Source organism: Geodermatophilus sabuli (assembly GCF_900215145.1).
GTDB lineage: Bacteria > Actinomycetota > Actinomycetes > Mycobacteriales > Geodermatophilaceae > Geodermatophilus > Geodermatophilus sabuli.
Genome location: NZ_OBDO01000001.1, coordinates 167,261 through 281,755, shown reverse-complemented (window position 1 = coordinate 281,755; position 114,495 = coordinate 167,261). Strand labels below are relative to the sequence as shown.

Sequence of the window (114,495 nt, the reverse complement as noted above, 5' to 3'; positions counted from 1 at the left end):
CTCCGGGCTCTTCCTGGTCGGGACGGTCGTCTTCGCGCGTCGCCAGGAGAAGCTCGAGCAGGCCCGGGCGCACCGCCCGGCCGGCGAGCGGGGCACGGCCGGCGCCTATCGAGCCGCGCCACACGGCAACTGAGCACCGCGACTCAACCCCGGGCGGAACCGGCGACCGGCCCCGGCCGCCCGCTGAAAGGCGTGACCGACCCCCAGCACCCGCCGATCAGCCCACCGTGCGGCGACGACCTGGCGGCCCACCGGCAGCAGCCCGTCGGCGGTCAACCAGCTCGAGCTGCTCCTGACTGTCGTGCAGGCTGGCGAGTACCTCCGCACAGGTGAGCGGTTCGTCCGCCGGCTCATCACCGAGTGCCGGATCGGCTACGTCAAAGCCGGGAGGCGACAGCGCGTACCCGGTCGGAGCGACGCGGAGGACCGCCGGTCGCCGGCCGCGGTGTCTCGAACGACTCAGCCGGGGAAGAGCCAGCACATCCCGATCAGGCTCTTCTTCACGTAGGCGTCCTGGCCGGTGGCCAGGCCGTGGACCAGGTCCTCCAGCAGAGCGCAGCGGGCGAGGAAGACGATGCGCCGCCGCAGCCCCGCTGCGTCGTCCGGTTCCGGTCCGTAGGCGGCCAGGGCGGCGTCGAGCGCGGGCGGGCCCAGGTCGCGCAGGATCAGGCCGAGGTCGCGGGCGGGGTCGGTCAGCGCGGCGTCGGTCCAGTCGAGGATGCCGGTGATCCGGCTGGTCCCGGGGTCGACGAGCACGTGTTCGATGCCCAGGTCGTTGTGCGAGAAGACGAGTCGTGGAGCCGGCTCGGGTGGTTCGGCGTCGAGGAACGCCCGTACGGCCGGTCGGTGCCGGGCGGGCACGGCGTCGCCCAGCCGGGCGGCCAGCACCAGCGCCTCGCCCAGCCACGCGGCCGGCGCGGTGTCGTCGGGATCCACCAGACCGGCGGCCTCCTCCGGTGGGATCGCCGCCAGGGCAGCGAGCAGCCTGCCCAGCGCGGCACCGACGTCCGCCGCGAGCACGGTGCGACGCTCGGCGACCAGGTCCAGCACCGGCCGGCCGGGCAGCTTCCGGTAGACCAGGCAGCCGTCACCGGCCGCGATGACCACCGGCACCGGCGTCGGCAGCGGCGAGCGTGCGGCGATCCCGGTCAGCAGCCGGGCCTCGCGCCGCACCTGGCGGGCGCGCTCGACAGGGTCGGGATCGCGACTGAACCGGGCGACGAGGTCGCCGTCGACGTCGAAGGTGGTGTTGTCCAGTCCGGCGCCGAGCGGGGTCACCGCCCCGTCGGCGCGCTCGGGCAGGTGCCGGGCGAGCAGGTGGCGGAGCGTCGCGATCGCCGGGTGGTCGGCAGGGGTCGGCACGGCGTCTCCCGGAGCTTCAGGTCTGGTGGTCGGCGGGTGGGGCGCTCGGATCATCGAGCGCACCGGGCACCGGCCGCCCGGCGAGGAACGCGCGCACGGCGGCGACCACGCCGACGGGGTCGTCCCCGTACAGGTCGTGCCTCGTACCAGGCAGATGGACCAGCCGGCTGTCGGCAAGGCGTCGAGGTACTCCGCTGCCGACGCCCAGTCCAGGTGGTCGCACCGGCCTCTTCCCCTCGAGCACCGGCACGCCGGTGTCCGCCAGCGCCGGCTCCCAGCTCGTCGGTCCATGGCAAGTTCCCTTCGATGGCTGCGCCCATGCTCACCGGCGCTCCCGCCGGAGGACGCCCCGGCCCGGATGCCAGCTCTCCACCACCAGGTGGTCGGGCGGCTCACCGATGCGGACGACGACCAGCTCGGTGACGTCGAGCCGGAACAGGTGGGAGCGAGGCTGGCCCCGTCCGTTGACCGCCTCGACCAGCTCGGGGTCCAGAACCTCCTCCACGCGGCCGGCCAGCTTGGCGTCCCGGACCAGGCCGGCGGGTCCACGGAGGCGCTGTGCACCGCGCAGCGCGGATCACGGCGCAGGTCCAGCGCCTTCACCGACTGCCACATGCAGCCGAGCCACAGCTGCCCGTCACGCACGTCGAGCTCGATCCCGCTGATCCGCGGCGAGCCGTCCTCGCACAGCATGGCCAGCGTCTGGTGCCGGCCGGCGGCGAACAACGCCTCGGCCCGCGTGGTCGAGACCGCAGTCGCCAAGATCCTCCAGGAGTCGGCGGTGAGCGAGACGCCGTCGAGGGCCAGCCGTTGGCCGCACGCCGTCGCCAGCCGGACACCTCGATCCCGGCACTCACGCCGGACGCCCGGCCGCTGCGGCCGGCCTCGGGTCACGGCCAAGAGCGGCCAACAGCCGCTCGGCGTCGGAGGCCCCGCCCGGCGCCGGCCGCGCAGGCCGGTACATCCCGGTGGCCGCCAGCCCGTCGCCGAGCGCGAGCACGGTCGGCAAGGTGGCGGCCACCGCCTCGGGGTCCAGCACCACGTCCTGGCCGGTGGCCACGGCCAGGTCCCAGCCGTGCACCAGCGGCTCGATGAGGGCCAGGCCCAAGACCTGCTCGACCGGCTGCTCTCCGAACGGTGTCGGTACCAGGCTGCCTGGCGGCACCTGCACGAGCGCCGCGGTCGTGTCCGCGCGGGCGCGCCGCCACCCGGCACGCGGCTCCGGACCGAGCAGCCGCCCCAGGGCCGCTGGGTCGGTCATCGGTGCGCGCGGACCGTCCCCGGTGGCGAGGGCCACCACGTGACGCTGACCGTCGACCAGGTGGCCGAGCAGCTGCCGAGCCGACCAGTCCGGGCAAGGTGTGGGTGCGTCCCACCGGCCGGCCGGCGTGCCCTCGACCACCCGGGTGAGCTGGTCCAGTTCCCGCAGGTACCGCTGGAGCGCCGAGTGCATCTGCCTCCTCCTCCATCTCCATCTGCGCGCGACGCTAGAAGCGTGTCCTCCGGCGGCGCATCCCCCCGAGGTCGCGGCGTCGACCGCGCCCGGGCGACCGTCCCCCACGTCACCGGACGACGTCCGGGCGCGTGTGCGATCGACCGCGGCTGGAACTCGAGGGGTCGGGACAGGCACACGGGCGGGTCGCCTCCGGGACGTGGCCGGTACGTCGGCGGGCAACCCCGGATGCCGCCGCCGCGCAGCAGACGGCGCAGCCGTCGACCCCTAGCGTCGGCCTCGGTCGGGCGCTGCTCGCACCCGGCCCTCCGACATCGGGAGGCCGCCATGACCATGGACCGGGACGGGCGTGTGCTCCGGCTGCCGACCGGCGAGCAGATCACCGTGCTCACCTCAGGAGCCGACAACGGCGGCAGTGCCTTCGAGGTGGAGGCGCTGCTGCCACCCGGTCTGTCCGGCCCGCCCCGCCACCGGCACCGGTACGAGACCGAGGTGTTCACCGTGCTCGACGGGGTCCTGCGGGTGCGGCTCGGCCGCGAGACGCGAACCCTGTTCGTCGGCGAGTCGGTCACCGTTCCCCCCGGGACCGTGCACGCCTTCGCCAACCCCTCCTCGGAGCCGACCCGCATCCGCACCCGGGAGACTCCGGCCGGCCCGCTGGAGGAGCAGTTCCGGGCGCTGGCCGCCGTTGGCAGGCTGCCGCCCATCGGCCGGCTGGCGCGCATCACCGTCGACTCCGGGTACTCCTTCGCCCTCGCCGGCATCCCCGACCGCATCCAGCGGCCGCTGTGGCGCCTGCTGTCCACGCTGGACACCGACCGGCGGTGAGTCGCAGACCCGCGGCAAGCACCTCCACCAACGGCGTGACGTCCTCCGAGTACGTCCGGGTGGACTGACGCGGCTCGACGGGCGAGCGCGTCCGCCGTCTCACTCCCCGGGGACGACGAGTCCGGTCTCGTAGGCCAGCACCACCAGGCGGGCCCGGTCGCGCACCCCGAGCTTTGCCAGCAGCCGGGAGACGTAGGTGCGCGCCGTCGCCGGGGAGAGGAACAGCTCCCGGGCGATCTCCTCGTTGGACAGCCCGCGTCCGACCAGCGCGAGTACCTCCCGCTCCCGTTCGGTGAGCTCCCGCAGGGGGGTGTCGTCGACGGTGGTCCGCAATCGGTCGGCCAGCGAGCGCATCACGGTCCGGGTCACCGATGGGGACAGCAGTGACCCGCCGGCGGCGACGGTGCGGATCGCCTGCCGCAGGTCGGTCGGTGAGACGTCCTTGAGCAGGTAGCCGGCCGCGCCGGCGCGGATCGCCTCGAAGACGTGCTCGTCCTCGTCGAAGGTGGTCAGCACCAGCACGCGGACGCCGTCCAGGTCCGGGTCGGCGACGATCTGCCGGGTCGCCTGCAGGCCGTCCAGCTCGGGCATCCGGACGTCCATGAGGACGACGTCCGGGCGCAGCTCACGGACCCGGGACAGCCCCGACCGGCCGGTGCCGGCCTCCCCGACCACAGCGATGTCCCCGTCCCGCTCGGCCAGCGCCCGCAGCCCGGTGCGCACCAGCTCCTGGTCGTCGACCAGCACGATGCGGATCACGGAGGCAGCCTCGTGGGGAGCACCGCGCGCACCACGAATCCGCCGCGATCGCCGCGGCCGGCCCGGACCTGGCCGCCCAGCACGGCTGCCCGCTCCCGCATGCCCGCCAGCCCGACGCCGCCGGCCGGCTCGTCGTCGGAGCACGAGCCGCCGTCGGGGCGGTGGCCGTTGCCGGGGCGTGGGTCGTCGCCCCGGCGCGGGGCGTCCTCCGGGCACGGGCTCGGGCCGTCGTCGGCGATCACCAGCTCCAGTCGGTCGCCGCGGACCCCGGCGGTGACCGCCGCATGGGTGGCTCGCGAGTGACGGAGCACGTTGGTCAACGACTCCTGCACGATCCGGTAGGCCGCCGCCTCGATCGCCTCGTCCAGACAGCGCTCGGGCACGTCGACGTCCAGATCGACCGCGAGGCCGGCCTCGCGAGCGTTGTCGGTCAGCCGGCCGAGGCCGGACAGCCCCACCGTGCCACGCTCGGCGCCGGCCGCCGGGGAACGCAGCAGTTTCACCGTGGCCCGCAGCTCGCGCAACTGGGCCGAGGTCGCCGCGGCGATCTGCGCCACCGCGCGCCGGGCGGTCTCGTCGTCGCGGCCGATGGCCTCGGCGGCGACGTTGCCGTGCAGGGCGATGACCGACATCGCGTGCCCGACCGAGTCGTGCAGGTCCTGGGCGATGCGCACCCGCTCGGCCTGCAGCCGCCGCTCGCCCTCCCGCGCCTGCTCGGCGGCGGTCAACGCCCGCAGCCGCTCCTGGGAGAACCGTGTCTCCCGGCGGGCCCGGACGCTCACACCCAGGGCGATCGCTGCGGCGACCAGCGCCACGTTGGTGAGCAGCTCGTAGCTGAGCAGGTACGTGGTGGGCAGGCCGTCGTACACCCGGGCCCACGCGGCCACGCCGACCAGTACCACCCCCGATCCGACCGCCCAGCGCAGGGCAGCGACGTCGGCCGCCCGGTACAGCGCGGCCACCGCGGGCAGCGCGATGCCGATCGGTGGGTAGTCGAGGGAGTAGTAGGCGAAGACGCCCGACACGGTCAGCACCAGGACCGGGCGGGGAGCACGCCGGCCCGCCAGGACCAGGGCACCGAAGCCGACGGCGAACAGGTAGGCCCCGGCGGTGGCTCGTCCGGTTCCCTCCAGGTCGGCGGCGATGACCAACGCCACCACCAGCGTCTGCGTCGTGGCCAGCAGCCCGTCGGTCAGGCGCTGGTCCACCCCGTCGGGGCGGCCGGCGGCCGGGTCGCTGGGCACGCGATCAGCCTAGGAACGTCGGCCGCCACCGGGCAGTCCTCCCGCGTCGACCTCCGCCGTCGCCCGTCGACGTCGGCGGACGTCGACCAGGAGCGTGCGCGGCCGCGCCGCAAGGCCGATGCGGCGCCTCGCCGGCCGTTCCTAGCGTCGCCGGCATGCCCGACCGCTCCGCCCCTGCCGGGCCCTCCGGCACCGGAGCCGGGGAGCCGGTCAGCTGGCCGGTGGTGCTGGGGCTCGGCGCCCTGGCGCTGCTCTTCCCGCTGGCCGAGCTCACCGGCGTCGCCGACGCCCTCGGGGAAGCCCCCACCGCGCTGCTGCTCCTCGGGCTGGTGGCCGTCGTGTGGATCGGCGGTATCGCTCTCGGGCGAGTGCCGCGACCGGTGCTCACCTCGACCCTCGCCGGCGTCACGTTCGGCGTCGTCCTCGTCGTCCTCTCGCTGGCCCTCGGCACGGGAACCGACGCCGAGGGCGCCCCGGTCGCAGCCGTCGCGGCCTTCGAAGTCGGCCGGTCCGCCGGACTGGGCGCCCTGGCCGGGCTGCTGGCCGACGCCGTCCAGCGAAGGCAGCCGCGACGGTGAACCGGGTCCGCGCCGCTGTCGCTCTCACCGCCGCCGTAGGCCGTCACACCGGAGCTGCCGAGCGACCGGTACCGCGAGGGGAAGAGAGGACGGGACGAAGATGCGGCACACGACCACGGCACTCGGACAACAGGTGGTGATCGCTCCGCTGCCGGTGACACAGCGCGCGCCGGGCGCGCTGCTGGCCGCGAGGGCGATGCAGGACAACCCCATGCACGTCGCCGCCCTCGGCCCGGACCTGCGGCGACGTGTCGAGGTCATGCACCGGGCCTTCGGCCTGCTGCTGGACTCGCCGGCCCGCCACGTGCTCGGCGCCTGGCACGAGGACCACCTGGTGGGGATCGCCGCCTACACGTCTTCGGATCACTGCCAGCCGGACCGCAGCCAATGGCTGCGGTTTCCTCCGACGCTCGCTCGAGCAGGCACCCGGGCTCCTCGGCTCCTGCGGTGGCTGGCCGCGTGGAGCCGCCGCGACCCGGACATCCCCCATGTCCATCTCGGGCCGGTCGCCGTCGACCCGCTCGTGCGGGGCAGAGGCGTCGGCAGTCGACTGCTGGCCGATTGTGTCGACAGGTTCGACGTCCGGGAGGAGACCGGCTGTCTCGAGACCGACAAGGCCGACAACGTCCGGCTCTACCGACGATTCGGTTTCGAGGTCGTGGCGTGCGCGAACGTCCTCGGGGTGCCGAACTGGTTCATGCTCCGCCCGCCCGCCTGACCACGCGAGGGAAGGAACGTACCCGCCGAGGGGCTTCCTCGAGCGCACTGTGGCGACCACACAGCTCCCGCGCCGCACGGACGCCGTCGACCACCCGAAGGGTCGCAGGTACCGCTAGGACGCCCCGGCGGACCTGTTGCGCCCGCTGCCGCTTCCGGTCCCGTTCGCAGCCTGGTCTCCGGTCGGCTGCTCGCGGACGTCCTTGAGCGCGTTGAGCGCGGCAACCACCGCCGTAGCCGCCATGGCGATGACGACCAGGAAGCCACCGATGAGTACCCAGCGCTCGACATCGAGACGGAAGCCTGACACCGACATGCTGACGGCCACGACAACCAGGATGAGTGCCACGAGAGCACCGACGGCCAGGGACCAGAGGATGGTCGTTCTCATCATGTGCCTCTTCCAGGAAGAACGGGTGAGGGATTCGGGCACCCCGGCGCCGGTCACGACGGCCACGACTGACCCCCGCCGTCCGTTCTCGGACGTGACGGCGCCGACGCCTGCTGCGCACCCTGATACGACCCACGCAGGATCGCGACCAGCCGCCGCTCCGTCCACTGGAGACATCCCGGTCGCCGGGCAGCACAGACCCGTGAGCAGGTGTACCCGAGCGTCAGCGAGGCGGGCCGAGTCCACCGCCTGCCCGGCGGCCGCGCTGCCGCCCGCTCCCCGCCGACGATCAGCCCCGGTCGGTCACCTTGTACGGGGCGCCGCTGGCGTCGTACGTCGTCCACTCCCCCACGGGCTCGCCCGCGGCGAAGGACCCCGAGCGCAGCATCGTGCCGTCGAGCCGGAACCACTCCCAGTAGCCGTGCGGCTTGCCGTCGACGACGGGGCCGCGGGCGCGCAGTGAGCCGTTCCGGTGCCGCTCCTCGTGCACGCCCTCGGTGAACTCCGTCTGGGGCACGGCGCCTCCGTTCCTCGGGGTCGGGATCAGGCCGGCTCGACGGGGAGGCCCAGCCGCCGGAAGAGGTCGTTGTCGAGGTCGAGGAAGCTCGAGATGTGCGCGATCCGGCCCGCGCGCACCTCGAGCACGTGCAGCGCCCAGGGCTCGTGACCACCCCCTTCCCGGGGGCGGTACTGAGCGAAGGCGGGCGCACCGTTGGCGGAGGTGGCCAGGATGCGGGAGTCGCGGCAGCCCGCTCCCGGCCCGAGCATCCAGGTGCCGATGTCGTCCCGGCCGCGCAGCCACATCTCGAACGGCGGCATGTGCTGGGTGGCGTCCTCGTGCAGCAGCGCGACGAACGCGTCGATGTCGTAGCGCTCGAAGGCGTCCACGTAGCGGTCGAGCAGGTCGCGCTCGACGTCCTCCAGCGGCTGGGAGTCGACCTCGCCACCGACGGCCGCCATCGTGGCCCGGGCCCGCTGCAGCGCGCTGTTCACCGAGGCCACGGTCGTGTCGAGCAGCTGGGCGACCTCGTCGGCCTTCCAGCGCAGCACCTCCCGCAGCAGCAGGACCGCGCGCTGCCGCGGCGGCAGGTGCTGCAGGGCGGCGACGAAGGCCAGCCGGATCGACTCCCGCTGCACCGCCTGCTCCGCGGGGTCGGCATCGTCGGAGACGACCTGGCGGTCGAGCACCGGCTCCACCCACGCCGTCGAGGGACGGCGGGCGGCCAGCGACGCCTCCACCGGCTGCGACGGCGAGCCGGAGAGGTCCATCGGCAGCGCCCGCCGCTGCCGGCCGGAGAGCTGGTCGAGGCAGACGTTGGTGGCGATCCGGTACAGCCACGAGCGCAGCGCGGAGCGGCCCTCGAAGTCCGCGAGGCCCCGCCAGGCGCGGACCATCGTCTCCTGCACCGCGTCGTCGGCGTCGAACGCCGAACCGAGCATGCGGTAGCAGTAGCCGGTCAGCTCCCGGCGGTGCTCGAGTAGCCGGGGGTCGAGCTCGGTGTCGACGACGGTCACGTGGGCCTCCTCTGCGACGGCCGCGCCAGCAGACCACAGGGCACCGACGGAACGGGAGGGGTCGGCGCCTACTGGTAGCTGATCAGGTGGGGTCGGGGGCTGACCTGGGCGATCGTCTCCTCGGGGCTCAGCATCGGGGCGTCCTCGTCGTAGAAGTTCTTCCACCCCCAGTGCACGGCGTCCGGGTCGGTCTGCCGCAGCGCCTGCCACGTCGCCTGCTTGTCCCCCTGCCCGCCCTGGCCGTCGGCGTGCACCATGACGGCCAGCTCGTCACGGGAGGTGTCCAGCCGTTCCCGCTCGGGGATCATCCCCACCCGGAACTGGTGCAGCACCAGCAGCTTCTGCGGGAGGTCGCCGGCGCGGGTGAGGTCGGCCAGCCAGGTGACCACCCGGTTGACCTCGTCGACGGACACCGACCCGATCTGGGTGAGGTGCACCTGCCCCGGGCCCAGCCGCCACTCGGGGTCGAGTGCCAGGCCCACGTGCGGCAGCTCCAGCAGGGATCGGTACTGCTCGGCCTGGGTGACGAAGTCGGTGCGGCCCGGCTGGAGGTCCAGGACGACGTAGAGGCCGGCCTCCCCCGCCGCCTCCACCCAGGGGCGCAGCTCCTCGGCCGGCACCTCGACGGAGTAGTTGCCGTCCGGGCCGGCGAACTCCGACGCGACCGTCGCGATGATCTCGAAGGCCGGGACGACGGTGGCGTCGGGCACCAACTCCTCGTACGGCGCCGCGTGGGCGCGGGCGCGCTCGACCGAGGCCGCGGCGTCCTGCTCCCCCAGCACCCCCAGCGCACCGCTGCCCGGGTGCCCGTAGAGCGCGACGAGGAAGTGCCCCGGGAACAGCAGCTGACCCCCTCCGGGCAGCTGCCGGCCGGTGGCGGCGGTCTCGAGCTTCCAGTCCAGCCCCTCCTCGGCGGCGTACTCCGGCCCGAGGGCGAGCACCGCCTGGGGCTGGTCCTCGCCGAGCAGCCCGACCAGGTCGGCGTCGGCACGCGGGTCCGTCCCCCCGACGTGCACCCGGGCCCCCGCGGCCCGGGCGGTGGCGATGCCGGCCAGCGTGGTGGTGCTGCCGGTGGCCAGCACCAGCGTGCCGTCGAGGGGCGCGGCCCGCTCCACCCCGGGCAGCCGGTCGACGTCGTCGGCCGGGGCCTCCTCGTCGCCGGCGAGCAGCGCGACCGGCTCCTCGCCGTCGAGCCCGGCCACCGCGGCGGCCGCGGCGGCGTCGTCCACCTCGCTGGTCTCCGCGAGGTCCAGCCCGGTGGCCGCGGCGACCGACTCCGCCGCGGCAGGGACGGCGAGGACCTCGTGGTCCCCTCCGGCGGCCTCGGCGTCCCCGACCGCGAGGACGGTGGTCGTCCCCAACCGGTCCAGCTCGGCGGTGAGGACGTCGGCGGGCCCTCCGTCGGCGGGCTCGACCAGCAGGGGGACGCCCAGCCCGACCGCGGCCGAGGCGGCCAGCAACGTGCCGGCGTCGTCCCCGTCGCGGGCCACGACGGCGACCTCCGCGCTGTCGAACAGGGCCCGGCTGGTGGAGGCCGCCGACGCGGCCGCGTCCTCGTCGGCGACGAGGGTGAGCCGGGCGTCGGGCGCCGAGGTGACCGCCCCGACGGACGCCTCGGCCTCCCCGTCCCCCGAGGTGGAGCCGCAGCCCGCCGCGAGCAGGACGACGGTCAGGGCGATCGGCACCGCTGGAGCGCGCACGGCTCCCTCCCCCGCCGGGCAGCCGCTCACGCGGGGGCGCGACGTCCTCGGCGCGCCCGGCTCCCCCCGACCCTAACGAGCGCCGGGTGCTGGACAGCCGGACCGCCACGCACGGAGCATCGACCCCGACATGGACACCCCAGCGCTGTCGGGTCAGCCCGACACCCGATCGACCGGCTGGCGGGATGGGACCGGCCCCCGTCCCCGGCCAGGCTCGACGGCATGACCGACACCGCCGTCCTCCCCGCCGTGTCCTCGCCACCGCCACCGGCGACCCGCGCCCGCGGCGTGCTGCGGCAGCTGGGCGTGGACACCGCCTACTCCCTGGTCTCCTTCCCCGTCGCGATCGCCGCGTTCGTGCTCGTGGTCACCGGCCTGGCCGTCGGCACCGGGCTGCTGGTCATCTGGGTCGGCGTCGCCGTCCTGGCCGCCACCCTGGTGGCCGCCCGCGGCCTGGCCGCCGTCGAGCGGTCGTGGCTGCCGGGGGTGCTCGACCGGCCGGTCCCGCGCCCGGCGTACACGCCCGCCGAGGGCCGGGCCGTCCGGCGGCTGACCACGCCGCTGCGCGATCCCCAGTGCTGGCTCGACGCGCTGCACGCGGTGCTCCGCTTCCCGTTCGCGATCCTGTCCTTCGTCGTCACGGTGACGTTCTGGGCCGTCGCGCTCGGCGGGATCACCTACGGCCTGTGGGACTGGTCGCTGCCGGACGCCTCCGCCGACCCCGACAACACCGACCTCCTGGAGCTGCTCGGCTTCCAGAGCACGTCCGGCCGGCGGATCCTCTTCTACACGGCGATCGGCCTGCTCTTCGCCGTCGTCCTGCCGTTCGTCGTCCGCGGCGCGGCGCTGCTGCAGGCCCAGCTGGGCCGGGCGCTGCTGACCTCCCGCGCGGCCACGCAGGCCGAGCTCGGCCGGCTGGCCGAGGGCCGCGACGCCGCGGTCGCCGCCGAGGCGGTGGCCCTGCGCCGGCTGGAACGCGACATCCACGACGGGCCGCAGCAGCACCTGGTGCGCCTGGGCATGGACCTCTCCCGCGCCCAGCGACAGCTCGACCGTGACCCGGACGCGGCCCGCGAGACGCTGGGCGAGGCCGCCGTCCTGGCGAAGGAGGCGCTGGAGGAGCTGCGGGCGCTGTCCCGCGGCATCGCGCCGCCGGTGCTCGCCGACCGCGGCCTGGCCGCCGCGCTGGCCGCCGTCGCAGCCCGTTCCCCCGTGCCGGTCGAGCTGTCCGTCGACCTGCCGGAGGAGCGGCTGGCCCCGGCCGTGGAGAACACCGCCTACTTCGTCGTCAGCGAGGCGCTGGCCAACGCGGCCAAGCACAGCGGGGCGAGCACCTGCCGGGTCGTCGTCGTGGCCGCCGGCCCGGCGCTCCGGGTCACCGTGGAGGACGACGGCCGCGGCGGCGCGGTCCTGGCCCCTGGGCACGGCCTCGCCGGGCTGGCCGACCGGCTGCGCGCGGTGGACGGCGTCCTGACCGTCGACAGCCCGCGCGGCGGACCGACCCGGCTGGTCGCGGAGCTGCCGTGCGGGTCGTGATCGCCGACGACTCCGTGCTCCTCCGCGAGGGGCTGGTGCGCCTGCTCGAGGAGGCCGGGACCGAGGTGGTCGCCGCCGTCGGCGACGGTCCCTCGCTCGTCCGGGCGGTGGCCGACCACCGCCCGGACGTCGCCGTGGTCGACGTCCGGATGCCGCCCACGCACACCGACGAGGGGCTGCGGGCCGCCGTCGAGGCCCGGGCCGCCGTGCCCGGGACGGCGGTGCTCGTGCTCTCCCAGTACGTCGAGGTGGCCTACGCCGACGAGCTGCTCGCCGACGGCCGCGGCGGCGTGGGTTACCTGCTCAAGGACCGCGTCACCGACCTCGACTCCTTCCTCGCCGCGTTGACCGACGTCGTCGCCGGCGGCACGGTGCTCGACCCCCAGGTGGTCGCGCAGCTGTTCGCCCGCCGCCGGGCCGACGACCCGGTCCGCCGGCTCACCCCGCGCGAGCGCGAGGTGCTCGGCCTGATCGCCGAGGGGCACTCCAACAGCGCGATCGCCCGGCGGCTGGTGGTGACGGAGGGCGCCGTGGAGAAGCACACCCAGCGCATCTTCGCCAAGCTCGGCCTCACCCAGGACGAGGACCAGCACCGCCGGGTGATGGCGACCCTGGCCTACCTGCGCAGCTGACGAAGGACCCCCTGCCCCCCACCGCTCGCAGGCTCGCGGCGGGCCCCTGCAGGGGGCCACTCACGACCCACCCGAAGGCGGCGACCCGGCCGTGTCGAAGGCGGCGCGCAGCCGGGCCGGGGCCCGCAGCCGCCACGCCTCGGTGAGCAGCTCGGCCAGCTCGGCCCGGTCCACCGCGGCCAGGTCGACGACGACCATCGAGGAGTTGCGGTAGTGGTGCGGCACCGAGAAGACGCCGGGCCGCTCACCCGCCAGCGCCCGGTTCTCCCCCTCGGCGAGCCGGATCGCCACCCAGCTCTCGTCGGGTGGCATCGAGGCGAAGACCTTGTCCCGCACCCGCAGGCAGGCCATGTCCCAGGCCGGGCGCTCGGTGGTCTCGGGGAACGCGAGGGCGAGGGTGCGGACGTCGTCCGGCGTGGCGGCCATGGCCGGATGCTGGCACCGGGGTCCGACGGGGGTGAACTGGTTCGCGCGCTGTCAGCGGGCCCGGGTAGACAGCTCGGGTGACCGATCCCGCCGCCGGCCTCCGCCCCGCCACGCCCGAGGAGTGGCCGGCCTTCAGCCGCGCCATGCTGCACGTCTTCGGTGAGGACGCCTCGGGCCCCTTCGTCGAGTCCGTCCCCGAACACGCCGAGCTCGACCGGTCCCTGGGGCTGTGGGACGGCGAGCGGGTGGTGGCGACGGCGGGCATCTACAGCCGTGAGCTGACCGTGCCGGGCGCCGTCGTCCCGTGTGCCGGCGTCACCTGGGTGACCGTCTCCCCCACCCACCGCCGGCGGGGCGTCCTGAGGGCGATCATGCGGCGCCAGCTGACCGAGCTGCACGAGCAGGGCCGCGAGGCGGTGGCCGCGCTGTGGGCCTCGGAGGCGTCGATCTACGGCCGGTTCGGGTACGCACCGGCCACCTGGCGGGGCAACCTGTCCGGCGCGACGCAGCGGCTGCGGCTGCGCCCGGGGGTGGACGCAGGCGCCGGCCGGGTCGACCTGGTCCCGGTCGAGGAGTACCGCGCCGCGGCCGTCGCCCTGTACGACCGGGTGCGGCGCTTCGTCCCGGGCAACCTGGCCCGCGGCGACGTCTGGTGGGACCGCGCGCTGCGCGACGAACCCGCCCAGCGGCACGGCGCGACCGAGCGGCGGTACCTGCTGCACACCGACCCCGACGGCACGGTGAGCGGCTACGCCGCCTACCGGGTCAAGGACGCGTGGACCGACGGCGGGGAACCCGACGGCACCCTCACCGTCGAGGAGGTCCGCGCCACCGGCACGCCCGCCTACGCCGCGCTCTGGCAGTTCCTGTTCGCCATCGACCTGGTCCGGACGGTCAAGGTCCCCATGGCGTCGGACGACGACCCGCTGCGCCACCTGCTGGCCGACCCTCGCGCGCTGCACGCCCGGCCGCTGGACGCGCTGTGGGTGCGGCTGGTCGACGTCGGCCGCGCGCTGGCCGCCCGCCGCTACACCGCCCCGATCAACCTCGTCCTCGAGGTCCGCGACCGCTCCTGCCCGTGGAACGACGGGCGCTGGGCACTGACCGCCGGCCCGTCCGGTGGCTTCTGCGCGCGGACCGACAGCGACCCCGACCTGGTCGTGGACGTGGAGGCGCTGGCCGCCGCCTACCTCGGCGGCACCTCGCTGGCCACGCTCCAGGCGGCCGGCCGGGTCACCGAGGTCAGCCCCGGCGCGGTCACCCAGGCGGCGACGTCGTTCCGCTGGCCGGTCAGCCCCTGGTGCCCCGACGAGTTCTGAACGGCCCGGGACGGGACCTCAGACGGGCTCCTGGCGCGTGGGCAGGCCGCCGGCGGGGCGGTGCCGGTTCTGCTCGTAGTCGGTGACCAGCCCGATCCGGCGGGAGTGCCGTTCGTCGCCGCTGAACGGCGTGGCGAGGAAGTGGAGCACCAGCTCGGTGGCCTCCTCGACGCTGTGCTGCCGGGCGCCGATGGAGACCACGTTGGCGTCGTTGTGCTGCCGGGCGAGCTCGGCCGTCGACCGGTTCCACACCAGGGCGGCGCGCACCCCCGGCACCTTGTTGGCCGCGATCTGCTCGCCGTTGCCCGAGCCGCCGATGACGACGCCGAGGCTGCTCGGCTCGGTGACCGTGCGCTCGCCGACCTCGAAGCAGAACGGCGGGTAGTCGTCCTGGGCGTCGTACTCGTACGCCCCGCAGTCGACCGGCTCGTGCCCGGCCGCGGCGAGCGCCTCCTTGAGGTGCTCCTTGAACTCCAGCCCGGCGTGGTCGGTGCCGACGAAGACGCGCATGGCGGCGAGTCTGTCAGGCTGCCGCGGTGGCGGTGCTGGGGGTGGACGGCTGGCGCGGGCAGTGGGTGGGCGCCCGGCTCGAGGGCCGGACGGTGACCCTCTCGGTGCTGCCGGACGCCGCCACCGTCCTCGCCGTGCCGGACGTCGAGGTGGTCGGCATCGACATGCCGATCGGGCTGTCCGACGACGGTGCCCGCGCCTGCGACGTCGCCGCCCGCGACGCGCTGCGCGGGCGAGGGGCGGCCGGCTCGGTGTTCCCCGCGCCGGTCCGCGCGGTGCTGGCCGCCCGCGACTACGCGCACGCCCGCGAGCTGAGCCGGGCCGCCACGGCCGGCGCGCGGGCGCCCTCGGCGCAGACGTGGCAGTTGGTCGCCGCCATCCGGGACCTGGACGACGCCCTCGGCGAGCCACCGGACCCCCGCGTGGTCGAGGTCCACCCGGAGCTCGCCTTCCGCGCCCTGGCCGACGGCGGAGGCGACGGCGCAGGCGATGGCGGCGGCGACGGCCGGGGCGGCACCGCCGTCCGCGACGCCAAGGGGACCGCGCGCGGCACCGTCCAGCGCGTGCGGGCCCTGTGCCACGTCATGGACGTGGAGGACGCACTCACCGGGGCGCCAGTCGGCGTCCCCCTGACCGACGCCCTCGACGCCTGCGCGGCCGCGTGGTCGGCCGCCCGGCTCGCCACCGGCAGCGCCGCGTGCGTGGGGGACGGCGCGCTGGACGCGCGGGGCCGGCCGATGCGGATCTGTTGGTAGGCCCCGTCCCGGGTACCGCCCTGAGCGTGCGAAGGGTGGGGAGGACGGGGTCCTTGCACTTCCGCGAGGTGGCCGACGGCGTCTTCGTCCGGCGGCACGCGTCGCTGGACCTCAACTGCGGGCTGGTCGTCGGCGAGGACGCCTGCCTGGTGGTCGACACCCGCTCGGACCTCGGTGAGGCGGCCGACCTCGTCGCCGCCGTCCGCCGGGTGACGCGCCACCCGTGGACGGTGGTGAACACCCACGCCCACTACGACCACTGCTTCGGCAACGCCGCGTTCCGCCCGGCGAGGGTGTGGGGCTCGCGTGGCTGCGCGGCGGACCTCCTCGCCACCGGGGAGGCGCAGCGCGCCGCGCGGGTGGCCGAGCTGCGCGCCGCCGGCGACGACGTCGCCGCCGAGCGGGTGCGGCACGCCCCGCTGGACCCGCCGGACGCCCTCGTCGACGACGTCGCGGTGCTGGACGTCGGCGGGCGGGAGGTGGTGCTGCGCTTCCTCGGCCGCGGGCACACCGGGCACGACCTGGTGGTGGAGGTCGAGGACGGCCGCGACGGGACCGTGGTCTTCGCCGGGGACCTCGTGGAGCAGGGCGCGCCGCCGGCGTTCGAGGACGCCTTCCCCGCCGAGTGGCCGGCCACGCTGGGCCGGCTGCACGCGCTGGCCCGCGGGCCGGTGGTCCCGGGACACGGCGCCGTCGTCGACGCGGCGTTCGTGGGTGCCCAGCGGGAGGAGCTGCTGGCGGTGCTGGCGGCCGTCCGGTCCGGCCGGCTGGACGACGGCCCCTACGACGGAGAGACGATGCGCACCGCCGCCAGGAGAACCGGTCCTGAGCCTGCGAAGGGCACCTGAGGTGGCCTCCTCGCAGGGGCCCGCGGCGAGCTCGCGAGCGGCGGGGGGCGAGGAGGTCCTTGCTCAGGCGAGCCGGCGGACGACGGGCAGCGGCAGCACCCGCAGCAGCGCGGACACCGGCCGCCACGGCCACTCGGGGACGTAGGCGCGCACCGGCTCCCGCTCGATGGCCGCGGTGAGCGCGTCGACGCCGGTGCCGAGGTCCACGGTGAACGGCCCGCGACGGCCGACGTTGATGTCGGTGGCGATGAAGCCGGGCAGCACCGTGGTCACCCGGATGCCGGTGCCCAGCAGGTCCGACCGGATCCGCTCGGCGAGGGCGTTGAGCGCGGCCTTGCTGGCGCCGTACGCCGTCCGGGTGCCGCGCATGCCGCGGATCGAGGCGACCGAGGAGACCACCACGAGGTGGCCGCTGCCCCGGGCGCGGAACAGCTCGACGGCCGCCTCGCACTGGGCGTGGGTGCCGAGCACGTTGGTGAACAGGGTGGCCCGGTTGGCCCACGCGGAGCCGGTGCCGACCGGGGCGCCCTTGCCGATGCCGGCGTTGGCGACGAACCGGTCGATGCCGCCGAGCTTCCCGGCGAGCTCCGGGACCACCTTCTCGACCGCGGCGGCGTCGTCGACGTCGAGCGCGGCGGTGACCACCCGGATGCCGGGGTGGGCGGCGAGCAGCTCGTCGCGGAGGGCCTCGAGCCGGTCGGTGCGGCGGGCGGCCAGGGCCAGGTCGCGGCCCATCCGTGCGAACCGGCGGGCCATGCCCTCGCCGAGGCCGGAGCTCGCGCCGGTGATCAGGATGCGCTGGCGGACGGGGTGCGGCACCCCCTGAGGATGCCGCACCCCGCCCGAGGGGCAGAAATGGCCATTTCTGCCCCTCGGGGGTGGATCAGCCGCGGCGGGTGAGCGCCAGCGCGTCGGCGGGGACGGAGTCCATGTCGGGGCCCGACAGGCGGGTCCGCTTGAGCTCCCAGAAGTCGGGCAGGTTGGCCAGGAGGACCGCGCCGTCGAACGCCTTCCCGGCGTCCTCCCCGGTCGGCACCTTGCTGATGACCGGGCCGAAGAAGGCGACGCCGTCGATGTGCATGACCGGCGTGCCGACGTCGTCCCCGACCGGGTCCATGCCCTCGTGGTGGCTCTTCTCGAGGGCCTCGTCGTACTCGGTGGAGGTGGCGGCCTCGGCCAGGGACGCGGGCAGGCCGACCCGCTCCAGCGCCGGGGCGATCAGCTCGTCGAGCTCCACGCCCTCGTGGTGGCGCAGCGTCCCCATCGCCGTGTATAGGTCGCCGAGGACCTCGTCGCCGTGCTGCTGGGCGGCGGCGATCGCGACCCGCACCGGGCCGATCGCCTTGGTCATCATCTCCTGGTACTCCGCCGGCAGGTCGCGGCCGCGGTTGAGCACGGCCAGGGACATGACGTGCCAGTGCAGGTCGATGTCGCGGACCTTCGCCGCCTCCAGGACCCAGCGGCTGGTCAGCCAGGCCCACGGGCACAGCGGGTCGAACCAGAAGTCCACGCGCGCTGTCACGGGGGCGCTCTGCACTGCCTCGGTCATGTGTCCTCCTCGCTGGCGCTCGTGTGCGCCGGGTGGCCGTCCTGCCGTCGTCAAGTCCGACGGTGCGGTGGTTGTTCCCCCTCGATGGGGCGGCGGCGCCCCGTCGTCCGAGAGGCGCCGTCGGCCCTCCGTGGGAAGCTGCCGTGCGTGGCCGTACCCAACCTGACCCGCGATGACGCCGCCCGCCGCGCCCAGCTGCTGGCGGTGGACAGCTACGACGTCCAGTTCGACCTGACCGACGGCGCCGGGCGCCCCGGTGAGCACACGTTCGGGTTGACGACGACCGTGCGGTTCACCTGCCGCGAGCCCGGTGCCGCCACCTTCATCGACCTGGTCGCCGAGCGGGTGCGCTCGGCGACCCTCAACGGCGCCGAGCTCGACGTCGCCACCTACACCGAGGAGGGCGGCCTGCCGCTGCCCGGGCTGGCCGCGGAGAACACGCTCGTCATCGAGGCCGACTGCCGGTACTCCAACTCCGGGGAGGGCCTGCACCGCTTCGTCGATCCCGAGGACGGGCAGGTCTACCTCTACACGCACTTCGAGCCGGCCGAGGCCAAGCGCGTGTTCGCCTGCTTCGACCAGCCCGACCTCAAGGGCACCTACACGGTGCACGTCACCGCGCCGTTCGACTGGCAGGTCGTCTCCAACACCGGTGAGCGCACGATCGAGGCCGGGCCGGCCGGCTCGCAGCTGGTGCACTTCGCGCCGACGAAGCGGCTGTCCACCTACCTGCTGGCGCTCATCGCCGGGCCGTACGCGAAGGTCACCGACTCCCACGACGGCATCCCCATGGGGCTGTACTGCCGGGCCTCGCTGGCACAGCACCTCGACCCGGAGGAGCTGTTCCGGGTCACCAAGCAGGGCTTCGACTTCTACCACCGGGTCTTCGACTACCCGTACCCGTTCGACAAGTACGACCAGCTGTTCGTGCCGGAGTTCAACGCCGGGGCGATGGAGAACGCCGGCGCCGTCACCATCCTCGAGGACTACGTCTTCCGGTCCAAGGCCACCCGGGCCCGCTACGAGCGGCGCGCGGAGACGGTGCTGCACGAGCTGGCCCACATGTGGTTCGGCGACCTGGTCACCATGCGCTGGTGGGACGACCTGTGGCTCAACGAGTCCTTCGCCACCTACATCTCCACGCTGTGCCAGGCCGAGGCGACCGAGTACACGACCGCCTGGACGACGTTCGCCAACACCGAGAAGGCGTGGGCCTACGCGCAGGACCAGCTGCCCTCCACCCACCCGATCGCCGCCGACATGGTCGACGTCGCCGCGGTCGAGGTGAACTTCGACGGCATCACCTACGCCAAGGGCGCCTCGGTGCTCAAGCAGCTGGTGGCCTACGTCGGCCGCGAGGAGTTCCTCCGCGGCGTGCAGCGCTACTTCCGCACCCACGAGTACGGCAACACCACCCTCGCCGACCTGCTCGACCCGCTGTCGGAGGCCACCGGCCGGGACCTCTCGGCGTGGGCCGAGCAGTGGCTGCAGACCAGCCAGGTCAACACCCTGCGGCCGGTCCACGAGCTCACCGACGATGGCCGGTACGCCGGCTTCGCGATCGAGCAGAGCGCGGTGCCCGAGCACCCGGTGCTGCGCCGCCACCGTCTGGCCGTGGGTCTCTACGACGCCGGTCCCGACGGGCTGACCCGCACCACGCGGGTGGAGCTGGACGTCGACGGCGAGCGCACCGAGGTGCCCGAGCTGGTGGGGCACCCGGCGGCGGACCTCGTGCTGGTCAACGACGACGACCTGACCTACGCCAAGCTCCGGCTCGACGAGCGGTCGCTGGCCACGCTCCGGTCGGCCATCGGCACCATCCCCGACCCCCTGGCCCGCGCGCTGTGCTGGTCGGCGGCCTGGGACATGACCCGGGACGCCGAGTTGCCGGCCCGCGACTGGGTGGCCCTGGTGCTGGCCGGCGTGGACGCCGAGACCGAGATCAGCGTCGTGCAGTCCCTGCTGACCCGCGTGCACACCGCGCTGGCGAGCTACACCGATCCGCGCTGGGCCGAGACGGGCTGGCAGGCCCTGGCCGACAAGGCACTGGCGGCGCTCGAGTCGGCCCAGCCCGGCAGTGACACCCAGCTGCAGTGGTCGCGGACCCTCGCCGGGGCGGCCCGCACCGAGGCGCACGCCACCTTCCTGCGCCGCCTGCTCGACGGCTCGCACGTGGTCGAGGGCCTGCCGGTGGACGCCGACGCCCGCTGGGCGTTCCTGCACGGGCTCGTCGCCATCGGCGGGGCCGGTGACGCGGAGATCGAGGCCGAGGAGGCCCGCGACGCGACCGCCACCGGCGCGCGGCGGGCCGCGACGGCGCGGGCGCTGCGGCCGACGGCGCAGTCGAAGGCGGAGACGTGGCAGCGGGCCTTCACCGACGACTCGATCCCCAACGCCGTGCACGAGGCGATGCTGCAGGGCTTCTGGCACCCGGCCCAGCGGCAGCTGACCGCCGGGTACGTGGACCGCTACTTCACCGACATCCGCCCGCTGTGGGACCGCCGTCCCGGCGAGATCGCCAAGAACGCGGTGCAGTACCTGTTCCCACCGGTGGTCGAGCTGCGCACGGTGCAGGCCGCGGACGCCTGGCTGGCCGGGGACGACCACCCCGCCCCGCTGCGGCGCCTGGTCGCCGAGGGCCGGGACGGCATCGCCCGGGCCCTGCGGGCCCGCGAGCGGGACGCCGCCGCGAAGGACTGAGCCCTACGACCGCGCGAGGCCCAGGACCCGGCGGGTCCTGGGCCTCGCGCGTGCGCCCCCTGCGGGAGGGGGTGCTGGGTTCAGTGGATGCGCAGGTTCCGGGGGTGCCCGGCCTGGTCCGACAGCTGCCGCAGCCCGTTGACGATGCCGCCCACCAGGTCGCCGGAGGCGAACGAGTTGGTCATCGACAGCACGGCCAGCGCGCAGGCGCGGTCGGGCAGCCGCCGGGACGCGGCCGCGCCGACGACGACCTCGACGACGCGCTGCCCGGGCGAGACCGCCAGCAGCACGGACTCGGTCAGGTGGCCGCCGGAGTGCTCGAACAGCTCCTCGGCGCGGCGCCGCGTCTGCGCGCCGAGGTCACCGATGTAGAGGGTGAACCGCAGCCCGGTCTCCCGGGAGGACATGGTCAGCGCCTCGTCCAGGCGCAGCAGCTCCCGGTAGCTGAAGACCGAGTCCAGCGCCTGACCCTCGTCGACGCGGGTGGACGCGGTGCCGGCGGACGTCGCCGTGTCGTGCGACGTGACTTCCAGCGCGCGGGTCATCGCAGGCCTCCGGGGGCGTTCTCGGTGCGGGTGCGGGGGGTCATGGCCGTCACCACGTCCCGCGGGCGCCGCCGTAGGGGCGGGCCGAGGCCGGCGTCCCGGCGGTCAGGGCGTGCGAGCCGTCGTGCCCGGACCCGTGCCCGCCGGAGGCGGTGTGCGGCTCCCACCAGATCGGCTCGTGCTCCCAGGGCTGCCCCGACTTGTAGCGGGCCCTGCGGTTGCGCGCTCCCGGGAGCAGGGTCAGCAGCGCCAGGAGGGCGATCACGGCCAGTGGGGCACCCACGTAGACGAGGAGGGTCTCGACGACGGTCACGGGCCCCAACCTACCGTCAGCGTCCCGGCCGCTCGTGGTCAGTCCCACCCCGCCGGGTGGCGTCCCGCCCAGGGCCGCGCCACCTCCAGCTGCGCCGACAGGGCGATGAGCGTCGCCTCGTCGGCGGGCCGGCCGACGAGCATGGTGCCGACCGGCAGACCCTCGGCGGTCCAGTGCAGCGGAACGCTCGCCGCGGGCTGCCCCGTAACGTTGAACACCGCGGTGAACGCCGCGTAGCGCTTCTGCCGCTCGAAGTCCGCGGTGCCGTCACCGTCGGCGTCGAACCAGCCCAGCGGCCGGGGCGTCATCGTGGCGACCGGCGCCAGCAGGACGTCGAAGGAGCGGGTGGCCTGGATGAAGCGCCGGGAGAACAACCGCAGCGCGGTCAGCGCCTCCATCGCCGACTGCGCGGACAGCGCCAGCCCGCGGGCGCGCAGCTCCCGGGTGAGCGGGCGCAGCTCCCCCACCCGCTCGGCCGGCACCGGCAGCAGGGTCGCCGAGAGCGTCCACGCGCGTTCGAAGGCGGCCAGCACCTCCGGGCCGAGCAGGCCGCCGGGGACGTCCTCGACGTCGTGGCCGAGGTCCTCCAGCAGCCGCGAGGCGTCGTCGAACGCCGCCCGCACCTCCGGCTCGAGGGAGACGCCAGGCATCGGCGACTCCAGGTGCCGGCCGATACGCAGGCGCCCCACCGGCCGGTCGGCGTAGCCGAGGAAGGTCTCCCCGGGCGGGGGCGGCGGCGCCCAGGTGGCGTCGCCGGGCACCGGGCCGGCCATCGCGTCGAGCATCGCCGCGGCGTCGCGCACGCTGCGCGCGATCGGCCCGTTGGTGCCGAACCCGGTGACGTCGCCGCCGAGCGGGGCGTTGCTGACCCGACCCCGGCTGGGCTTGATGCCGAACAGCCCGTTGATGCCGGCCGGGATGCGGATGGACCCGCCGCCGTCACTGCCCTGCGCGAACGGGAGCATCCCGGCGGCCACCGCCACCGCCGCGCCGCCGCTGGAACCCCCCGCCAGCCGCGTGCGGTCCCAGGGACAGCGCGCCGGGCCGACGAGGACGTTGTCGGTGTAGCAGGGGAAGCCGAACTCCGGCGTGTTGGTCTTGCCGACGCTGATGGTCCCGGCGGCGGCCAGGGCGGTGACCACGTGGTCGTCGACGGTCGCCACGTTGTCGGCGAACAGCGCGGACCCGAACGTCGTCCGGACGCCGGCGGTGTTGTTGAGGTCCTTGATCGCCGTCGGGACGCCGAGCAGCGGTGGCAGGTCCCCGCCGTGGCGGAGCCGCTGCTCGGCCCGGCGGGCCGCCGTGAGCGCGCGCTCGGGGGTCACGGTGAGGAACGCCCCCAGGCCCGGGTCGAGCGCCTCGATGCGGCGGAGCGCGTGCTCGACCAGCTCAGTGGGGCTCGCCTCCCGGGCCCGGACGGCGGCGGCCTGCTCGAGCGCGGTCAGGTCGTGCAGCTGCGTTCCCGGCGTCACGGTGCCGACGCTAGCGACGATCGGACCGGTGGAGACGCCGGCCCGGTAGACAGGACGGCGTGGACCTCTCCCGCGCCGCCGCCGAGCACCGCGACGCCGCCGACCCGCTGGCCGCCTTCCGCGCCCGGTTCGCCGGCACCGACGACGACGTCCTCTACCTCGACGGCAACTCGCTCGGGCGGATGCCCCGGGAGACGCCGGCCGCCCTGGCGCGGGTCGTGGAGGACGAGTGGGCCCGCGGGCTGGTCGGCTCGTGGTCGTCCTGGATCGGCACCGCGACCCGGATCGGCGACCTGCTCGCCGAGGGGGTGCTGGGAGCGCGCCCCGGTGAGGTGCTGGTCGGCGACTCGACGTCGGTGGACCTCTACAAGCTGCTGGTCGCGGCGGCCGACGCGCGCCCGGGCCGCGACGTGCTGGTCTGCTGCGCCGACGACTTCCCCACCGACCGCTACATCGTCGCCGGGGTCGCGGCCGCCCGCGGGATGACGGTGCGCGAGGTACCCGCCGACGTCGACGAGGGGCTGGACCCGGCGGTGCTGGCCGCGGCGCTCGACGAGCGGGTGGCCGTCGTCGTCCTCTCCGCGGTCGCCTACCGCTCCGGGGCGCTGGCCGACGTAGCCGCCGTCACGGCCGCCGCCCGCGACGTCGGAGCGCTGGTGCTCTGGGACCTCTCCCACGCGGCCGGGGCGGTGCCGGTGGACCTCGCCGGGAACGGGGCCGACCTCGCCGTCGGCTGCACCTACAAGTACCTCAACGGCGGGCCGGGAGCCCCGGCGTTCCTGTACGTGCGCGCACAGCTGCAGGAGCAGCTGCACCAGCCGATCTGGGGGTGGTTCGGCCAGCGGGACCAGTTCGCGATGGGCCCGGCCTACGACCCCGTGCCGGGCATCGAGCGGTTCGGCGTCGGGACGCCGCCGGTGCTGGCCATGGCCGCTGTCGAGGTGGGCGCGCGGCTGGTCGCCGAGGCCGGGGTGGAGCGGCTGGCGGCCAAGGGGCGGGCGCTGGGCGAGCTGATGGTGGCGCTGGCGGACGCCTGGCTGGTACCGCACGGGGTGGCGCTGGCCTCGCCGCGCGACCCCGCCCGGCGCGGCTCGCACGTCACGCTCGCCCACCCGCGGGCCTGGCAGCTGACGCAGGCCCTCGTCGACCGCGGCGTGGTGCCCGACTTCCGGACGCCGGACCGGGTGCGGCTGGGCCCTGCCCCGCTCTACACCCGTTTCGTCGACGTGTGGGACGCGATGGACCGGTTCCGCAAGGTCCTGGCCACCGGCGTCCACGAGGGCTACCCCACCGAGCGCGCCCGCGTCACCTGACGGCCCCCGTGCAGGGACCCGCCGCGAGCCTGCGAGCGGAGGGGGGCACGGGGGTCCTTCTTCAGTCGGGGTCGGGGACGCCGATCGGGTTGCGCTCGGGCCACAGCCCCGCGGCCAGGACGGCGCGGCGCACGGGTCCCAGCAACCCCGCCAGCCGGTCGCAGCGGGCGTCGCCCAGTTCCTGCCAGGGGCCCAGGGCCAGCCGGTCGGTGTCGGCCTCCACCGCGGCGACGATCGCGGCGCCCTCGGCGGTGAGCTCCGCCCCGGCCAGCCAGCCGCGGCGGGAGAGGTCCTCGACGGCGGCGCCCCATGCGTCGCCGTCCCAGCCGCGGGCGCGCATGAGCCACTCCTTCTCCGTGCGGCCCGCGGCGGCGGCCAGGACGTTGGCGCCCACGCCGGAGATGCCCCGTTGCAGCAGCGCACCGTTGTGCCCGTCCCCGCGGTGCTCCCGCAGCGTGGTGAGCGCCTGCCACACCGCCAGGTGCGGCTCCTCGGGCACCGGCAGCCCGGCGTTGGCCGCGGCGAGCGGGCGGCCGGGCAGGTCGACCCCCGCCGCCGCGACGGCGAGCAGGCCGGCCAGCTCCGCCGCCTCCGCGGAGCCCGGCCAGCCGGTGCCGAGCACCCGTCGCACCGCGGCGTCCACCCCGGCCAGCCGGGCTGCCAGCGCGGTCGCCGGCGACACCGCCGCCCAGACGGCGGGCACCCGACGGGCCACGAACGACGGCGCGAAGTTGTAGAAGGTCGCCGTCACCACCTCGGGGCCGACCGGGCCGAGCGGGGCGGCGCGCATCGCGAAGTAGGTCGACCAGAAGCCGTGCAGGCCGGCCGCCTCGGCGGCCGACCGGCACTCGTCGGCGAAGTAGGTGAGCGCGTGGTACGGCTCCCCCAGCGCCCACAGCCGCCGCGCGGTCGCAGGTGAGGTCATGCGGGCCTCCTCACGACCCCGCCCGGCCCCGTCCCGGGCACCGCCCCGAACTCGCGAGGGGTGGGGAAGACGGGGTCCTGCGACGAGAGGCGGGGGGCAGGGGGCCTCTCATGCACTGACGCTCTCGGGCACGCCGAGCCACTCCCGCCAGCGGGGGTCGACGGCGCGGGCACCGAGCAGCCGCCAGGCCGCCCCGCTGGGCGTGCGCGGCGGGTTCGGCAGCTTCCACCCCAGCTCGGCCAGCGACCGGTCGGCCTTGGTGTGGTTGCAGCGACGGCACGCGGCGACGACGTTGTCCCAGGTGTGGGTCCCCCCGCGGCTGCGGGGGACGACGTGGTCGATGCTCGTCGCCGAGCTCCCGCAGTAGACGCAGATGGACCCGTCGCGGGTGAACACCGCCCGCCGGGACAGCGGCACCTGCGCCGGGTAGGGCACCCGCACGTAGCGGGTCAGCCGCACCACGACGGGCACCGGCAGGGTCACCGACTCCGAGTGCACCTCCTCCTGCGCGCAGTCCACCGACACCGCCTTCTCCGCCAGCACCAGCACGATGGCGCGGCGGCTGGAGACGACGCACAGCGGCTCGTACGTGGCGTTGAGCAGGAGGGTGGCGGCGCTGGTGACCCGCGGGGGGGCCGGCGACGGCGGGGAGTGGGGGTCGCGCCGCGGACCTGGATGGCCTGCGGACGACCCGTGGTGAGGACGCGGCACGGGGCACCTCCGAGCGCCCGGGGCCGCGCGCCGGGTGCAGTGCGACCCGTGGGCGCCCCCATTCTGGCCTGCAGGGGGGCCTGCGCGCTCTCGGGAACCGACGGCGGCGTCGTTACCGTGGCGCGGGTGCGCTATCCCGATGCCCCCCGGCTCGACCTCGTCGAGCACCTGCACGGTCACCCCGTGGCCGATCCGTACCGCTGGCTGGAGGACGCGGCCGACCCGCGGACGGTCGAGTGGACCCAGGCCCAGGACGCCCTGACCGCCGAGGTCCTGTCCGCGCTGCCGCTGCGCGACCGGTTCGCCGCCCGCCTGGAGCAGCTCGTGCACGCCGGCGCCGTCGGCGTCCCCGTGTGGCGGGCCGGCCGCGCCTTCTCCACCCGCCGCGACCCCGGCCAGGAGCACGCCGTCCTCCGGGTCCGCGAGCCGGACGGGACCGAGCGGGTGCTGCTGGACCCCATGGCCGTCGACCCCTCCGGCACCACCACCCTCGACGCCTGGGCCCCGTCCTGGGAGGGCGATCGGCTGGCCTACCAGCTGTCCACCGGCGGCGACGAGGAGTCCCGGCTGTACGTGCTGGACGTCGCCACCGGCGAGCAGCTCGACGGCCCGGTCGACCGCTGCCGCTACTCCCCCGTCGCCTGGCTGCCCGGCGGCGAGGAGCTGTTCTACGTCCGCCGGCTGGCGCCCGAGCTCGTGCCGGCCGGCGAGGAGCAGTTCCACCGGCGGGTGTGGCGCCACCGGGTGGGCGCCGACCCGGACGGCGACGTCCTGGTGCACGGTGAGGGCAGCGACCCCTCCACCTACTTCGGGGCGCACACCAGCCGGGACGGCCGGTGGCTGGTCGTCTCGGCCTCGGTGGGCACCGCGCCCCGGGACGACGTGTGGCTGGCCGACCTCGAGGCCTCCGGGAACCCGCCCACCCTGCGCGAGCTCCAGGTCGGCGTCGACGCCCAGACCGCCGCCTGGGTGGCCCGCGACGGCCGGCTGTGGCTGATGTCGGACCGCAGCACCCCGCGCTGGCGGCTGGCGGTCGCCGACCCGGCCGACCCGTCGTCCTGGGCCCCGGAGGCCTGGCACGACGTCGTCCCGCAGCAGGAGGACGGCGTCCTCACCGACGTCGCCCTCGTCGACGGCCCGGACGGCGGCCTGCAGGTGCTCGCCGTGCACTCGGTCGACGCCACAGACCGGCTGTCGGTGTGGGCCGGGGACGGCTCCGGCCGGGTGGCCGAGGTGTCCGACCTGCGCCCGGGCAGCGTCTCGGGGGTGAGCGCGCCGCCGGAGGGCGGCAGCACCGCGTGGGTGGGCTTCACCGACTACGCCACCCCGCCGTCGGTGCTGCGCTGGGACACCGCCGAGCCGTCGGCCCTGACCGGCTGGGAGCAGGCGCCGGTGGCCGGTGAGGTGCCACCGGTGCGGGTCGTGGAGACGCACGCGACCTCGGCCGACGGGACGTCGGTGCACCTGTTCGTGCTCTCCGGGAACGGCACCCCCGACACGCCGCGTCCGGCCGTGCTGTACGGCTACGGCGGCTTCAACGTCTCCCTCACCCCCGCCTACACCGCGCAGGCGCTGGCGTGGGTGGCCGCCGGGGGCGTGTGGGCCGTGGCGAACCTGCGCGGCGGCTCCGAGCACGGCGAGGAGTGGCACCGGGCCGGCATGCGGGAGCGGAAGCAGAACGTGTTCGACGACTTCGCCGCCGCCGGTGAGCACCTCGTCGCGCAGGGCTGGACGACACCCGGGCAGCTGGCGGTGATGGGCGGGTCCAACGGCGGCCTGCTGGTCGGCGCCACCCTCACCCAGCGGCCCGACCTGGTCGCCGCCGTCGTCTGCAGCGCGCCGCTGCTGGACATGGTCCGGTACGAGCGCTTCGGCCTGGGCCGCACCTGGAACGACGAGTACGGCACCGCCGAGGACCCGACCGAGCTCGGCTGGCTGTTGGGGTACTCGCCCTACCACCGGGTGACCGAGGGCACCGCCTACCCGGCGGTGCTGTTCACGACGTTCGAGTCCGACACCCGGGTCGACCCGCTGCACGCCCGCAAGCTCGCCGCGGCGCTGCAGCACGCGACCACCGCGCCGGCGCCGGTCCTGCTGCGCCGGGAGACCGAGGTGGGCCACGGCGCCCGCGCGGTCAGCCGCACCGTCGGGCTGGCCGCCGACCAGCTGGCGTTCCTCGCCGCCCACACCGGCCTGACCGCCTGAACGCACCGGGCCCCGTGCCCCTCCGCCGAGGAGGGGCACGGGGCCCGGCGTCGGCCCCCTGCAGGGTCCCGCCGCCAGCTCGCGAGCGGCGGCGGGCAGGGGGTCACCCCTCGGCTCCTGGCCCCCTGCAGGGCCCCGCCGCCAGCTCGCAAGTGGCGGCGGGCAGGGGGTCACCCCTCGGCTCCTGGCCCCCTGCAGGGACCCGCCGCCAACTCGCGAGTGGCGGGGGGCAGGGGGTCACCCCTCGGCTCCTGGCCCCCTGCAGGGACCCGCCGCGAGCTCGCGAGCGGCGGCGGGCAGGGGGTCACCCCTCGGCTCCTGGCCCCCCTGCAGGGCCCCGCCGCGAGCTCGCGAGCGGCGGGGGGCAGGGGGTCCTTTCTCAGTTCTCGAAGTAGAGCTGGTCCAGCTCGACCTCGCCCTCGATGATCCCGTCCTGCTCACCCAGCTGGAGCAGCAGCTCGACCGACTCGCGGTTGATCTCGCTCTGGAAGGTGGGCAGCGTCAGCTCCTGGGCGATCTCCGGCGAGATCTGGGTGTACTCGCCGAGCACGGCGCGGACCTGGTCGGGGTTGGCCTGGGCGTACTCCTGGGCCTCGACCATCGCCTCGGTGAAGGACTCGACGACGTCGGGGTTCTCCGCCGCGTACTGGTCGGAGGTGAAGTACCCGGCCACCGTCAGGTCGTCGTCGGTCTCGACGTAGGGGAACGAGACCCGGCGCAGGCCCGCGGCCTCGCCGGCGGTCGCCGTCGGCTCGACGGCGAACGCGGCGTCGACCTGCCCGGTGCTGACCGCGGCCACCATGTCGGGGAAGGGGATCTCGACGAACTCGATGGTGGTCGGGTCGCCGCCGGCCTGCCGGACGCTCTCGCGGACGACGGTGTCGCTGATGTTGTTGATCGAGTTGATCGCCACCCGCAGGCCGGGCAGGTCGGCGGCGCTCTGGACGGGGCTGTCGGCCGGGACGACGACGGCGGCGAAGTCGTCCTCGAGGTTGCCGGTGGCACCCGGGCCCGCGGCGACCAGCGCCAGCGGGACACCGCGCCCCGTGGCCTGCAGCAGGCTGGTGATGTTGGAGAAGCCGAACTGCGCCTCACCGTTCACGACCGCCGGCACGATCGCCGCGCCGCCCTGGGCGAGGAAGGGCTCCACCTCCAGGCCGGCGTCCTCGAAGATGCCCTGCTGGATGCCGAGGTAGAGCGGGGCGACGTCGACGATCGGGATCGCGCCCACGCGGATGGAGGTCAGGCCGCCGCCCTCGCCACCGCCGCCCCCGCTGCCGGACTCCTCGTCCCCGCCTCCACACGCGGCCAGCGCCATGGCGCCGGCGAGGGTGAGGCTGATCACGGTACGACGCACTGGTCCTCCAGGAGCTGTTGCATGTCGGGGCGTGTGTCGACCGCGTCCCCGACGGATGGTCGGCGGCGGACGCTAGGTCGTCGTCCGAGACACGTCAACACGCCGACCGGACCCTTTACCCGTTCGTGCCCGGTCCGGTATCGGACCGTGGCCCCGAGGCCTCGCACCGGCGTGACCGGCGCCGTGACGGGCCGGGAAGAGATCCCCTTCCGGGCGCCGAACCTGAGAGTATTTCCGTGATGACTGCTTCACCGTCCGTACTCGCTGCTGCCGACGACGGCCTGGCCGGGTCCGTCCCCGACTGCGCCGACTACTGGCTCTGCCAGCAGGTCTACGACTGGTTCGGGATGGACTGGCTGGCCGAGAACGCGCAGGCCCTGATCGCCAAGCCGGCGAAGATCCTGCTGATCGTCGTGCTCGCCACGCTGGTCCGGTACCTGGCCCACCGCGCCATCCGCCGGCTGACCGAGCGCACCGCCACCGGCGCCGTCCCCTCGATCCTGCGGGGACGGCGCGCTCGCGCCACCGCACAGGGCGACGCCCTCGACCAGCTCGCCGCCCGCCGCACGCAGCGGGCCGAGGCCATCGGCTCGGCGCTGCGCTCCTTCGCCTCGATCGGAGTGCTCGGCATCGCCGTGGTGCTCGTGCTCGGCGAGCTCGGCATCAACCTGGCGCCGATCCTGGCCAGCGCCGGCGTGGTGGGCGTCGCCCTGGGCTTCGGAGCGCAGAACCTGGTGAAGGACTTCATCGCCGGGATCGGCATCATCCTGGAGGACCAGTACGGGGTCGGCGACGTCGTCGACCTGGGTGAGGCCAGCGGCACCGTCGAGGCGGTCGGCCTGCGCATCACCCGGCTGCGCGACGTGAACGGCGTGGTCTGGTACGCCCGCAACGGCGAGATCCTGCGGGTGGGCAACAAGAGCCAGGGTTACGCGCAGGTGGTCATCGACATGCCGGTCGCCCACGACACCGACCTGGAGCGGTGTCGGACGATCATGCAGGAGGTGGCCGACGAGATGTACGCCGAGGAGGAGTGGGTGCCCGCGCTGCTGGCGGCGCCGGAGTCCCTCGGCGTCGAGCAGATCACCTCGGAGGGCGTCTTCATGCGACTGCAGGTCCGCAGCACCAACGCCGACCAGTGGCGGGTCGGCCGCGAACTGCGCATGCGGCTGAAGGAGCGGTTCGTGGCAGAGGGCATCCGCACCCCGCTGCCGCTGCTCAGCGCGGCGTCCGGCACCGGGTCAGGGGTCCGCTGAGCGGGGGTGCGCCGGCGGGCCCGCGCCCGGCCGGCGACGCGCGGAACCGCCCGGCGACCTTCCGTGAGGTCTTCGCCGTGCGGGAGTTCCGGCCGCTCGCCGGCAGCTACCTGCTGTCGACCATCGGCGACGAGCTCGCCCGCGTCGCGCTGACCGTCCTGGTCTACCAGCGCACCTCCTCCCCCCTGCTCTCGGCGATCACCTTCGCCATCAGCTACCTGCCGTGGCTGGTCGGTGGGCCGCTGCTGTCGACCCTGGCCGACCGGCTGCCCCGCCACCGGGTGCTCATCGCCACCGACGTCGTCCGGGCGCTGCTGGTCGCGGGGATGGCGATCCCCGGCACCCCGCTCGGTGTGCTGCTGGCCCTGCTGCTCCTCGTCGCGCTGTGCGCACCACCGTTCGAGTCGGCCCGCTCGGCGCTCATGGCCGACGTGCTCGACGGCGACCGGTACGCGGTGGCCACGTCGCTGACCAACATCGGCTCGCAGGTGGCCCAGATGACCGGGTTCCTGCTCGGCGGGATCCTGGTGGCACTGCTGAGCCCCTCGGCGGTGCTGCTGCTCGACGCCGCCACCTTCGTCGCGTCGGCCTGCTGGCTGCGCGCCCGGCTGCAGCCGCGCCCGGCTCCCGACGACGGTCAGGACGGCGCCACGCGATCGGTGTGGCGGGGTACCGGCGAGGGGCTGCGGCTGATCGCCCGCGCCCCTCGGCTGCGGGCGATCATCGCGCTCACCTGGGTCGGCACCCTGTTCGCCAACGCCCCCGAGGGCATCGTGGCGCCCTTCGTCGACGGACTGGGCGAGGGCGCCACCCAGGTCGGCCTGCTGCTGGCGGCCAACCCGCTGGGCGTCACCATCGGCGGGCTGCTGGTGGCCCGCACGATCACCCAGGACCGTCGCGAGCGGCTGGTGCCGGCCCTGGTGCTGCTGTCCCTGGTGCCCGTCGTGGCCGCCGGGCTCGTCGCCGCGTGGGCCGGTCCGGGCCGCGGGGTCTACGCGGTGGTCGTCGCGCTCACGTTCGTGGCGGGACTCGGCGCGGCGTGGGTCATCCCGCTCAACGTCGCCTTCGTCCAGGCCGTGCCGGCCGCCTACCGCGGCCGCGCCTTCGGGGTGGCGGCCAGCGGGCTGTACGGCGTCCAGGGGCTCGGGGTGCTCGTCGCGGGGCTGGCGGCCGAGGGGCTGCCGGCCGCCGGGGTGTGGGCGCTGCTCGGCGCGGTGGGCGTGGTCGCCGTCGTCCCGCCGCTGCTGGCCTACCGACGTACGCAGGGTCACGTGGCAGCGGGCGCCGGGCCTGCGGGACGATCGGTGTCATGAGCCAGCCCAGCCGGTCCCTGCCCTCGGCCCGGACGTTCTACGACGAGGTCGGTGGCGAGCCGACCTTCCGGCGGCTGGTGGCCCGCTTCTACGCCGGGGTGCGCACCGACCCGGTGCTGGCCCCGCTCTACCCGCAGGACGACTGGGAGGGCGCGGAGACCCGGCTGCGCGGGTTCCTGGAGCAGTACTGGGGCGGTCCGACGACCTACTCCGAGCAGCGCGGCCACCCCCGGCTGCGCATGCGGCACGCGCCGTTCGCGATCGGCCCCGCCGAGCGCGACGCCTGGCTGGCCCACATGCGCGACGCCGTGGACTCCCTGGAGCTCTCCGCCGAGCACGACGCGACGCTGTGGGGTTACCTGGAGATGGCCGCCCACAGCATGCAGAACCGCTGAACAAGGACCCCGTCCTCCGCACCGCTCGCACGCTCGCGGCGAGCCTCTGGACGGGGCCGGACACCCGCACGACCCCGAGGAGCCCGGTGGACCCGGACCGATCCCTGCCCGCTGCCCGCTCGACCGGCCCCGACTGGTGGCGGGACGCGGTCTTCTACCAGGTCTACATCCGCAGCTTCGCCGACGGGAACGGCGACGGCGTCGGCGACCTCGCCGGCATCCGGGCGCACTTGCCGCACCTGGTGGAGCTCGGCGTCGACGCCCTGTGGATCACGCCGTTCTACCCCTCGCCGATGGCCGACCACGGGTACGACGTGGCCGACCCCCGCGACGTGGAGCCGACCTTCGGGGACCTCGCCGAGTTCGACGCCCTGCTGGCCGAGGCGCACGCCGCCGGCATCCGGGTGACCGTCGACCTGGTGCCCAACCACAGCTCCCACCAGCACGAGTGGTTCCGGGCGGCGCTGGCCGCGGCCCCGGGCTCCCCGGAGCGGGCGCGGTACCTGTTCCGCGACGGCCGCAGCCCGGACGGTGCCGAGCCGCCGAACAACTGGCCCTCGGTCTTCGGCGGGCCGTCGTGGACCCGGGTGGCCGACGGCCAGTGGTACCTGCACCTGTTCGCCCCCGAGCAGCCGGACCTGGACTTCACGAACCCCGAGGTGCTCGCCGACCTCGAGACGACGATGCGCTTCTGGCTGGACCGCGGCGTCGACGGCTTCCGGATCGACGTCGCGCACGGCATGGCCAAGCCCGCCGGCCTGCCCGACATGCAGCCGATGGAGGACACCGGCCTGCTCGACGACCACGGCCCCGGTGACCACCGCTTCGACGACGACGGCGTGCACGCGGTGCACCGGCACATCCGGGCGGTGCTCGACGAGTACCCCGGCGCGATGGCCGTCGGCGAGGTGTGGGTGTCCGACGACGACCGACTCGCCAGGTACCTGCGCCCCGACGAGCTGCAGCTGGCGTTCAACTTCAAGCTGCTGACGGCCGACTGGGACGTCGACGACCTGCGCGACGCCGTCGACCACTCGCTGGCCACCGTGGCCGGGACGCCGGCGCCGGCCTGCTGGGTGTTGTCCAACCACGACCGCCCACGGCACGTCACCCGCTACGGCGGCGGCGAGGTGGGCACCCGGCGCGCGCGGGCGGCGGCGTTGCTGCAGCTGGCCCTGCCCGGGGCCGCGTACGTCTACAACGGCGACGAGCTCGGCATGCCCGACGTCGACCTGCCCGACGAGGCACTGCAGGACCCGATCTGGGAGCGCTCCGGCCACGCCGAGCGGGGGCGCGACGCCTGCCGCATCCCGGTCCCGTGGTCCGGCGACGAGCCCTCGTACGGGTTCTCGGCGCGCCGGGAGACCTGGCTGCCCATGCCGGAGGGCTGGGGTCCGCTGACCGCGCAGGCGCAGGCGGCCGACCCCGGGTCGGTGCTCTCGCTGTACCGGTCGGCGCTGGCCCTGCGGCGGACCTCACCGGCGTTCGCCGGGGAGTCCCTGGAGTGGCTGCCCGCGCCGGCGGGGTGCCTGGCGTTCCGTCGTCCGGGTGGCCTGGTGTGCCTGCTCAACCCCTCGGCGGACGGCGTCCCGCTGCCCGAGGGCGAGGTGCTGCTGGCCAGCGCCGACGTGTCCGGCGGCGTCGTCCCGCCGGACACGTCGGTGTGGTTGCGGGCCTGAACAAGGACCCCCTGCCCCCCACCGCTCGCGCGCTCGCGGCGGGACCCTGCAGGAGGCCAGGAGCCGAGGCGGGACCCCCTGCCCCCCGAGCTCGCGACGGGGCCGTTTCCATCGCCTCACCGGGCGCCGATGCCGTGCGCAGGTAGCATCGGACCCGTGACGAAGCGTCGCGGAGAACGCTGACGCGACGATCGACCGACCCCGTGGTCGGGGGACCATGCAGGGGAGGCCGCCCGCCCATGTCGCTGCTGGAGGTCGAGGGCCTCACCAAGTCCTTCGGGGGGCGGCGGGTCCTGCGGGACGTGTCCTTCGCCCTCCGCGAGGGCGAGATCGTCGGGCTCGTCGGCACCAACGGAGCGGGCAAGTCGACCCTCGGCGACATCGTGTCCGGGATCACCGCGCCCGACGCCGGGACGATGACGCTGCTGGGCCACGCCTACGCCCCGCTGTCGGCGGAGGACGCCCGCCACCTCGGCGTCGGGGTGGTCGAGCAGCTGGTCCGGATCGACGCCGAGCTCACCGTCGCCCAGGCCGTGTTCCGCGGGACGCCGCAGGCCGGACGCCCGCAGACCGAGCTGCGCGAGCAGGCGCGGGCGCTGCTCGGCGAGGTCGACCTCGACGTCGACCCGGACACCCTCGTCGGGGAGCTGCCGCACTTCGTGCACCCCCTGGTGGAGACCGCGCGGGTACTGGCCGAGGACACCCGGCTGGTCGTGCTCGACGAGGTGTCGGCGGTCCTGCTGCCCTCGGAGGTCGCCCGGCTGCACGCCGTCGCGGGGGAGCTCAGCCGGCAGGGGCGCGGCGTGCTCTACATCAGCCACCGGCTGCCCGAGATGCTCGAGGTGGTCGACCGGGTGCTGGTGCTGCGGGAGGGCCGGATCGCCCTCGACGCCCCGAGCTCGGCCCTGGACTCGGTCCGGCTGGCCGCGGAGACGGTGGGCATCCCCGTGACGCTGCCGGTGCGCCGGGAACCGGCCGCCCCCCAGCCGTCCCGGCCGGACCAGGCCCCGGTCCCCGCACCAGCCCGGCCGGCTCCCTCCGACGAGGTCGCCCTGCAGGTCCGCAACCTGCGCGTCCCCGGCCGGGTCGAGGGCGTCGACCTCGTGCTGCGCCGGGGTGAGGTGGTCGGGCTGACGGGGCACCGCACCTCCGGCGTCCGCGAGATCGCCGGGGCCCTGAGCGGAGAGCTGCCGGCGCTCAGCGACGAGGCGGTGCTGCACGGCGAGCCGCGCTCGCTGGACCCCTCGGCGGCCGACGCCGCCCTCCGGCTGCCCGCCTACCGGCCCGACGACGACGCCTACGGGGTCGACCCCGGCGAGACGATCGCCCGCACCCTCACCCAGGAGGCATGGGGCACGCTCACCGACCTGCGCAAGGAGATCGCCACGCTGCGCAGCGTGATCAACACCGTGCACAAGCTCGACGTCAAGACGATGAGCATCCGCACCGTCTTCGGCGCCCTGTCCGGCGGCGACCAGCACAAGCTCGCACTGGCCCGGTGGATGGCCTCGGCACGGGACGTCGTCGTGCTGCACGAGCCCGCCCGGGGCCTGGACGTCCGGGCCCGCCAGCAGGTGCGCCAGCTGCTCGACGAGGCGACCGCGCACGGGACCTCGGTCGTCGTGGTGTCGGTGGACCCCGACGAGCTGGCCGACTTCTGCGACCGCGTCGGCATCGTGGCCGGTGGCCGCGTCGCCCGCTGGATCGACACCGGCGAGCTGGCCGTCGACGCCGTGCGGGAGCGGATCGTCGAGGCCGCCACCGCTGCCTGAGGCCCGCCTCGGGTCGTGCGGACCGGCCACCGCCCGCGTGCCGGCCACCGCCGGCTATGCCCGGCCGGTGCCGGCGACCGCCGGCGCCGCCCGGCCCTGGGCCAGGCGGCGCCGCGGCGGCGGCGTCAGACGCTCACGGTGCCCGCGACGGCCCGGAGCTTGTGCCGGGCGAGGGCGAGGTTCGCGGTCACGCGGTTGAGCACGAGGTAGATGAACAGGCCGGTGTTGGCCTGCCCCTTGAGCACGTTGATCAGGTGGTACTGGCTCTGCAGCGTGATCAGGACGTCCTCGATCTCGTCCTTCAGTTCGAGGTCCTGGATGGTGCGCAGCTTCGCGCGCACCACGTTCGAGTTCCCTGCGGCCGCGACGTTGAGGTCGAAGCCGGGCGTGCCGCCGGCCGCGAGGGCCATCCCGCTGTCGATGTCGACGATCGCGGCGCCGCTGGCGCCCTCGATCGCGAGGAGGTCGGCGATGACGTTGTCGAGGGATGCCATGGATGGGGCTCCTGTCGTGTCGTTGGGGGTCCGCAGCGCGGTGCTGGGAACCGGGTCGGGGGGTGCACCGGGCCGACCCGAGGTACCGGGGGTCTGTCGGCGCGCGGTGTGGCGGGGTGGTGTCGCTCCCCCGCCGTCGGGCGTCGCACCGGATGGAGCGCGGTGCCGAGCCGCATCGCCGGCAGCGGGAGGCACGTCGGACGGCGGGTCCCGCGCGGGCCGGGGAGGCACCCGTGCGGCGCCCTGCGGCTGTTCCGCGGGGAGCTCGCGCGGTGCGGGGCGGCCCCGCAACCACAGCGACGCCCACCACCCGGTTGCCATGCCAAGATCCGCTTTCGACGAGAGGCTCAGGACACCCAGACAACACGCGCCCAACGGGCCCGGCAAACCGGCCCACGTATCTGCAGGTGAGCGCGCCGACACCGACCGCGACCGGATCCGGGGCCGCCCGACGGTGCCGTGACGGCCGGTACGACGGTCAGGGTGGCGGCCCCCGGGCGGAGAGGAAACCGCGCGGAGGCCGCCGGCCTGCCCTCGGGTACGTTCCGCTGGGACCCGAGCGGGCGCGCACCGCCCCGCCGTCAGGAGGAGAGCGCCGTGAAGACCAGGGACCTCGCGTACGTCGCGCTCTTCGCGGCGATCGTGGCCGTGCTCGGGCTGCTGCCGCCGGTTCCGGTGCCCGGGATCCCGGTGCCGATCACGGCGCAGACCCTCGGCGTGATGCTGGCCGGCTCGGTGCTCGGCGCCCGTCGCGGAGCGCTGGCGCTGCTGGTGTTCCTGGCCGTGGTCGCCGTCGGGGCGCCGGTGCTGTCGGGGGGCCGCGGCGGGCTGGGCGTCTTCGTCGGCCCGACGGCCGGCTTCCTCTACAGCTGGCCGGTCGCCGCGTTCGTGATCGGCTGGCTGACGCAGCTGTCCTGGCGCCGGTTCAACCTGGCCTGGGCACTGGTGGCCAACCTGGTCGGCGGTGTGGTCGTGATCTACGCGATCGGGATCCCGTTCACCAGCCTCTACGCCGACGTCCCGCTGTGGACGTCGTTCACCGGCTCGCTGGCGTTCATCCCCGGTGACGTCGTCAAGGCGGTGGCCGCCTCGGTGGTCGCGGTCGCCGTCCACCGCGCGTACCCGGTGATCGAGCTGCCCACCCGGCGCGCCACCGCCGGCTGAGCCCTGGCATGCGGTGGGGACGGCGCGCTGCGGCCACGGCGCCCGCGGAGACCCTCCCGCGGACGGCGGTCGAGCTCCGGGACGTGACCCACGCCTACGGCGACCGCACCGTGCTGTCGTCGATCTCCCTCACCCTGACCGAGCCGCGGGTGGGGGTCATCGGCGGCAACGGCTCGGGCAAGAGCACGTTCGCCCGCCTGCTCAACGGGCTCGTCCTGCCCAGCTCGGGGACGGTGCTCGTCGACGGGCTGGACACCCGGAGCCGGGCGCGGGAGGTCCGCCGTCGGGTCGGCTTCGTCTTCCAGGACCCCGACGCCCAGATCGTGCACCCGACCGTCGCCGAGGACCTCGCCTTCGGGCCGACCAACCAGGGCGTGGCGCCCGCGGAGATCGACCGGCGGGTGGACGACGTCCTGGTCAGGTACGGCCTGGACGGGCACCGGGACCACCCGGCGCACCTGCTCTCCGGCGGGCAGAAGCAGCTGCTCGCGATCGCCGGCGTGCTGGTCATGCGCCCGGAACGGATCGTGTTCGACGAGCCGACCACGCTGCTGGACCTCGCCAACACCCGGCGGGTGGCCCGCGTGATCGACGAGCTCGAGCAGGACGTCGTCGTGGTGACCCACCACCTGGACCTGCTGGCCGGTTTCGACCGGGTGCTGGTGTTCGAGGACGGCCGCGTCGCCGCCGACGGCTCCCCCGCCGAGACGGTGCCCTGGTACGTGGCGAGGATAAGCTGATGCTGTCGCTGTACCTCCCGGGCGCCAGTCCGGTGCACCGCGCGCCGGCGGGCCTGAAGCTGGCCGTGCTGGCGGCGCTCGGCGTCGGGCTGTTCCTGGTGTCGCGGGTCGAGGTGGTGGCCGGAGCGCTGGCGGCCGTGCTGGCGGTCGGGCTGGCGGTGGCGCGGCTGCCGGGCCGGGCGCTGTGGGCGCAGGTGCGGCCGGTGTGGATCTGGCTGGCCGCACTGTTCGTCGTCCACCTGCTCGTGACCGGACCGCTGCCCGGCGCGGTGGCGGTCCTGCGCCTGCTCACCCTGGTGCTGGCCGCCGCGGTGGTCACCGCGACCACGCGGGTGACGGCGCTGGTGGCGGTCGTGGAGTGGCTGGTCCAGCCGCTGCGGCTGGTGGGTGTGCGTCCCGCGCGGGTGGGCCTGGTGGTCGCGATGACCCTGCGCTTCATCCCGCTGCTGGCCGAGCGCGCGGCGCGGATCCGGGAGGCGCAGACCGCCCGCGGTGCCGAACGGGTGCGGCTGGGCCTGCTCGTGCCGCTGGTCATCTCGGTGCTGCAGCTGGCGCACACGCTCAGCGAGGCCCTCGACGCCCGGGGCGCCGACGACACCCCGGCGCGCCCACTGCGCCGGGCGGCCGGTTCGGTGGGGCCCGCGTGAGCGGGCCGGGGGGCGCCGGGGACGGTCCGGGCGTCGTGACCGGCATCTGGCTGACCGAGGCGGCGGCGGCGCCGATGCGGCGGGTGCGGTCAGCCCGGCTGCTGGCCGGCCGCGGCCTGGAGGGTGACCGCTACGCCCTCGGCGGGGGCACGTGGGCGCAGTACCCGGACCTGGAGAAGCAGCTCACGCTCATCGACGCCGCCGACGTGGCCGCCGTCGCCGCCGAGGTGGGGACGGAGCTGACGCCGGGTGACACCCGCCGCAACCTGGTCACGGCCGGGATCGACCTGCCCTCGCTGGTGGGCCGCTGGTTCGCCGTCGGCGACGCGCTGCTGTTCGGGATGAAGCGCTGCCCGCCGTGCACGCACCTGGAGCGGCTGACCGGCGCACGCCTGGTCAAGGCGATGGTTCACCGCGGCGGGATCAACGCCGCGGTGTTCGCCGGCGCCGCGATCGCCGAGGGCGCTCCGGTGCGGACGGTGCCGGAGGAGGAGCCGGTCCGGCGCGGCGCGCCCACCGGGCCCGACCGCCCGGTGCCCCGCGTCGTCGGCGGCTGACCGCCGTCGGCCGGCCGCGGCCGGGGTCGGTCCGCGGGAACTCCTGATCCGCCCACCCTCGTGGGCAGAGCACGAGCACGCCGGGATCCGGTGCCCGCCTGGCGCTCGCGTGCCGCGCGTCTCCCACCCTGCCGAGCCGCCGGTGGAACCACCCGGCCGCGCGAACCGTGGAACAGACGTGGACACGATGCGGACCCTGCTGAACCTCGTCTGGCTGGTCCTCCAGGGCTGGGTCCTGGCGCTGGCCTACGCGCTGGCCGGCGTGGTGGCCTGTCTGCTGGTCGTCACCATCCCGTTCGGCATCGCCGCGTTCCGGCTGGCGGGCTTCGTGGTCTGGCCCTTCGGCCGGACGACGGTGCCGGCGCCGGAGGCCGGGGCGGCGTCGGCGCTGGGCAACGTGGTCTGGTTCGTCGTGGCCGGCTGGTGGCTGGCACTGATCCACGTCGTGAGCGGGATCGGGTTCTGCCTGACCGTCATCGGCATCCCGTTCGGGATCGCGTCCTTCAAGCTGGCCGCGGTCGGGCTCTTCCCGCTGGGCAAGCGGGTGGTGCGCACGGCTGCCCCGCGCGGCTGGGTGCACGCGGGCCCCGATCTGGTGCAGGCGGCGCCGACCCGCTGACGCCGGGTCGCGCCGGGGCCGCTCAGGCCGCCGGTGGCTCGTCGGTCCAGCGGGCGAGGAACGCCTTCTCCCCCGACGTGAGGCGGCGCGGCCGGTTGAGGGCGAAGTCGAAGGGGACCAGCAGGGTGCTGCCGGTGGCGGCGAGCTGCCCGTGGTCGAAGAGCTCGTAGTGGCAGGAGAACGCCGCCGCACGGACGCCGGAGACCCAGACCTGCACCTCCAGCGGTTCGGCGCCGTAGACCACCGAACGCTTGTACTGGATGTCGTGCCCGGCGACGACCAGTCCGCGCCGCATCCCGGTCTCCGAGTCGTGGGTCGGGTGCTCGAAGAACAGGTTGACCCGGGCCATCTCGAAGTAGCCGAGGAAGGCGACGTTGTTGATGTGCTGGTAGGCGTCCATGTCCGACCAGCGCATCGGGACGCGCACGGTGTGCCTCACGGGCTCCACCCTGCCGTACCGCCCGCGGCCACCCGCACGCGGTCGCCGCAGCCGGACGGGGCCACCGACGGCGACGGCCGGCCGGAGCGGGTGCTCCGGCCGGCCGTCGGCGTCGCGTGTTCTTTTTCAGTCGCGGCTCAGCTTGCGGTAGGTGGCGCGGTGCGGGCGGGCCGCCTCGGGGCCCAGCCGCTCGACCTTGTTCTTCTCGTAGTCGGCGAAGTTGCCCTCGAACCAGAACCACGTGGACTCGCCCTCGTAGGCCAGGATGTGCGTCGCCACCCGGTCGAGGAACCAGCGGTCGTGGCTGACCACGACGGCGCAGCCGGGGAACTCCAGCAGCGCGCCCTCGAGGCTGGTCAACGTCTCAGTGTCGAGGTCGTTCGTCGGCTCGTCGAGCAGCAGGAGGTTGCCGCCCTGCTTCAGGGTGAGGGCGAGGTTGAGACGGTTGCGCTCACCACCGGACAGCACGCCCGCCGGCTTCTGCTGATCCGGACCCTTGAACCCGAAGGCGGCGACGTAGGCCCGCGAGGGCATCTCCACGTTGCCGACCTGGATGTGGTCCAGGCCGTCGGAGACGACCTCCCACAGGGTCTTCTTCGGGTCGATACCGCTGCGGTTCTGCTCGACGTAGGACAGCTTGACGGTGTCGCCGACCTTGATCTCGCCGTCGTCCGGCTTCTCCTCGCCGACCAACATCTTGAACAGCGTGGTCTTGCCGACGCCGTTCGGGCCGACGACGCCGACGATGCCGTTGCGCGGCAGCGTGAACGACAGGTCGTCGATGAGCACGCGGTCGCCGAAGCCCTTGGTCAGCTTCTTCGTCTCGACCACGACGTTGCCCAGGCGCGGACCCGGCGGGATCTGGATCTCCTCGAAGTCCAGCTTGCGGTACTTGTCGGCCTCGGCCGCCATCTCCTCGTAACGCTGGAGGCGGGCCTTGCTCTTGGCCTGCCGGGCCTTGGCGCCGGACCGGACCCACTCCAGTTCCTCGGCCAGGCGCTTCTGCCGCTTGGCGTCCTTGGCGCCCTCGACCTTGAGGCGGGCGGCCTTGGTCTCCAGGTAGGTGGAGTAGTTGCCCTCGTAGGGGAAGGCGCGGCCGCGGTCGAGCTCGAGGATCCACTGCGCCACGTTGTCGAGGAAGTACCGGTCGTGGGTGACCGCGACGACGGTGCCGGCGTACTTCTCCAGGTGCTGCTCCAGCCACGCGACGCTCTCGGCGTCCAGGTGGTTGGTGGGCTCGTCGAGCAGCAGCAGGTCCGGCGCCTCGAGCAGCAGCTTGCACAGCGCGACACGGCGCCGCTCACCACCGGAGAGGACGGTGACGTCGGCGTCGCCGGGCGGGCAGCGCAGCGCGTCCATGGCCTGCTCGATGCGGGCGTCGAGCTCCCACCCGTCGTGGTTCTCGATGAACTCCATGAGCTCGCCCTGCTCGCCGAGGAGCGCGTCGAAGTCGGCGTCGGGCTCTCCCATCGCCGCGCTGACCTCCTCGAAGCGGGTCAGCGCGTCGCGGAGGGGCTTGACCGCCTCCTCGACGTTGCCGCGCACGTCGAGCTCCTCGTTCAGCGGCGGCTCCTGCAGCAGGATGCCGACCGTGGCCCCCGGCGCCAGCATGACGTCGCCGTTGGAGGGCTGCTGCAGGCCGGCCATGATCTGGAGCACGGTCGACTTGCCGGCACCGTTCGGCCCGAGCACGCCGATCTTGGCACCGGGCAGGAACGACAGGGTGACGTCGTCCAGGATCACCTTGTCGCCGTGCGCCTTGCGCGCACGCACCATCGTGTAGATGTACTGAGCCACTGGGCTTCGCAGGCCTTCCGTCGATTCGCGAGTGGAGGGCGGGCCGGCCGACTGCCGGCCCGCCCCCGTGCGTTCTCGCCCCCGATCCTCCCAGCCCGGGCAACTAGGCGTGCGCGGGCTCCGGGGTGAGGTCGGTGGCGTCCACCCCGTGCAACGCCGCGGTGGCGTCCACGTAGTCCCGCCCGGGCACCGGGATGTCGGACTCGGCCGCGAAACCGTCGGCGGCCGGGCGCGGCAGGGCGGCCATCGCCTCCTCGGCCGGGCCGTTGCCGACGTCGGCCGCGCGGGCCGGCCGAGTGCGCAGGAACGCCGCCGTGCCGCGGGCGAGGTTCGGGCCCACCGCGGCCGCCCGGATCCGCGGCGTGCTGCGGCGACCGTTCTCCGACTCCCAGCTGTGCGTGGTCAGCGTGCCGTGGACGATCACCGGATCGCCCTTGCTGACGCTGCCGGAGACGTTGCCCGACAGGTCGTTCCAGCACTCGACGTCGACCCAGAAGGTGCCGGAGTCGACGAACTCCTGGCTGCGGCTGTCGAAGCGGCGGGCGGTGGACGCCAGGCGGAAGTTGGTGACCGGGCTGCCGCCCTCCGGGCGGTACCGGCGGGGTGAGTCGACGACGTTGCCGACGACGGTGACGATCGTGTCGTTCACGGTGCTCCTCGGGGCTGCTGCGCCGGGGACCGGCGCGGCCGGCACGGTGCCGGTGTGCGATCGACCCTCGGTGCCGCCCGGCCCATGCGGCACCGCCCGTCGGCATCTGTGGACGGCGCCGGCTCCTGTGGACGAGCGGGAGGGCCACGTCCGCGGGGGCTGCTGCACTGTCCCGCGTGACCGTCTCAGCCGCGCCGGCCGCGCACCGCCCACGCGCGGGCGGACAGGTGGATCGACCCGTCCGGTGCGGGAGTGAGCCGGGCACGGAGCCCCTCCCGGAGCGCGGTGCGCCGGTCCTCCCCGAGCGAGGCCACGTACGCCGGTGCGGGCCCCGTCCCCCCGAGGAAGGGCGTCCAGTGGTCGTCGCGGTCCGCGAACACGGTCGGCACCACGATGCCCTCCACCTCGACGTCGTCGAACCCGGCGGCCAGGAACAGGTCGCGCAGCGGCCCGGGCCGGCAGTCGCCGAATCGGCGGCCCTCGTCGAGATCCCGGGCTGCGGGGTCGAGGTCGACGGCGGCGTCCCAGAACAGTCGGATGAGCTGCATCCCGTCGGCGTAGTCCCAGACGTAGGCCGCCACCACGCCGCCCGGCCGGACCACCCGCCGCATCTCCGCCAGGCCGGCGGGCCGGTCGGGCACGAAGTTGAGCACCAGGCCCGAGACCACCGCGTCGACCGACTCGTCGTGCAGCGGCAGCGCCTGGGCGGCCACCTCCCGGAAGGAGGCCCGGCCGTCGGGGACGTGCGACCTGGCGGAGGCCAGGAAGGCGGGCGAGGGGTCGACGCCGACGACGGACGCCGGCGACCAGCCGGCGAGCACCGCCTCGGTCAGCGCGCCGGTGCCGCAGCCGACGTCGAGCCAGGCCCGACCGGCGGGCACGCCCAGCCAGGCGAGGAACCGCGGCGCCACCGCACGGCTCCACCGGCCGACGTACGCCTCGTAGCCGGCCGCTCCGGCCCACGGTCCGGCAGCGGGAACCGGTTCACCCACGGGGCACCTCCCGACGCGCGGCGACGGCGCGGCGGCCATCGTCGTCCTGCGGCTGCCGCGGGCGCCAGGAGCGCCGCCACGCCCGGCCCGGCGGCCCGCGCGGTCGGCGTGGTGGGTGCGATGATCGGCAGCCGAGCGCCCGTAGCTCAGCGGATAGAGCAGGTGCCTTCTAAGCACTTGGTCGCAGGTTCGATCCCTGCCGGGCGCGCCGACGGGGCCCTCGTCGACGTCGACGAGGGCCCCGCTGCTCCCGGGCCCTACAGGTCCGTGACGACGACCGTCGCATCCGTGACGAGCAGCTCGGCGGCGGCCGAGGGGATGTCCTTGTCCTCGCGCGCCCTGACGTGCTGCGCGAAGGCCCGCAGCTGGTTCGCCGCGGCCGAGATCCGTCCACGGTCGAACGCGGCCTCGGCGGCCGCGAGCTCCCGCTCCAAGCTGCGGACGAGCCCCTGGCCGACGATGACGCCCTCGGCGGCATACCGCTCCAGCGTGGCCTGCAGCGAGGTGAGCGACGCCCGGACGGCGAACGTCACGCTCTGTCTGCTCACGTTGTCCGACTCGTCCCGCGCCTCGACCGACAGCGTGTGCTCACCCAGCGGCAGCTCCAGCAGGTCGAGCGCAGCACCGTCGGCCACGTCGGCTCCGTCCAGGGTGATCCGCACGTCGCCGATGCCGCTCTTGGCGTCCCCGACCTCGACGTCGACCGGAACCACCTCGTGGTGTTCGTAGTCCGCTGCCGTGGGACTGGCGATCGAGATCGTCGGCGGAACCGAGTCGACGACGGTGAACGTGACGCTCGACGAGCTCGTGTTTCCCGCGACGTCCGCGGCCGTCACCTGGAGGGTGTGCTCACCGAGGGAGAACGAGGACAGGTCGATCGATGCGCCGTCCTCGACCGCGGCACCGTCGAGGAGGATCACCGCCTCATGGATGCCGCTGAGGTCGTCGGAGACCGCGACGTCGACGGTCAACGTCTCCTGGTAGCCGTAACTGCGCTCCCCCGGCGTGGCGATCTCGATCGCCGGCGCCACGCTGTCCTCGGCCTGCAGCGCGGCCGCGTAGTCCCCGAGGGTCATGAACACCGCACCGCTGTCGGCCGCCAGGTGCTGGAGCTCGGTCAGGGTCTGCTGGAAGCCCGCGAACGCCACCGGGTCGAGCGCGCCGGTCCTGAAGTCGCCGTCGAAGGACGTGAGCTCGTACAGGACGGAGCAGACCCCGTAGCGCTCGAAGTCGTTGCGGCAGCGGTCGGCCAGCGACGTCGAGGCGTACTGCTCCCAGTCCGAGTAGTCCTTGCCGTCCCGGGTCGGAGTGCACACCTCGGGGTCGTCGCAGTCCACGCCGCTGTGCGCGGCCATCCCCTGGGTGTCGGTGCGCTGGCAGTCGGTCCACGACGCAGCTCCGTTGCCGCAAGCGATCTGCGACCACGGCAGGTGTACGAGACCGGTGTCGTCCACGTAGGTGAACCTCGGCGTCTCGGCGTACCAGGCGGACGCGACCCAGCGGTAGCCGAGGGCCTGGATGGCCTCGCCGGCCGCCGCGTCATAGGCGTCCGTCGGCGGCACGAATCCGCTCAGCTGGTGCGATGCACGCCCGAAGTCCACCGTTTCGAGCATCGCGTCGTGACCGACCCGCATCAGGTTGTACGACCGGGCGGCGTCCATACCGCAGTCGAACTCCGCCGCCGAGGTGCCGTGCTCCTCGACGTAGGGGCTGTAGACGCAGGTGTGGTAGGTACCGTGCTGGACCGCCTCGAAGTTGGGGTCGTCGATCACCTCGTCGAGGTACGCGGAGCCGCGGGCGGCGCCGAACCGCTGCGTGTCCCAGGGGATGACAGCAAGGCTGAAGGGCAGACCGCGAGCGAGCGACTCGTCCGTCAGGGCCTCCGCGATCTCCTGCCGGTAGCCGACGGACATCGCGTCCGCCCGCTGGGTGATGACGGGCTTTCGGCCCCACCCGATCCGGTCCGCCATCTGCACCTCGTAGGACCCGGCCCCGGGGTGGTCCGTCCGGTCGTCACGGGCGTCGCAGCGGTCCCCCCGGCCGTCCCCGTCGCCGTCGGCCTGGTCGCGGTTGGGCGTCCACGGGCAGTTGTCGGCGCCGTCGGCGGTGGCGTCGCCGTCGTCGTCCGGGTCACAAGCGTCCCCGGCGCCGTCCCCATCGGTGTCCAACTGGGCGGGGTTGGCGTTGTCGAGCTCCAGGTCCGGCTCGTTCGGCGTCGTCGGGCAGTTGTCGAGGGAATCCGAGAGTCCGTCGCCATCGGTGTCCGGCGCCTCGCCGTGCAGCATCGTCACTGGGTTGTCCACGAATGCGGAGTGGAAGCCACGGACCAGGTCGAGGTAGCCGTCGCCGTCCCAGTCGGCCGTGTCCACCACGTTGTGCACCAGCCCGGGCAGGCTCCTCGACGTGCAGGACCGGAACGCCGGGGCGGCGTCGGTCCCGCTGTTCAGGCACTGCCGGAGGGAGAACTGCTGAGTCGTGCCGTCCCTCGATCCGGCGACGAGGAGGTCGCGCCTGCCGTCGTCGTCGATGTCGACGACCGTCGGCTCGAAATAGCTCTCGGTCCCGAGGCCGGAGGTCGAGCGGGACACCACGGTCCGCGGGTCCTCGAGCACCGGGACCGTCGCCGTTCCGACGTTGGCGTAGAGCCGGACGGCCTTCTCGTTGGCCACTCCCCCGGTGCCGACGAGCAGGTCCGCGTCGCCGTCCCGGTCCCAGTCCACGACCTCCGGGGAGACGTAGGCGGTGCTGCTGCCGGTCGTCCCCCCGACCAGCGCGCCGCTCGTCGTGCGCAGCTGCCCGCAACTCCCACCGTCCACCCCGGTGGCCGCTGCGAGACAGAGGTGGACGCCCTTGCTGCCGGTGAGCGTGCCGAAGAGCAGGTCGTTCCGGCCGTCCCCGTTCCAGTCCGTGACGGACGGCCGGACGAAGGACACGGAGCCGGCCACGGACGACACGGAGCCGGCGGTGAAGACCGACGCCAGCGGCCCAAGGCCCCCATCGGGGCCTCGAGTGGCAACAGCCACCCCGCCGAACTGTTCCGCGGTGCGCAGTCCGAGGACGAGGTCGTCCCGACCGTCACCGTCCCAGTCGACGACGGTCGGTGCTGGGGCGTGGTCCTTCGTCAGCGCCACCAGGTCCACCGTCGTGTCGTACTCCCACGGGACCGGCGCCGCGCCCGCCAGTTGTTGCCCTGGGACGACCATCGCCCCCGCCAGGGCGAGCCCCGCCAGGAGCATCACCACCTGCGCGCGCCACCGCGCGCGTCCAGAACGTCCGCGCACCGCGCGCCCCCAGATCAGTCGAACTCGTGCATCACCGCGGGCTCCGAACGCCGCGGGGACCAGCACGGTAACGCGCGGTTCGTCACGCTCCGCACTGTTATGGCTGCCAACAGTGTGCGTGCCGCCACACACGTCGAGCATGGGCGTGCCCAACCCTGCATGGCGGGCGCCCTCGTCCGCGCGCGAGGGAACGCACACCTCGCACTCGGCCGACGAGGACCCGGCCACCAGCGCGCGGCTGGGACGCCCGTCGGCCAGCTCCGGCTGAGCCCGCCATCCGGCGCTGCGCGCCCATCACCACCGCCACGTCCGGACCCGGCTCGGGCCGGTCTCCAAGTCGGCCACCAGGCAGCGACAAGTGCGGCAAAAGGCCTTCCCGCCAGGGTCCCTCCCGAGCCCCGTTGGAGGAGGAACCATGACCCAGCAGATCAACACCCCCGGCCACCCGCAGCCGCCGCTCCCACCCGTCGGCGCCCCCGGTCAGCCGGCGGCCCCGTACGGCCAGTCGCCGTGCGGCCCCCCGCCGGCCGGCTTCGGCCCCCCGCAGCCGCCCGCCCCGCGGAAGAAGACGGGCGCGATCGTCGGCGCCGTCGTCGGCGTGCTGGTCCTCGTCGCGGGCCTGGCCGTCGGCGCGGTCCTCCTGTTTGGCACGACCACCATCGACACCGCCGAGGCCGAGCGGCAGATCGCCACGCTCACCGAGGAGCAGGTCGGCGTGGCGGCGGCCGACGTCTCCTGCCCCGAGGACGTCGAGGCCGAGGCCGGCGGCACGTTCTCCTGCACCGCCACGCTGGACGGCCAGCCGATCCGCTTCACCGTCGAGCAGACCGACGCCGAGGGCAACGTCCAGATCGAGAGCGACGAGACCTTCGTCGTCGTCGCCACCGTGGAGGAGTCCCTGGCCCAGCAGGTCGGCGCCGAGGCCGGCGTCGAGGCGGTCGCCACCTGCGAGACCGAGGGCCGCGGCGTGCTGGTCGGCGCCACGGGCACGCCGATCCCCTGCACGGTCACCAACGCCGAGGACGCCACCGACAGCATCGACGTCCTCGCCACGGTGGACGAGGCCGGCGACGTCAGCTACGAGGTGGCCTGACCCCGGCGACGACACAGGGCGGTGCCGCCGGGCGGACCCGGCGGCACCGCCCTGTGCGGCGGAGGGAGGTCAGCGCTCGGCGGGAGGCACCCAGCCGATGGCGGGGGCCACGTGGCGGACGACCGTCTCCAGCAGGCGGGCGTTGTAGTCCACGCCGAGCATGTTGGGCACGGTCAGCAGCAGGGTGTCGGCCTCGCGGACGGCGGCGTCCTTGGCCAGCTCCTCGGCCAGCTGGTCAGGCTCGCCGACGTAGCTCTTCCCGAAGCGGGCCCGCACGCCCTCGAGCAGGCCGACCTGGTCGTCGCCGGACCGCTCACCGAAGTACTGCCGGTCCAGGTCGGTGACGATCGGCATCACGCTGCGGCTGACCGACACCCGCGGCGTCCGCTCCCAGCCCGCGTCGGCCCAGGTCGCCCGGTAGCGGGCGATCTGCTCGGCCTGCAGCTCGTCGAACGGCACGCCGGTGTCCTCGACCAGCAGGGTGGAGCTCATCAGGTTCATGCCCTGCCGCGCCGTCCACTCGGCGGTCGCGCGGGTCCCCGACCCCCACCAGATGCGCTCGGCCAGGCCCGGCGACTGCGGCTGGACCGCCAGCCGGCCGGTCATCCCGCCGGTCATCTGCGGGTCGGCGTCCACCACCGGCTGACCGGAGATCGCGGCGAGGAACAGCGCGGTCTTCTGCCGGGCGAAGTCGGCGTCCGAGGTGCCCTCGGCGGGGATGTACCCGAAGGCCTCCGAGCCGCGCAGCGCCGTCTCGGGTGACCCCCGGCTGATGCCGAGCTGCAGCCGGCCGTCGGCGAGCAGGTCGGTCGCGGCGGCCTCCTCGGCCATGTACAGCGGGTTCTCGTACCGCATGTCGACGACCCCGGTGCCGATCTCGATCCGGGAGGTCCGCGCGGCCATGGCGGCCAGCAGGGGGAACGGGGAGGCCAGCTGCCGGGCGAAGTGGTGCACGCGCACGAAGGCACCGTCCACGCCGAGCTCCTCGGCGGCGACCGCCAGTTCCATGCTCTGCACCAGCGCGTCGCGGCCGGTGCGCACCTGTGATCCGGGGACCGGCTGCCAGTGCCCGAAGGACAGGAAACCGATCCGCTTCGGAGAGCCGTCCACTGCTCCACCTCTCTCGTCGTCCGTGGAGGGCAGCGCACCGGCGGCGTCCGGTGTTCCCGGAGCCCCCCGGCGGGGGACGACGGCCACACTGGCGCCCCATGCGTCACGTGTGCCGCCACCGTCCCTCGTCATCACTCAACGTGTTCGGTTGACCACGACTCTCCGATGAGAGGTTCCGTCACTTGACGGCATCGGTCCCTCACCCTGGACCGGTGAACCTGAGCGCCCCCGACGTACCGCGGCCCCGGGCGGGGACCCCCGGCGCCGCCACCGGCTCGCGGCTCCGCGCCATCGACACGCTGCTCGCCGACCGCGGCCAGCTCTTCCGCGCCCTGTTCCTCGCCGCGCCGATCCCGAAGGCCCTCGTCGACCTCGACGGGCACCTCCTCGTGGTCAACGAGGCGCTGTGCTCGATGACCGGGCGCACCGCCGAGGAACTCGTCGGCCGGCACGTCGACCTGCTCGCCCACCCCGACGAGGCACCGGTCCCGGACCTGCCGCCGGCCCCCGAGGGCCCGCTGGACCCGTGGCTGCGGCTGGACGGCGAGCGCCGGCTGCGCCGGACCGACAACAGCGAGCTGTGGGCGATGCAGTCCCACGAGGTCATCCACACCAGCACCGGCGCGCCGCAGTTCGTCGTCCTGTCGCTGGTCGACGTCACCGACCGCCGCCGGGCGGAGGAGGACCTCGTCCGCCGCGCCTACACCGACCCGCTGACCGGCCTGCCCAACCGCCGGGCCCTGGGCGAGCGCCTCAACCACGCGCTGGCCCTCTCCCGCCGCCGCGGCCTGCAGGTCGGCCTGGTGCACCTGGACCTCGACCGGTTCCAGGCGGTCAACGACGTCCTGGGTCACGAGGCCGGCGACCAGCTGCTCACCCAGGTCGCCGACCGGCTGCGCTGGAGCACCCGCATGGAGGACACCGCCGTGCGCCTGGGTGCCGACGAGTTCCTCATCCTCGCCGAGGACGTCGAGGACCTCGACGGGCTGCGCGCGCTGGCCGACCGCCTGCTGTCGGTGCTCGACGACCCCTTCCTCATCGGCGACCGCGAGATCGTGCTGTCGGCCAGCGTGGGCCTGACCCTCGGCAACGACGTCGCCCCGGACGACCTGCTGCGGCAGGCACACAACGCGCTCGCGCGGGCGAAGGCCGACGGCAGCCGCGCCCGCATCGAGGTGCACGACGGCGTGCTCAGCGACAGCGAGGTCGACCAGCTCCAGCTGGAGACCGATCTGCGGCACGCCCTGGACTCCGACGAGCTGCGGCTGTTCTACCAGCCGATCGTGGCCCTGGCCGACGAGACGCTGCTCGGTTACGAAGCGCTCATCCGCTGGCAGCACCCCACCCGCGGGCTGCTGCCGCCGGCTGCGTTCATGGCCGCCGCCGAGGACAACCGGCTGACCTCCAAGCTCGGCGCGTGGGTGCTGCGCCGCGCCTGCGTGGACGCCGCCACCTGGCCGGCCGGCCTGCGCGTGCACGTCAACATCTCCGCCCGGCACCTGGCCGAACCCGGCTTCGCCGAGCTGGTGACCGACGCCCTGGCCGAGTCCGGCCTGCCGCCGGAGCGGCTGGAGCTGGAGATCACCGAGTCGACGGCGCTGTTCGCCGCCGAAGCCACCCTGCAGGCGGTGTCGGAGGTGACCGACGCCGGCGTCACCCTGGCGCTGGACGACTTCGGCACCGGCTACTCGGCGATCACCGCGCTGCACCGGCTGCCCATCCACACGGTGAAGATCGACCGCACCTTCGTCGCCGACGTGGTCACCGAGCCCTCCACCGCGGCGCTGGTCCAGGGCCTGGTGCAGCTCGGCCTGGGCATGGGCCTGCAGGTCATCGCAGAGGGCATCGAGGACCTCGACCAGGCCGACTGGCTGCGTGAGCACGGCTGCGAGATGGCCCAGGGATACGCCTTCGGCCGGCCCGCGCCGCTGCCCGGCCCCGCCCCGACCACCGAGGACGTCGAGCTGGCCGGGACCATGCCGCCCGGCACGGTCACCGTGGAGGACGTCCTGGCCGCCGAGCACGCCCTGGTGGTGGAGGAGATGGAGTACGCCGACCCGGCTCCGGACGTCGGCCCGCCGTCCGGCCCGCCGTCCGGCCCGGCGCTGCGGCTGGTCCGCGGCCCGGAGGCCGAGGCCACCCGCGCCGAGGCCACCCGCGCCGAGGACGACGCTGCCGGCGAGGACGACGACGAGGACGACGACCGGGCCTGATCTCAGCCTCGGGCCAGCGCCAGCGGGACCGGCCGCTTGGCCGCGCGGCCGTCCCCCGAGGAGCGGCCGCGCAGACGGCGGGCGACCCACGGGGCGACGAAGCCGCGCACCCACGCCGCCTCCTCGGCCAGCGCCGCCCGCAGGGCCCGCGGCGGCTGGGGGGCCAGCGGCTGCCGCCAGTCGTCGCCGACCGGCAGGCCGAGCGCGGTGGCGGCGGCCAGCGCCGTCCGGCGGTGCCCCTCGTCGGTGAGGTGGATGCGGTCGCTGTCCCACATGCGCCAGTCCTGGACCCAGCCGGCGCCCCACTGGTCGAGGACGACGGCGCCGTGCCGGGCCGCGATCGACCACAGCGAGGCGTTGAACACCGCCACCCGCCCCCGGGTGCGGCGGACGATCGGCGTCTGGCGCGGGTCGACGCCGGTGGCCAGCAGCACGTCGGCACCGGTGGCCCGGAGGCGCACGACCGCGTCCTCCAGCACGGCGGCCAGCCGGTCGGGGTCGGCGCCCGGACGCAGCAGGTCGTTGCCGCCGGCCACCAGGCTCACCAGGTCCGGCCGCGCGTCCAGCGCCACCGGCACCTGCTCCGCGACCACCTGCGGCAGCAGCCGCCCCCGGACGGCGAGGTTGGCGTACTCCACCTCGCCGTCGGCCGCGGCCGCCAGGTGCTCGGCCAGCCGGTCGGCCCAGCCGCGGTACTCCCCCGGCCGCTGCGGGTCGGGGTCGCTGAGCCCCTCGGTGAAGGAGTCGCCGAGGGCGACGTAGCGGCGCCAGGAGGTACGGGAGGGCTCGAGCTGCACGGCGTCCACTCCAGCACGGCGCCCGATCGACCGGCGACCACGGCCGTGGTGAGGCCCCACACAGGGCGCCCCACCTGCGCCGACGCCACCAGGGGTGCATGCGCACCGACGTCGCGGCGACCCTGACGATCTCCTCCCGCGCCTGGGCGGAGGCGCTGCGGCCCAGCCGGACCCGTCCCCCACCCTGCGCAGACCCGGGACGGGGCCGGCCCCTGCAGGATGGCCGCATGCGCACGACGAGCAGCCGGGAGGTCTACCGCAACCCGTGGATCCGGGTGCGGGAGGACGAGGTCGAGCGGGCGGACGGGTCCAGGGGCGTCTACGGCGTCGTGGAGAAGCCGCACTTCGCGGTGGTGCTCCCCGCCGAGCGCGACGGGTTCTGGCTGGTCGAGCAGTTCCGCCACCCGGTCGGCCGGCGGGCCTGGGAGTTCCCGCAGGGCACCTGGTCGCACGGAGCCTCCGGCACCGCCGAGGAGCTGGCCCGGGCGGAGCTGGCCGAGGAGACGGGGCTGCGGGCCGGGTCGCTGCGTCACCTCGGCCGCCTGGACCTCGCGCCGGGGCTGTCCCCGCAGGAGTTCGACGTCTGGCTGGCCACCGACCTGACCCCGGGCCCGACCGCGCGGGAGGCCACCGAGGCCGACATGCGCTGTGCCTTCGTCCCGGAGGCGGAGCTGCGGGCGCGGGTGCGCGACGGCCGCTTCACCGACGGCCCGAGCCTGGCCGCCTACAGCCTGCTGCTGCTCGACCGCGGCTGAGCCCACCGCCTCACCCGCGGTAGGTCTCCAGCAACCGCAACCAGATCTCGCTCATCGTCGGGTAGGCGGGGACGGCGTGCCACAGCCGCGCGATCGGCACCTCGCCGACCACCGCGACGGTCGCGGCGTGCAGCAGCTCGGCCACACCCGGCCCCACGAAGGTGACGCCGAGCAGCACCTCCCGCTCGGCGTCGACCACCGCGACCGCCGTCCCGGTGTAGCCGTCGGCGTGCAGCGAGGCCCCGGCGACGCTGCCGATCGGGTACACCACGACCCGGTGCGGCACCCCGGCCTTCGCCGCCCGCGCGCGGGTCAGCCCGACACTGGCCACCTGCGGCTCGGTGAAGACCACCGACGGGGTGGCCCGCCGGTCGGCGGTGGCGGCGGTCGGCGACCAGTCCGCCGTCGACACCTGCTCTCCGCGGGCACGGGCCACGATCGCCGCGCCGGCCTGCCGCGCCTGGTACTTGCCCATGTGGGTCAACTGCCGCCGGCCGTTGACGTCGCCGACGCCGTAGAGCCACGGCAGACCCCGCACCTGCAGCGAGTCGTCCACGTCGAGGTACTCCCCCGGCGTCAGGCCGACCGTGCCCAGCCCGGCGTCGGCCGTGCGCGCCTGCCGGCCGACGGCCACGAGCACCTCGTCGCCGCGCAGCTCGCCGCCGGTGCACTGCAACACCACCTCGCCGCCGTCCCGCCGGGCGGCGAGCACGTCGGTGCGCAGCCGGACGTCGACGCCGCGGTCGCGCAGCGCCGCGGCGACCGCGTCCCCCGCCTCGGGCTCCATCTCCTCGAGCAGCCGGTCGCCGCGCTGCACGAGGGTGACCCGGGCACCGAGGGCCTGCCACGCCGTGGCCATCTCGCAGCCGACGTAGCCGCCGCCCACGACCAGCAGCCGGCCCGGTGCCTCCTTGGCGCTGGTGGCGTCCCGCGGGGTCCACGGGTCGATGCCGGGCAGCCCCTCGATCGGCGGGACGGCGGCCTCCGACCCGGTGCAGACGGCCACCGCGTGCCGGGCGGTGAGCCGGGTCGTCGTCCCCCCGGTGCCGGTGACGACCACCGTGCGCTCGCCGTCGAGCCGGCCGGTGCCGCGGAGCAGCGCGATGCCGGCGCCGTCGACCCACTCGGCCTGGGAGGAGTCGTCCCAGCCGTGGGTGAAGGAGTCCCGGCGGGCGAGCGTGGCCGCGACGTCCTGCTCACCGGTGACCGCCTGCCGCGCGCCGTCCACCGCCCGCGCCGCGGTCAGCACCTCGGTGCCGCGCAGCAGCGCCTTGCTCGGCATGCACGCCCAGTAGGAGCACTCCCCGCCGACCAGCTCGGCCTCGACCAGGGCGGCGCTGAGCCCACCCCGGACGACGACGTCGGCGACGTTCTCCCCCGTCGACCCCGCGCCCAGGACGACGACGTCGAACTCCTGCTCCTGTCCGCTCACGTCCCCTGGTTCGCTCCCGCGGGGCGCTCCGCTCCTCGCTCGTTCCTCGCTGCGATGCTCACGCCCCTGTCCGCTCACGCGCCCGATCCTGGCCGTGTGGTCGACTGGCCGCCATGCCGGTCGACGCCGCCGCCTTCGCCGAGGCCCTCCGCCAGTACGCCGCCGGGGTGTGCCTGCTGACCGTGCGCGACGGCATCGACGACGTCGGGACCACCGTCACCTCGGTGATGAGCGCGTCGGCCGAGCCCCCGCTGGTCGCCGTCGGGCTGACCGCCGACGGCTACCCCGCGGAGGTGCTCGAGGAGGTCGGCTCCTGCGCGCTGACCGTGCTGGCCGCCGAGCACGCGATCGTGGCGTCACGGTTCTCCTCGGCGGGCCGGCCCAGCGCCCGGCACCTGCTGGAGGCGGTGCGCTGGACGCGCGCCTCCGGCAGCGGGGCGATCGTGCTCAGCGGTGGGCTGGTCGCCCTCGACTGCCGCCTCGTGCGGGTGGTCGAGGCCGGGGACCACGTCCTCGCGCTGCTCGGCGTCGAGGAGGTGCTGCCGGGCGAGGCGTCGGCCGCCCCGCTGCTGCGGCACCGCGGCCGCTACGTCGACGCGGCCGGCCGCCCGGCGGGCCGCGCCTGACCCCTCCCGCCGCACCCCAGCCGGTGCAGGGCGGCACACGGTCGTCCCGTGGTCGCGCACACTGCGACCCGGTGTCACATTGCTGCCCCCGGCGGTGCTCTACGGACATGGACCTCGTTCGGCACGGACCACCGACAGCCGCGGCGGCCGTCCCGGCTCCCGGGACGGTCCCGGGGCGGGCGCCGGTCCGGGCCGGGAGGAAGGGCGTGGCGGTGGCGGGGGCAGCGGCGCACGGAGCCGTCCGGGACGACCTCGGTGAGGTGTTCCGCCGCGACTACGCCCGGGTCGTCGGCGTGGCCGCCCGGGTGCTCGGGTCGCGGGACGAGGCGGAGGACGTCGCGCAGGAGGTGTTCCTCGCCTTCGGCCGGTCGTCGGTGCCCGCCGGCGAGGCCCCCGGCTGGCTGTCGGTGGCCGCCGCCCACACCGCGCTCAACCACCTCCGCACCGGCCGCCGGCGCACCGCCCGCGAGGAGTCCCTCGCCGCGGTCCCCCCGGTCGAACCGGACGTGGCCGACGCCGTCGTCACCCGCGAGGAACGCAGCCGGGTGCGGGCCGCCCTCGGCCGGCTCCCGAAGAAACAGGCCGTCGCCCTCGTCCTCCGGCACAGCGGGCTGAGCTACACCGAGGTGGCGACGGCCCTCGACATGTCCCCCGGCAGCGTCGGCACGACCGTGCGGCGCGCCGAGTCCGCCCTTCGCAAGGAGTTGAACCGTCATGCGTCATCCGACTGAGGGCGACCTCCGCCGGCTCGTCGACGAGCCCGCCGGCGTGACCGACGCCGACCGCGCGCACGTCGCCTCGTGCCCCACCTGCCTGCAGGCGCTGGAGGAGATCCGCGCGGACGCCCGGCTCGTCGACTCCGCCCTCGCCCCCGCGGCCGACGGGATCGACCTGGACGCGGCCTGGGCCCGGCTGACGGCCACCGAGGTGGCCGGACGGCGACAGTCGAGCCCGCGCTCGCGCCGCTCGTGGCGGACGGCGGTGCGCCGCCCGGCGGTCGCCGTCGTCAGCGCGGCCGTCCTGGTCGGCGGGGCCGGGGTGGCGGCGGCCAACGACTGGCTGCCGATCTTCCAGACCGAACGCGTCGACCCGGTGGAGCTGACCTCGACCGAGCTGGTCCAGCTGCCCGACCTCTCCGCCTACGGCGACCTCGACGTCCCGCAGGAGCCCGGCACGGAGCAGGTGGCCGACGCCGCGGCCGCGTACGAGCGGACCGGCCTGACCGTCCCCGGGGTCGCCGAGCTGCCCGAGGGCGTGACCGGGGAACCGACCTACCAGGCGGCCGACGTCGTGAGCGCGACGTTCACCTTCTCGGCTGCGAAGGCCGCGCAGGCCGCGGCCGCCGAGGGAGAGGTCCTGCCGCCTCCGCCCGCCGGGGTGGACGGCGCCGCCCTCCGGCTGCAGGCCGGCCCCGGGGTCGCGGCGGTCTGGTCGCAGCCCACCGGTGCGCCGACCCTGGTCGTGGCCCGCGTGGTCGCGCCGCAGGTGTACTCCTCCGGCGTGCCGTACGAGGTGGTGCGCGACTACCTGCTGTCCCTCCCGGGCCTGCCCGACGGTCTCGCCGACCAGCTGCGCGAGCTCTCCGCCGACGCCTCGACGCTGCCGCTGCCCGTGCCCGCCGAGCTGGTGACCAGCTCGTCGGCCGACGTCGACGGCGCCGACGCGACGGTGCTCACCTCCCGCGACGGGCTGTTCGCCGCCGTGATGTGGGTCGAGGACGGTGTGGTCACCGGCGTCGCCGGGTCGCTGAGCGCCGAGGAGCTCCTGACGGTCGCCCGTGACCTCCGGTGACACCGCTACCGTCCGGGGGATGACCTCCGAGACGGCTGCCGCGGGGTCCACGGCCGACCAGGTCGACGGCCTGCCGCCGTCCCCGGCGGTCTGGTGTTCCGGGCTGCGCAAGCGGTACGGGCGCCAGACCGCCGTCGACGACGTCTCCTTCACCGTCGCCCGCGGCGAGGTGCTCGGCCTGCTCGGCCCCAACGGGGCCGGGAAGACCAGCGTCATCAAGATGCTGCTGGGCCTCGTGCGCCCCGATGCCGGTGAGGTGCTGTTGCTCGGGCGGCGGGCGTCCGACCCCCGGTCCCGCAGCGCCGTCGGGTACCTGCCCGAGCTGTTCCGCTACCAGCCGTGGTTGACCGCGGCGGAGGTGCTGGACCTGCACGTGAAGCTGGCCCGCGTCGACGTCGGCGCCTCCGAGCGGCGGGAGTGCCTGGCGCTCGTCGGCCTCGCCGACCGGGCCGGGGACCGGGTCGGGGGGTTCTCGAAGGGCATGCAGCAGCGCCTCGGCCTCGCCGTCGCGCTGGTCGCCCGCCCGGAGCTCGTGGTGCTCGACGAGCCCACCAGCGCGCTGGACCCGCTCGGCCGGGTCGACGTCCGCGACCTCGTCCTCTCGCTGCGGTCGCGGGGCGTCACGGTGCTGCTCAACTCCCACCTGATCGGCGAGGTGGAGCGGGTGTGCGACCGGGTGGTGATCCTCGACAAGGGCCGGGTGGCGGCGTCGGGCACCCTGGCCGAGCTGCTCGGCCAGCGCGAGGTCCGGCTGCGGCTGGGGGCCGCGGACGGCCGGGTGGAGGACCGGCTGCGGGCCGCCGGGGCCCTGTCGCGCAGCGGCGACTGGTTCACCGTCGCCCTCCCGGCGGACGACGACGGCGTCACCGTGCCCGACCTGGTGCGTGACCTGGTCGGCCTGGGCGTGCGCGTGCACGCCGTCGAGCCGGTGCGGATCAGCCTGGAGGAGCGCCTGCTCGCCGTCCTGCGACACGAGGAACCCGCACCGTGACGGCGCTGACCGTCGCCGGGCTCACGGTGCGCGAGGCCGCCCGGCGCCGCGTGGTGTGGGCCCTCCTGGTGCTGACCGTGGTGCTGCTCGCGCTCAGTGCCTGGGGCTTCTCGAAGCTGATCGGCCTGGACACCGAGCTGGGCACGATGACCAGCGGTGAGGCCCGCCTCGTGGCCTCCCTGCTGCTCAACCTGATCATGTTCGGGTACAGCCTCATCGCGGCGATCGGCACGGCCTTCCTCGCCGGCCCCACGGTCGCCGGGGAGGTGGAGTCGGGTCAGGCGCTGGCGCTGCTCGCGCGTCCGGTGCGCCGCTCGGCCGTCCTGTTCGGCAAGTGGCTGGGCCTGGTCGCCTTCGGCTGCGGCTACGTGGTCCTGGCCGGCCTGGCGCAGATCCTCGTCGTCCGTACGGTCGTCGGCTACTGGCCCCCGGCACCCGTGGCGGGGCTCGCGCTGCTCGCGGCCGAGACGATCGTGCTGCTGACCCTCGCCCTGCTGCTGTCCAGCGTCGTCTCGACGATGGCCTCGGGCATCGTCGCCGTCGGTCTGTTCGGGGCGACCTGGGTCGCGGGGGTGGTCGGCGGCCTCGGCGCGGCCCTGGGCAACGAGGGCGTAGCACGCGTGGGCACCGTGTCGCGGGTCCTGCTGCCCACCGACGGCCTGTGGCGGGGGGCCATGAACGCCTTCCAGGACCCGGTCGCGCTCGTCCAGATGGGCCCCGGGGAGGGCGGCTTCCCGTTCCTGAGCGATGCTCCCCTCACCCCGGCCTACCTGGCGTGGGCGGTGGTGTGGGTGGCCGTGGTCTGGGGGCTGACCGCGCTGTCGTTCCAGCGCCGCGACGTCTGAGGGGCCACCCTCCTCTCCCGCCTCGCAGGCTCGGCGCGGGCACCTGGAGGGTGGCCGTTCCATCGCGTCACCGGCTCGCGGCGGGACCCGGCAGGGGGCCAGGGGATAGCGTCGGCCGCGATGACCGAGCCGCTGATCCCCACCGAGTCCGCCGTGCGCCGCGCCGTCGTCCGCGCCGAGCGCGGCGTTCCCCTGGATGCCGTCGAGGCGCAGACCCTGCTGTCCGCCCGCGGGCTGGGTGAGGGCGAGCCGCTGGACCGGCTGCTGGCCGCGGCCGGGCGGGTGCGGGACGCGGGTCTGGCCTCGGCCGGGCGGGCGGGGGTGGTGACGTACAGCCGCAAGGTGTTTCTCCCGCTGACCCACCTGTGCCGCGACCGCTGCCACTACTGCACGTTCGTCACCACCCCCGGGCAGCTGCGGGCCGCCGGGAAGGCGCCGTTCCTGTCGCCGGACGAGGTGCTCGACGTCGCCCGCGCCGGCGCGGCCCTGGGCTGCAAGGAGGCGCTGTTCACCCTCGGCGACCGCCCCGAGCAGCGCTGGCCGGTGGCGCGCGAGTGGCTGGAGGCGCACGGCTTCGACTCCACCCTCGCCTATCTGCGCGCGATGGCGATCCGGGTGCTGGAGGAGACCGGGCTGCTGCCGCACCTCAACCCCGGCGTCCTGTCGTGGGAGGAGGTCCAGCGGCTCAAGCCGGTGTCGGCGTCGATGGGGATGATGCTGGAGACGACGGCGACCCGGCTGTGGTCGACCCCCGGCGGCCCGCACTTCGGCTCACCGGACAAGGAGCCGGCGCTCCGGCTGCGGGTGCTGGAGGACGCCGGCCGGTCCGCGGTGCCGTTCACCACCGGCGTGCTGCTGGGCATCGGCGAGACCGCGGCCGAGCGGGTGGACGCCGTGCTGCGGATCCGGGCCGCCCACCAGCGGCACGGGCACGTGCAGGAGGTCATCGTCCAGAACTTCCGGGCCAAGCCGCGCACCGCGATGGCCGCCTCCGCCGATCTGGCGCTGCAGGAGTACGTCGCCGCGGTCGCCGTCACCCGGCTGCTGCTCGGCCCGAAGGCCCGGGTGCAGGCGCCGCCGAACCTGTCGGACTCCACCGAGCTGGGGCTGCTGCTGCGCGCCGGCGTGGACGACTGGGGCGGGGTGTCCCCGCTGACGCCGGACCACGTCAACCCCGAACGGCCCTGGCCCAACCTGGCGGAACTGGCCGAACTGTCCGACCACGCCGGCTTCGAGCTGCGCGAGCGGCTGGCCGCCCAGCCCCGCTACGTGCTCGAGCCCGAGCCGTGGCTGGACCCGCGGGTGCGACCGCACGTCGCGGCGCTGGCCGGCCCCGACGGGCTGGCCGTGGAGGGCCGCGTCCCGGCCGGGCTGCCCTGGCAGGAGCCGGACCAGGCGTGGACGTCGACCGGCCGCACCGAGCTGCACGTCGAGGTGGACACCGTCGGGCGCACCGCCGAGCGGCGCAGCGACTTCGACGCCGTCTACGGCGACTGGGCCGAGCTGCGCGACCGGACGACGTCGGCGCGCGACGGGCACTCCACCGCGCTCACCGTCGGCGACCCGGAGGTGCGCGCCGCGCTGCGGCACGCCGAGACCGACCCGGCCGGGCTGTCCGACGCCGAGTACCTGGCGCTGCTCGGTGCCGACGGGCCGGACCTCGATGCACTCGTGGCGCTGGCGGACTCGGTCCGCCGGGACACCGTCGGCGACGACGTCACCTACGTGGTGAACCGGAACATCAACTTCACCAACGTCTGCTACACCGGCTGCCGGTTCTGCGCCTTCGCCCAGCGGCGCACCGACGCCGACGCCTACACGCTGTCGATGCAGCAGGTCGGCGACCGCGTCGACGAGGCGTGGCGGGCCGGCGCCACCGAGATCTGCATGCAGGGCGGCATCCACCCCGACCTGCCCGGCACCGCCTACCTCGACCTCGCCCGCGAGGTGAAGCGCCGGCAGCCCGGCATCCACCTGCACGCCTTCTCCCCCATGGAGATCGTCAACGGCGCCGCCCGCACCGGCCTGTCGTTCGCCGAGTTCCTGCTCGCGGCCAAGGAGGCCGGGCTGGACTCGGTGCCCGGCACCGCGGCGGAGATCCTCGACGACGACGTCCGCTGGGTGCTCACCAAGGGCAAGCTGCCCACCGCCACCTGGATCGAGATCATCACCACCGCGCACCGGGTGGGCCTCCCGACGACGTCGACGATGATGTACGGCCACGTCGACACCCCCGCCCACTGGGTCGCCCACCTGCGCACCCTGGCCCGGGTGCAGGACGAGACCGGCGGCTTCACCGAGTTCGTGCTGCTCCCCTTCGTGCACCACAGCTCACCGATCTACCTGGCCGGCGTCGCCCGCCCGGGGCCGACGGTGCGGGAGAACCGGGCGGTGCACGCCGTCGCCCGCCTCCTCCTGCACGGCCGCATCCCCAACGTCCAGACCTCGTGGGTGAAGCTCGGCGACGCCGGCACCCAGGCGGTGCTCCGAGGCGGCGCCAACGACCTGGGCGGCACGCTGATGGAGGAGACGATCAGCCGGATGGCCGGCAGCGAGAACGGCTCACTGAAGACCATCGCGCAACTGGAGGCCATCGCCGCCGCCATCGGCCGTCCCGCCCGCCAGCGCACCACCGAGTACGGCACCCCGTCGGCCGAGCGGATGACCACCGCCCGCACCGAGGAGGGCCGCCGCGCCCTGACCCTCTCCATCACGCCGCGCACGCGGGGGACGCAGGGCCCGCGACCAGCAATTATGACCTAGGTCACTACAACTCCTTGTCGACCGCAACCGCCCTCGGTACGGTCCGCCGAACCTGGCCGCGCACCCCTGCGCCCCCAGACCCGGTCGACGCTCCTCGAGGAGAATGCCGTGGCCATCCACGCTCCCGATGTACGCACCACCACCAGCAACCCGCTCGAACCCCTCAGCGCCGACGAGATCCGGCGGACGTCGGAGATCCTCCGCGAGCAGAGGGAGGTCGGTGACCAGGTCCGGTTCGTGATGATCCGCCTGCAGGAGCCGTCCAAGCAGGAGGTCCTCGGGCACGACCGCACGGGCGGGCCCGAGCCGGAACGGATGGCCTTCGCCCTCCTCTACGACCGGGCACACCAGCAGACCGTCGAGGCGGTGGTCTCGCTCACCAGTGGCGCGGTGACCTCGTGGGAGGTCGTCGACGGCGTCCAGCCCAGCGTGATGCTGGAGGAGTTCTTCCGGACCGAGGAGATCACCCGCGCCGACCCCCGCTGGCAGGAGGCGATGCGCAAGCGTGGGGTCACCGACTTCTCGCTGACGATGATCGACCCGTGGGCCGCCGGCTACGACCTCGAGGACCCCAGGGGTCGTCGGCTCATCCGACCGCTGACCTTCGTCCGCTCCCGGGAGGACGACAACGGCTACGCCCGCCCCGTCGAGGGCCTGATCGTGCTGGTCGACCTCGACCTGATGGAGGTCATCGACGTCCGGGACCACGGCGTCGTGCCGCTGCCCGAGAAGGCCGGCAACTACATGGCCGAGCTGGCGTTCGACGAGGACAACCGCCCGGCGTTCACCGGGCTGCGCGACGACGTCCGGCCGATCGAGATCACCCAGTCGGAGGGGCCGAGCTTCACCGTCGACGGCCACGCGGTCAGCTGGCAGAAGTGGCGGTTGCGGGTGGGCTACAGCCCCCGCGAGGGCCTCGTGCTGCACCAGATCGGCTACGAGGACAAGGGCCGGCTGCGCCCGGTCATCTACCGGGCGTCCCTGTCGGAGATGTACATCCCATACGCCGACCCGGCACCCACGCACCGGATCAAGAACGTCTTCGACGAAGGCGAGTACGGCGTGGGGCTGCTGCTCAACCCGCTGCAGCTCGGCTGCGACTGCCTGGGCGAGATCCACTACTTCGACGCCGTCGCCAACGACCAGGACGGCCAGCCGGTCACCATCCCCAACGCGATCTGCATGCACGAGGAGGACTACGGGGTCGCCTGGAAGCACACCGACTTCCGCACGGAGAAGATGGAGGTCCGGCGCTCCCGCCGGCTGGTCATCTCCTGCTTCGCCACCGTCGGCAACTACGAGTACGGGTTCTTCTGGTACCTCTACACCGACGGCAGCATCCAGTTCGAGGTCAAGCTCACCGGGGTCATCTCCACCGGCGCCGTCCCGCCCGGCGAACAGCCGCGGTTCGGCAACCTCGTCGCCCCCGGCCTCTACGGCCCGCACCACCAGCACTTCTTCAACGTCCGCCTGGACATGCAGGTCGACGGCGAGCACAACTCCGTCTACGAGGTCGACTCCGTCCCGCTCCCGCCGGGTGCGGACAACCCGTACGGAAACGCCTGGGTCACCCAGAAGTCCCTGCTGGGCCGGGAGAGCGAGGCCCAGCGGCTGATCGACCCCTTCGCCGCCCGCGTCTGGTACGTCGTCAACCCCTCGTCGGTCAACGAGCTCGGCCAGCCGGCCGGGTACAAGCTCATGCCCGGGGACAACGTGCTCCCGCTGCAGCAGGAGGGCTCGCAGGCCTTCTCGCGCGCCCAGTTCGCCTACAAGCACCTGTGGGTCACGGCGTACGACCCGCACGAGATGTTCGCCGCTGGGGACTACCCCAACCAGAGCGAGAACGCCGGCGGGCTCCCCGAGTTCGTCAAGGCCGACCGGCCCCTCGAGGACCAGGACGTGGTCGTCTGGTACTCGTTCGGCGCCCACCACGTCGTCCGCCCCGAGGACTGGCCGGTCATGCCGGTCAGCTACATCGGGTTCCACCTCAAGCCGGTCGGCTTCTTCGACGGCAACCCCGCCCTCGACCTGCCGCCGTCGGCGCCGTCGTGCCACACGGGCAACGGGCACGGCAACGGCCACGCGACCGCCGGGAACGGGGGAGTGACCCGGTGAGCGAACCGGAGACGCAGCCGCACCCCGTCCGCTCCGACCGGGGCCTGGCGCACGACTCGATGAGCCAGGTCGAGGTGCTGTCGCAGTCGGTGGCCGGCATCGCGCCCAGCGCTGTCATGGCCACCGGACCCGCGCTGATCGTGTTGTTCGCCGGCCAGGGGGCGTGGCTGTCGTACGTGGCAGCCACGGTCCTCGTCGTCCTCGTGGGGCTGGTCGTGGCGCAGTTCGGACGGCGGTTCGCGTCGTCGGGGTCGCTGTACAGCTACGTCGCCCGGGGGCTGGGCCCCACCGGGGCGTTCGCGGCCGGCTGGGGCCTGGTCATCGGTTACACCTGCATCGCGATGCTCGGCGTGACCCTGATCGGCCCCTACGCCGCCAGCTTCCTCGAGACGATCGGCCTGCCCGCGGCCACCATGACCGGGTTCATCGTCATCACCGCGGTCACCACGATCGCCGCGGCCACCTTCGCCATCGCGGGCATCAAGATCTCCACGCGCATCGGGCTGGTGCTGGAGGTCGTCTCGGTGGCCGCCGTCCTGTTCGTGCTCGTCGTCGTCGTCGCCCGCGGCGGTGACAGCTCGGCTCCGTCGCAGTTCGACCTGTCCGGTCTCACGTTCGACGGCGTCACCTTCGGGATCGTCCTGGCCGTCCTGGGCTTCGTCGGGTTCGAGAGCTCGGCCAGCCTGGGTGCGGAGGCGCGCGACCCGCACCGGACCATCCCCCGCGCGGTGATCGGCAGCGCGGTCCTCGTCGGCATCCTGTACGTCTTCGCGACCTACGCCTCCGTGCTCGGCTTCGGAGGGACCGAGGCGCTGAGCGCCAGCGCGGCCCCGATCAGCGACCTGGCCACGCGGAACGGTCTCGGCGGGGTGACCTGGCTGGTCGACCTCGGGGTCACGGCGTCCTTCTTCGCGGTCGCCATCGCCAGCATCAACGCCGCCGCACGCGTGCTCTACACCATGGGCGAGGAGGACGTGCTGCCCGCGGTGCTGGGCCGGGCCCACCCCAGGCACAAGACCCCGCACGTCGCCATCGGCGTCATCGCGCCCGTCATCGGCCTGGTGCCGATCCTCCTGATGATCGCCGGGCGGGGGCCGCTCGAGGTGTACGCCTACGTGGGCACGATCGGCACGTTCGGCTACATGCTCGGGTACCTGCTGATGGCCGCGGCGCTGCCGTTCTTCCTCCGCCGGCGGGGCGAGGCCAACCCGCTGTCGACGGTCCTCGCGGTCGTCGTCGTGGCGACGCTGCTCTACGTCTTCTACAAGAACGTCGTCCCGGTCCCGGACTGGCCGATGAACCTGATGCCGTGGATCTTCCTGGGAGCACTCGCCCTCGGCATGGCCTGGTACGCCGCCGTCCGGGTCCGGAACCCACAGGTGCTCGCCGAGGTCGGGACGGTGGAGGAGGAGCCGGTCCCGCCGGGGACGGCTCAGGTCCACGTCAGTGGACCCGGCGAGCCGGAGCGCCGGCCGTGAGCGTCTGACCGTCGGTGAGGTGCCGCAGGCGTGGTCCCCGAGTCCGGACGACCACGCCTGCGGCACCTCACCGCCGCGCGGCCGCGCGGACCGGTCCGCGGGGAGCGGGGAGGGCCTGCGCGGGCGGCTGCTGCGCGCCCGCGGGGGCCGGGCGGCCGAACAGGTACCCCTGGGCGTGCGAGCAGGCCAGCCGGCCGAGCACGGCCTGCTGCTCCGGGGTCTCCACGCCCTCGGCGACGACGTCGAGGTGCAGGCTGCGGGCCAGTTCGATGATCGAGGCGACCAGCGTGGTCGACCGGTTCCCGGTGCCGAGCTCCTGCACGAAGCTGCGGTCGATCTTCACGATGTCGGCGGGCAGCCGGCGCAGGTAGGACAGGCTGGAGTAGCCGGTGCCGAAGTCGTCGATGGCGATGCGGACACCGGTCGTACGCAGGGCCAGCAGCTGGGTGACGACCTGGTCCACGTCCCGCACCAGCACGCCTTCGGTGACCTCGAGCGTCAGCTGGCGGGCCGGGAGCCCGCTCGCCGCGAGCGCGTCGCGCACGGTGGCGACCACGTCGTCGTCGGCCAGCTGGCGTGGCGAGAGGTTGACGGCGATCCCGACCGGCCGGCCGGCCTGAGCCGACCACGCGGCGGCCTGCCGGGTCGCCTCGCCGAGCACCCAGCGGCCGATCTCCACGATGTGGCCACCCTCCTCGGCCAGCGGGACGAATTCGACGGGCGGCACGAGCCCCCGCGTCGGGTGATGCCAGCGCAGCAGCGCCTCGTAACCGGTGGTCACGCCGGCGGCCAGGTCGATGGTCGGCTGGTAGTACACCTCGAACTGCCCCGCCGCGGTGGCGCCCGCGAGGTCCTCGATCAGCCGCGCCTTGTCCTGCGCGTCCTGCGCCATGCCGTCGGCGTAGTGGACCAGCCGGTTCTTGCCCAGCGCCTTGGCCATGTACATCGCCAGGTCGGCGTTGCGCAGCAGGGTGACCGCGTCCCGCTCGCCGGTGCCGGTGTCGGCGGCGCCGATGCTGACGTGCACGGCCAGCGGCCGGCCGTCGACGGCGACCGGGTCGGCCAGTGCCCGCAGGACCCGCTCGCCGACGGCCGCGGCCACCTCCGGGCCACCGTCGACCACGATCGCGAACTCGTCGCCGCCGAGGCGGGCGACCTGGTCCCCCGGGCGCACGCACCCGGCCAGCCGCCGGGCGACGGCGACCAGCAGCCGATCGCCCGCGGTGTGGCCGCGGGCGTCGTTGACGTCACGGAAGTCGTCGACGTCGAGCATCAGCGCGCTCACCGGTGCGGCACCCCGGGCCAGCAGCCGGTCCGCGTTCTCCACCAGCTGCGTCCGGTTGGCCAGCCCGGTGAGGGGGTCGCGCAGCCCTTGCTGCTCGTTGAGCCGCCAGGCGGCGAGGTGGGCGAGGCTGGCGGCCAGCACGAACCCGCCGTGCACCGCTGCCCACGTCCACGGCGAGCGGTGGGCGCCCTCGTGCCCGAAGACGGCGTGCGGGAAGACGGTGCCGGCGGCGCCGTGGTGGACCAGCACGACCAGCAGGGCCAGGCCGAAGGGCAGCCAGCTCTGGTACAGCGCGACCACGCCGACCACGACGAAGAAGAGGAAGTGCGCCTCGGTGAGCCCGTCCAGGACGTGGATGAGGGCGACGGAGGCGACGAGCAGGCTCAGGGTGGTGGCCGTCGACTGCAGCCCGCGGCCGGCCCCCGGCAGCGCCAGGAAGGTCAACGGGTAGGCCACCGTGCACGCCACGAACAGCGCGGTGAGCGGCTGGTGCCCGACGGCCAGTGTCAGGATGCCCAGGGCCACGGCCTGCGCGGCGGCGATCCAGGTGATGGCGCGGTGCCGGCGCCGCCACACCTCGTCGGGCAGGCTCCGCCCCTCGGGCAGGAGCGCCATGAGGCGGCCGGGGAGTCTGAGCTGCACCTCCCTGTGATCGGCGCGACGGTGCCCGGCTGGAGCGATGCCCGGCCCCCCTCACCCGCACGGGGTACAGCCATCGTCCGGAGACCGTCACCTGACGCTGAGCGGTGCCTCCACCGTGTGCTGCTGCTCCCAGCTGTCCATCTCGTCCCACTCGCTGCCGTCGAGCGTGGCCAGCGCCGCGGGGAACAGCCCGAAGTCCTCCTTGTACATGTGCTCGTCCAGGTCGTGCAGGACGCGCAGCACCCCGTCCCGCCACGCCTGGGCGATCGCGTAGTCGAGGTCGTCGAGGTCGTCGACGTCGTCGAAGAGGGCGGCGTGCTCACCCTCGAGGACACCGACGTGCCCGGCGAGCTCCTCGGCGCGCCGCAGCATGGGGAAGAGGACACCCTCCTCCTTCGCCACGTGCGGCCCGAGCACGACGAGCAACTCCCGGAAGTGGGCCCGGGCGGCCTCGTCGTCGCGGACGTCGAGGTGCCGGCGGATGTGGTTGCTCAGCTCACGCAGCCGGTCGTGCTCGTCCATCAGCCGGGCGACGGGGGTCAGATCGCGGCAGCCGCAGTGGTCGCACATCGGGGAAGACGTCCTCAGCTCAGGGGGCGGCCCTGGCCCACCGACCTCATGGCACGGGCGGTGTAGACGGCCGCGATCAGTGCTGTCACTGCTAGAAGCCACAGCCCGGGCCGGTAATTCCCCTGCCAGCCGTAGATGAAGCCCATCACGAGGGGCGGCGCGAAGCCACCGAGCCCGCCAGCGGCTCCCACGATGCCGGTCACGGAACCGACCATCCCGGCGGGCGCGGCGATCGCCACCAGTGCGAACACCGCACCGGAGGAGGCCCCCAGTGCGGCCGCCATCGCCAGGAAGGCGACGGTGCCGACCCACTCCAGGGGCCGCTCCAGCGCCGAGATCGCCGCGAACACGGCGACGACGGCGAAACACGCCACCAGGACCGGGACCGGGCCGAGCCGGTCGGACAGCATCCCGCCGACCGGTCGCATCACCACGGCCAGGACGACGAAACCGGCGGTGCGCAGCGCGGCGTCGCCCGGGCTCAGCTCGAAGGCCGTCCGCAGGTAGGTCGGCAGGTACACGCTGAAGGCCACGAACCCGCCGAAGCCGACCGCGTAGAGGAACGACAGCTGCAGCGTGACGGGGAGTCTGGCGGTGTCCCATGCACGGCGCACGAAGCTGCCGGTGGGGGGCGTCCGGCCGGGAGCGTCCCGCAACAGCAGGTAGGAGACCACCGCGTACGCCGCGAGCAGGACGGCGACCAGTGCGAACGGGAAACCCAGCCCGTAGGCGTCCTTGAGAGCCACGGTGGTGAACGCCGAGATCGCCGTGCCGCCCATGCCCGCCCCGAACACCCCGAGTGCCATGCCGCGCTTCGCGGGGGGGAACCAGGAGTTGACCAGCGGGACGCCGATGGCGAACGTGGTGCCGCCCAGGCCCAGGACGAAGCCCCCGATGAGCAGCAGCGCGTAGGAGTCGGCTGCCAGGAAGCCCACGAAGAGCACCGGGACGATTGTCAGCGCGCTGACCAGTGGGAACATGAGCCGGGCGCCGAACCGGTCGGTGAGCGCCCCCACCGGGATTCGCCCGAGCGAGCCCACCACCACGGGCACCGCGACGAGCAGGGAGGTCTGCAGTGCGCTGAGGCCCAGCTCGTCGCTGAAGAACGCCCCGAGCGGGCTGATCAGCGCCCACGCCCAGAAGTTGACCGTGAACCCGACCGTCGCGACGGCGAGCACCACCCAGGCCCGCCGCGACACGGCGACCGGGGCGGGCGCGGTGCCGACGGGGACGCGCGGCGAGCTCACCGCCGGCCTCCGCCCACCCGGTCCCAGCCACGAGGTGCGGCCCGGTTGCCCAGCTCCGTGTCGCGACTGCGGTAGACGATGTAGGGGCGGGTGAAGTAGCCCAGCGGTGCACTGAAGACGTGCACGAGCCGGGTGAACGGCCAGATCGCGAAGAGCACCAGAGCGGAGAGGGCGTGCAGCTGGAAGCCCAGACCCGCCTCCCGCATCAGCTCGGGATCCGGGGAGAAGTAGAAGATGCTCCGGAACCACGGGGACACCGTGTCGCGGTAGTCGACGCCCTCGTGCCCCAGTACGCCGAGGACCGTGTTGCTCATCCCGAACAGGATCGTGGCAGTCAGGACGACGTACATCAGCTTGTCGTTCTTGGTGGTCGCCGAGAAGACCGGGCCGACGGTCCGCCGCCGGTAGATCAGGATGGCCAGCCCGGCCAGCGTCCCGATCCCCGCGATGGCGCCGACCCCGATGGCCAGGGCGTGGTAGGTCTGCTCGGAGAGGCCGACCGCGTCGGTCCAGGACTTCGGGATGCCGAGGCCCATGACGTGCCCGAGCAGCACGAACAGGATGCCGAAGTGGAACAACGGGCTGCCCCAGCGCAGCAGCCGCCGCTCGTACAACTGGGTCGACCGGGTGGTCCAGCCGAACTTGTCGTAGCGGTACCGCCAGTAGTGGCCCACCACGAAGACGGCCAGGCTGATGTACGGGAGGATGACCCAGAGGACGACGTCGAGGGCGTTCATCGAGGGGCTCCAGCCGGTGCTCCGGAGACGGGCTGCGGCATGTACTCCGGCGGGGCGAACGGTGCCGCCCCGTACGGGTCGAGGCCGACCTCCTCGGTCGGCGGTCCCTGCAGGGCGAGGCGGGCCACCTCCTCGCGGTCGGCCGCGGCGACCGGCGGCAGGGTGGCCGAGACCGCTGCGAGCACCGCGGCCCACGGCGAGCGGCGCTCCTCGAGCGCCAGCCGGATGAGCTCCAGGCCGGCCCGGTGCTCGTGCAGCAGGCGCTCGCCGCGGGCGGTGTCCCCGAGCGCGGTGAACTCCAGCACGACCGCCAGGTGGTCGGGGAGCTCGCCGTCGGCCAGGTGCAGGCCCGCCCGGCCGTAGAGGTGCGTGAACTGCAGCAGCGCCATCCCGCGCCTCCGGGTGTCCCCGTAGGCGTAGTAGGTGAGGTAGAGGCTGCACCGGCGCTGCAGGTCGAAGGTCTCGACGTAGTCGGTCTGCAGCCGCTCGAGCCGCGTCGTCTCCAGGTGGTCGAGGAACCGTCCCAGCGGGCCCGCCAGCTCCGCGGGTAGGGGCGCGGTGACGGCCCGCAGCAGCGGGAGCCGCGTGAGGAGTTCCTCGTCGGGGTAGCCCAGCAGCAGCGACGCCACCTGCCGGGCCGTGGCCAGCTGCGCCGGGGTCGTCGGCGATCGTCGCGCGGGTCGCGGGCTCACGGCTTCGGGTCCGTGACCGCGGGCGAGTCCGGCCCGACGCCACCGCCGTCCTCCCCGTGCGGGCCCGGTCGCTCGTGGGGCTGCGGCGGGAAGAGGCCCACCGGGGAGCCCTTGCCGTCCCAGTTCAGCAGGTTGACCCGCTGCTCCCTGTCCCCTGGCGCCGCCAGCGTGTCGGTGGTCTGGCGGGCCGCGAGCATGTGGAAGTTCTCCACCGCGATCGGCGTCGATCCGCCCGAGGTCTCGCCGAACGGCCCCCAGCCGCCCATGCCTGGGCCACCGTCGTAGTCCAGGGAGCAGCCGCTGTCGTACTCCTCCCGCTCGGGGCCCTGCTCGGCGTGCGCGGTGGGGATGACGTAGCGCTCGTCGTACTTGGCGACGGCGAGCAGCCGGTGCATGTCCTGGATGTCGCGTCCGGTCATGCCGACCGCCGCGGCGATCGACTCGTCGGCCGGCCGGCCGAGGTTCAGGTCGCGCATGTAGGACCGCATGGCCCCGAGCTTGCGGAGCACGCCGGTGACGCGGCCGGTGTCCCCGGCGGTGAACAGCTCTGCGAGGTACTCCACGGGGATCCGCAGCGACTCGATCGCCCCGAAGATGTTGCCGGCGTCCTCGCCGTCGTGTCCGGTCCCGGTGAGCGCGTCCACCACCGGGGACAGCGGCGGGATGTACCAGACCATCGGCATGGTCCGGTACTCCGGGTGCAGCGGGAGTGCGACCTCGTAGCGGTTGATCAGTGCGTGGATCGGCGAGCGCTGCGCGGCGTCGATCCAGTCGCGCGGGATCCCGGCCTGCTCCGCGGCCCGGACGACCTGCGGATCGTCCGGGTCCAGGAGGACCGACCGCTGGGCCTGGTAGAGGTCCTGCTCATCCGGTGTGGAGGCGGCCTCGAGGACGCGATCGGCGTCGTAGAGCACGACGCCGATGTAGCGCAGCCGGCCGACGCAGGTCTCCGAGCAGACCGTCGGGATGCCGACCTCCACCCTGGGAAAGCAGAACGTGCACTTCTCGGCCTTGCCGGTCCGGTGGTTGAAGTACACCTTCTTGTACGGGCAGCCCGTGACGCACATCCGCCAGCCGCGGCAGCGGTCCTGGTCCACCAGGACGATGCCGTCCTCCTCCCGCTTGTAGATCGCGCCCGACGGGCAGGACGCCGCGCACGACGGGTTGATGCAGTGCTCGCAGATCCGCGGCAGGTAGAACATGTAGGTCTGTTCGAACTGCTGCTTGACCTGCGCGGAGATCTTCTGCAGGACCGGGTCGGCCTGGGTGAGTTCCGGGGCCCCACCGAGGTCGTCGTCCCAGTTGGCGCTCCACTCCACCTTCATCGGCTCGTTGCTCAGCAGCGAGCGCGGCCGGGCGACCGGGGTGTGCTCCTGGAGCGGCGCGTTGGTCAGCGTCTCGTAGTCGTAGGTCCAGGGCTCGTAGTAGTCGTCGATCGACGGCTGGATCGGGTTGGAGAAGATCGTCAGCAGTCGCTTGAGCCGGCTGCCGGTGCGCAGTCTGAGCTTGCCGTTGCGGCCGACCTCCCATCCGCCCTTCCACTTCTCCTGGTCCTCGTAGGTGCGCGGGTAGCCCTGTCCCGGTCGGGTCTCGACGTTGTTGAACCACACGTACTCGACTCCGGTGCGGTTGGTCCACGCCTGCTTGCAGGTGACCGAGCACGTGTGGCACCCGATGCACTTGTCGAGGTTCATGACCATGCCCATCTGGGCCATGACGCGCATCAGTCGGTTCCTCTCCCGAGGGCAGACATGGCCATCTCTCCCCCTCCGGTCGCCCTCCCAGGCATCAGTAGGTCACCTCCTGGCTGCGGCGGCGGATGACAGTCACCTCGTCGCGTTGGTTGCCGGTGGGGCCCAGGTAGTTGAAGGCGAACGACAACTGCGCGTAGCCACCGATCAGGTGCGTGGGCTTGAGGAAGAGCCGGGTGCCGGAGTTGTGGATGCCGCCGCGCCTCCCGGTCGTCTCCGACCTCGGGACGTCGATCAGCCGGTCCTGCGCGTGGTACATGTAGACGGTGCCCTCGGGCATCCGGGTGGACACGATCGCCCGCGCGACGATGACGCCGTTGCGGTTGACCGCCTCGATCCAGTCGTTGTCCCGGACGCCGACCTTGGCCGCGTCCGCGTTGCTCATCCAGATCGTCGGGCCACCGCGCGACAGCGAGAGCATGAACAGGTTGTCCTGGTACTCCGAGTGGATCGACCACTTGTTGTGCGGCGTCAGGTAGCGGACGGCGACGCCGAGCCCGGTGACCTCCCCGACCTGCGGCTCGCCGTAGAGCGCCGTCATGTCCAGCGGGGGACGGAACACCGGCAGGTTCTCCCCGGCCTCGGTCATCCAGTCGTGGTCGAGGAAGAAGTGCATCCGCCCGGTCAGCGTGTGCCAGGGCTTGAGCCGCTCGACGTTGATCGTGAACGGCGAGTACCGCCGTCCACCGTGCTCGCTGCCCGACCACTCCGGTGAGGTGATCACCGGCGTGGGTCGCGCCTGGGTGTCGCTGAAGGTGATCAGCTTGCCCTCGTGCTCGGCGGCGAGGTCGGCCATCCGGGTGCCGGTGCGCTCCTCGGCGTCGTGGAAGCCCTGGGTGGCCAGGCGCCCGTTCGTCGTCCCGGAGATCGCGAGGATCGTCTCGCACCAGTGCACGTCCCGGGCCAGGGCCGGCTGCCCCGCGGCGACGCCCTCGCGGACGACACCGTTCTTGTGCCGGAGGTATTCCACCTCCTCGTCCGGCTTCGTCCGCACGCCCTTGACCTGCAGGCCGAGCTGCTCCACCAGCGGCCCGAGGGCGGCCCACTTCTGCGCGACCGCGCCGTAGTCACGCTCCTGGACGACGAACTTCGGCATCGTCTTCCCGGGCACCGGGTCGCACTCCCCGGCCTTCCAGTCACGCACGACGCCGCGCGGGTTGGCCGTCTCGTCCGGGGTGTCGTGCAGCAGCGGCAGGGCCATGAGGTCCTTGCGGACGCCGAGATGCGCCGCTGCCAGTCGGCTGAACGCCGTCGCGATCGTGCCGAAGGCGTCGAAGTCCGTACGGGTCTCCCACGGCGGCGCGATGGCCGGGTTGAACGAGTGCACGTACGGGTGCATGTCGGTGGTGTTGAGGTCGTGCTTCTCGTACCAGGTCGCCGCGGGCAGCGTGATGTCGGAGAAGACCGTCGTGCTGGTCATCCGGAAGTCCAGGGCCAGGAGCAGGTCGAGCTTCCCGCGCGGGGCCTCGTCCCTCCAGACCAGGTCAGTGGGCCGGGCGTCGGGGGCGGCCTCGGTGGCGCGGAGGTTCGAGTCGGTGCCGAGCAGGTGCTCGAGGAAGTACTCGTTGCCCTTCGCCGAGGAGCCGAGCAGGTTGGCCCGCCACACCGTGAGCACGCGGGGGCAGTTCTCCGGGGCATCGGGGTCCTCGCAGGCGAACCGCAACCGACCCGCCCGGAGTTCGTCGACGACGTACTCCCCCGGCTCCTTGCCCGCCGCCGCCGCGTCGTCGGCGAGGTCCAGGGGATTCCGGTCGAACGTCGGGTAGGACGGCATCCAGCCCATGCGGGCCGACTGCGCCAGCACGTCGGCCGGCGTCATCCCGGCGAACCGCCCCTCGCCCAGCGGGGAGGCGAACGAGTCCAGCGTCGTGCGGTCGTAGCGCCACTGGTCGGTGTGCAGGTACCAGTAGGCGGTCTGGATCATCTGCCGCGGCGGGCGCGCCCAGTCCAGCGCCGAGGCCAGCGTCATCCAGCCGGTGACCGGCCGGCACTTCTCCTGGCCCACGTAGTGCGCCCATCCGCCGCCGTTGACCCCCTGGCACCCGGTGAGCGTCGTCAGGGTCAGGAAGGCGCGGTAGATCGTGTCGGAGTGGTACCAGTGGTTGGTCCCGGCGCCCATGATGATCATCGAACGGCCGCCGGAATCCTCGGCGTTCTGCGCGAACTCCCGCCCGATCCGCGCCGCGGCGGCAGCCGGCACGCCGGTGAACTGTTCCTGCCAGGCCGGGGTGCAGGGCTGTGACGCGTCGTCCGGCCCGGTCGGCCACTCCCCCGGCAGCCCGGTGCGGCCGACGCCGAACTGGGCGAGCAGCAGGTCGTAGACCGTCGTCACCAGGTGCTTGCCGATCCGACGCACCGGCACGCCGCGACGCATCGCGGCGCCCTCACCGCCGGTGGTGTCGAAGCGGGCGAGGTCCACCGGGGCGTTCTCGGCACCGGCGCGGTAGAGCGACAGGAGCGGGTCCACCCCGCCCAGGTGGAGGTTCCAGCGCCCCTTGCCCGCCTCGCCGAACCGGAAGCCGAGGGAACCGTTGGGCACGTGCGGCCGGTCGGTCGCTGCGTCGATCAGCACGGTCTTGAACTCCGCGCCCTCCTCGACGTCCCCCAGGTCCGCGGCGGTGAGGAACTTGCCCGGCACGAAGCCGTCGCCGCGCGGGGTCAGCGTGAGCAGGAACGGCAGGTCGGTGTAGGTCTTGACGTACTCGGTGAACCGGGGCACCTGCCGGTCGACGAAGAACTCCCTGAGGACGACGTGCCCCATGGCCATCGCCAGCGCACCGTCGGTGCCCGGGTGCGGAGACAGCCAGTCGTCGGCGAACTTGGTGGCGTCGGAGTAGTCCGGGCTCATCACGACGACCTTCTGGCCGCGGTAGCGGGCCTCGGTCATCCAGTGCGCGTCGGGCGTGCGGGTCACCGGGACGTTGGAGCCCCACAGGACGAGGTACGACGCGTCCCACCAGTCGCCGGACTCCGGCACGTCGGTCTGGTCGCCGAACACCTGCGGGGAGGCGACGGGGAGGTCGGCGTACCAGTCGTAGAACGACAGCATCGGTGCGCCGATGAGCGACATGAACCGCGCCCCGGCCGCGTGCGACACCATCGACATCGCCGGGATCGGGGAGAAGCCGGCGACGCGGTCGGGCCCGTACTCCTTGATTGTGTGCACGTGGGCAGCGGCGATCATCTCGGTCGCCTCGTCCCACGACGCGCGGACCAACCCGCCCTTGCCGCGCTGCGACTTGTACCGGCGGGCCTTCTCGGGGTCGGACACGACGTCGGCCCACGCGAGGACCGGGTCCCCGAGCCGCCGCCGGGCCTCGCGGTACATCTCCAGCAGCGAACCGCGGACGTAGGGGTACCGCACCCGGGTCGGCGAGTACGTGTACCAGGAGAAGGCGGCTCCGCGCGGGCAGCCGCGGGGCTCGTACTCCGGGCGGTCCGGGCCCGTGGACGGGTAGTCGGTCTGCTGCGACTCCCAGGTGATGATCCCGTCCTTGACGTAGACCTTCCACGAGCACGACCCGGTGCAGTTGACCCCGTGGGTGGAGCGGACGACCTTGTCGTGGGCCCACCGGTCCCGGTAGAAGCTGTCCGCGTCACGCCCGCCGATCTGGTGCAGGGAGCGCAGGTCGGCGCTGACCTCACCCTTGCGGAAGAAGCGGGAGGTCCGGACGAGCGCCTCGGACACCGCGCTGTCGAACCCGGCGGCCCCGCCGGCCGTCCCTGCGTCGTCCTGCCGCGTGCCGGTCACAGCCCCGCCCCTCCGGGCGGCCGCGACGCGTCGACGCGGGCGCCCATCGCTGCTGGTCCTGGGCCGAGCGTGACACAGATCACCGGGAGCCGCCTCCCCCCGCAACCCCCGGGTGCAGGTGCGGTCGCCAGCGGGACGGCACAGCGGCACGATGGGGCCTCGGTCGTCGGCCCGCCCGGCGGCTGCCCGCGACACCGACCACCGGAGGCCGAACACCGATGGACCCCGCCGCCACGCACGAGACCCCGGCGCCCGTCGACCTGGAGGGACTCGCCGACGAGCTGCTGGCGCGGGCCCGCAGCGAGCACTCGGGCCGGGCGGCGCGCACCCTGCCGCACCCGGTCGACGGACTCCGCCAGACCCTGATCGCGCTGGAGGACGGAGCGGACCTCGCCGATCACGAGAGCCCCGGCCCGGCGAGCCTGATGGTCCTGCGTGGGCGCGCGCGGCTGATCGCCGGCGAGGAGAGCATCGAGGTGGGTCCGCACCAGATCAGCCCCATCCCGAACCGCCGGCACAGCCTGCACGCCGACGAGGACTCCGTCGTCCTGCTGAGCGTCGCCACCGCACACCGGGGCCAGTGATGCGCGCCGTCGTCTACACGCGCAACGGCGACCCCGCCGTCCTGCACCTGGGCGAACGCCCCACGCCCGAGCCCGGCCCCGGTGAGGTGCGTGTGCGCCTGGCCTTCGCCGGGGTGAACCCGACCGACTGGAAGTCCCGCCGCAACACCCCACCGGGCCCCGGCGGCCAGGTGCCGGGCCAGGACGGGGCCGGCACCGTCGAGGTCGTCGGTCAGGGCGTCGACCCCGCGCTGGTCGGCGAGCGGGTGTGGGTGTGGGAGGCGGCGTGGCAGCGCCCGCACGGGACGGCGGCCGAGTACACCGTCGTCCCGGCCCGGCAGACCGTGCTGCTCGGCGCCGAGCCCTCCCTCCAGCTCGGCGCCGCGCTGGGCATCCCGTTCCTCACCGCGCACCGCTGCCTGACCCTCGGGGAGTCGGTGCCCGACCGGCTGGGCCCCGGCACCCTGGACGGCCGCACCGTCCTCGTGCAGGGCGGCGCCGGCGCGGTCGGCAACGCGGCCATCCAGCTGGCCCGCTGGTCCGACGCCACGGTCATCACCACCGTGAGCAGCCCGCAGAAGGCCCAGCTGGCCGCGGCCGCCGGCGCCTCGCACGTCGTCGACTACACCCGGCAGGACGTCGTGACGGAGGTCGGCAAGATCGTCCCGGACGGCGTCGACGCGATCGTGGAGGTGTCCGCCGCCCGCAACGCCACGGTGGACGCCCAGGTGATCGGCCGGCACGGCGCCGTGGCGATGTACGCCGACGACGGCGGCGCCGAGGTGACCGTCCCGGTGCGCGCGCAGATGGTCGCCAACGCCCGCTGGCAGTTCGTCTTCGTCTACACCGAGCCGCGGCGGGCCAAGGAGATCGCCGTCGAGGACGTCAACGCCGCCGTCCTGGACGGCGCGATCGGGGTCGGTGAGGACGCCGGGCTGCCGCTGCACGTGTTCCCGCTGGCCGAGACCGCGCAGGCGCACCGGGCGGTGGAGGAGGGCGCCGTCGGGAAGGTGCTCGTCGACGTCACCGCCTGAGTCGGCCGCCCCCCTTCGTCGAGATCGGCGATCTCGCACGGCTCCAGGCTCCGGAGTGTGCGAGATCGCGCGATCTCGACGGGAGCGACAACGCTCAGCCGACGCCGAGGTCGCGCGCGATGAGCATCCGCTGCACCTCGCTGGTTCCCTCGCCGATCTCGAGGATCTTCGCGTCGCGGTAGAAGCGGCCCACGGGGAACTCGTTCATGAAGCCGTAGCCGCCGTGCACCTGGGTGGCGTAGCGGGCGTTGTCCATCGCGATCTCGGAGCTGTACAGCTTGGCGATCGACGCCTCGCGCTTGAACGGCTCGCCGCGGAGCATCTTCTCCGCCGCCCGGTAGTACGCCAGCCGCGCGGTGGAGGCCCGCACCTCCATGTCGGCGATCATGAACTGGATGGCCTGGTTGCGACCGATCGGCTGGCCGAACGCCTCCCGCTCCGCGGCGTACTTCACCGACTCGTCCACGCACCCCTGTGCCAGCCCGACGGCCAGCGCGGAGATGGCGATCCGCCCCTCGTCGAGGATCGACAGGAACTGCGCGTAGCCGCGTCCCCGCTCCCCGACCAGGTTCTCCTCGGGCACCCGGCAGTCGCTGAACGACAGCTCCCGGGTGTCCGAGGCGTTCCACCCGACCTTCGAGTACCGCTGGCCGACGGCGAACCCCGGCGTCCCCGACGGGATCGCGATCGCGGAGATCTCCTTGCCGCCGTCCGGCCGCGTACCGGTGACCGCGGTGACCGTCACCAGGTCGGTCAGCTCCGTCCCGGCGTTGGTGATGAACGCCTTGGAGCCGTTCACCACCCAGTGCCCGTCCTCCAGGCGCGCCGTGGTGCGGGTCGCGCCGGCGTCCGAGCCGCCGCCGGGCTCGGTGAGGCCGAACGCGCCCAGGGCCTCCCCGGCGCACAACCGGGGCAGCCAGCGCTGCTTCTGCTCCTCGGTACCGAACCGGTAGATCGGCATCGCGCCCAGCGAGACGCCGGCCTCCAGCGTGATCGCCATCGAGGAGTCGACCCGCGCGAGCTCCTCGAGCGCCACGCACAGGGTGAAGTAGGTGCCGCCGGAACCGCCGTACTCCTCGGGGAACGGCAGGCCGAACAGTCCCAGCTCCCCCATCTGCCGCACGATCGCGGTGGGGAACTCGTCGCGCTCGTAGAACTCCCCGATCTGCGGGGCGATCACCTCCTGCGCGAACTCCCGCACCACCTTGCGCAGTGCCTCGGTCTCCTCGTCGAGCCGGTAGTCCAGCACCTCGGGTCACTCCCCCTCGTCGGTGGCCGGTGGGGTCACCACGGCCACCCGCTCGTCGAGCCGGACCTGTTGGCCGGCCGTCACGCCGAGCTCGGTGACCGTCCCCGCGACGGGGGCGGTCAGCACGTGCTCCATCTTCATCGCCTCGACGACCAGCAGCGGGGTCCCCGCCTGCACCTGGTCGCCGACGGACACCTGCACCACCGTCACCGTGCCGGGCATCGGCGCGGTGACGACGCCGCCGCCGGCGGCCCCCTCCGTCGCCGAGTGCAGCCGCTCGTGCTCGCGGAACGCGGTCACCCGGCCGTTCGCGGCCAGCCAGACGTCGCCCCCGGTGTGGACGACGGCGAACCGGGAGGTGACGCCGTCGAGGGTCACGACCAGCTCGTCGCCGTCGCGCACCGCCGAGGCCGGCACCGGGTCGTCGTCGGCCACGCGCACCTGCGCCGCCGCCGCCCGGCCGCGCACGCGCACGGTCACCGGGTCGCCGCCGGAGGCCTGCAGCCGGCGCACCGTCCACGCCGGCTCGCCGAGCCGCCAGCCGTCGGGGACGTCCCAGCGGTCGACGACGGGCCCGGCCGGCTCGGCCTCGACCAGCAGGGCCAGCGCGGCGGCCGCGTAGACCGCCGGCGGCACCGGCTCGGGGGCGGTCAGCGCCTCCCCGCGCCGCTCGATGAGGCCGGTGTCCAGCCGGCCGGCGACCACGTCGGGGTCGGTGAGCAGCGCCCGCAGGAACGCGGTGTTGGTCGGCACGCCGAGGACGGCGGTGTGCCCGAGCGCGCCGACCAGCCGGGCGCGGGCGGTCGCCCGGTCCGGGCCCCATGCGACGACCTTGGCCAGCATGGGGTCGTAGTCGGTGCCGACGACCGAGCCGACCGCCAGCGAGCTGTCCAGCCGGATGCCCGCGCCGGTGGGCTCCCGCAGGCCGAGCACGGTGCCGGTCTGCGGGAGGAAACCGCGGGTCGGGTCCTCGGCGTAGAGCCGGGCCTCGATGGCGTGGCCGTCCAGCCGGACGTCGTCCTGGCCGAACGGCAGCGCCTCCCCGGCCGCCACCCGGACCTGGAGCTCGACCAGGTCCAGGCCGGTGACGCACTCGGTGACCGGGTGCTCCACCTGCAGCCGGGTGTTCATCTCGAGGAAGAAGAAGTCGAGGTCGCCTCCCCGCCCACCCGACTGCGCGTCGACGATGAACTCCACCGTGCCGGCGCCGGTGTAGCCCACCGCGCGAGCGGCCTCGACCGCGGCGGCGCCCATGGCCGCCCGCTGCCCGTCGTCCAGCAGCGGCGACGGCGCCTCCTCGATGACCTTCTGGTGCCGGCGCTGCAGGCTGCACTCGCGCTCACCCAGGTGGACGACGGTGCCGTGCGCGTCGCCGAGCACCTGCACCTCGATGTGGCGGGCGGAGCCGATGTAGCGCTCGACGAGCAGCGTGTCGTCGCCGAAGGACCCCCGCGCCTCCCGCCGTGCGGCCGCAATCGCGTCGGGCAGCTCGGCCGCCGACCGCACCACCCGCATGCCCTTGCCGCCACCGCCGGCGCTGGGCTTGAGCAGCACCGGGAAGCCGGCCTCGACCGCCGCGGCGGCGACCGTGGCGTCGTCCATGCCCGGCTCGGTCCGCCCGGGCACGACCGGCACCCCCGCGGCCATGACGGTCCGCTTCGCCCGGATCTTGTCGCCCATGGCCTCGATGGCGGCGATCGGCGGGCCGACGAAGACGATCGCCGCCTTCTCGCAGGCCCGGGCGAACTCGACGTTCTCGGACAGGAACCCGTACCCGGGATGGACCGCCTGCGCCCCGGTGCGGACGGCGGCGTCGAGCACCCGCTCGATGGACAGGTAGCTGTCGACGGCGGGCGCCGGGCCGATGGGGACGGCGACGTCGGCGACCCGGGTGTGCAGCGCCCCGGCGTCGGCTGCGCTGTAGACGGCGACGGAGCGGATGCCCATCGACCGCAGCGTGCGGATGACCCGGACGGCGATCTCGCCGCGGTTGGCGACGAGCACGGTGTCGAACACGGTGGGACCTCCGGTCACATCCGGAAGACGCCGTAGCCGACGTCCTCCAACGGGGCGTTGGCGCAGGCGGACAGCGCCAGGCCCAGCACGGTGCGGGTGTCGGCGGGGTCGATGACGCCGTCGTCCCACAGCCGGGCGGTGGCGTAGTAGGGGTGCCCCTGGTGCTCGTACCGTTCCCGGATCGGCGCCTTGAACGCCTCCTCCTCCTCGGCCGGCCACTCCTGCCCGCGGGCCTCCAGGCCGTCGCGGCGCACCTGGGCCAGCACCGACGCCGCCTGCTCCCCGCCCATCACCGAGATGCGGGCGTTGGGCCAGGTGAAGAGGAACCGGGGCGAGTAGGCCCGGCCGCACATCGAGTAGTTGCCGGCGCCGAACGAGCCGCCGATGACGACGGTCAGCTTGGGCACCCGGGCGCAGGCCACGGCGGTGACCATCTTCGCGCCGTGCTTGGCGATCCCCCCGGCCTCGTAGTCGCGGCCGACCATGAACCCGGAGATGTTCTGCAGGAACAGCAGCGGGATGCTGCGCCGGTCGCACAGCTCGATGAAGTGGGCGCCCTTGAGTGCGGACTCGGCGAACAGGACGCCGTTGTTGGCGATGATCCCGACCGGGTGGCCGTGCAGCCGCGCGAAGCCGGTGACCAGCGTCTGCCCGTAGAGCGGCTTGAACGCGGCGAACCGGCTGCCGTCGACCAGCCGGGCGATGACCTCGTGGACGTCGTAGGGGGTGCGCGGATCCGGCGGCACCACCTCGTACACCGACTCCGGCGGGTACAGCGGCTCCTCGGCCGGCTCGACGTCCCACGGCCGAGGGCTGCGCGGTCCGAGGGTGCCGACGATCTGCCGGACCAGCTGCAGCGCGTGCGCGTCGTCCTCCGCCAGGTGGTCGGTGACCCCGCTGACCCGGCTGTGCAGGTCTCCCCCGCCGAGCTCCTCGGCGGTGACCACCTCGCCGGTCGCCGCCTTCACCAGCGGCGGGCCACCGAGGAAGATCGTGCCCTGCTCCCGGACGATCACCGCCTCGTCACTCATCGCCGGAACGTAGGCGCCCCCGGCGGTGCACGAGCCGAGGACGGCGGCGATCTGCGGGATGCCGGCCTTGGACATCGTGGCCTGGTTGTAGAAGATCCGGCCGAAGTGCTCGCGGTCGGGGAACACCTCGTCCTGCATCGGCAGGAACGCACCACCCGAATCCACCAGGTACACGCACGGCAGCCGGTTGTGCAGCGCCACCTCCTGTGCGCGCAGGTGCTTCTTCACCGTCATCGGGTAGTAGGTGCCGCCCTTGACGGTGGCGTCGTTGGCGACCACCACGCACTCGCGGCCGGAGACCCGCCCGACGCCGGTGATGATCCCCGCGGCCGGGGCGTCCCCGCCGTAGAGACCGTGCGCGGCCAGCGGGGACAACTCCAGGAACGGGCTGCCCGGGTCGAGCAGGGCGTCGACCCGCTCCCGGGGCAGCAGCTTCCCGCGCTCGACGTGCCGCTGCCGGGCCCGCTCGCCCCCGCCCTCGGCCACCCGGCGCAGCTGCGCGGCCAGGTCGGCGGCGAGGCCGGCGTGGGCGTCGGCGTAGCGCCGCGCGGCATCCGCGTCGGAGGTCGATGTGCGGGCCAGCACGGGCGCATCCACGGTGCGGGATGTTAACGACGGTTCACGTCCCGGGTCAACGCGCGTTAGCATCCCCGCGTGACCGAGCTCGCGAGGGCACCCGGAGACACGGCACCGCCGGTCACGAGGCCGACGAGCGCCAGCGAGGAGGCCGCATGACCGACGTCGACACCGCGCTGCACACCGACGCCGCGCGGCCCTCGCGTCGCGAGCAGATCCTCCGGGCGGCCGCGCAGCTGTTCGCCGAGCGCGGGTCGCGGGCGGTCGGTGTGGACGACGTCGGCGCGGCCGTGGGGGTGACGGGGCCGGCCATCTACCGGCACTTCGCCAGCAAGGACGCGATGCTCGCCGAGATGCTGCTGCGGATCAGCGAGCGGCTGCTCGCCGGCGGCGTCGAGCGGGTGGCCGCCGCCGGGGATGACCCGCTCGCCCAGCTGCGCACGCTGATCGCCTTCCAGGTGGACTTCGCCCTCGACAACCCCGCGCTCATCACCGTCCACGACCGCGACCTCGGCTCCCTGCCCGACGGCGACGCGGCGCAGGTGCGCCGGCTGCAGCGCCGCTACGTCGAGGTGTGGGTCGGCGTCCTGGGCCGGCTGCACCCGTCGGCCGACGACGCGACCAGCCGGGCGCGGGCACACGCGGTGTTCGGGTTGATCAACTCCACGCCGCACAGCGCCGGCCGGCTGCCGCGCGCGCAGATGGCCGGACTGCTCGCCGCGATGGCCGAGGCCGCCGCGACCAGCTGAGGACCTCCGCGATGATCATGCCCCTGATCGTGGCCGGGACGGGGCCTCAGTCGGCGGCGGACTCCGGCATCGGGAGCACGAGCGCCGTCGACGCGAGCACGTCGAGGTCGGCGGTGCTGCCGGTGGCACCGGGCGCCGCCCAGGCGGTCTCCACGATGGTCACCGTGCTGCCGGAGACGGCGCTGGCGTACTCGGCCCCGCTGAGCCCGTCGGGACCGCCGTCGTAGCGCACCCCCTCACGCAGCAGGTCGCTGACGTTGCCGCTGCCGTTGCGGTCGGTGAGCGCGCGCAGGGCCCGCGCTCCCGCGGTGTCACCCATGTCGACCGTGACGACCGAGACGACGACCGGGCGGCCGCCGGTCTCGGTGGAGTACAGGGCCCGGGCCAGGCCGGTGCAGTCGGTGTCGGCGAAGAAGTCGGCGACCGTGCCGTAGGCGTTGCCCACGCAGGTGGCGTCGACCCGGACCTCCTCGACGACGAAGGTGTTGCCGTCGACCACCTCGCGGTCACCCGGCTCGGGGCCGGTCGCGACGTCGGGCTCGGCCGTGTTGCCGGCCTCCGAGGGCACGGCGCCGGAGGCGGCAGGGGTCTCGTCGTCGCCGAACAGCAGCGCCGCACCGATCCCCAGGACGGCGACGAGCGCCAGCGCCACGGCGACGAGCAGCGCCGCCCGCCGCGACGACGACGGGCGCGTCCGGGCCGCGACGAGCGGCACGCCGTCGGGCAGGGGCCCCCGGACCGCGGGCGGCGGGTCCGTGACCGGAGGAGGGGACGGCTGCGCCGGGGCGGCCGACGCCGGCGGGGCGTCCTCCCGCTCCGCGCCGGCGAACAGGCCGCCGATGCCGCCGGTCTCGTCGGCGGTGACACCCACCGTCGGCCCGACGAGGGTGTCCTTCGGGCCGCCGGGCGGGCTCTCCGCGGGACCCGGCGTCGAGACGAGGGCCTGGGCGACCGCGGCGTCCCGCGCCTCGGCCGCGCGGGCCGCGGCCTCCTCGTCGGCACGGATGGCGGCGGCCGCGACCGCCGCGGCCGCCGCCGGGTCCACCAGTGGACGGGCGGGCGCCTGCCAGGGCGTGGCGGCGGCGTGCGGTGGGGAGTGGTCCGGCGCCGGAGCCGTCGCCGGGGCCGCGAACCGGGGGGCCGCCGCCATCGCGGCCGGGGCCAGCAGCTCGGGGGTGCGCAGGACGTACGGCGAGTACGGGAAGCCCTCACCGTTGAGCTCCTGGACCGACGGGCCGCGGCCGGCCAGGCCCAGCGCCTCCAGCGCGGCCCGCACGTCGGCCGTCGTCCACAACCGGGGGTTGTCCACCCCCGTGTAGCGCGCGCTGCGGGCGATGCCGAGCAGCAGTGACCGTGGCTCCAGGAGGGCGACCTGGTCGCCCTCCCCGAGGTCGCCGTCGGCGGGGACCAGCCCGGCGAGCTCCCCGACGAGCACGGTCAGCCGGGCGATGCGACCGGGCTCGAGGCCCGCGCGGCGCAGCCGGACGGCGGCGTCCATGCCCGCCCGCATGAGGCCGTCGAGCGGGCTGGAGCCGCCGCCGGCGAGCTGGAGGACGTCACCGGGGCGCCCCGCCTCGGGGCCGATGGTCCAGGCGCCTTCGGCGGACGCGGTGACGACGCCGCTCTGGCGGACCACCTCGACCACGCGGACGACGGCCAGCCCCTCGGGCACGAACAGGACGGCGTCGGAGAGCCGGCGCTCCATCGGCCCGTCGACCACCGGGATCGAGGCCATGACCGCGCCGCGGACCGCCCCACCGGTGTCCCAGCGGCGCAGTTCCTCGAACAGCGCGCGCTCACCCGCCGTCTGCAGCGGCAGGGGGGTGAGGGGCAGCACGTCGTCCTCCGGGCGGGTCGGGTCGGGATGGGGGCGGCGCGCATCGGCGCTGGTCGCCCGCGGCGAACGGGGCGAGGCGGAACCCGCTCCCGGCAGAGTCGTTATGTAGACGTTACGTCATGTGACGGGACGAGCCGCAGCGCTCAGGGGGTCGGCGCGCCGCCGGACCGGCCGGCCGGGACCGCCAGCCCCGGCTCCACCGGCTGTGCCCAGGCGGTCAGCCAGCGGCTGCGGGCCACGAGGTCCACCGCGGTCCAGAGGCCGGTGAAGGCGGCTCCGACCAGCAGCACCGACCACCACGTCCAGTTCCACGGGGGCAGGAACCCGATGGCGTCCTGCAGCGCCCCGGCGGCGTAGAAGACGGCGGTGACCACCGGCGCGGCGAGCCACCCGGGAACCCGCCAGGTCACCGCCAGGTCGACGGCCACCGCGCCCACGACGAGCACGAGCGGGAGCACCGACGGCGGGAAGTCCATCGCGACCAAGCCGAGCCACATGACCGCGCGGTAGGCCAGGTAGGTGCCGGCGACGACGGTGGCGGTCCACCGAAGGCCGACGAGCTTCCGGGCCACCACGAGGGCCAGCAGGCCGGCGCAGAGCATCCACGCCGGGTGCACCCACGAGGGCACCGGCAGCATGAACATCGCCGGCGTCTGGCCCTGTGAGGCGGCGAAGTCCAGCAGCTGCGGCTCGGCCGTCGTCCGGCCGGCGTCGTAGGCCTCCAGCGAGAGGACGCCGTACTCCTGGTGCTGGTTGGGGAACACGACGTTCTCGACGAAGAACAGCCACAGGCCCAGCGCGACGAGGTCGCGGACCCGGCCCGGCGCGGCGTACAGCCACCAGCCGCGGATCGCGCCGGCCAGCATGATCGCCGTTCCGATGTAGAGCAGCGCGTGGCTGGGGCTCCAGCTGGTGATGTCCAGACCGTTGATGCGGTGGTTGAGGATGTCGATCGGGATGGCGACCAGGAAGGTGGCGATGCCCACCTGCATGAGCCGCAGCGCGCGGCGGTCGACGCCGTAGCCGCTGTAGCTGTGGAACACCACGAGCGCCACGACGACGGCGGTGCCCGCGGAGTTGAGCAGGTGCGGCGGGGCCAGGTCGTCGCGCAGCCACCGGAAGTGCCAGGAGACGTCCCACGAGGAGCCGAGCATCTTCAGGAGGAAGGCACCGAGCCAGGCGGTGTAGATCCACCGCAGCTCCTCCTGCGAGGTCGGCCGGCCCGGGCGCCCGGGGGTCAGGTACGCCGGCCACAGCCAGCGCAGGGCGGCGATCGGGTGGCGCAGCGCGGCGGGCAGTGATCCCGGCGCCGGCGGAACCGGTCGCTCGGTCGCGACGGGTGCTGAGGCAGCGGGCACGGCGGTTGCTCCTGGGCTCGGGACGGGACCCGACCGAGCCTAGTGGCGGACACCCCCGATCCCCGCCCCTCGAGTGGCGCCGGTGTGCCGCATGCGGTAGACGGCATGCACGCGGGCGGCCGTGGCGGGCGGGACGTAGGGTCGTGCGACGTGGCGGAGAGTGCGGGACACCTGGTCTGGATCGACTGCGAGATGACCGGGTTGGACCTGACCCGGGACAAGCTCATCGAGGTCGCGGTCCTCGTCACCGACTCCGAGCTCAACGTGCTGGACCCGGGGCTGGACCTGGTGATCTCGGCACCCGACGCCGACCTGGACGGCATGGCCGACGTCGTCACCGAGATGCACGCGAAGTCCGGCCTCACCGACGCCGTCCGGGCCACGACGCTCACCGTCGCCGAGGCCGAGCAGCAGCTGCTGGCCTACGTGAAGCGCTTCGTCCCCGAGCGGCGCACCGCGCCGCTGTGCGGGAACTCGATCGGCACCGACCGCGGCTTCCTCGCCCGCGACATGCCGGAGCTCGACGACCACCTGCACTACCGGATGATCGACGTCTCGTCGATCAAGGAGCTGGCCCGCCGCTGGTTCCCCCGGGTGTACTTCGCCCAGCCGCAGAAGGGGCTGGCCCACCGCGCGCTGGCCGACATCATCGAGTCCGTGCGTGAGCTGGCCTACTACCGCAGGACCCTGTTCGTCGACGGCCCCGGTCCCTCGACGTCCGAGGCGCAGGCGGCCTCCGCGGAGGTCACCGAGGCCTTCGCCGCCGTCTTCGCGGTCGAGGAGGCCGGCGAGGCGGGCGCGCCACCCACCGCGTCGGGGATCTGAGCCGCCCGGTATCGTGGTCCCGGTTCCCCGGCCGCCCCGCTCTCGCCAGCGGCCGGCCGGGTGACGTGGTGGGTGTAGCTCAGCTGGTAGAGCACCAGGTTGTGATCCTGGGTGTCGCGGGTTCGAGCCCCGTCACTCACCCCACGCGGAGAGGCCCTGGTCAGGCGACTGACCAGGGCCTCCACCGTCTCCGAAGCCGTCGGCGACGGCAGTCGGGACCCCGCTGCCCCCTCGATGAGGGGGCAATCTGGGGGGCACTTCAGGGGCAGTGGCGGGGCGACTGACTAGCGGATCCCGCTGCGCACCGTGCGGCCGGTCAACCGACCGCTCACCGCACGGAGAACGTCACGATGGCCCTCAAGCCCCCCAGCATGTGGATCGAGAAGCGCGGCCGCCAGCACCGCGTGTACTGGCGCAACACGCCCGGCAGCGGCCTGCCCGCCCGCTCCTACTACGGCCGCCTGTACACGCGGGGCCAGGCCGACGACTTCATCAGCATGGCCGCGCACCTCGGCCCGGAGACGGCCTGCCAGGTGATGGACGCCCCCGACCTGGCCTCCCGGCGGACGCTTCTCGCGTCGGTGCTCGCCGAGCGGGGCCTCCCGACCTCCCGACCGGCCGCGAGGGCGGCGGCGGCCCCGCTGCAGCCCACGCCGGGGCTGACGTCGGCGGCGACCCCGACCACCGGCGTGGCGGACGACCGGCTGACCGGGGTGTCGTTCCGCGAGCTGTGGACGAGGTTCCTGGAGCGGCACCGCCACATCCGAAAGGGGACCCGGACGCTGTACGAGAGCTACGGGAAGTACCACCTGCTGCCGTTCTTCGGCGACACGGACATCGCGCTGATCCAGCGCACCCGGCCGCTGCGGTCCGCCGACGCGCTCCCCGGCGCGCTGTACGTGGAGGACGACTGGCTGAAGAAGATGGAGGCCACGCCGAAGCGGGACAACATGGGTCGCCTCCGGCCCGGGACGCTGATCAGCTACGACTTCATCGGCAACGTGCTCACCGTGCTGGGCCAGTGCTTCGACATGGCGATCCGGGAGCGGCCGCCGCTGCTGGACCTCAACCCGGCCACCGGGATCCGGCTGCCCAAGCAGGACCGGCGGGAGATGTTCTTCCTGAACGACGCCGCGGCCTACGCCGCGCTGCGGTGTGCCATGCACGCGCACTTCCGACCGCTGCTGGACTTCCTGGTGGGCACCGGCGCCCTACGGCGAGGCGGCTGGCCTGCTCGTGCGCCACCTGCACCTCGACGCCGACCGTCCCTACGTCGACATCCGGCTGGCGCTGAAGTGGCGCGGTCGGAAGTGGACGCTCGGGCGGCCGAAGACGCGGTCCTCGATCCGCCGCATCCTGCTGCCGGCCAAGCTGGTGCAGGTGCTGCGTCCGCTCGTCGAGGGCAAGGGGTCGGAGGACTACGTGTTCAACATGGTCGAGGGCAGGCCCGGCGACCCGCTGCACCACGGCAACTTCCACAAGCGGTACTGGACGGAGGCCGTGGCCGCCGCCGGCGTCGGCGTGCCGACGGCGATCCGCATCCACGATCTGAGGCACACGCACGCCGCCTGGCTGCTGTGCGCCGGCGAGGCGCCGATCGTGGTCGCCAAGCGGCTCGGGCACAGCTCGACCACCACCACGCAGGACGTCTACGGGCACATCACCACCGAGTCCGACGACCGGGCCACCACCATCGTCGACGGACTCCTGCCCGACGTGCTGGCCCGCGATGAACAGGGGGCCACGGTCGTGACGCTCACCCCGGCGGAGGAGCAGATGCCCGAGTTCGACATCGACGACGCGGACGACCTCGCCGCCTGACATCCCACGGTGCGCCCCCGGTCTCACGGCCGGGGGCGCTCCGGCGTGTTGGAGAAGGTCCAGCCGCCACAGCTCCCATCCCCCCAGGCACACGGACCTCACGCAGCCCACCGGGCAGCCCCGACCGGGCGACAGCGTGGCCCGCCGGTCAGGCACACCTCGTTGCGTGCCGATGAGCCGTGCATGAGCGCGCCGCGACTCAGGCTGCGTTGCCCTTTCCGATGATCAGCTTCATGGCCTCTCGAGCCGTCGCCAGCGCCATCTGGGTGGGAGCTCCACCCCGGACTGTCGCCCTTCCACACCGTGATCATCCGGTAGGTCGGCGACAGGATCGGCAAACGGCGATCAGCCATCTGGCCGACGGGCTCGGCCGGCGCCGCCTGGCATGACCGCATCGGGGTGGCGGGACCAGTATCGCTACGCAAGAGACAACTGGGAGCCGCGGACTAGGTCAGGCCGATGGTGGCCCACTTGTCCACCAACTCGGTGCTGATGAGCTCCGGTGCGCCCAGCGACGGGATGTCCAGGGTGGCGCATGCGGCCGCCTTTGCCTGACGCGACGTCATGAGCTCGGGCAACATCCGGCCGATCTCCAGGATGTCCGCCGCGGTGAACCACACCCCCCGCTGCTGCTTCGCGTGGGGGTCACCGCTGCGCTGGTGCGGGACGCACCGGGCAGTGACCCACCTCTTCAGCCAGGTCTCGGGGATGTCCAGCTTCTCTGCCGGCTCGCGGCGCTTGTAGCAGCGGACGATGGCGAGCTGCTCTTCGTTCACCCTGTGATCCGTCCGGGGGGCTCACTCGCACGGCAGTCACCGCCGGATGTGGTCCGGGTCCGTCCGACGGTGGAGACAGACCGTCGAGGCGGCGACGGTGGGGAAAGGTGGGGCGAGATGAGCGACGGCCACGCACCGACAAGGGTTTTCCTGCTCGATGACCACGAGGTCACCCGCCGCGGCATCGCCGGAGTACTGACGGAGGCCGGCGACCTCACCGTGGTCGGCGAGGCCAGCACTGCGACCGGCGCCCTGGCCCGGGTACCCGCGGTGCGCCCGGACGTCGGGATCTTCGGGCTGAGTCTGCCTGACGGGGACGGCGTGACCGTTTGCCGGGAGCTGCGCGCCCGCCTGCCCGAGCTGCAGGTGGTCATCCTGATCGGCTACGACGACGAAGGGCTGATGGACGCGGTCCTCGCCGGGGTGTCGGCCTACCTGCACAAGGACGTGCCGGGCGCGGACCTGGTCCGCGCGGTGCGCACCGTCGCCGCAGGCGGTGAGCTGCTGGACCCAGCCGCGGTCACCGCGGCACAAGAGCGCAGCACCGCCACGACGGACCCGACCCGACTGCTCGCCGCACTCACACCCCAGAAGCGGGCTGTCTTCGAGCTGCTGGGTGAGGGTCTGTCCAACCGGGAGATCGGCGCCCGGCTGCGTCTGACAGAGAAGACGGTGAAGAACTACGTCACCCGACTCCTGGGCAAGCTGGGCATGCAGCGGCGCACCCAGGTCACCATCCTCGCCGTCCAGCTGCGGGCTGATCTGTGACCGAGCCAGCAGGTCTGGTCGCCATTGCTCGCATGCCCTGCACCTCCATCTCGGCGGAGTGCCGGCTGCTCGATGAGGCGGTGTCCCCGCTACAGCAACCCCAGCTCGCGGGCGCGGCCGATGATGCCCTCCCGATCCGGGGAGGTCAGCTTGCGCTGCAACGTCCGGACGTGGCCCCGCACCGTGTTGGTCGACAGGGCCAGCGCGGTGGCAATCCGCGACGTCGAGTCCCCCCCGGCGAGCCGGTGGAGGACCTCGCGTTCGCGCGGGCTCAGGTCCGGGACGGCGACCTGGGCCCCCGGCCGTGCACGAGGGCCGCGCCCGTCGGGGTGGGCGCGCGGCGGCGCTGTGGGGACGGCCAGCATCACGCCGTCGTTCAGGGGCCCGGTGGCGGCGTACCAGTCGGCGCTCTGCCGGCGCAGGACGGCGGCCAGCGCGGGGTCCTCGTGGTCGAGCTGGGCTGCGAGCAGGGTGCGCAGCAGGCCGGGGATCCGGTAGCCGCCGGGCGCGCCGGCGTCGGCTTCGACGAACGCGTGTGCACGGGCCAACGCGGCCAGCGGCCGGTCGGGCGCGGGGACACCGGTGAGCCGCGCGACCAGGTCGGGCCACAGGTGGTCGCTCACCGAGACGCGCAGCAGGAAGCGCCGCAGCGGCGGAGGCTGCGCGGCCAGCACCGTCGCCGCGAGGTGGTGGACCGGGGCGGTGTCGGTGGCGGCGAGGTCGGCCAGCAGCCGCTCGGCGGGGACGCCGCGGGCGAGCTCGGCCGCGGCGAGGACCAGGGCGGTCGGTGAGCCGTCGGTGGCCGCGGTCAGCTCCTCGGCGGCACCGGCGGACACCGGCGTGCCCAGCCGGCTCAACAGCTCCCGGGTCTCCGGTGGGCGGAAGGCCAGCTGGTCGCCGCGGATCTGGGCCAGCGCACCGGACCTCCGAGAGGGGCCGAGCAGCTGCAGCGGATCGGCCGACGCGGTCAGCACCATTCGCAGGCGGTCTGCGGACCGCCCCAGCAGCCGGTGCACACCGTCGACGAGCTCGCCGTGCAGGTGGTCGGCCTTGTCGAGCACCAGCACCACCGGCGTGGGCGCGGCGGCAAGCGCGGCGGCGAGGCGGTCGACGAGGTCACCCGGCAGTGGCTCGCCGGGCACCGGTCGCGGCACGCCCGGGAGCGGCAGCCCGGCGCCGGCCAGGGAGCTGAGGGCGGCGGTCCAGAACTCGGCCACGTCGACGTCGTCGCGGCCCAGTCGGACCCACGCGACCGCGGTCGAGGCGGCCGCCCGGCCGGCCCAGGTGGCCACCAGCACGGTCTTGCCCGAGCCGGGCGGCCCGCTCACCAGCGTCATCGGCGCACGCTCGACGGCCCGGGACAGCGCGGTCAGCAGCCGCGGCCGGGGCAGCGGCCGGCCAGCGGGAACGGACTCGGTGAGCCTGCCGCGCCGCCGCGCATCCGGTCGCAGCGCGGCCGGTGAAGCCAGCTCCGATGACCGGTCGGACATGACGGCCTCTTCGGTCTGTCGTCGGTTTGGCTACCCGCTTGGCCTGCAGTTGCCCGATGTCAGAGGGTGCTCCGGACCGGACCGCAGCGCAACGGAACTCCCCGTTGCCCCGCCTGCGGCGCCCCGACGCGACGAGGCTGGTGCGCTTGTGGCCTGGCGCTCACACCGGGGTGCGTGGGGCGGGGATGGCGCCGGAGGGCCAGGGAAGCGCCGGAGAGCCGGCGTCGATGCGGGCCCAGAGGTGCTTGCGGTCCCCGTTCACCGTCCAGCCGTGTGCGGCGGACAGGGCAGCGACCAGGGAGAGTCCCAGGCCACCGGTGGCCGGGTCCCGGCCGTGGGCGGCTATCGGGGGGCTCTCGGCTGCGTGGGGGTGCGGGGAGTCATCGCAGCCAGCGGTGCAGCGACTTGCGCCCGGCCGCCTTCCAGGCGTTGTCGAAGTGCTGCTGGGACTGCTCCGCTCGCGCCTCCTCGAGCGCGTGCAGGCGCCCGTAGAGAAAGGCGGCACGGGTGCTCGAGGTGGTCAGGGCCAGGTCGCGCAGCCGTTCCCGGGTGAGGACGGAGTCCTGGTGCTCCCCCAGCGCCTCCTGGACCGCCTCCATCGCCTGCGCGAACGCGGTGGCGTCGGCGCCGAAGACCCGGCTGACCGACTCCCCGGCGTAGCGGGCGGCCTTCGCGGCCTTGCGGGCGTCGTGCAGCAGCTCCTCCCGCTCGGCGCCGGCGGGCCGGGCGGCGGCGTCCTCGACGAGGCGGCGCACGCGGGCGTAGCTGCGGGCCACCAGCCGCGGCAGCACCTTCCCGGCGCGGGCCGCGGCGCGTCCGGTGAACGGCGGCGAGGCGACCAGTTCGTCGAGGCTGGTCAGGAGGTGGTGGTAGCGGTCGCCGTCCAGCTCGGCGAGCACCCGGTCGTGGGCGCCGCGGTAGGCCTCGCCCAGCTCCGCGCCGGCGACCTCGCCGGTCGGGCCGGGCTCGACGACCGTGGTCTCCGCCGCGACGGCCCGGCTGACCCGGTCGCGCATCACCTCGGCGTCCCGGGCCGCGCCCAGCTCGCCGGCCAACCACTTGAGCTCCCCGCGCAGCGGTCGCACCACGTCGGCGGCGAACAGCGGCTTGAACGTGGTCAGGGCGCTGCGCAGCCGCCGGGTGGCCACGCGCATCTTGTGGACGGCGTCCGGGGCGTCCAGGCGCACCGGCAGGTCCTGCGACCGCATCTGCTCCACCTGCTCGCGGACGTGGGTGAGGACCACGTCCCCCGCCGCCGACCTGGTCGTGAGCTTGGCCGCCTGCCGTTCGGCCGGCCGGATGCGCTCGTTCCCGTCCAGCACCTGCGCGAGCGCCGCGGAGGACGCGGCCACACGCAGCCCCCGTGCCCGCAGGCCGGTGTCGACGGCGTCGAGGAGTTCGGTGCGGCCGCCGACCAGTTCCACCTCGATCTCGCGCCAGGACGTGGCGGCGCCGGCCGCGTCCCCGCCGCCGTCGGTGGGCAGCAGCCGGCGCGCCTCGACGCGGTCGTCGGCGACCTCGGCCAGCACCTGCCCGGTCGCGTCGACCAGCCGGCGCACCGTCCGGTCGGTGACGCTCGAAGCGACCGGTCGCAGCGGCGCGCCTCTGCTGTGGGCCCAGACCAGGTTCCGCAGCGCCTCGGGCACGGTCCGAGTGGCGCGGCCCAGCGGCAGGCGCACCCCCGAGCGCGCCCCGGTCCCCGCGGGGACGTCGAGCTGCCACCCGGCGTCGTCGCCGCCGGTGCGCCGGCGCAGGGTCAGGCCCGCCGCCGCCAGACGGCGGTCCGCGGTGTCGAACCAGGTCGCCTCCAGCCGCTGGCTTCCCGCCTCGCCCTCGGCGACGGGAGCTCCCGGCTCGATCGCCGCGTCGTGGGCCTCCGTGGGCCCGGCCACCAGTTCCGCCAGGCGCGGCAGCTCGAACGACTCGTCCGCGGCGTACCTCTTCTCGACTGCCACATGGACGGCATCCATCCTGGAGGTGTACCAGGCCGGAGCGTCTCTGAGGCCGCGTCCGATCGCGGCCGGTGGTGACCGCATCGCGGTCCTCCGCGTCGGGTGAGGCGCGTCCCGCCGCAGGAGCGAAGCATGTGGCCGGACGTCGTCGGCCGGCGCGGCCGTCCGACCGGAGAGCGAGGAGGGCCGAGCGTGGCGTCAGCGACGTCGCGGGCGCAGCCCGCAGGCGGGAGGGTGGCGCGACCCACGCCACCGTGCACCTGGACCTGCAGACCGGTCGTGTGACCGCGACCGGGCCGGCATAGTGCGAGGGGTCGTCCCTGCCGGCCGGTCGCAGTCCCGATCGGGGGGGCAGATTGGGGGGCAACAGGCCGCTCAGGACCGCTGTAGACCGCTCGGGACCGCTCTACGACGTCCGAGGGCGCGCGTAGCCTGCGCATCCACCGGGCCACCAGGCCCGGGACTGGCCTCACTCGCGGGTTCGAGCCCCGTCACTCACCCCACGCAGGAGGCCCTGGTCAGTCCGCTGACCAGGGCCTCCCTGCGTTCCGGCGGGCGACTGCGCGAGGACAACGCGCAGGACCTGCTGGGCACGCTGTCGCTGGTGCGCCGCCGACTCGCCACACCCAGGGGCCGTCCTGGCGATCGCGGGACCGACTGTGCCGTGTCCCGGACTTCCCCCGCACCGCAGGGCTCAGGTGAGGCCGACGGTCCACCGGCGCGGGTGTGCTCCTGTGCTGTGCTGGCCGTAGCCAGCCGGCGCGCCATGGAGCGGAAGCGGGTCAGGCCCCGCGCGTGGAAGCTCCCGCACGTGGGGTCGTCCCGCGCAGGCAAGGACTACCTCAGCGGTTCCGACCGTGCCACGGTGGGCTGTGAGCACTGAGGGCGGCGGAGGTCCGCGTCAGTGGGGACAGCCCTCCGCGCAGGACACCGGCACGATGGTCCGCCGTGACGCGCTGGCCCGGCGACTGGCCGAGGCCGCGCGCAGCCTCCAGGGGCAGACCTCTCCCCGGCAGGTGCTGGACGGCGTCGTGGACCTGGCACGCTCGATGGTGCCCGGTGCCGACGAGGCGACGATCACCATGGTCGGCAAGGACCGCCACTGCTATTCAGCGGCGGCCACCAGCGCGTTGGCCAGCGACTTCGACGTCCTCCAGGACGAGACCGGTGAGGGTCCGTGCCTGGACGCCATCTGGCAGCAGGAGACCGTTCGGGTGGACGACCTGGCCAACGATCCGCGCTGGCCGGTCCTCGGCCCCCGGGCCGCGGAACGCGGAGTGGGCAGCATGCTGTGCCTCCAACTGTTCGTACACCGGGACACCCTCGGCGCGCTGGACCTGCTGGCCCGTGCCACGTCGGCCTTCACCGACGAGTCCGAGCACGTCGGCCTGCTGCTCGCCAGCCACGCCGCCATCGCGGCAGCGGACGCCCACCACTTCGAGAACGTGACCAGCGCCCTGGTGAATCGGGACGTCATCGGCCAGGCCAAGGGCATCCTGATGGAGCGGTTCAAGATCACCTCAGACCAGGCGTTCGCCGTGCTGGCCAAGGTCAGTCAGGACACCAACCGCAAGGTGTCCGCGGTCGCCGAAGACCTCGCCCGCACAGGCGTGTGGATCCCCGACCTGCGCGCCGGACCCGATCGCCAGGACACGCCCTGGGGGTACCCGGCCGGAGGAGCCCTTCCCCGGGAAGGCGATCCAGACCCGCCTGCGCCATCGGGGTGTACTGATCGTGGCCGACAGCCCGGGGAGCCCCGTTGACGTCGATCCGCAGCGAGCCGTCCGTCGCCGCAGATCCGTGCCCGTCGGCTCGCGCTGATCCGCGGCGTGCACACGGCCCTCGAGGCCCTGGGTGTTCCTCGCGAGGGCACGAACCCGAGCCGTCGAGCAGGAACCACCGGCCGACTCCCCCCGCGCGTCCACCCGGTCCCGCTCCCCGCCTGCAGCCGGCCGCCCGTCGCCGTCCACGACGGCGCCCCCGCAGCCGCAACGTGGACCGGAGGGAACCGCAGCAGAGGCCCAGCGCGCCAACCCGGGCCGCGCCGGCTCAGCGGTCGCCGGTGACGATCCGCCGCAGGTCGGCGGCCATCCGGGCGGCTTCGCGGGAGGCGCCGGCGATCGCCTCGCGAGCCTGCTCGGTGGCCGCGCTCTGCTCCTCGACGGCCGCCGCGATGGTGCTCTGGGCGTCGACGACACCGCGGATCGCGGCCTCCACGCCGCCCAGGGCCGCACCCGCCGTGTCGACCTCCTCGCGCACGCTGTCGACCACCCGCCGGATCCGCTCGGTGGCCCGCGCCGTCTCCATCGCGAGGTCCTTCACCTCACCGGCGACGACGGCGAAGCCCCTGCCCGCCTCCCCTGCCCGCGCGGACTCGATGGTCGCGTTGAGGGCCAGCAGGTTGGTCTGGTCCGCGATGCCGGAGATGCTGCCGGCGATCTGGTCGATCTCCGCCATCGTCCCGGCCAGCCGGTCGACCGTGGCCGCCCCGGCGCGGGACCGCGCGCTGGCCTGCTGCGCGGTGCTGCTGGCGCCGCTGGCCGCCGCCGCGATCTCGGCGATCGCCGAGCGCAGCCCCTCCACCACCTCGCCGACCGTGGCGACGTTGCCGTCCAGCCGCTGACCGGCGCTGACCAGTGCAGCGAGCGCCTCCTCCGTCCGCACCGCCTGCGCCGCGCGTTCGCGGGCCCGCCGGGCCGCCTCGTCCGCGGTCCGGGCCCGCTCCTCGGCGAGCTCGAGCTCGGCCCGGGCCTGCGCCGCCTCCTGCTCCTCGGCCCGCTGCCGTTGTTCGCGGCGGTCCCGCTCCGCCCGCTCGGTGAAGGTCCAGCCGTAGGCCAGGAACGTCGCCTCGACCAGCAGGAACACCGCGTGCAGTGCGACGAACGCCAGCGGGTTCTCGTGCGCCTGGTGGGTGGAGAACACCGAGGTCGGCAGCCAGATCCCCATCACCGCGTGGTGGACGGCGACGAACGCGACGGCGAGCAGGAACGGCGTCCACATCTGGTAGAGCGCGACCAGCGGGAGCAGGGCGTAGAACCAGATGTGCAGGTCGGTGAGCCCCCCGCCCACGTGGACCAGCACGTCTGCGCCGACCATCAGGCCGAGGCAGACCGCCGACGCCCGGGCGCCCTGGGTCCGCAGGCCCAGCCCGAGCCCCACCAGGACGGCGATCGCGGCCAACTGCCCCCACAACAACCAGCCGCCCGCCCCGCGCACCAGGCCGATGCCGGCGAGCACGGGCAGGTGGGCGATGAGGACCCCGACGGTCACGCGGTGCCGGGCCAGGAAGCTGCGGTCGTCCAGCCGGGCGCCCTGGGGGATGCGCGCCCGGAGGCCGAGCCGGAGGGCGTCGCCGGGAGCTGCCTGGGCGGAGGTCGAGGTCACGGTCCTGACATCGGCCACCGGGCCGGGGTACTTGCGTCCGGAGTCGTATCGACCACAGCGACGTCGTCGGGCCGGGCCGGCACCCCCGCACCGGCGTCGCGTGTCACGTGGGACGACTGGGGCGCGTGCGCCGAACACGCGCGGTCGGGTTCCGCCGTGGGCCTCCCCGGCCTGGCGACCCTGGGGACATGACTCTCGCCTACTCCTACGGGACCGCTCACGCCGTCGTGATGGTCGGCTCGGTGGGCACCGCAGAGGGCCTCCAGCCTCGGCAGATCGGCCCGGCGCACGCGACCATCGGCCGGGTGAACGGCCGCAGCCGCAAGGCGCTGTGCGGCGCCTACGTCGCCGTCGACGAGCAGACGGTATGGCCCCCGGAGGGCTACGAGAGCTCCCAGCTGTGCGCCGAGTGCGCCACCCTCGCGAGGCTCTGAGCCCGGTCAACCCCCCGCGACCGAGGGCAGCACCTGGACGACGGCGCCGTCCGGCACCGCCGCGTCCACCCCGCCGGTGAACCGCACGTCGTCGCCGTCCACGTAGACGTTGACGAACCGGCGCAGCGCGCCCGACTCGTCCCGGATCCGGCGGGCGAGCCGGGGGTGCGCGGCGTCCAGCGTGTCCAGCAGGCACCCCAGCGTGCCGCCGTCCGGGTCGACCTGCAGGTGCCGGGCACCCCCGGCCAGGTCGGCCAGGACCCCGGGCAGCACCACCTCCACCGACATCGTCAGACCCGGGCCGCGCGGACGACGAGGACGTCGGGCAGGTGGTCGGCCACCAGCTGGAACGTCTCGCCCTCGTCGGCGCTGGCGTAGACGCAGCCGTCGCGGGTGCCGACGTAGATCCCGGTCGGGTCGGCGTCGTCGGCGCAGAACCCGTCCCGCATGACCGCGGCCCAGAACCCGTCGGGCAGCCCCGCGCCCAGCTCGGTCCAGCTCTCCCCCGCGTCCCGCGTGCGGTGCACCCGCAGCCGGCCCTCCGGCGGCACCCGCTGCATGTCGGCGACCAGCGGCACCACCCACGCCGTGCCGGGAGTGGACGGCGAGGACACGATCGGGAAGCCGAAGTCGGCGGGCAGGCCGCCGGCGATCGACGTCCAGGCCTTCCCCGCGTCGTCGGTGCGGAAGACGCCGAAGTGGTTCTGCGCGTACATGCGGTCCCGGTCGCCCGCGTCGACGGCGACCTTGTGCACGCACTGGCCGTACTCCGGGGTCGGTTCCGGGAGGAAGACGGCGCTGATGCCGCTGTTGCGCGGCGTCCAGGTGGCGCCGCCGTCCTCGCTGACGTAGACCCCGCCGGCGCTCATGGCCAACACGACCCGGTCGGAGTCCGGGTCGGGGAGGACCGTGTGCACCGCCGCCCCACCGCCGCCGGGCTCCCAGGTGGGCCGGTGCGGGTGGTCCCAGAGCCCGCGGACGAGGTCGAAGCTGCACCCGCCGTCGGTGCTGCGCCACAGCGAGTGCGGCTCGCAGCCGGCCCAGACGACGTCGGGACGCCCGGCGGAGTCCGGTCGTAACTGCCAGACGCGGGCCAGCGCGGCGCCGGTGTCCTCGGGGAAGCGGATGGCGCCGGACTCGGTCTCCTGCCAGCTGCCGCCGAGGTCGTCGGACCACATGACCGTCGGGCCCCAGTGCCCGTACTGGATGCCCGCGAGCACGCGCGGCCGCGGCCCCCGGGTGTCGATCGACACCGCGGCCACCTCCTGGGCGAGCAGGTGCGGCTCCCCCATCGTCCAGGTGCGGCGGTCGTCGTCGCTGCGGGCCAGCCACAGGCCCTTGCGCGTGCCGATGGCGAGCAGATCGGTCATGGCGCCCCTCCGATGCGTCGGTCAGGGCGCGCAGTGCGCCCCTCGGAGGGGAGACCGCCGAGGGCCGCGGAACTCAGCGGCGGGTGGCGCCACCGCTGGGCTGGTCCGGGCCGCCCGTCGGCTGGGCACGGTCGCCGACGGCACGGTCTCCGGCCAGGTGGTCGCCGGCCGAACGGTTGCCGGCGGTGCGGTCGTGCTGGTCGGACAGGCCGGGGGCGAGCTTCTCGGCCTTGGCGCGGAGCTGGTCAGCGGCCGACGCGTGCTCCTGGGCCTGCACCGCACGCTGCTGGGCCTCCTGCTCGGCCAGCCGGGTGCGCTCCTCCACCTCGGCGCGCTCGCGGCGGGCGCGGGCGGCCTGCTCCTCGGCGGCGGCCCGTTCCTTCTCCGCCTGCGCTCCGCGCAGTTGCGCCTCCTGCAGGTGCTCGCGCGCCTGCTCGCGCTTCTTCGCGCCGTTGATCCGGTTGCGCTTGGCCAGCGCGAGGGCCAGCAGTGCGAGCAGCACCACCGCGACCACGACGATGAGCACGATCACCCAGGTGTCCACGGCACTCTCCTCAGCTCGGGAACCGGATGATCACTTCCCGCGCAGGAGCTCCCGAAACGCCCGGACGACGGCCGTCCGCTCACTTCAGCGCGCTACCGGCCAGCCACTCCTCCCACGGGATGGTCCAGTCGTAGACGTCCGAGCGCAGCGTCCCCGCACTGGAGCCGCGGATCTCCACGACGTCGCCGGGCTGGGAGAAGTCGAAGAACCACGCCGCCCGGTCGGTGCTGAGGTTGATGCAGCCGTGCGAGACGTTCGCCCGCCCCTGCTGCCCGACCGACCACGGCGCGGCGTGCACGAACTCGCCACTGTCGGAGATCCGGACGGCGTACTCCACCGGCGTCCGGTAGCCGTCGGGGCTGTCGACCGGCACGCCATAGGTGCTGGAGTCCATGACCCGGTCGCGGTTCATCTCGGTGACCACGTGCGGGCCGTTGTAGCTCGGGTTGTCGGGGCTGCCGGCGCTCATCGGCCAGCTCTGCACCAGCTGGTCCCCGTCGTAGACCTCCATCGTGTGCGTGGAGGCGTCGGCGATCGACACGTGCCGCTCCCCGATGGAGAAGGAGACCGTGCGGTCCTTCTCGCCCCACACGCCGTCGCCGAAGGCGACTCCGTAGAGGTCGGCCTCGAGCGTGACCTGGATGTTCTCCGGCCAGTACTGGGACGGCCGGAAGTGCACCTCGGTGTCGCTGAACCAGTTCCAGACGCCGTCGGTGGGCGTCGTGCTGCTCACCCGCAGGTGGCTCTCCACGGCGGCCTTGTCGACGACCGGGTCGTCGAACCACACCCGGATCGGCATGCCGACGCCGACGGTCTGCCCGTCCAGCGGTCCGACCGACGGCGTCGAGACGGCCGCCGGGGTGACCGTCGTGAACGTGGTCGCGGCCTCGACCGGCTCCTCGTCCTCCCCCTCCGCGGTGGCGGTGAGGGTGTAGCTGGTGCCGTAGGCCAGCGGGGTGTCCGGCGTCCAGAGGTCGGTGGCCAGGCCGGGCGAGTCGGTCACCGCCCCGCTCACGGGCGTCCCCGCGCCATCGACGACGATGACCTCGGTCAGCTCGCCGTCGGTGACGGAGATCTCCAGGGGGACGAGCGGCGAGACGTCGGCCGACCCGTCCACCGGCGCCACCTCGACCGAGGCCGGCGGCGCCTCGGGGGTCGGCGCGGCGGCCACCCCGCTGCCGCCCGCAGCACCCTGGCAGCCGGCCAGCAGGACCAGGGCCCCCGCCGTGACCAGCGCAGCCGTCCGTCTCATCAGTGTTCCCTCCGCGTCGTGGGCGGCCGTCCCCGCACGGGCCACCGGCGCCAGCCCACCAGTGTCCCCGGACGATCCGGAACACGGGCGGACGCCGGGCCCGCGGACCACCCCGTCGGCACCCCGGACGGCGCTGGTATGGTTTTCCCTCGTTGCGCAGTCCAGCCGCGCGACACGCGCCATTAGCTCAATTGGCAGAGCAGCTGACTCTTAATCAGCGGGTTCGGGGTTCGAGTCCCTGATGGCGCACCACACGACGAAGCGGCTCTCTCCTCCGGGAGGGGGCCGCTTCGTCATCCCGGGGGCGCGCACACTCCCGCGGGGTCACCCGACCGGTGCGGTGACCGAGTGCGGGAACGGGTCCTCGGCGTCGTCGGAGGAGCCGAGGGTCACGAACGCCATGAGGCCCACCGCGGCTCCGACGATGCCCAGCGACGACAGGACCCTCCGCACCAGCTGCACCGCCCCATCCTCGTGCCGCGGCGACGCTGCGTGACCGCCCGGGCCCGCCGTCCGCCCGTTCCGGGGACCCCGTGCACCCGCTCGGTGCCGGTCACGCCCCGGTCCGGGTCGGTGGCCGGCTCGCCGGCGCCTCGGCCGGGGTGCGGCTGAGCTTGCGCCAGACCCAGCCCGAGGGCACCCGGCGTCCCGACACCACGTACTCGAGCACGGAGTCGACCTGCAGGGTCGTGCCCAGCGCCCGGCGGGCGGCACCCCAGCCGGCGAGCAGCACCTCGTCCCCGGTCCGCAGCACCAGGTCGTCGTCCGGCGCCAGCACCGCCTGATCGCCGCTGAGGACGAGCAGCACCAGGATGTGCAGCGGCTCGTCGCGGTTCTCGGGGTTGCGCAGCAGGTCCCCCAGCCGGGCCTGGCCCGAGGCCAGCCACCTCCCCAGGGCGGGCGCCTCCTGCGAGGTCAGCCGCACCTTCCACAGCGCCTGCAGCTGCGACCCGCAGAGGTCGCTGAGCCGCTGGACCAGGTCGGCGGCCCAGGCGTCGCCCCGGGCGGGCATCTCCCGGATGAACCGCCACAGCAGCGGGGTGGACAGCTGGGCGTAGACCTCGTGGGCGATCACCTCGGTGGGCACCAGCCGGGCGTCGAGGTCCATGGCGGAGAACAGCGGCGCGCTCTCGGGGCGGTTCTGGCGGGCCGCGACGAACAGCCCCGGGTTGACGCGCCGCGCCGTCGCCACCAGGGACAGGTTGGTCGTGTCGTTGTCGGTCCCGGCGACGAAGCCCACCGCGTGCGCGAGGTCCACCTGCTCGAGCACCTCGGGTTCCGAGCCCTCCCCCACCACGATGTCGGCGTCCTCGGGGCCGGTCGGGTCCGGCTCGATCACGGTGACCTCGATGCCCTCCGCGCGCAGGTCGGCGGTGAGCTCCCGGCCGAGCCGGCCGTACCCGCACACCACCCAGCGTCCGGAGCGCGGCGGCGTGCCGCGTTCGGGCAGCTCCGCCCCCGGCCCGCTCTCCAGCCAGGTGAGCAGCTGGTAGGAGGCCGGCGCGCTGAGTGCCAGCCGGAGGTGGTCCCCGAACCGGTCGAAGGGGTCGACGATGCTCGGGTGGCCGAAGGCCCGCATGCGGTCGGCCATCGCCTCGGAGGAGGCCCGGGCGATGACCGGCAGCTCCGGGCGCAGCAACGCGGCGGCCATGACCACGGTGAGGTTGGTCTCCTCGTCGTCGGTGAGCGCGACGACGGCCTCGCAGCAGGGGTGGTCCAGGCCGGCGACGCCCAGGTGCCCCGGGTCGCGGGCGTCGGCGGCCAGGGCCGGGACGTCGGCGTGCAGCGGGGCGAGCTCCAGGTCGTCGATCCGCTCGGAGGAGACGTCGAGCACGACGAACCGCCGGCCGAGCGCGTCGATCGACCGCCCGAGCAGCTCACCGGCTCGCCCGTACCCGGCGATCAGCAGGAACGGCTCGCGCAACCGGGCCACCTTGCGGGTGAAGTGCTGCAGGGCCAGCGCCGAGCGGAACGCGCGGTCCTGGACGAGGGCCAGCAGGGAGCCGATGGCGTACGCCCAGCCCACGACCGCCAGGTAGATGGAGATGGTCACCCACATCCGCTGGTTGTAGGTGAACGGGTACGGGATCTCGCCGAAGCCGATCGTCGAGGCCGTGTAGCTCATCACGTAGAACGCGTCGAAGAAGCCCATCCGGTACGGGTCGCCCTCGGCGTCCTGCCCCGGGATGAGGGTCAGCCCCAGCACGCTGACCGCGAAGATGGCGATGAGCACGATCAGCGGCGCCCGCATCCGCCGCATCACCAGGAAGATCGTCTCCGAGGCCTCCACCGCCGAGGAGGCGGCGACCCGGAGCGCACTGCGCCGCGCCCGCCGGTCGTCGTCCTCCGGGCCGAAGATGTTCCGCCAGAAGACCAGCAGCGGATTGCCCACGACGACCTCCGGTCACCCGCGGTGGAAGGAGACCGTCTCCACGACGAGCAGGACGACGGAGACGATGTTGGCCAGCAGCGCGCCACCCGACAGCGACACCACGCTGGCCGTCCAGGACGGGGTCATGCCGGCCGACGAGACGTACTCGGCGTAGCCGAACATCAGCGTGGCGCCGATCAGCTGCAGGTCGGCGACCAGGCTGGTGGCCAGGTGCACCGCCCCGATCTGGGTGCGGTCGCCGAACTTGAGCACGGTGGCGATCAGGTTGACCACGACGGCGGCGAACAGCTCGTAGGGGTTGTGCAGCGCGGGGTCGTCGATGTCGCCGATGAAGAAGCCGAAGTTGAGGGTGGCCGCGAGCACGACGAAGAAGCCGAAGACGACCTTCTCCAGGTTCACCCGGCCTCCCGCGTCGTGGCCCTGCCCGCTGCCCCGATCCCGCGGTCCCGAAACGCGTCAGCGGGCGCGCAGCAGGGGCATCATCGCGCCATCGACCAGCTCGGTCACCACGTCGGCGTCCAATGGCCCGCCGGTGACCAGCCAGCGCACGGTGAGGACCGCGGGCCCCACCTCCGCCGCCGCGGAGGCCGCGGCCTCCGCGCTGATCTCGCCGCGGCACACGGCCCGGTCCAGGACGGTGGCCCACGCGCGGCCCCAGGAGGCCAGGGGACCCCGCCGGTAGGCCTCGGCGAGCGCGGGGTCGCCGACGACGGCGGCCAGCAGGCTGCGGGTCGCCCGCCCGGACGGGCCGTCCATCAACTCGAGGGTGGTGGTCAGCAGTGCGACGAGGTCCTCGCGGAGGTCCCCCGTGTCGGGGACGGGCAGGTCGTCCTCCACGGACCCGTCCAGCACGCCGAGGAGCAGCTCGGCCTTGCTGGACCACCGCCGGTAGATCGTCGCCTTGCCGACGCCGGCGGCCAGCGCGACCGCGTCCATGGTCAACCCGGCGTACCCCTCCCGGCCCAGGACCTCCAGCACGGCGGCGGCGATCGCCCTGTCCCGCGCCGGGTCCAGCCGCCGGCCGCTGCGTGTCCGCGCCGGAGCGCCGTCTGAACGCAGGAATCCCTCACCGACAGTCACTGAGCGAACGTAGCCTGTGTCCGGCCTGTGCGCAGAGTCGCCGAACGACTCCGTTCCCGCGAACGCGACGGGGCCGGCCGCAGTGTCCCGCGACCGGCCCCGTGCGTTCCCCCTCGAGCGGTGCCACCGTTCCCCGGCGGTGACACCGGCCGTGCTGCCCGGCAACGCCGTTCCCCGCGACGTCACCGGTCGTGCCACCGACGCCACCGTTCCCCCGCGGTGACACCGGTCGTGCTGCCGGCGGCTCCGTCCCCCCGTGCGATGGAGACGCCGGCTGTCCGTCAGGCCCCGGAGGGCCGGCTCATCGCGCGGTCCCGCCGCGCTGCGTGGTGCTGAAGGTGACGTCCAGCGCGCTGGTCGCGCCGGCCACCATGTCGGCGGTCGTCGTCGCCGGGAGCGTCGCGGTCAGCAGCAGGTGGTCCACCCCGCCGGGAGCCAGGCTGGCCGCCCCGGTCAGCGGTGCGTCGGCCACGATCGGGCCGGCGTAGAACCGCGTCGTCGCCCCGGCACAGCTCCAGTCGCCGTTCGTCAGCACCCAGGACACCGAGCAGGAGTCGACCGCCAGCTGCAGGCCGTGGGTCCGGTCGCTGTCCAGGACGCTGGAGTCCGTGGCGACCGACGCCATCCGCATCTCGCCGAGCGCGACCGTGCCCCCGTTGACCAGGTCGACCGCCGAGCTCTCCGAGTCGCCGGCCAGGAAGCTGCCGTGGTCGAACAGCGACAGCGTCGCGGCGTCGGCGGCCTTGGTGAGCGCGATGGACACCACCCCGGTGTCGAGCTCGGTGACCACCGGCGTGGTGCTGTCGGTGAAGGTGCCGAACGTGCCGAGGCCCGCGACGGCCGCGGCGGCCCCGACGACGACGACGGACGCGGCGATCCGGCCCTTGGCGGCGCGGTGGTCAGCGGCGGTCACGGTGGTTCCTCCTCGGTACGGCTCGCCGCCGGTGTCCCGGCGACAGGAGGAACTCTGGCGGGCCAACCGCAGGCTCCCCACGGGGTGACCGCAAGGGATCCGCAAGGTGCGCGAAACCCCGTTGCCGGCCTCCCTACCGTCGGGACATGACCCCGACCGAGGAGCTGCAGCCGGTCCACCGCCGCGAGGACGGCGAACTCGTGGGCTACCTGACCACCGAGCGCCGCGACGGCACCGACGTGTGCGTGGCCCGCTCCCTGTTCGGCGCCCCGCTGCAGGAGTTCCCCGACGACGAGCAGGCGGCCGCCTTCCTCCGCCGCCGCGGCCTGCCGCTGCTGGCCGAGCAGTGGTGGTACCGCCCGGCCGACGGGTCCCCCGAGCGCCCCGCCACCCTGGTGGAGGCGCGACTGGACGAGGTCACGGTGCGGTTCGGCTACGACCCGCAGTCGGTCACCCTCTCCGGCGCCGAGCTCGCGCGGCTCACCCCCACCCGGCCCGGCTGAGGGAAGGGACGCCGCTCCCGCGCCGTTGTCCGGGCATGGACAGGGACGTGGAGGTCGTGGTCATCGGCGCCGGTCAGGCCGGGCTGAGCACCGCGCACCACCTCGCCCGCGAGGGCTTCGCGCCCGGCACGGGCTTCGTCGTCCTCGACGCCGACGCCCGTGCCGGTGGCGCCTGGCAGCACCGGTGGCCGTCGCTGACCCTCGCCCGCACCCACCACGTGCACGACCTCCCCGGTCTGCCGTTCCCCGCCGCGGCCGACGACGTCCCGGCCGCCGCGGCGGTGCCCGCGTACTTCGCCGACTACGAGCAGACCTTCGGGCTGCCGGTGCGACGGCCGGTGCGGGTCCGCGCCGTCCGGCGGACCGGCGACGACCGGTTCCTCGTCGAGACGTCGGACGGCGACTGGACCGCCCACGCCGTCGTCAACGCCACCGGCACGTGGACCCGCCCGTTCGTGCCGCGCTACCCCGGGCAGGAGCTGTTCCGCGGCCGCCAGCTGCACCCGGTCGACTACCGCGGCGCCGAGGAGTTCGCCGGGCAGTCGGTCGTCGTCGTGGGCGGGGGCGCGTCCGCGGTGCAGCTGCTGGGTGAGATCGCCGAGGTCGCCGACACCACCTGGGTGACCCGGCGACCGCCGGTCTGGCGCGAGGAACCGTTCGGCCCGGAGGCGGGCCGGGCCGCGGTGGCGCTGGTGGCCGACGCCGTGCGCGAGGGCCGGCCGCCGAGCAGCGTCGTCGGCGTCACCGGGCTCGTGGTGACCCCGTGGGTGCGGGCGGCCCGGGAACGCGGTGTCCTGGACCGGTTGCCGGTCTTCGACCGGCTGACCGAGGACGGCGTCGCCTGGGACGACGGCCGGTTCGTACGGGCCGACGCGGTCCTGTGGGCCACGGGGTTCCGCGCCGCGCTGGGCCACCTCGCACCGCTGCACCTGCGTGGCCCAGGAGGCGGGATCCGGATGGCAGGCACGCACGTGGCCGGTGAGCCCCGCGTGCACCTGGTCGGCTACGGGCCGTCGGCGAGCACCGTGGGCGCCAACCGGGCGGGCCGGGAGGCCGCGCGCGAGCTGCGCCGGCTGCTGCACCCGGCCGCGGAGCTACCCCGCTCCGCCTGACGGCCACCGATGAGCCCGGCAACGCCGGCCTCCACCCTCTCGCCGAGATCGCCGATCCCGTCGCGTCTCGGCGTTGACACCGCCGAGATCGGCGATCTCGGCGGGTCAGGGCTGCCCCTCCGGGACGGTTCAGGGTCGGATCGGGGCGCTCCCGGATGTCCACCGGCGCGAGCAGCCGACAGCCTCGACGGCATGACCTCCGCGACCTCCCCGAGCCGGTGACGCCGTGATCACCGCGCACCGGCTCACCAAGACCTACGGCCGCCGGACCGCCGTCGACAACGTCAGCTTCACCGTCGAGCCCGGCCGGGTGACCGGCTTCCTCGGCCCGAACGGCGCCGGCAAGTCGACGACCATGCGGATGGTGCTGGGCCTGGACCGGCCCACCTCCGGCAGCGTCACCGTCAACGGCCGCCGCTATGCCGACTCCCCCGCCCCGCTGCGCGAGGTGGGTGCGCTCCTCGAGGCCCGGGCCCTGCACCCCGGCCGCTCCGCCCGGGACCACCTGCGCTGGCTGGCCGTGAGCAACGGCATCCCGTCCGCCCGCGTCGACGAGGTGCTCGACCTGGTCGGCCTCACCACCGTGGCCGGGCAGCGGGTGGGCCGCTTCTCCCTCGGCATGGGCCAGCGGCTGGGCATCGCCGCGGCGCTGCTGGGCGACCCGCCGGTCGTCGTCCTCGACGAGCCGGTCAACGGCCTGGACCCCGAGGGCATCCGCTGGGTGCGCACGCTGGCCCGCGACCTCGCGGCCGAGGGGCGCACCGTGTTCGTCTCCAGCCACCTGATGGCCGAGATGGCGCAGACCGCCGACCACCTGCTGGTGATCGGCCGCGGCCGGGTGCTCGCCGACTGCTCGACGGCGGACTTCATCTCCGACCACGCCGCCTCCTACGTGCGGGTGCGCACCCCGCAGCACGACGCGGTGGCGACCGTGCTGCGCCGGCACGGCCTCGACGTCGCCGCGCACGGCGGGGAGCTGCGGGTGCAGGGGCTCGACGCAGCTGCGGTGGGCGAGCTCGTCGGGCACGCCGGACTGCTGCTGCACGAGCTCACCCTGGTGCGCTCCTCGCTGGAGGACGCCTTCATGACCCTGACCGCCGACAGCGTCGAGTACGCCGCGACCCCCGCCGGAGCACAGCGATGACCGCCCTGGGAGCCCTGTCCCCGACCCGCACCGCCGCCCCGGCCGCGCCCGGGTTCGGCGCCGCCGTGCGCGCCGAGTGGATCAAGACCTGGACCGTGCGGTCGACCGGCTGGTCGCTCACCGCCATGTTCGTCCTCGGGGCCGGCCTCACCGCCCTGGTCTGCGCGCTGGCCGCCGAGGACCTCGCGGCCGGGACCACCGGCGAGCCGGTCGGCGCCTTCCTGACCTGGGGGATGATGTTCGCCCAGGTCACCGCCATCGTGCTGGGCACGCTCGCGGTCACCAGCGAGTACGGCACCGGGATGATCCGGGCGACGCTGGCCGCGAACCCGCGCCGCGGCACCGTGCTCGCCGCCAAGGCCGTGGTGCTCACGGGCACGCTGTTCGTCGCCGGCACGGTCACGGCGCTGGCCGGGTACCTCGCCGGCAACTGGTTCCTCGACCGGGAGGGCATCGGCGTCGCGCTGTCCGACGACGGCGTGCTGCGGTCGCTGTACGGCAGTGGCCTCTACATGGCCGGCCTCGGGTTGTTCGCGGCCGCCGTCGGGCTGCTGGTCCGGCACACCGCCGCAGCGCTGTCGATCGTGCTCGGCCTGGTGTTCGTCGTCGGCAACATGGTGATGCTGCTGCCGGATGCCTGGGGCGAGTGGGCGACGAAGCTCATGCCCGGCAACGCCGGCGGCCGCATCGCCACCCCGGAGTCGTTCAACCCGATGCTGCTGGACCCGTGGGTGGGCTTCGCGGTGTTCGCCGCCGAGATCGCCGTCCTGCTCGCGATCGCCGCGGCGTCGTTCTCGAGGCGGGACGCGTAGCACCGGCCGCCCCGCGACTCCCCTCCCACGATGACCACGGGGTTGTTGCCGGCGACACGGCGGTCCACGCCGGGCAGCCCGGCAACAACCCCGTGGTCGACAGCGGGCGGGGTCCGGCGGGAGCGCTCCACCGGTAGGACGACAATGACTCGGCGTGACTGACGTACACGCCGCCGGACGGCGCACCGCCGACGAACTGGTCCGCCTGCTCACCGACGACGACACCCCCGCGGCCGAGCAGCTCCTGGCCGGCATCCCGACCATCCGTGAGCTGGTCTTCGTCGGCGCCGGCCTCACCTCGGTCGCCCGCACCGAGGGCCGCCGGCTGCCCCCGGCCCAGCGTGCCCAGGCCAGCACCCGCCAGCTGCGGCTGGGGGCCCTGCGCGACGCCAACCGCGACGACGTCGAGGGCCTGCGCGGGTGGCTGCTGCGGGCCGCCGAGGAGATCGTCCTGATCCGCTCCCAGCAGGCCGCCGCCGACCGCTTCGCCGGCTGACCGCCGTTCCTGCGAGGGGCATCGCAGCGGGCAGCGGACCGGGGCGCGGGAGCCGGCCGGAGCCCTCGCCGGCTGGGGGTCAGCCGAGCGGCTCCACCCACTCCGCCCGCCAGGCCGGCGCCTCGGACGGCCGGGCGTAGTACCGGGTGTCCCGGACGATCCGGCCGTCGTCGTCGAGCTCCAGGGTGAGGACGACGTGCCAGACGTCGTCCCCGTAGTCGTTGACGCCCTCGACCACCCACACCCGGCCGGCGCCCACCACACGGCGCAGCCGGATGCTCGGCGGCGTCGGGAAGGCCTCCTGCATCGCCCGCATGGCGTCGCGGCCGCGGATCCGCTCCCCCGACTGCGGCATCTCCATCACGTAGTCCGGGTGCCGGACCCGGTACTCGTCCTCGGCCGACACCCCCTCCCCCGACGTCAGGCCGAACAGCCGTTCCAACCCGGCCCGCATCGCCTGTGCGTCGTCGCCGGTGACCGCCCGGCGGAACAGCTCGAGCACCTCGGCCTCGCCCATGCCGGTTCCCTACACCGCCCGCCCGGGAGCCGACAGGGCCTCCTGCCCCGGGTCAGCGCCGGGTCGCGACCAGCGCCACCGGCAGCGTGGCGACCAGCACCACCGAGACCACGACGTAGGTCCACGGCAGCCCGAGACCGGCCGCGACCACCCCGAGCGCGAGCGCACCGGCGGCGGTACCGGCGTCGAACGAGGCGTTCCACATGGCACTCGCCGCCGTCGCGCCGCCCTCCCCGGCGCGGGTGAAGGCGGTCACCAGCGTCAGGTTCTGCACCGCCCCGAAACCGGCGCCGAACACCGCCGCTCCGGCGAGCACCCACGCGTCCCCGGCGACCAGGCCCACCGCCACGACGGCCAGCCCGGCGGCGTTGACGACCAGCGCCAGCGGCATGAGCAGCCGGGTGCCCAGCCGGTCGGCGAGCAGCCCGGCCCGCCAGCGGGTGACCGCGCCGGTGATGCCGAAGAGCAGCAGGGCGGCGGTCGCAACCGCGCCGTCCGGCCGCTCGATCGGCAGGAACGTCTGGAGCCCGCCTCCGGCGAGGGTCACCACCAGCAGCACCATGGACGGCGCGAGGGCGGCCAGCGCCGCCGCGCGGGTCGACCGCCCGGCGGTCGACTCCAGGCGCACCGACCGGACCAGCATCGGCACCAGCGGCAGCGCCAGCACCGGCGAGGCGGCCAGCCACGCCAGCCATGCCACGTGCCCGTCGAGCACCAGCGCCACCCCGGCCGGGACGGCGACGAGGTTGGGCACTGCGATCGCCAGCCCGTACAGGCCGATCGCCTCGCCCCGGCGCTCCAGCGGCGCGACCTGGGCGGCGAGCGTCGCCCCGAGCACGGTGAGGACGCCGAAGCCGGCGCCGCGCACCACCGCGATCGCCGACAGCCAGGCCAGCCCGTCGTCCACCGCGTACAGCGGGGACGGCGCACCGAGGGCCACCAGGCCGACGGCGAGCACCGGGCCGAGCCCGTACCGGGCGGTCAGCGCCGGCACGACCGACTGCACGGCGATGGTGACCACGAGGAAGACCGCGGTGACCACACCCGCGGTCTCGGCACTGGCCCCACCGGCCACCGCGTACGCCGGCAGCGACGCGAGCGTCAGGCAGTAGCTGGCGAACCCCAGCGCCGTCGCCCCGATCAGCGCCCGCATCGCGGGCAGCCGCCACAGCGACGTCCGCACCCCCGCCGTCCCCGCCACGCCGCTCACCTCTCCCCCGGGCTCCGTCGCCCGGCGGCCCAGCATGACCGGCCCGTGGCACCGGTCGCGGAGGGGGTAGGGACCTGGGGTGCCGCTGCTGACCGTGGGCCACGGCCCCGAGGACCGCTCCCGGCTGGGCGCCCGGCTGGCCGGGGCCGGCGTGGAACTCGTCGTGGACGTCCGCCGCTTCCCGGGCAGCCGGAGCAACCCCGACGTCCGGCGGGAGGCGCTCGAGGAGTGGCTGCCGGCGGCGGGGATCGGCTACCGGTGGGAGGAGCGGCTCGGCGGCCGGCGCTCGCTGCCGCGCGACCAGCCGGTCGCCGACGACTGGTGGACGGTCGCGCAGTTCGCTGCCTACGCCGCCCACACGCGGACGGCGGAGTTCGGCGCGGCCCTCGGCGAGGTGCTCGCCGAGGCGGACGCGGCCACCGTCGCGGTGATGTGCAGCGAGAGCGTGTGGTGGCGCTGCCACCGGCGGCTGGTGGCTGACGTCGCCGTCCTGGCCCGTGGCGTGCCCGTCACCCACCTCATGCCCGACGGTCGGCTGACCCCGCACGCGCCGTCGGCCGGAGCGGTGCGCGGGGACGACGGTCTCGTGCGCTGGCCGGCATCGGGCAGGGTGGGCCCATGACGTTGCCGCTGACGCCCGACGAGCTGCTGACCACCACCCGCGCCGTCCGCAAGCGCCTGGACCTGACCCGGCCGGTGTCGCTGGAGCTGGTGCGCGAGTGCCTGGAGATCGCACTGCAGGCGCCGTCGGGGTCCAACGCGCAGTCGTGGCACTGGGTGGTCGTGACCGATCCGGCGCAGCGGGCCGCGATCGGCGAGATCTACCGGCAGCAGGTGGTGCGGTACGCGGAGTCCCGCACGTTCGCCGGGAAGCTGTTCGCCGACCGGCCGGAGCGGTCGCAGGTCCAGCACCGGGTGGGTGACAGCGCGGTGTACCTCGGCGAGCACATGGGCGAGGTGCCGGTGCTCGTCGTCCCGTGCATCGCGACGGGGCGGCCGCTGGCGGCCGGCAACCAGGCCGGGCTGTGGGGTTCGCTGCTGCCCGCGGTGTGGAGCTACATGCTGGCCGCGCGCGCCCGCGGCCTGGGGACGGCGTGGACGTCGCTGCACCTGGCCCGGGAGGCCGAGGTCGCCGAGGTCCTGGGCATCCCGGACGGCGTGCACCAGGCCACGCTCGTGCCGACGGCCTACTACACCGGCGAGACGTTCAAGCCCGCCGCCCGCGAGCCGCTGGACACCGTGCTGCACCTCGACCGCTGGTGATGGAGGGGATCCGCCGGGGGCACCCCGGCGGATCCCCTCCATCACCCCATGTGCGGATAGCGGTGGTCGGTCGGCGGGACGAACGTCTCCTTGACGGAGCGGGTGCTCGTCCAGCGCAGCAGGTTCTGCGCGGCGCCGGCCTTGTCGTTGGTGCCCGAGGCCCGCCCGCCGCCGAACGGCTGCTGCCCGACGACGGCGCCGGTCGGCTTGTCGTTGACGTAGAAGTTGCCCGCGGCGAAGCGCAGCACGTGCTGGGCGTGGGCGATGGCCGCGCGGTCCTGCGCTATGACGGCGCCGGTGAGCGCGTAGGGCGCCGCGGACTCCATCTGCGCGAGCGTGGTGTCGTAGTCGGCGTCGTCGTAGACGTGCACCGCCAGCACCGGCCCGAAGTACTCGGTGGTGAACACCTCGTGGCCCGGGTCGGTGCCCTCGATGACCGTGGGCCGCACGAAGAAGCCCTCGCTGTCGTCGGCCCGGCCACCGGCGACCACGGTGAGGGCGTCGTCGTCGGCCGCCCGGTCCAGGACGCCGGACAGCTTCGAGAACGACCGCCGGTCGATCACCGCGCCCAGGAAGTTGGAGAGGTCGGTGACGTCGCCCATCGGCAGCGCCTCGGTCTCCCCCACCAGGTCCTCGCGCAGCCGCGCCCAGACACTGCGCGGCACGTACGCCCGCGACGCCGCCGAGCACTTCTGCCCCTGGTACTCGAAGGCGCCGCGGATCAGCGCGGTGCGCAGCACGTCGACGTCGGCCGAGGGGTGGGCCACGACGAAGTCCTTGCCGCCGGTCTCGCCCACGATGCGCGGGTAGCCGCGGTAGCGGTCGATGTGCTGGCCGACCGTGCGCCACAGGTGGTGGAAGGTCGCCGTCGACCCGGTGAAGTGGATGCCGGCCAGGTCGCGGTCGGCCAGCAGCACCTCGGACACTGCGACGCCGTCGCCGGTGACCATCGTGATGACGCCGGGTGGCAGGCCGGCCTCCTCGAGCAGCCGCATGAGGAAGTGCGCGGCGAACTGCTGGGTCGGGGCCGGCTTCCAGATCACCGTGTTGCCCATGAGCGCCGGCGCCGTGGGCAGGTTGCCCGCGATCGCGGTGAAGTTGAACGGGGTGATCGCGTAGACGAAGCCCTCGAGCGGGCGGTGGTCGGCGCGGTTCCACACCCCCGGGGACGACACCGGCTGCTCCTCCAGGACCTGCCGGGCGAAGTGCACGTTCCAGCGCCAGAAGTCGATCAGCTCACAGGCGCTGTCGATCTCGGCCTGGTACGCGGTCTTGCTCTGGCCGAGCATCGTCGCGGCGTTGAGGGTCTGCCGCCACGGACCGGCCAGCAGCTCGGCGGCGCGGAGGAACACCGCGGCGCGGTCGTCGAAGGCCATGTCCCGCCACCCGGGGGCGGCCTCCCGAGCGCAGCGCAGCGCCTCCTGCGCGTCGGCGTGCGTGGCGTGCGCGGAGGTGCCGAGGACGGCGGCGTGCCGGTGCGGCTGGACGACGTCGAAGCGTTCGCCACCGCCGAGGCGGTGCATGGTCCCCAGCGTCATCGTCAGCTCGACCGGTTCGGCGGCCAGCTCGGTGAGCTGCTGCTGCAGGGCCGCGCGTTCGGGTGCGCCGGGGGCGTAGGTGAGCACCGGCTCGTTGCGCGGCGCGGGGACCCGGGTGACGGCGTCCATGGCGGGGCTCCTGTTCAGGACGTGGTGGCGAGGGAGCGGAGGAAGAAGCGCAGGTTGGCCGGCCGCTCGGCCAAGCGACGCATGAAGTAGCCGTACCAGTCGACGCCGTAGGGCACGTAGGCGCGCACGGTGCAGCCGGCCGCGGCCAGCCGGCGCTGCTCGGCGGTGCGGATGCCGTAGAGCAGCTGCACCTCCCACGAGTCCGGCGTCCGACCG

106 protein-coding genes and 3 tRNA genes (2 of these 109 only partly in view) are annotated in these 114,495 nt (G+C 74.3%); 51 read left to right on the top strand and 58 right to left on the bottom strand.

Features of this window, described 5'->3' with window-relative positions:
* A protein-coding gene (locus CRP39_RS01435; RefSeq protein WP_097203721.1) for a PGPGW domain-containing protein crosses the window boundary here: on the top strand, positions 1 to 133 show its 3' end. The gene continues 317 nt to the left of window position 1, outside the view; 133 of the gene's 450 nt are visible here — the last part of the coding sequence; the start codon falls outside the window, past its left edge; its stop codon occupies positions 131 to 133.
* A 326-nt stretch (positions 134 to 459) separates the two neighbouring features.
* Here the strand turns inward: CRP39_RS01435 and CRP39_RS01425 are convergent, their stop codons facing one another.
* The 3 genes from CRP39_RS01425 to CRP39_RS01415 all read right to left on the bottom strand — a co-directional run bounded on the left by CRP39_RS01425 (position 460) and on the right by CRP39_RS01415 (position 2,815).
* Positions 460 to 1,362, bottom strand: coding sequence for a phosphotransferase family protein (locus CRP39_RS01425; protein ID WP_216359568.1), 903 nt, complete (start codon positions 1,360 to 1,362; stop codon positions 460 to 462).
* 322 nt (positions 1,363 to 1,684) lie between these two features.
* The gene (locus CRP39_RS27135; protein ID WP_216359567.1) at positions 1,685 to 1,867 is read right to left on the bottom strand and encodes a hypothetical protein; all 183 of its coding nucleotides are present in this window, start codon (positions 1,865 to 1,867) and stop codon (positions 1,685 to 1,687) included.
* Between the two features lie 348 nt (positions 1,868 to 2,215).
* Positions 2,216 to 2,815 (bottom strand): TIGR03086 family metal-binding protein, encoded by a 600-nt coding sequence (locus CRP39_RS01415; protein WP_097203720.1) that lies wholly within the window; start codon positions 2,813 to 2,815, stop codon positions 2,216 to 2,218.
* 327 nt (positions 2,816 to 3,142) lie between these two features.
* On the opposite strand from CRP39_RS01415, the gene CRP39_RS01410 reads away from it, so the two are divergent.
* Positions 3,143 to 3,643, top strand: coding sequence for a cupin domain-containing protein (locus CRP39_RS01410; RefSeq protein WP_172442235.1), 501 nt, complete (start codon positions 3,143 to 3,145; stop codon positions 3,641 to 3,643).
* A gap of 99 nt (positions 3,644 to 3,742) precedes the next feature.
* On the opposite strand, the gene CRP39_RS01405 is transcribed toward CRP39_RS01410, so the two are convergent.
* Both CRP39_RS01405 and CRP39_RS01400 read right to left on the bottom strand, forming a co-directional pair.
* Positions 3,743 to 4,402: a response regulator gene (locus tag CRP39_RS01405; protein ID WP_097203716.1), complete on the bottom strand. Its 660-nt coding sequence runs from the start codon at positions 4,400 to 4,402 to the stop codon at positions 3,743 to 3,745.
* Positions 4,399 to 5,646 carry a sensor histidine kinase gene (locus CRP39_RS01400; RefSeq protein WP_097203715.1) on the bottom strand — a complete coding sequence of 416 codons (1,248 nt, stop codon included), beginning with the start codon at positions 5,644 to 5,646 and terminating at the stop codon, positions 4,399 to 4,401. Before CRP39_RS01400 ends, CRP39_RS01405 begins: the two co-directional genes overlap by 4 nt.
* Positions 5,647 to 5,801: 155 nt before the next feature.
* On the opposite strand from CRP39_RS01400, the gene CRP39_RS01395 reads away from it, so the two are divergent.
* Positions 5,802 to 6,224, top strand: a complete 423-nt coding sequence (locus CRP39_RS01395; RefSeq protein WP_097203713.1) for a hypothetical protein — start codon at positions 5,802 to 5,804, stop codon at positions 6,222 to 6,224.
* 100 nt (positions 6,225 to 6,324) lie between these two features.
* Positions 6,325 to 6,942 carry a GNAT family N-acetyltransferase gene (locus CRP39_RS01390; protein WP_097203711.1) on the top strand — a complete coding sequence of 206 codons (618 nt, stop codon included), beginning with the start codon at positions 6,325 to 6,327 and terminating at the stop codon, positions 6,940 to 6,942.
* 114 nt (positions 6,943 to 7,056) lie between these two features.
* On the opposite strand, the gene CRP39_RS01385 is transcribed toward CRP39_RS01390, so the two are convergent.
* The 4 genes from CRP39_RS01385 to CRP39_RS01370 form a co-directional block, all read right to left on the bottom strand.
* Positions 7,057 to 7,398 (bottom strand): hypothetical protein, encoded by a 342-nt coding sequence (locus CRP39_RS01385; protein ID WP_097203710.1) that lies wholly within the window; start codon positions 7,396 to 7,398, stop codon positions 7,057 to 7,059.
* Positions 7,399 to 7,621: 223 nt separating this feature from the next.
* Positions 7,622 to 7,849: a toxin-antitoxin system YwqK family antitoxin gene (locus CRP39_RS01380; protein WP_172442233.1), complete on the bottom strand. Its 228-nt coding sequence runs from the start codon at positions 7,847 to 7,849 to the stop codon at positions 7,622 to 7,624.
* Between the two features lie 26 nt (positions 7,850 to 7,875).
* A complete protein-coding gene (locus CRP39_RS01375; RefSeq protein ID WP_097203708.1) occupies positions 7,876 to 8,847 on the bottom strand; it encodes a sigma-70 family RNA polymerase sigma factor in 972 nt (323 codons plus the stop codon).
* A gap of 68 nt (positions 8,848 to 8,915) precedes the next feature.
* On the bottom strand, positions 8,916 to 10,547 hold the full coding sequence (locus CRP39_RS01370) for a hypothetical protein (RefSeq protein ID WP_097203706.1): 1,632 nt from the start codon (positions 10,545 to 10,547) through the stop codon (positions 8,916 to 8,918).
* Between the two features lie 222 nt (positions 10,548 to 10,769).
* Here CRP39_RS01370 and CRP39_RS01365 point away from each other — a divergent pair, with 222 nt between their 5' ends.
* Positions 10,770 to 12,083: a sensor histidine kinase gene (locus tag CRP39_RS01365; RefSeq protein WP_097203704.1), complete on the top strand. Its 1,314-nt coding sequence runs from the start codon at positions 10,770 to 10,772 to the stop codon at positions 12,081 to 12,083.
* The gene (locus tag CRP39_RS01360; protein ID WP_097203697.1) at positions 12,071 to 12,715 is read left to right on the top strand and encodes a response regulator; all 645 of its coding nucleotides are present in this window, start codon (positions 12,071 to 12,073) and stop codon (positions 12,713 to 12,715) included. The genes CRP39_RS01365 and CRP39_RS01360 overlap by 13 nt, the downstream gene beginning before the upstream one ends.
* 60 nt (positions 12,716 to 12,775) lie before the next feature.
* On the opposite strand, the gene CRP39_RS01355 is transcribed toward CRP39_RS01360, so the two are convergent.
* Entirely contained in the window at positions 12,776 to 13,141 is a 366-nt protein-coding gene (locus CRP39_RS01355) for an MmcQ/YjbR family DNA-binding protein (RefSeq protein WP_097203695.1), read from the bottom strand.
* A gap of 77 nt (positions 13,142 to 13,218) precedes the next feature.
* Here CRP39_RS01355 and CRP39_RS01350 point away from each other — a divergent pair, with 77 nt between their 5' ends.
* Entirely contained in the window at positions 13,219 to 14,460 is a 1,242-nt protein-coding gene (locus CRP39_RS01350; protein WP_097203693.1) for a GNAT family N-acetyltransferase, read from the top strand.
* A gap of 18 nt (positions 14,461 to 14,478) precedes the next feature.
* On the opposite strand, the gene CRP39_RS01345 is transcribed toward CRP39_RS01350, so the two are convergent.
* A complete protein-coding gene (locus CRP39_RS01345) occupies positions 14,479 to 14,970 on the bottom strand; it encodes a ribose-5-phosphate isomerase (RefSeq protein ID WP_097203691.1) in 492 nt (163 codons plus the stop codon).
* A gap of 26 nt (positions 14,971 to 14,996) precedes the next feature.
* On the opposite strand from CRP39_RS01345, the gene CRP39_RS01340 reads away from it, so the two are divergent.
* Both CRP39_RS01340 and CRP39_RS01335 read left to right on the top strand, forming a co-directional pair.
* Positions 14,997 to 15,725, top strand: coding sequence for a DUF429 domain-containing protein (locus tag CRP39_RS01340; RefSeq protein ID WP_097203689.1), 729 nt, complete (start codon positions 14,997 to 14,999; stop codon positions 15,723 to 15,725).
* Between the two features lie 53 nt (positions 15,726 to 15,778).
* The gene (locus tag CRP39_RS01335; RefSeq protein ID WP_097203688.1) at positions 15,779 to 16,573 is read left to right on the top strand and encodes an MBL fold metallo-hydrolase; all 795 of its coding nucleotides are present in this window, start codon (positions 15,779 to 15,781) and stop codon (positions 16,571 to 16,573) included.
* 63 nt (positions 16,574 to 16,636) lie between these two features.
* Here CRP39_RS01335 and CRP39_RS01330 read toward each other — a convergent pair whose 3' ends face one another.
* Complete coding sequence (locus CRP39_RS01330) at positions 16,637 to 17,392, bottom strand: SDR family oxidoreductase (RefSeq protein ID WP_097203686.1); 756 nt, start codon at positions 17,390 to 17,392, stop codon at positions 16,637 to 16,639.
* Between the two features lie 64 nt (positions 17,393 to 17,456).
* Positions 17,457 to 18,122, bottom strand: coding sequence for a mycothiol-dependent nitroreductase Rv2466c family protein (locus CRP39_RS01325; protein ID WP_097203684.1), 666 nt, complete (start codon positions 18,120 to 18,122; stop codon positions 17,457 to 17,459).
* A gap of 147 nt (positions 18,123 to 18,269) precedes the next feature.
* Here CRP39_RS01325 and pepN point away from each other — a divergent pair, with 147 nt between their 5' ends.
* The gene (gene pepN, locus CRP39_RS01320; protein ID WP_097205035.1) at positions 18,270 to 20,822 is read left to right on the top strand and encodes an aminopeptidase N; all 2,553 of its coding nucleotides are present in this window, start codon (positions 18,270 to 18,272) and stop codon (positions 20,820 to 20,822) included.
* Between the two features lie 80 nt (positions 20,823 to 20,902).
* Here pepN and CRP39_RS01315 read toward each other — a convergent pair whose 3' ends face one another.
* From CRP39_RS01315 to CRP39_RS01305, 3 genes are read right to left on the bottom strand one after another with little or no spacing between them, the layout of a single operon-like run.
* Positions 20,903 to 21,367, bottom strand: coding sequence for a DUF5130 family protein (locus CRP39_RS01315; protein ID WP_097203682.1), 465 nt, complete (start codon positions 21,365 to 21,367; stop codon positions 20,903 to 20,905).
* Between the two features lie 49 nt (positions 21,368 to 21,416).
* Positions 21,417 to 21,680, bottom strand: coding sequence for an aa3-type cytochrome oxidase subunit CtaJ (gene ctaJ / locus CRP39_RS01310; RefSeq protein ID WP_097203681.1), 264 nt, complete (start codon positions 21,678 to 21,680; stop codon positions 21,417 to 21,419).
* Between the two features lie 38 nt (positions 21,681 to 21,718).
* Positions 21,719 to 23,152, bottom strand: a complete 1,434-nt coding sequence (locus CRP39_RS01305) for an amidase (protein ID WP_097203679.1) — start codon at positions 23,150 to 23,152, stop codon at positions 21,719 to 21,721.
* 59 nt (positions 23,153 to 23,211) lie between these two features.
* Here CRP39_RS01305 and kynU point away from each other — a divergent pair, with 59 nt between their 5' ends.
* Entirely contained in the window at positions 23,212 to 24,465 is a 1,254-nt protein-coding gene (gene kynU, locus CRP39_RS01300; protein WP_097203678.1) for a kynureninase, read from the top strand.
* A 61-nt stretch (positions 24,466 to 24,526) separates the two neighbouring features.
* Here the strand turns inward: kynU and CRP39_RS01295 are convergent, their stop codons facing one another.
* Positions 24,527 to 25,390, bottom strand: coding sequence for an SCO6745 family protein (locus CRP39_RS01295; protein WP_097203676.1), 864 nt, complete (start codon positions 25,388 to 25,390; stop codon positions 24,527 to 24,529).
* A gap of 108 nt (positions 25,391 to 25,498) precedes the next feature.
* Positions 25,499 to 26,101, bottom strand: coding sequence for an HNH endonuclease (locus CRP39_RS01290; RefSeq protein ID WP_245853471.1), 603 nt, complete (start codon positions 26,099 to 26,101; stop codon positions 25,499 to 25,501).
* A 126-nt stretch (positions 26,102 to 26,227) separates the two neighbouring features.
* Here CRP39_RS01290 and CRP39_RS01285 point away from each other — a divergent pair, with 126 nt between their 5' ends.
* Positions 26,228 to 28,306 carry a prolyl oligopeptidase family serine peptidase gene (locus tag CRP39_RS01285; RefSeq protein WP_097205033.1) on the top strand — a complete coding sequence of 693 codons (2,079 nt, stop codon included), beginning with the start codon at positions 26,228 to 26,230 and terminating at the stop codon, positions 28,304 to 28,306.
* Positions 28,307 to 28,685: 379 nt separating this feature from the next.
* Here CRP39_RS01285 and CRP39_RS01280 read toward each other — a convergent pair whose 3' ends face one another.
* Positions 28,686 to 29,651 (bottom strand): ABC transporter substrate-binding protein, encoded by a 966-nt coding sequence (locus CRP39_RS01280; RefSeq protein WP_216359566.1) that lies wholly within the window; start codon positions 29,649 to 29,651, stop codon positions 28,686 to 28,688.
* 251 nt (positions 29,652 to 29,902) lie between these two features.
* On the opposite strand from CRP39_RS01280, the gene CRP39_RS01275 reads away from it, so the two are divergent.
* From CRP39_RS01275 to CRP39_RS01255, 5 genes are all read left to right on the top strand, one after another.
* On the top strand, positions 29,903 to 30,919 hold the full coding sequence (locus tag CRP39_RS01275; RefSeq protein ID WP_097205029.1) for a mechanosensitive ion channel family protein: 1,017 nt from the start codon (positions 29,903 to 29,905) through the stop codon (positions 30,917 to 30,919).
* A 77-nt stretch (positions 30,920 to 30,996) separates the two neighbouring features.
* Positions 30,997 to 32,232: an MFS transporter gene (locus CRP39_RS01270; RefSeq protein WP_245853470.1), complete on the top strand. Its 1,236-nt coding sequence runs from the start codon at positions 30,997 to 30,999 to the stop codon at positions 32,230 to 32,232.
* Positions 32,229 to 32,627: a globin gene (locus tag CRP39_RS01265; protein ID WP_097203675.1), complete on the top strand. Its 399-nt coding sequence runs from the start codon at positions 32,229 to 32,231 to the stop codon at positions 32,625 to 32,627. The genes CRP39_RS01270 and CRP39_RS01265 overlap by 4 nt, the downstream gene beginning before the upstream one ends.
* An 86-nt stretch (positions 32,628 to 32,713) precedes the next feature.
* Positions 32,714 to 34,306, top strand: a complete 1,593-nt coding sequence (locus CRP39_RS01260) for a glycoside hydrolase family 13 protein (protein WP_172442229.1) — start codon at positions 32,714 to 32,716, stop codon at positions 34,304 to 34,306.
* A gap of 239 nt (positions 34,307 to 34,545) precedes the next feature.
* Positions 34,546 to 36,078: an ATP-binding cassette domain-containing protein gene (locus tag CRP39_RS01255; RefSeq protein WP_097203673.1), complete on the top strand. Its 1,533-nt coding sequence runs from the start codon at positions 34,546 to 34,548 to the stop codon at positions 36,076 to 36,078.
* 125 nt (positions 36,079 to 36,203) lie between these two features.
* On the opposite strand, the gene CRP39_RS01250 is transcribed toward CRP39_RS01255, so the two are convergent.
* Positions 36,204 to 36,572 carry a hypothetical protein gene (locus CRP39_RS01250; protein ID WP_097203672.1) on the bottom strand — a complete coding sequence of 123 codons (369 nt, stop codon included), beginning with the start codon at positions 36,570 to 36,572 and terminating at the stop codon, positions 36,204 to 36,206.
* Positions 36,573 to 37,169: 597 nt separating this feature from the next.
* Here CRP39_RS01250 and CRP39_RS01245 point away from each other — a divergent pair.
* From CRP39_RS01245 to CRP39_RS01225, 5 genes are all read left to right on the top strand, one after another.
* The gene (locus tag CRP39_RS01245; RefSeq protein WP_097203670.1) at positions 37,170 to 37,736 is read left to right on the top strand and encodes a biotin transporter BioY; all 567 of its coding nucleotides are present in this window, start codon (positions 37,170 to 37,172) and stop codon (positions 37,734 to 37,736) included.
* Between the two features lie 8 nt (positions 37,737 to 37,744).
* Positions 37,745 to 38,476 carry an energy-coupling factor ABC transporter ATP-binding protein gene (locus tag CRP39_RS01240; protein WP_097203669.1) on the top strand — a complete coding sequence of 244 codons (732 nt, stop codon included), beginning with the start codon at positions 37,745 to 37,747 and terminating at the stop codon, positions 38,474 to 38,476.
* Positions 38,476 to 39,123 (top strand): energy-coupling factor transporter transmembrane component T family protein, encoded by a 648-nt coding sequence (locus tag CRP39_RS01235; protein WP_097203667.1) that lies wholly within the window; start codon positions 38,476 to 38,478, stop codon positions 39,121 to 39,123. Before CRP39_RS01240 ends, CRP39_RS01235 begins: the two co-directional genes overlap by 1 nt.
* Positions 39,120 to 39,680: an MOSC domain-containing protein gene (locus CRP39_RS01230; protein WP_245853468.1), complete on the top strand. Its 561-nt coding sequence runs from the start codon at positions 39,120 to 39,122 to the stop codon at positions 39,678 to 39,680. Before CRP39_RS01235 ends, CRP39_RS01230 begins: the two co-directional genes overlap by 4 nt.
* Before the next feature lie 187 nt (positions 39,681 to 39,867).
* A complete protein-coding gene (locus CRP39_RS01225) occupies positions 39,868 to 40,299 on the top strand; it encodes a YccF domain-containing protein (RefSeq protein ID WP_097205023.1) in 432 nt (143 codons plus the stop codon).
* A gap of 22 nt (positions 40,300 to 40,321) precedes the next feature.
* On the opposite strand, the gene CRP39_RS01220 is transcribed toward CRP39_RS01225, so the two are convergent.
* From CRP39_RS01220 to CRP39_RS01205, 4 genes are all read right to left on the bottom strand, one after another.
* Positions 40,322 to 40,738 carry an acyl-CoA thioesterase gene (locus tag CRP39_RS01220; RefSeq protein WP_097203666.1) on the bottom strand — a complete coding sequence of 139 codons (417 nt, stop codon included), beginning with the start codon at positions 40,736 to 40,738 and terminating at the stop codon, positions 40,322 to 40,324.
* A gap of 126 nt (positions 40,739 to 40,864) precedes the next feature.
* On the bottom strand, positions 40,865 to 42,535 hold the full coding sequence (gene ettA, locus CRP39_RS01215; RefSeq protein ID WP_097203664.1) for an energy-dependent translational throttle protein EttA: 1,671 nt from the start codon (positions 42,533 to 42,535) through the stop codon (positions 40,865 to 40,867).
* A gap of 103 nt (positions 42,536 to 42,638) precedes the next feature.
* Positions 42,639 to 43,184: a single-stranded DNA-binding protein gene (locus CRP39_RS01210; protein WP_097203661.1), complete on the bottom strand. Its 546-nt coding sequence runs from the start codon at positions 43,182 to 43,184 to the stop codon at positions 42,639 to 42,641.
* 185 nt (positions 43,185 to 43,369) lie between these two features.
* Entirely contained in the window at positions 43,370 to 44,176 is an 807-nt protein-coding gene (locus CRP39_RS01205; RefSeq protein ID WP_216359564.1) for a class I SAM-dependent methyltransferase, read from the bottom strand.
* A 135-nt stretch (positions 44,177 to 44,311) separates the two neighbouring features.
* On the opposite strand from CRP39_RS01205, the gene CRP39_RS01200 reads away from it, so the two are divergent.
* Positions 44,312 to 44,384: transfer RNA gene (locus CRP39_RS01200), tRNA-Arg, on the top strand.
* A gap of 49 nt (positions 44,385 to 44,433) precedes the next feature.
* On the opposite strand, the gene CRP39_RS26090 is transcribed toward CRP39_RS01200, so the two are convergent.
* On the bottom strand, positions 44,434 to 47,412 hold the full coding sequence (locus tag CRP39_RS26090; protein ID WP_172442227.1) for an FIMAH domain-containing protein: 2,979 nt from the start codon (positions 47,410 to 47,412) through the stop codon (positions 44,434 to 44,436).
* 460 nt (positions 47,413 to 47,872) lie between these two features.
* On the opposite strand from CRP39_RS26090, the gene CRP39_RS01190 reads away from it, so the two are divergent.
* Positions 47,873 to 48,550, top strand: a complete 678-nt coding sequence (locus CRP39_RS01190) for a DUF4333 domain-containing protein (RefSeq protein WP_097203657.1) — start codon at positions 47,873 to 47,875, stop codon at positions 48,548 to 48,550.
* 69 nt (positions 48,551 to 48,619) lie between these two features.
* Here CRP39_RS01190 and CRP39_RS01185 read toward each other — a convergent pair whose 3' ends face one another.
* Positions 48,620 to 49,660, bottom strand: coding sequence for an LLM class flavin-dependent oxidoreductase (locus CRP39_RS01185; protein WP_245853466.1), 1,041 nt, complete (start codon positions 49,658 to 49,660; stop codon positions 48,620 to 48,622).
* A gap of 212 nt (positions 49,661 to 49,872) precedes the next feature.
* On the opposite strand from CRP39_RS01185, the gene CRP39_RS01180 reads away from it, so the two are divergent.
* Positions 49,873 to 51,873: a putative bifunctional diguanylate cyclase/phosphodiesterase gene (locus CRP39_RS01180; RefSeq protein ID WP_097203654.1), complete on the top strand. Its 2,001-nt coding sequence runs from the start codon at positions 49,873 to 49,875 to the stop codon at positions 51,871 to 51,873.
* Positions 51,874 to 51,875: 2 nt separating this feature from the next.
* On the opposite strand, the gene CRP39_RS01175 is transcribed toward CRP39_RS01180, so the two are convergent.
* Positions 51,876 to 52,670 (bottom strand): SGNH/GDSL hydrolase family protein, encoded by a 795-nt coding sequence (locus tag CRP39_RS01175; protein WP_097205022.1) that lies wholly within the window; start codon positions 52,668 to 52,670, stop codon positions 51,876 to 51,878.
* 227 nt (positions 52,671 to 52,897) lie between these two features.
* Here CRP39_RS01175 and CRP39_RS01170 point away from each other — a divergent pair, with 227 nt between their 5' ends.
* Positions 52,898 to 53,425 (top strand): NUDIX domain-containing protein, encoded by a 528-nt coding sequence (locus tag CRP39_RS01170; protein ID WP_097203648.1) that lies wholly within the window; start codon positions 52,898 to 52,900, stop codon positions 53,423 to 53,425.
* Positions 53,426 to 53,435: 10 nt separating this feature from the next.
* On the opposite strand, the gene CRP39_RS01165 is transcribed toward CRP39_RS01170, so the two are convergent.
* Entirely contained in the window at positions 53,436 to 54,857 is a 1,422-nt protein-coding gene (locus CRP39_RS01165; protein ID WP_097203647.1) for a dihydrolipoyl dehydrogenase family protein, read from the bottom strand.
* A gap of 113 nt (positions 54,858 to 54,970) precedes the next feature.
* Here CRP39_RS01165 and CRP39_RS01160 point away from each other — a divergent pair, with 113 nt between their 5' ends.
* From CRP39_RS01160 to CRP39_RS01125, 8 genes are all read left to right on the top strand, one after another.
* Positions 54,971 to 55,483 carry a flavin reductase family protein gene (locus CRP39_RS01160; RefSeq protein ID WP_097203645.1) on the top strand — a complete coding sequence of 171 codons (513 nt, stop codon included), beginning with the start codon at positions 54,971 to 54,973 and terminating at the stop codon, positions 55,481 to 55,483.
* Positions 55,484 to 55,689: 206 nt separating this feature from the next.
* A complete protein-coding gene (locus CRP39_RS01155) occupies positions 55,690 to 56,214 on the top strand; it encodes a sigma-70 family RNA polymerase sigma factor (RefSeq protein WP_216359563.1) in 525 nt (174 codons plus the stop codon).
* Positions 56,198 to 57,274 (top strand): hypothetical protein, encoded by a 1,077-nt coding sequence (locus CRP39_RS01150; RefSeq protein WP_097203642.1) that lies wholly within the window; start codon positions 56,198 to 56,200, stop codon positions 57,272 to 57,274. Before CRP39_RS01155 ends, CRP39_RS01150 begins: the two co-directional genes overlap by 17 nt.
* A 19-nt stretch (positions 57,275 to 57,293) precedes the next feature.
* On the top strand, positions 57,294 to 58,265 hold the full coding sequence (locus tag CRP39_RS01145; RefSeq protein WP_097205020.1) for an ABC transporter ATP-binding protein: 972 nt from the start codon (positions 57,294 to 57,296) through the stop codon (positions 58,263 to 58,265).
* Entirely contained in the window at positions 58,262 to 59,110 is an 849-nt protein-coding gene (locus CRP39_RS01140) for an ABC transporter permease subunit (protein ID WP_097203640.1), read from the top strand. Before CRP39_RS01145 ends, CRP39_RS01140 begins: the two co-directional genes overlap by 4 nt.
* Before the next feature lie 120 nt (positions 59,111 to 59,230).
* Complete coding sequence (locus CRP39_RS01135) at positions 59,231 to 61,873, top strand: bifunctional FO biosynthesis protein CofGH (RefSeq protein ID WP_097203639.1); 2,643 nt, start codon at positions 59,231 to 59,233, stop codon at positions 61,871 to 61,873.
* A 108-nt stretch (positions 61,874 to 61,981) separates the two neighbouring features.
* Positions 61,982 to 63,988, top strand: a complete 2,007-nt coding sequence (locus CRP39_RS01130) for a primary-amine oxidase (protein ID WP_097203637.1) — start codon at positions 61,982 to 61,984, stop codon at positions 63,986 to 63,988.
* Positions 63,985 to 65,466 (top strand): APC family permease, encoded by a 1,482-nt coding sequence (locus CRP39_RS01125; RefSeq protein ID WP_245853464.1) that lies wholly within the window; start codon positions 63,985 to 63,987, stop codon positions 65,464 to 65,466. Before CRP39_RS01130 ends, CRP39_RS01125 begins: the two co-directional genes overlap by 4 nt.
* Positions 65,467 to 65,533: 67 nt before the next feature.
* On the opposite strand, the gene CRP39_RS01120 is transcribed toward CRP39_RS01125, so the two are convergent.
* From CRP39_RS01120 to CRP39_RS01090, 7 genes are all read right to left on the bottom strand, one after another.
* Positions 65,534 to 67,393: a putative bifunctional diguanylate cyclase/phosphodiesterase gene (locus CRP39_RS01120; RefSeq protein WP_245853462.1), complete on the bottom strand. Its 1,860-nt coding sequence runs from the start codon at positions 67,391 to 67,393 to the stop codon at positions 65,534 to 65,536.
* A gap of 87 nt (positions 67,394 to 67,480) precedes the next feature.
* Positions 67,481 to 67,963, bottom strand: a complete 483-nt coding sequence (locus tag CRP39_RS01115; RefSeq protein ID WP_097203634.1) for a hemerythrin domain-containing protein — start codon at positions 67,961 to 67,963, stop codon at positions 67,481 to 67,483.
* Between the two features lie 14 nt (positions 67,964 to 67,977).
* Entirely contained in the window at positions 67,978 to 69,210 is a 1,233-nt protein-coding gene (locus CRP39_RS01110) for an MFS transporter (protein ID WP_245853461.1), read from the bottom strand.
* A complete protein-coding gene (narI, locus tag CRP39_RS01105) occupies positions 69,207 to 69,947 on the bottom strand; it encodes a respiratory nitrate reductase subunit gamma (RefSeq protein ID WP_097203632.1) in 741 nt (246 codons plus the stop codon). The genes CRP39_RS01110 and narI overlap by 4 nt, the downstream gene beginning before the upstream one ends.
* Positions 69,944 to 70,639 carry a nitrate reductase molybdenum cofactor assembly chaperone gene (gene narJ / locus CRP39_RS01100; protein ID WP_097203631.1) on the bottom strand — a complete coding sequence of 232 codons (696 nt, stop codon included), beginning with the start codon at positions 70,637 to 70,639 and terminating at the stop codon, positions 69,944 to 69,946. Before narJ ends, narI begins: the two co-directional genes overlap by 4 nt.
* A complete protein-coding gene (gene narH / locus CRP39_RS01095) occupies positions 70,636 to 72,363 on the bottom strand; it encodes a nitrate reductase subunit beta (protein ID WP_097203629.1) in 1,728 nt (575 codons plus the stop codon). Before narH ends, narJ begins: the two co-directional genes overlap by 4 nt.
* A gap of 64 nt (positions 72,364 to 72,427) precedes the next feature.
* Positions 72,428 to 76,141: a nitrate reductase subunit alpha gene (locus CRP39_RS01090; RefSeq protein WP_097203628.1), complete on the bottom strand. Its 3,714-nt coding sequence runs from the start codon at positions 76,139 to 76,141 to the stop codon at positions 72,428 to 72,430.
* Positions 76,142 to 76,359: 218 nt separating this feature from the next.
* Between CRP39_RS01090 and CRP39_RS01085 the strand changes: the two genes are divergently transcribed.
* A complete protein-coding gene (locus CRP39_RS01085) occupies positions 76,360 to 76,725 on the top strand; it encodes a cupin domain-containing protein (RefSeq protein WP_097203626.1) in 366 nt (121 codons plus the stop codon).
* A complete protein-coding gene (locus CRP39_RS01080; protein WP_097203625.1) occupies positions 76,725 to 77,738 on the top strand; it encodes an NADPH:quinone reductase in 1,014 nt (337 codons plus the stop codon). Before CRP39_RS01085 ends, CRP39_RS01080 begins: the two co-directional genes overlap by 1 nt.
* Positions 77,739 to 77,832: 94 nt before the next feature.
* Here CRP39_RS01080 and CRP39_RS01075 read toward each other — a convergent pair whose 3' ends face one another.
* From CRP39_RS01075 to CRP39_RS01065, 3 genes are read right to left on the bottom strand one after another with little or no spacing between them, the layout of a single operon-like run.
* A complete protein-coding gene (locus CRP39_RS01075) occupies positions 77,833 to 78,987 on the bottom strand; it encodes an acyl-CoA dehydrogenase family protein (RefSeq protein ID WP_097203623.1) in 1,155 nt (384 codons plus the stop codon).
* Between the two features lie 6 nt (positions 78,988 to 78,993).
* Positions 78,994 to 81,003, bottom strand: a complete 2,010-nt coding sequence (locus tag CRP39_RS01070; RefSeq protein WP_097205015.1) for an acetyl/propionyl/methylcrotonyl-CoA carboxylase subunit alpha — start codon at positions 81,001 to 81,003, stop codon at positions 78,994 to 78,996.
* Positions 81,004 to 81,017: 14 nt separating this feature from the next.
* Complete coding sequence (locus tag CRP39_RS01065) at positions 81,018 to 82,631, bottom strand: carboxyl transferase domain-containing protein (protein ID WP_097203621.1); 1,614 nt, start codon at positions 82,629 to 82,631, stop codon at positions 81,018 to 81,020.
* Positions 82,632 to 82,765: 134 nt separating this feature from the next.
* Here CRP39_RS01065 and CRP39_RS01060 point away from each other — a divergent pair, with 134 nt between their 5' ends.
* On the top strand, positions 82,766 to 83,359 hold the full coding sequence (locus tag CRP39_RS01060; protein WP_097203620.1) for an SACE_7040 family transcriptional regulator: 594 nt from the start codon (positions 82,766 to 82,768) through the stop codon (positions 83,357 to 83,359).
* A 46-nt stretch (positions 83,360 to 83,405) separates the two neighbouring features.
* On the opposite strand, the gene CRP39_RS01055 is transcribed toward CRP39_RS01060, so the two are convergent.
* Positions 83,406 to 85,196, bottom strand: a complete 1,791-nt coding sequence (locus CRP39_RS01055; RefSeq protein WP_097203618.1) for a hypothetical protein — start codon at positions 85,194 to 85,196, stop codon at positions 83,406 to 83,408.
* A 143-nt stretch (positions 85,197 to 85,339) separates the two neighbouring features.
* Positions 85,340 to 86,554 carry a hypothetical protein gene (locus tag CRP39_RS01050; RefSeq protein ID WP_097203616.1) on the bottom strand — a complete coding sequence of 405 codons (1,215 nt, stop codon included), beginning with the start codon at positions 86,552 to 86,554 and terminating at the stop codon, positions 85,340 to 85,342.
* 150 nt (positions 86,555 to 86,704) lie between these two features.
* On the opposite strand from CRP39_RS01050, the gene orn reads away from it, so the two are divergent.
* Entirely contained in the window at positions 86,705 to 87,379 is a 675-nt protein-coding gene (orn, locus tag CRP39_RS01045) for an oligoribonuclease (protein WP_097203615.1), read from the top strand.
* A 68-nt stretch (positions 87,380 to 87,447) separates the two neighbouring features.
* Positions 87,448 to 87,523, top strand: a tRNA-His gene (locus tag CRP39_RS01040).
* A 649-nt stretch (positions 87,524 to 88,172) separates the two neighbouring features.
* On the opposite strand, the gene CRP39_RS26570 is transcribed toward CRP39_RS01040, so the two are convergent.
* The gene (locus tag CRP39_RS26570) at positions 88,173 to 88,331 is read right to left on the bottom strand and encodes a hypothetical protein (protein ID WP_172442225.1); all 159 of its coding nucleotides are present in this window, start codon (positions 88,329 to 88,331) and stop codon (positions 88,173 to 88,175) included.
* A gap of 284 nt (positions 88,332 to 88,615) precedes the next feature.
* Here CRP39_RS26570 and CRP39_RS01030 point away from each other — a divergent pair, with 284 nt between their 5' ends.
* Positions 88,616 to 89,200, top strand: coding sequence for a site-specific integrase (locus CRP39_RS01030; protein WP_172442223.1), 585 nt, complete (start codon positions 88,616 to 88,618; stop codon positions 89,198 to 89,200).
* 446 nt (positions 89,201 to 89,646) lie between these two features.
* Here CRP39_RS01030 and CRP39_RS01025 read toward each other — a convergent pair whose 3' ends face one another.
* A complete protein-coding gene (locus CRP39_RS01025) occupies positions 89,647 to 89,976 on the bottom strand; it encodes a hypothetical protein (protein ID WP_097203610.1) in 330 nt (109 codons plus the stop codon).
* 117 nt (positions 89,977 to 90,093) lie between these two features.
* Here CRP39_RS01025 and CRP39_RS01020 point away from each other — a divergent pair, with 117 nt between their 5' ends.
* Positions 90,094 to 90,744, top strand: a complete 651-nt coding sequence (locus CRP39_RS01020) for a response regulator (protein WP_097203608.1) — start codon at positions 90,094 to 90,096, stop codon at positions 90,742 to 90,744.
* Positions 90,745 to 90,833: 89 nt separating this feature from the next.
* Here the strand turns inward: CRP39_RS01020 and CRP39_RS26565 are convergent, their stop codons facing one another.
* Entirely contained in the window at positions 90,834 to 92,234 is a 1,401-nt protein-coding gene (locus CRP39_RS26565) for a winged helix-turn-helix domain-containing protein (protein WP_097203607.1), read from the bottom strand.
* Positions 92,235 to 92,614: 380 nt separating this feature from the next.
* A complete protein-coding gene (locus tag CRP39_RS01010; protein WP_172442221.1) occupies positions 92,615 to 94,204 on the bottom strand; it encodes a CYTH and CHAD domain-containing protein in 1,590 nt (529 codons plus the stop codon).
* 920 nt (positions 94,205 to 95,124) lie between these two features.
* On the opposite strand from CRP39_RS01010, the gene CRP39_RS01005 reads away from it, so the two are divergent.
* Complete coding sequence (locus CRP39_RS01005) at positions 95,125 to 95,949, top strand: GAF and ANTAR domain-containing protein (RefSeq protein WP_221200600.1); 825 nt, start codon at positions 95,125 to 95,127, stop codon at positions 95,947 to 95,949.
* Between the two features lie 286 nt (positions 95,950 to 96,235).
* Here CRP39_RS01005 and CRP39_RS26560 read toward each other — a convergent pair whose 3' ends face one another.
* Positions 96,236 to 97,570, bottom strand: a complete 1,335-nt coding sequence (locus tag CRP39_RS26560) for a methyl-accepting chemotaxis protein (RefSeq protein ID WP_097203602.1) — start codon at positions 97,568 to 97,570, stop codon at positions 96,236 to 96,238.
* 188 nt (positions 97,571 to 97,758) lie between these two features.
* Between CRP39_RS26560 and CRP39_RS00995 the strand changes: the two genes are divergently transcribed.
* Positions 97,759 to 98,004: a hypothetical protein gene (locus CRP39_RS00995; RefSeq protein WP_097203600.1), complete on the top strand. Its 246-nt coding sequence runs from the start codon at positions 97,759 to 97,761 to the stop codon at positions 98,002 to 98,004.
* Between the two features lie 6 nt (positions 98,005 to 98,010).
* Here the strand turns inward: CRP39_RS00995 and CRP39_RS00990 are convergent, their stop codons facing one another.
* The 4 genes from CRP39_RS00990 to CRP39_RS00975 form a co-directional block, all read right to left on the bottom strand.
* On the bottom strand, positions 98,011 to 98,292 hold the full coding sequence (locus tag CRP39_RS00990) for a MoaD/ThiS family protein (protein ID WP_097203598.1): 282 nt from the start codon (positions 98,290 to 98,292) through the stop codon (positions 98,011 to 98,013).
* Between the two features lie 2 nt (positions 98,293 to 98,294).
* On the bottom strand, positions 98,295 to 99,374 hold the full coding sequence (locus tag CRP39_RS00985; RefSeq protein WP_097203597.1) for a WD40/YVTN/BNR-like repeat-containing protein: 1,080 nt from the start codon (positions 99,372 to 99,374) through the stop codon (positions 98,295 to 98,297).
* A gap of 73 nt (positions 99,375 to 99,447) precedes the next feature.
* Positions 99,448 to 99,918, bottom strand: coding sequence for a hypothetical protein (locus CRP39_RS00980; protein ID WP_245853460.1), 471 nt, complete (start codon positions 99,916 to 99,918; stop codon positions 99,448 to 99,450).
* Positions 99,919 to 99,997: 79 nt separating this feature from the next.
* Positions 99,998 to 101,170, bottom strand: a complete 1,173-nt coding sequence (locus CRP39_RS00975) for a L,D-transpeptidase (RefSeq protein ID WP_097203595.1) — start codon at positions 101,168 to 101,170, stop codon at positions 99,998 to 100,000.
* 176 nt (positions 101,171 to 101,346) lie between these two features.
* On the opposite strand from CRP39_RS00975, the gene CRP39_RS00970 reads away from it, so the two are divergent.
* Positions 101,347 to 101,422: transfer RNA gene (locus tag CRP39_RS00970), tRNA-Lys, on the top strand.
* Between the two features lie 72 nt (positions 101,423 to 101,494).
* Here the strand turns inward: CRP39_RS00970 and CRP39_RS26555 are convergent.
* From CRP39_RS26555 to CRP39_RS00950, 5 genes are all read right to left on the bottom strand, one after another.
* Positions 101,495 to 101,632, bottom strand: a complete 138-nt coding sequence (locus CRP39_RS26555) for a hypothetical protein (protein ID WP_172442218.1) — start codon at positions 101,630 to 101,632, stop codon at positions 101,495 to 101,497.
* 91 nt (positions 101,633 to 101,723) lie between these two features.
* On the bottom strand, positions 101,724 to 103,562 hold the full coding sequence (locus CRP39_RS00965; RefSeq protein WP_172442215.1) for a potassium channel family protein: 1,839 nt from the start codon (positions 103,560 to 103,562) through the stop codon (positions 101,724 to 101,726).
* 12 nt (positions 103,563 to 103,574) lie between these two features.
* Complete coding sequence (locus CRP39_RS00960) at positions 103,575 to 103,961, bottom strand: DUF6394 family protein (RefSeq protein ID WP_097203593.1); 387 nt, start codon at positions 103,959 to 103,961, stop codon at positions 103,575 to 103,577.
* A 57-nt stretch (positions 103,962 to 104,018) separates the two neighbouring features.
* Positions 104,019 to 104,642, bottom strand: a complete 624-nt coding sequence (locus CRP39_RS00955; RefSeq protein ID WP_143426502.1) for a TetR/AcrR family transcriptional regulator — start codon at positions 104,640 to 104,642, stop codon at positions 104,019 to 104,021.
* A gap of 301 nt (positions 104,643 to 104,943) precedes the next feature.
* Positions 104,944 to 105,555 carry a hypothetical protein gene (locus CRP39_RS00950; RefSeq protein ID WP_097203590.1) on the bottom strand — a complete coding sequence of 204 codons (612 nt, stop codon included), beginning with the start codon at positions 105,553 to 105,555 and terminating at the stop codon, positions 104,944 to 104,946.
* A gap of 146 nt (positions 105,556 to 105,701) precedes the next feature.
* Between CRP39_RS00950 and CRP39_RS00945 the strand changes: the two genes are divergently transcribed.
* From CRP39_RS00945 to CRP39_RS00925, 5 genes are all read left to right on the top strand, one after another.
* Positions 105,702 to 106,058 (top strand): hypothetical protein, encoded by a 357-nt coding sequence (locus CRP39_RS00945; protein WP_097203588.1) that lies wholly within the window; start codon positions 105,702 to 105,704, stop codon positions 106,056 to 106,058.
* Positions 106,059 to 106,093: 35 nt separating this feature from the next.
* Positions 106,094 to 107,170 (top strand): NAD(P)-binding domain-containing protein, encoded by a 1,077-nt coding sequence (locus CRP39_RS00940; RefSeq protein WP_097203587.1) that lies wholly within the window; start codon positions 106,094 to 106,096, stop codon positions 107,168 to 107,170.
* Positions 107,171 to 107,396: 226 nt separating this feature from the next.
* Entirely contained in the window at positions 107,397 to 108,314 is a 918-nt protein-coding gene (locus tag CRP39_RS00935; RefSeq protein WP_097203581.1) for an ABC transporter ATP-binding protein, read from the top strand.
* Positions 108,311 to 109,126, top strand: a complete 816-nt coding sequence (locus CRP39_RS00930) for an ABC-2 transporter permease (protein WP_097203580.1) — start codon at positions 108,311 to 108,313, stop codon at positions 109,124 to 109,126. The genes CRP39_RS00935 and CRP39_RS00930 overlap by 4 nt, the downstream gene beginning before the upstream one ends.
* Before the next feature lie 154 nt (positions 109,127 to 109,280).
* On the top strand, positions 109,281 to 109,622 hold the full coding sequence (locus tag CRP39_RS00925; protein ID WP_097203578.1) for a hypothetical protein: 342 nt from the start codon (positions 109,281 to 109,283) through the stop codon (positions 109,620 to 109,622).
* Positions 109,623 to 109,701: 79 nt separating this feature from the next.
* Here CRP39_RS00925 and CRP39_RS00920 read toward each other — a convergent pair whose 3' ends face one another.
* Complete coding sequence (locus tag CRP39_RS00920; RefSeq protein WP_216359562.1) at positions 109,702 to 110,139, bottom strand: nuclear transport factor 2-like protein; 438 nt, start codon at positions 110,137 to 110,139, stop codon at positions 109,702 to 109,704.
* Between the two features lie 52 nt (positions 110,140 to 110,191).
* On the bottom strand, positions 110,192 to 111,340 hold the full coding sequence (locus tag CRP39_RS00915; RefSeq protein WP_245853459.1) for an MFS transporter: 1,149 nt from the start codon (positions 111,338 to 111,340) through the stop codon (positions 110,192 to 110,194).
* Between the two features lie 88 nt (positions 111,341 to 111,428).
* On the opposite strand from CRP39_RS00915, the gene CRP39_RS00910 reads away from it, so the two are divergent.
* Both CRP39_RS00910 and CRP39_RS00905 read left to right on the top strand, forming a co-directional pair.
* The gene (locus tag CRP39_RS00910) at positions 111,429 to 111,971 is read left to right on the top strand and encodes a DUF488 domain-containing protein (RefSeq protein ID WP_097203575.1); all 543 of its coding nucleotides are present in this window, start codon (positions 111,429 to 111,431) and stop codon (positions 111,969 to 111,971) included.
* Positions 111,968 to 112,612, top strand: coding sequence for a nitroreductase family protein (locus CRP39_RS00905; protein WP_097203573.1), 645 nt, complete (start codon positions 111,968 to 111,970; stop codon positions 112,610 to 112,612). Before CRP39_RS00910 ends, CRP39_RS00905 begins: the two co-directional genes overlap by 4 nt.
* Positions 112,613 to 112,653: 41 nt before the next feature.
* Here the strand turns inward: CRP39_RS00905 and pruA are convergent, their stop codons facing one another.
* Together pruA and CRP39_RS00895 are read right to left on the bottom strand one after the other, a co-directional pair.
* Positions 112,654 to 114,279, bottom strand: a complete 1,626-nt coding sequence (pruA, locus tag CRP39_RS00900; RefSeq protein WP_097203571.1) for an L-glutamate gamma-semialdehyde dehydrogenase — start codon at positions 114,277 to 114,279, stop codon at positions 112,654 to 112,656.
* 14 nt (positions 114,280 to 114,293) lie between these two features.
* Positions 114,294 to 114,495, bottom strand: the end of a protein-coding gene (locus CRP39_RS00895) for a proline dehydrogenase family protein (RefSeq protein ID WP_097203570.1). The gene runs 734 nt beyond the window's last position; the window shows 202 of its 936 coding nt (coding positions 735-936); its start codon lies beyond the right edge, outside the window; it ends in the stop codon at positions 114,294 to 114,296.

Coding starts and splice junctions, on each gene's coding strand:
- CRP39_RS01415 (WP_097203720.1), bottom strand. CDS start 2,815: ATGCACTCGGCGCTCCAGCGGTACCTGCGGGAACTGGACCAGCTCACC.
- CRP39_RS01410 (WP_172442235.1), top strand. CDS start 3,143: ATGACCATGGACCGGGACGGGCGTGTGCTCCGGCTGCCGACCGGCGAG.
- CRP39_RS01395 (WP_097203713.1), top strand. CDS start 5,802: ATGCCCGACCGCTCCGCCCCTGCCGGGCCCTCCGGCACCGGAGCCGGG.
- CRP39_RS01390 (WP_097203711.1), top strand. CDS start 6,325: ATGCGGCACACGACCACGGCACTCGGACAACAGGTGGTGATCGCTCCG.
- CRP39_RS01365 (WP_097203704.1), top strand. CDS start 10,770: ATGACCGACACCGCCGTCCTCCCCGCCGTGTCCTCGCCACCGCCACCG.
- CRP39_RS01355 (WP_097203695.1), bottom strand. CDS start 13,141: ATGGCCGCCACGCCGGACGACGTCCGCACCCTCGCCCTCGCGTTCCCC.
- CRP39_RS01345 (WP_097203691.1), bottom strand. CDS start 14,970: ATGCGCGTCTTCGTCGGCACCGACCACGCCGGGCTGGAGTTCAAGGAG.
- CRP39_RS01325 (WP_097203684.1), bottom strand. CDS start 18,122: ATGACCGAGGCAGTGCAGAGCGCCCCCGTGACAGCGCGCGTGGACTTC.
- CRP39_RS01315 (WP_097203682.1), bottom strand. CDS start 21,367: ATGACCCGCGCGCTGGAAGTCACGTCGCACGACACGGCGACGTCCGCC.
- CRP39_RS01295 (WP_097203676.1), bottom strand. CDS start 25,390: ATGACCTCACCTGCGACCGCGCGGCGGCTGTGGGCGCTGGGGGAGCCG.
- CRP39_RS01275 (WP_097205029.1), top strand. CDS start 29,903: ATGACTGCTTCACCGTCCGTACTCGCTGCTGCCGACGACGGCCTGGCC.
- CRP39_RS01265 (WP_097203675.1), top strand. CDS start 32,229: ATGAGCCAGCCCAGCCGGTCCCTGCCCTCGGCCCGGACGTTCTACGAC.
- CRP39_RS01255 (WP_097203673.1), top strand. CDS start 34,546: ATGTCGCTGCTGGAGGTCGAGGGCCTCACCAAGTCCTTCGGGGGGCGG.
- CRP39_RS01250 (WP_097203672.1), bottom strand. CDS start 36,572: ATGGCATCCCTCGACAACGTCATCGCCGACCTCCTCGCGATCGAGGGC.
- CRP39_RS01240 (WP_097203669.1), top strand. CDS start 37,745: ATGCGGTGGGGACGGCGCGCTGCGGCCACGGCGCCCGCGGAGACCCTC.
- CRP39_RS01235 (WP_097203667.1), top strand. CDS start 38,476: ATGCTGTCGCTGTACCTCCCGGGCGCCAGTCCGGTGCACCGCGCGCCG.
- CRP39_RS01225 (WP_097205023.1), top strand. CDS start 39,868: ATGCGGACCCTGCTGAACCTCGTCTGGCTGGTCCTCCAGGGCTGGGTC.
- CRP39_RS26090 (WP_172442227.1), bottom strand. CDS start 47,412: ATGCTCCTGGCGGGGCTCGCCCTGGCGGGGGCGATGGTCGTCCCAGGG.
- CRP39_RS01190 (WP_097203657.1), top strand. CDS start 47,873: ATGACCCAGCAGATCAACACCCCCGGCCACCCGCAGCCGCCGCTCCCA.
- CRP39_RS01170 (WP_097203648.1), top strand. CDS start 52,898: ATGCGCACGACGAGCAGCCGGGAGGTCTACCGCAACCCGTGGATCCGG.
- CRP39_RS01160 (WP_097203645.1), top strand. CDS start 54,971: ATGCCGGTCGACGCCGCCGCCTTCGCCGAGGCCCTCCGCCAGTACGCC.
- CRP39_RS01150 (WP_097203642.1), top strand. CDS start 56,198: ATGCGTCATCCGACTGAGGGCGACCTCCGCCGGCTCGTCGACGAGCCC.
- CRP39_RS01145 (WP_097205020.1), top strand. CDS start 57,294: ATGACCTCCGAGACGGCTGCCGCGGGGTCCACGGCCGACCAGGTCGAC.
- CRP39_RS01135 (WP_097203639.1), top strand. CDS start 59,231: ATGACCGAGCCGCTGATCCCCACCGAGTCCGCCGTGCGCCGCGCCGTC.
- CRP39_RS01115 (WP_097203634.1), bottom strand. CDS start 67,963: ATGTGCGACCACTGCGGCTGCCGCGATCTGACCCCCGTCGCCCGGCTG.
- narI (WP_097203632.1), bottom strand. CDS start 69,947: ATGAACGCCCTCGACGTCGTCCTCTGGGTCATCCTCCCGTACATCAGC.
- narH (WP_097203629.1), bottom strand. CDS start 72,363: ATGCGCGTCATGGCCCAGATGGGCATGGTCATGAACCTCGACAAGTGC.
- CRP39_RS01085 (WP_097203626.1), top strand. CDS start 76,360: ATGGACCCCGCCGCCACGCACGAGACCCCGGCGCCCGTCGACCTGGAG.
- CRP39_RS01080 (WP_097203625.1), top strand. CDS start 76,725: ATGCGCGCCGTCGTCTACACGCGCAACGGCGACCCCGCCGTCCTGCAC.
- CRP39_RS01060 (WP_097203620.1), top strand. CDS start 82,766: ATGACCGACGTCGACACCGCGCTGCACACCGACGCCGCGCGGCCCTCG.
- CRP39_RS26570 (WP_172442225.1), bottom strand. CDS start 88,331: ATGTTGTCCCGCTTCGGCGTGGCCTCCATCTTCTTCAGCCAGTCGTCC.
- CRP39_RS01020 (WP_097203608.1), top strand. CDS start 90,094: ATGAGCGACGGCCACGCACCGACAAGGGTTTTCCTGCTCGATGACCAC.
- CRP39_RS26565 (WP_097203607.1), bottom strand. CDS start 92,234: ATGTCCGACCGGTCATCGGAGCTGGCTTCACCGGCCGCGCTGCGACCG.
- CRP39_RS01010 (WP_172442221.1), bottom strand. CDS start 94,204: ATGGATGCCGTCCATGTGGCAGTCGAGAAGAGGTACGCCGCGGACGAG.
- CRP39_RS01005 (WP_221200600.1), top strand. CDS start 95,125: ATGGTCCGCCGTGACGCGCTGGCCCGGCGACTGGCCGAGGCCGCGCGC.
- CRP39_RS00995 (WP_097203600.1), top strand. CDS start 97,759: ATGACTCTCGCCTACTCCTACGGGACCGCTCACGCCGTCGTGATGGTC.
- CRP39_RS00990 (WP_097203598.1), bottom strand. CDS start 98,292: ATGTCGGTGGAGGTGGTGCTGCCCGGGGTCCTGGCCGACCTGGCCGGG.
- CRP39_RS00985 (WP_097203597.1), bottom strand. CDS start 99,374: ATGACCGATCTGCTCGCCATCGGCACGCGCAAGGGCCTGTGGCTGGCC.
- CRP39_RS00975 (WP_097203595.1), bottom strand. CDS start 101,170: ATGAGACGGACGGCTGCGCTGGTCACGGCGGGGGCCCTGGTCCTGCTG.
- CRP39_RS00945 (WP_097203588.1), top strand. CDS start 105,702: ATGACCCCGACCGAGGAGCTGCAGCCGGTCCACCGCCGCGAGGACGGC.
- CRP39_RS00940 (WP_097203587.1), top strand. CDS start 106,094: ATGGACAGGGACGTGGAGGTCGTGGTCATCGGCGCCGGTCAGGCCGGG.
- CRP39_RS00930 (WP_097203580.1), top strand. CDS start 108,311: ATGACCGCCCTGGGAGCCCTGTCCCCGACCCGCACCGCCGCCCCGGCC.
- CRP39_RS00920 (WP_216359562.1), bottom strand. CDS start 110,139: ATGGGCGAGGCCGAGGTGCTCGAGCTGTTCCGCCGGGCGGTCACCGGC.
- CRP39_RS00905 (WP_097203573.1), top strand. CDS start 111,968: ATGACGTTGCCGCTGACGCCCGACGAGCTGCTGACCACCACCCGCGCC.
- pruA (WP_097203571.1), bottom strand. CDS start 114,279: ATGGACGCCGTCACCCGGGTCCCCGCGCCGCGCAACGAGCCGGTGCTC.